The sequence below is a fragment of the Streptomyces sp. 840.1 genome, assembly GCF_003751445.1.
Taxonomy (GTDB): Bacteria; Actinomycetota; Actinomycetes; order Streptomycetales; family Streptomycetaceae; genus Streptomyces.
Map to the genome: position 1 here is coordinate 691829 of NZ_RJUU01000001.1, position 115343 is coordinate 807171.

Annotated in this window: 98 protein-coding genes and 1 pseudogene (1 of these 99 cut by a window edge); 39 read left to right on the forward strand and 60 right to left on the reverse strand. The window is 71.0% G+C overall.

All coding sequences use genetic code 11. From position 1 onward, the window contains the following. Window positions 1-887: the beginning of an ATP-dependent DNA helicase gene (locus EDD93_RS03050; RefSeq protein WP_123523695.1), read on the reverse strand. 2626 nt of this gene lie to the left of the window's left edge; only the first 887 of its 3513 coding nucleotides appear in the window; the start codon lies at window positions 885-887; its stop codon lies beyond the left edge, outside the window. Between the two features lie 241 nt (window positions 888-1128). Between EDD93_RS03050 and EDD93_RS03055 the strand changes: the two genes are divergently transcribed. Beyond that, complete coding sequence (locus EDD93_RS03055; protein ID WP_260255603.1) at window positions 1129-2190, forward strand: SAM-dependent methyltransferase; 1062 nt, start codon at window positions 1129-1131, stop codon at window positions 2188-2190. 27 nt (window positions 2191-2217) lie between these two features. On the opposite strand, the gene EDD93_RS03060 is transcribed toward EDD93_RS03055, so the two are convergent. Both EDD93_RS03060 and EDD93_RS03065 read right to left on the reverse strand, forming a co-directional pair. Then, the gene (locus tag EDD93_RS03060; protein ID WP_123523696.1) at window positions 2218-5658 is read right to left on the reverse strand and encodes an ATP-dependent DNA helicase; all 3441 of its coding nucleotides are present in this window, start codon (window positions 5656-5658) and stop codon (window positions 2218-2220) included. A 325-nt stretch (window positions 5659-5983) separates the two neighbouring features. Next, window positions 5984-6403 (reverse strand): MGMT family protein, encoded by a 420-nt coding sequence (locus tag EDD93_RS03065; protein WP_123527557.1) that lies wholly within the window; start codon window positions 6401-6403, stop codon window positions 5984-5986. Between the two features lie 221 nt (window positions 6404-6624). On the opposite strand from EDD93_RS03065, the gene EDD93_RS03070 reads away from it, so the two are divergent. Continuing rightward, entirely contained in the window at window positions 6625-9354 is a 2730-nt protein-coding gene (locus EDD93_RS03070) for a lysylphosphatidylglycerol synthase domain-containing protein (protein ID WP_123523697.1), read from the forward strand. Here EDD93_RS03070 and EDD93_RS03075 read toward each other — a convergent pair. Further along, complete coding sequence (locus tag EDD93_RS03075; protein ID WP_123523698.1) at window positions 9351-10304, reverse strand: IS481 family transposase; 954 nt, start codon at window positions 10302-10304, stop codon at window positions 9351-9353. The two genes, EDD93_RS03070 and EDD93_RS03075, sit on opposite strands and share 4 nt — an antisense overlap. A 246-nt stretch (window positions 10305-10550) precedes the next feature. Here EDD93_RS03075 and EDD93_RS03080 point away from each other — a divergent pair, with 246 nt between their 5' ends. Further along, complete coding sequence (locus EDD93_RS03080) at window positions 10551-12155, forward strand: alpha/beta fold hydrolase (protein WP_123523699.1); 1605 nt, start codon at window positions 10551-10553, stop codon at window positions 12153-12155. Window positions 12156-12235: 80 nt separating this feature from the next. After that, a complete protein-coding gene (locus EDD93_RS03085; protein ID WP_123523700.1) occupies window positions 12236-13807 on the forward strand; it encodes an alpha/beta hydrolase in 1572 nt (523 codons plus the stop codon). 65 nt (window positions 13808-13872) lie between these two features. Here EDD93_RS03085 and moeZ read toward each other — a convergent pair whose 3' ends face one another. From moeZ to EDD93_RS03140, 12 genes are all read right to left on the reverse strand, one after another. Further along, window positions 13873-15051, reverse strand: coding sequence for an adenylyltransferase/sulfurtransferase MoeZ (moeZ, locus tag EDD93_RS03090; RefSeq protein ID WP_123523701.1), 1179 nt, complete (start codon window positions 15049-15051; stop codon window positions 13873-13875). An 85-nt stretch (window positions 15052-15136) separates the two neighbouring features. Further along, window positions 15137-15979 carry a spherulation-specific family 4 protein gene (locus EDD93_RS03095; protein ID WP_123523702.1) on the reverse strand — a complete coding sequence of 281 codons (843 nt, stop codon included), beginning with the start codon at window positions 15977-15979 and terminating at the stop codon, window positions 15137-15139. Continuing rightward, window positions 15967-16932 (reverse strand): NAD(P)-dependent oxidoreductase, encoded by a 966-nt coding sequence (locus tag EDD93_RS03100; protein ID WP_024493628.1) that lies wholly within the window; start codon window positions 16930-16932, stop codon window positions 15967-15969. Before EDD93_RS03100 ends, EDD93_RS03095 begins: the two co-directional genes overlap by 13 nt. 147 nt (window positions 16933-17079) lie before the next feature. Further along, window positions 17080-18138 carry a hypothetical protein gene (locus EDD93_RS03105; RefSeq protein WP_123527558.1) on the reverse strand — a complete coding sequence of 353 codons (1059 nt, stop codon included), beginning with the start codon at window positions 18136-18138 and terminating at the stop codon, window positions 17080-17082. Between the two features lie 553 nt (window positions 18139-18691). After that, window positions 18692-20503 (reverse strand): glycosyltransferase, encoded by a 1812-nt coding sequence (locus tag EDD93_RS03110; RefSeq protein WP_123527559.1) that lies wholly within the window; start codon window positions 20501-20503, stop codon window positions 18692-18694. 190 nt (window positions 20504-20693) lie between these two features. Then, window positions 20694-22283, reverse strand: a complete 1590-nt coding sequence (locus EDD93_RS03115; protein ID WP_123523703.1) for an ABC transporter ATP-binding protein — start codon at window positions 22281-22283, stop codon at window positions 20694-20696. Continuing rightward, entirely contained in the window at window positions 22280-23269 is a 990-nt protein-coding gene (locus EDD93_RS03120; protein WP_123523704.1) for an ABC transporter permease, read from the reverse strand. Before EDD93_RS03120 ends, EDD93_RS03115 begins: the two co-directional genes overlap by 4 nt. After that, the gene (locus tag EDD93_RS03125; RefSeq protein ID WP_123523705.1) at window positions 23266-24249 is read right to left on the reverse strand and encodes an ABC transporter permease; all 984 of its coding nucleotides are present in this window, start codon (window positions 24247-24249) and stop codon (window positions 23266-23268) included. Before EDD93_RS03125 ends, EDD93_RS03120 begins: the two co-directional genes overlap by 4 nt. 2 nt (window positions 24250-24251) lie before the next feature. Then, window positions 24252-25979 carry an ABC transporter substrate-binding protein gene (locus EDD93_RS03130; protein WP_123523706.1) on the reverse strand — a complete coding sequence of 576 codons (1728 nt, stop codon included), beginning with the start codon at window positions 25977-25979 and terminating at the stop codon, window positions 24252-24254. 213 nt (window positions 25980-26192) lie between these two features. Further along, window positions 26193-26288 carry an Ms4533A family Cys-rich leader peptide gene (locus EDD93_RS40675; RefSeq protein ID WP_311318299.1) on the reverse strand — a complete coding sequence of 32 codons (96 nt, stop codon included), beginning with the start codon at window positions 26286-26288 and terminating at the stop codon, window positions 26193-26195. 158 nt (window positions 26289-26446) lie between these two features. Beyond that, window positions 26447-27772: a DUF3152 domain-containing protein gene (locus EDD93_RS03135; protein WP_123523707.1), complete on the reverse strand. Its 1326-nt coding sequence runs from the start codon at window positions 27770-27772 to the stop codon at window positions 26447-26449. 8 nt (window positions 27773-27780) lie between these two features. After that, window positions 27781-28746, reverse strand: a complete 966-nt coding sequence (locus EDD93_RS03140) for an alpha/beta fold hydrolase (protein ID WP_123523708.1) — start codon at window positions 28744-28746, stop codon at window positions 27781-27783. A 110-nt stretch (window positions 28747-28856) separates the two neighbouring features. On the opposite strand from EDD93_RS03140, the gene EDD93_RS03145 reads away from it, so the two are divergent. From EDD93_RS03145 to EDD93_RS03160, 4 genes are all read left to right on the forward strand, one after another. Beyond that, a complete protein-coding gene (locus EDD93_RS03145; RefSeq protein ID WP_123523709.1) occupies window positions 28857-29072 on the forward strand; it encodes a hypothetical protein in 216 nt (71 codons plus the stop codon). A gap of 169 nt (window positions 29073-29241) precedes the next feature. Then, window positions 29242-29883, forward strand: coding sequence for a TetR/AcrR family transcriptional regulator (locus EDD93_RS03150; protein ID WP_123523710.1), 642 nt, complete (start codon window positions 29242-29244; stop codon window positions 29881-29883). Window positions 29884-30015: 132 nt separating this feature from the next. After that, a complete protein-coding gene (locus EDD93_RS03155) occupies window positions 30016-30243 on the forward strand; it encodes a DUF3107 domain-containing protein (protein WP_024490505.1) in 228 nt (75 codons plus the stop codon). A 260-nt stretch (window positions 30244-30503) separates the two neighbouring features. Then, window positions 30504-30773, forward strand: a complete 270-nt coding sequence (locus tag EDD93_RS03160) for a hypothetical protein (protein WP_123523711.1) — start codon at window positions 30504-30506, stop codon at window positions 30771-30773. 16 nt (window positions 30774-30789) lie between these two features. On the opposite strand, the gene EDD93_RS03165 is transcribed toward EDD93_RS03160, so the two are convergent. Then, a complete protein-coding gene (locus EDD93_RS03165; RefSeq protein WP_123523712.1) occupies window positions 30790-31524 on the reverse strand; it encodes a ferritin-like fold-containing protein in 735 nt (244 codons plus the stop codon). Between the two features lie 451 nt (window positions 31525-31975). Here EDD93_RS03165 and EDD93_RS03170 point away from each other — a divergent pair, with 451 nt between their 5' ends. Together EDD93_RS03170 and EDD93_RS03175 are read left to right on the forward strand one after the other, a co-directional pair. Beyond that, window positions 31976-33910: a DEAD/DEAH box helicase gene (locus EDD93_RS03170; protein WP_185092200.1), complete on the forward strand. Its 1935-nt coding sequence runs from the start codon at window positions 31976-31978 to the stop codon at window positions 33908-33910. A 104-nt stretch (window positions 33911-34014) separates the two neighbouring features. Further along, window positions 34015-34860, forward strand: coding sequence for an alpha/beta fold hydrolase (locus EDD93_RS03175; RefSeq protein ID WP_123523714.1), 846 nt, complete (start codon window positions 34015-34017; stop codon window positions 34858-34860). 28 nt (window positions 34861-34888) lie between these two features. Here the strand turns inward: EDD93_RS03175 and EDD93_RS03180 are convergent, their stop codons facing one another. Beyond that, window positions 34889-35776, reverse strand: a complete 888-nt coding sequence (locus tag EDD93_RS03180; RefSeq protein WP_123523715.1) for an NYN domain-containing protein — start codon at window positions 35774-35776, stop codon at window positions 34889-34891. 222 nt (window positions 35777-35998) lie between these two features. Here EDD93_RS03180 and EDD93_RS39500 point away from each other — a divergent pair, with 222 nt between their 5' ends. After that, a complete protein-coding gene (locus EDD93_RS39500; protein ID WP_185092201.1) occupies window positions 35999-36151 on the forward strand; it encodes a hypothetical protein in 153 nt (50 codons plus the stop codon). 75 nt (window positions 36152-36226) lie between these two features. Here the strand turns inward: EDD93_RS39500 and EDD93_RS03185 are convergent, their stop codons facing one another. The 3 genes from EDD93_RS03185 to EDD93_RS03195 form a co-directional block, all read right to left on the reverse strand. Next, a complete protein-coding gene (locus EDD93_RS03185; RefSeq protein ID WP_123523716.1) occupies window positions 36227-36832 on the reverse strand; it encodes a MarC family protein in 606 nt (201 codons plus the stop codon). Between the two features lie 193 nt (window positions 36833-37025). Further along, the gene (locus EDD93_RS03190; protein WP_123523717.1) at window positions 37026-37895 is read right to left on the reverse strand and encodes a PHP domain-containing protein; all 870 of its coding nucleotides are present in this window, start codon (window positions 37893-37895) and stop codon (window positions 37026-37028) included. A 76-nt stretch (window positions 37896-37971) separates the two neighbouring features. Continuing rightward, window positions 37972-38616, reverse strand: coding sequence for a DUF6758 family protein (locus tag EDD93_RS03195; RefSeq protein WP_123523718.1), 645 nt, complete (start codon window positions 38614-38616; stop codon window positions 37972-37974). 157 nt (window positions 38617-38773) lie between these two features. On the opposite strand from EDD93_RS03195, the gene EDD93_RS03200 reads away from it, so the two are divergent. Continuing rightward, window positions 38774-40006: an MFS transporter gene (locus EDD93_RS03200; RefSeq protein WP_123523719.1), complete on the forward strand. Its 1233-nt coding sequence runs from the start codon at window positions 38774-38776 to the stop codon at window positions 40004-40006. A gap of 115 nt (window positions 40007-40121) precedes the next feature. Here the strand turns inward: EDD93_RS03200 and EDD93_RS03205 are convergent, their stop codons facing one another. After that, the gene (locus tag EDD93_RS03205; protein ID WP_123523720.1) at window positions 40122-40706 is read right to left on the reverse strand and encodes a suppressor of fused domain protein; all 585 of its coding nucleotides are present in this window, start codon (window positions 40704-40706) and stop codon (window positions 40122-40124) included. 413 nt (window positions 40707-41119) lie between these two features. On the opposite strand from EDD93_RS03205, the gene EDD93_RS03215 reads away from it, so the two are divergent. Both EDD93_RS03215 and EDD93_RS03220 read left to right on the forward strand, forming a co-directional pair. Further along, window positions 41120-42241 (forward strand): magnesium and cobalt transport protein CorA, encoded by a 1122-nt coding sequence (locus EDD93_RS03215; RefSeq protein ID WP_123523721.1) that lies wholly within the window; start codon window positions 41120-41122, stop codon window positions 42239-42241. Window positions 42242-42291: 50 nt separating this feature from the next. Then, window positions 42292-42810 (forward strand): hypothetical protein, encoded by a 519-nt coding sequence (locus EDD93_RS03220; protein ID WP_123523722.1) that lies wholly within the window; start codon window positions 42292-42294, stop codon window positions 42808-42810. A 28-nt stretch (window positions 42811-42838) separates the two neighbouring features. Here EDD93_RS03220 and EDD93_RS03225 read toward each other — a convergent pair whose 3' ends face one another. Next, window positions 42839-43609, reverse strand: coding sequence for a hypothetical protein (locus EDD93_RS03225; protein ID WP_123523723.1), 771 nt, complete (start codon window positions 43607-43609; stop codon window positions 42839-42841). A gap of 203 nt (window positions 43610-43812) precedes the next feature. Here EDD93_RS03225 and EDD93_RS03230 point away from each other — a divergent pair, with 203 nt between their 5' ends. The 3 genes from EDD93_RS03230 to EDD93_RS03240 all read left to right on the forward strand — a co-directional run bounded on the left by EDD93_RS03230 (window position 43813) and on the right by EDD93_RS03240 (window position 46862). Next, complete coding sequence (locus tag EDD93_RS03230; protein ID WP_123523724.1) at window positions 43813-45087, forward strand: magnesium transporter MgtE N-terminal domain-containing protein; 1275 nt, start codon at window positions 43813-43815, stop codon at window positions 45085-45087. Next, window positions 45077-45631 carry a DUF1003 domain-containing protein gene (locus EDD93_RS03235; RefSeq protein WP_123523725.1) on the forward strand — a complete coding sequence of 185 codons (555 nt, stop codon included), beginning with the start codon at window positions 45077-45079 and terminating at the stop codon, window positions 45629-45631. The genes EDD93_RS03230 and EDD93_RS03235 overlap by 11 nt, the downstream gene beginning before the upstream one ends. 97 nt (window positions 45632-45728) lie before the next feature. After that, complete coding sequence (locus EDD93_RS03240) at window positions 45729-46862, forward strand: Mrp/NBP35 family ATP-binding protein (protein WP_123523726.1); 1134 nt, start codon at window positions 45729-45731, stop codon at window positions 46860-46862. Between the two features lie 64 nt (window positions 46863-46926). Here the strand turns inward: EDD93_RS03240 and EDD93_RS03245 are convergent, their stop codons facing one another. From EDD93_RS03245 to sigE, 5 genes are all read right to left on the reverse strand, one after another. Further along, window positions 46927-47586 carry a hypothetical protein gene (locus tag EDD93_RS03245; protein WP_123523727.1) on the reverse strand — a complete coding sequence of 220 codons (660 nt, stop codon included), beginning with the start codon at window positions 47584-47586 and terminating at the stop codon, window positions 46927-46929. A gap of 118 nt (window positions 47587-47704) precedes the next feature. After that, window positions 47705-48181: a sec-independent translocase gene (locus EDD93_RS03250; protein WP_123527560.1), complete on the reverse strand. Its 477-nt coding sequence runs from the start codon at window positions 48179-48181 to the stop codon at window positions 47705-47707. A gap of 99 nt (window positions 48182-48280) precedes the next feature. Further along, window positions 48281-50026: a S1C family serine protease gene (locus EDD93_RS03255; protein WP_123523728.1), complete on the reverse strand. Its 1746-nt coding sequence runs from the start codon at window positions 50024-50026 to the stop codon at window positions 48281-48283. 110 nt (window positions 50027-50136) lie between these two features. Continuing rightward, window positions 50137-51123, reverse strand: coding sequence for a zf-HC2 domain-containing protein (locus tag EDD93_RS03260; protein WP_123523729.1), 987 nt, complete (start codon window positions 51121-51123; stop codon window positions 50137-50139). Beyond that, window positions 51120-51881 (reverse strand): RNA polymerase sigma factor SigE, encoded by a 762-nt coding sequence (gene sigE / locus EDD93_RS03265; RefSeq protein WP_185092202.1) that lies wholly within the window; start codon window positions 51879-51881, stop codon window positions 51120-51122. The genes EDD93_RS03260 and sigE overlap by 4 nt, the downstream gene beginning before the upstream one ends. Before the next feature lie 182 nt (window positions 51882-52063). Between sigE and EDD93_RS03270 the strand changes: the two genes are divergently transcribed. After that, window positions 52064-52729: an O-methyltransferase gene (locus EDD93_RS03270; protein WP_123523731.1), complete on the forward strand. Its 666-nt coding sequence runs from the start codon at window positions 52064-52066 to the stop codon at window positions 52727-52729. A 205-nt stretch (window positions 52730-52934) separates the two neighbouring features. Here EDD93_RS03270 and EDD93_RS03275 read toward each other — a convergent pair whose 3' ends face one another. Then, the gene (locus EDD93_RS03275; RefSeq protein WP_003966491.1) at window positions 52935-53102 is read right to left on the reverse strand and encodes a DUF3117 domain-containing protein; all 168 of its coding nucleotides are present in this window, start codon (window positions 53100-53102) and stop codon (window positions 52935-52937) included. A gap of 313 nt (window positions 53103-53415) precedes the next feature. On the opposite strand from EDD93_RS03275, the gene EDD93_RS03280 reads away from it, so the two are divergent. Continuing rightward, complete coding sequence (locus tag EDD93_RS03280) at window positions 53416-54219, forward strand: enoyl-CoA hydratase/isomerase family protein (RefSeq protein WP_123523732.1); 804 nt, start codon at window positions 53416-53418, stop codon at window positions 54217-54219. Between the two features lie 29 nt (window positions 54220-54248). On the opposite strand, the gene EDD93_RS03285 is transcribed toward EDD93_RS03280, so the two are convergent. After that, window positions 54249-54836, reverse strand: coding sequence for a DNA-3-methyladenine glycosylase I (locus EDD93_RS03285; protein ID WP_123523733.1), 588 nt, complete (start codon window positions 54834-54836; stop codon window positions 54249-54251). Next, window positions 54833-55339, reverse strand: a complete 507-nt coding sequence (locus EDD93_RS03290; protein ID WP_123523734.1) for a hypothetical protein — start codon at window positions 55337-55339, stop codon at window positions 54833-54835. Before EDD93_RS03290 ends, EDD93_RS03285 begins: the two co-directional genes overlap by 4 nt. A 212-nt stretch (window positions 55340-55551) precedes the next feature. On the opposite strand from EDD93_RS03290, the gene folP reads away from it, so the two are divergent. Beyond that, a complete protein-coding gene (folP, locus tag EDD93_RS03295; RefSeq protein WP_123523735.1) occupies window positions 55552-56424 on the forward strand; it encodes a dihydropteroate synthase in 873 nt (290 codons plus the stop codon). A gap of 235 nt (window positions 56425-56659) precedes the next feature. On the opposite strand, the gene EDD93_RS03305 is transcribed toward folP, so the two are convergent. Both EDD93_RS03305 and dapE read right to left on the reverse strand, forming a co-directional pair. Beyond that, window positions 56660-57409, reverse strand: coding sequence for a TIGR00730 family Rossman fold protein (locus EDD93_RS03305; RefSeq protein ID WP_123523737.1), 750 nt, complete (start codon window positions 57407-57409; stop codon window positions 56660-56662). Window positions 57410-57505: 96 nt separating this feature from the next. Next, a complete protein-coding gene (gene dapE / locus EDD93_RS03310) occupies window positions 57506-58585 on the reverse strand; it encodes a succinyl-diaminopimelate desuccinylase (RefSeq protein ID WP_123523738.1) in 1080 nt (359 codons plus the stop codon). 35 nt (window positions 58586-58620) lie between these two features. On the opposite strand from dapE, the gene EDD93_RS03315 reads away from it, so the two are divergent. Together EDD93_RS03315 and EDD93_RS03320 are read left to right on the forward strand one after the other, a co-directional pair. Beyond that, window positions 58621-59571, forward strand: coding sequence for a hypothetical protein (locus tag EDD93_RS03315; RefSeq protein ID WP_398902792.1), 951 nt, complete (start codon window positions 58621-58623; stop codon window positions 59569-59571). Window positions 59572-59859: 288 nt separating this feature from the next. Next, window positions 59860-60228: an ATP-binding protein gene (locus EDD93_RS03320; RefSeq protein WP_123523739.1), complete on the forward strand. Its 369-nt coding sequence runs from the start codon at window positions 59860-59862 to the stop codon at window positions 60226-60228. 84 nt (window positions 60229-60312) lie between these two features. Here EDD93_RS03320 and dapC read toward each other — a convergent pair whose 3' ends face one another. Then, window positions 60313-61410 carry a succinyldiaminopimelate transaminase gene (gene dapC / locus EDD93_RS03325; protein ID WP_123523740.1) on the reverse strand — a complete coding sequence of 366 codons (1098 nt, stop codon included), beginning with the start codon at window positions 61408-61410 and terminating at the stop codon, window positions 60313-60315. Between the two features lie 158 nt (window positions 61411-61568). After that, window positions 61569-61889, reverse strand: coding sequence for a ferredoxin (fdxA, locus tag EDD93_RS03330; protein ID WP_018956287.1), 321 nt, complete (start codon window positions 61887-61889; stop codon window positions 61569-61571). Window positions 61890-62006: 117 nt separating this feature from the next. Between fdxA and EDD93_RS03335 the strand changes: the two genes are divergently transcribed. Next, window positions 62007-63008 (forward strand): GNAT family N-acetyltransferase, encoded by a 1002-nt coding sequence (locus EDD93_RS03335; RefSeq protein WP_123523741.1) that lies wholly within the window; start codon window positions 62007-62009, stop codon window positions 63006-63008. A gap of 4 nt (window positions 63009-63012) precedes the next feature. Then, window positions 63013-63852 carry a transglutaminase-like domain-containing protein gene (locus EDD93_RS03340; protein ID WP_123523742.1) on the forward strand — a complete coding sequence of 280 codons (840 nt, stop codon included), beginning with the start codon at window positions 63013-63015 and terminating at the stop codon, window positions 63850-63852. Between the two features lie 24 nt (window positions 63853-63876). On the opposite strand, the gene EDD93_RS03345 is transcribed toward EDD93_RS03340, so the two are convergent. Next, a complete protein-coding gene (locus EDD93_RS03345; RefSeq protein WP_123523743.1) occupies window positions 63877-65895 on the reverse strand; it encodes a translation factor GTPase family protein in 2019 nt (672 codons plus the stop codon). 405 nt (window positions 65896-66300) lie between these two features. On the opposite strand from EDD93_RS03345, the gene EDD93_RS03350 reads away from it, so the two are divergent. From EDD93_RS03350 to thrS, 3 genes and pseudogenes are all read left to right on the forward strand, one after another. Continuing rightward, window positions 66301-67137, forward strand: coding sequence for a hypothetical protein (locus EDD93_RS03350; protein ID WP_123523744.1), 837 nt, complete (start codon window positions 66301-66303; stop codon window positions 67135-67137). 151 nt (window positions 67138-67288) lie between these two features. Continuing rightward, complete coding sequence (locus tag EDD93_RS03355) at window positions 67289-68002, forward strand: class F sortase (protein ID WP_123523745.1); 714 nt, start codon at window positions 67289-67291, stop codon at window positions 68000-68002. 204 nt (window positions 68003-68206) lie between these two features. Further along, window positions 68207-69427: pseudogene (gene thrS / locus EDD93_RS03360) on the forward strand (threonine--tRNA ligase); the annotation flags it as partial. Window positions 69428-69562: 135 nt separating this feature from the next. Here thrS and EDD93_RS03365 read toward each other — a convergent pair. Continuing rightward, window positions 69563-71014 (reverse strand): amidase, encoded by a 1452-nt coding sequence (locus tag EDD93_RS03365; protein ID WP_123523747.1) that lies wholly within the window; start codon window positions 71012-71014, stop codon window positions 69563-69565. A 123-nt stretch (window positions 71015-71137) separates the two neighbouring features. On the opposite strand from EDD93_RS03365, the gene EDD93_RS03370 reads away from it, so the two are divergent. Beyond that, on the forward strand, window positions 71138-71761 hold the full coding sequence (locus EDD93_RS03370) for a TetR/AcrR family transcriptional regulator (protein WP_123523748.1): 624 nt from the start codon (window positions 71138-71140) through the stop codon (window positions 71759-71761). 67 nt (window positions 71762-71828) lie between these two features. Here the strand turns inward: EDD93_RS03370 and EDD93_RS03375 are convergent, their stop codons facing one another. Further along, window positions 71829-73028: an MFS transporter gene (locus EDD93_RS03375; protein ID WP_123523749.1), complete on the reverse strand. Its 1200-nt coding sequence runs from the start codon at window positions 73026-73028 to the stop codon at window positions 71829-71831. Window positions 73029-73112: 84 nt separating this feature from the next. Here EDD93_RS03375 and EDD93_RS03380 point away from each other — a divergent pair, with 84 nt between their 5' ends. The 3 genes from EDD93_RS03380 (at window position 73113) to EDD93_RS03390 (ending at window position 76400) form a co-directional block, all read left to right on the forward strand. Then, window positions 73113-73691, forward strand: coding sequence for a sugar O-acetyltransferase (locus EDD93_RS03380; protein ID WP_123523750.1), 579 nt, complete (start codon window positions 73113-73115; stop codon window positions 73689-73691). 21 nt (window positions 73692-73712) lie between these two features. Next, window positions 73713-74270 (forward strand): TetR/AcrR family transcriptional regulator, encoded by a 558-nt coding sequence (locus tag EDD93_RS03385; RefSeq protein WP_123523751.1) that lies wholly within the window; start codon window positions 73713-73715, stop codon window positions 74268-74270. 330 nt (window positions 74271-74600) lie between these two features. Continuing rightward, window positions 74601-76400 carry a coagulation factor 5/8 type domain-containing protein gene (locus EDD93_RS03390; RefSeq protein ID WP_123523752.1) on the forward strand — a complete coding sequence of 600 codons (1800 nt, stop codon included), beginning with the start codon at window positions 74601-74603 and terminating at the stop codon, window positions 76398-76400. 126 nt (window positions 76401-76526) lie between these two features. Here EDD93_RS03390 and rph read toward each other — a convergent pair whose 3' ends face one another. Next, window positions 76527-79133 (reverse strand): rifamycin-inactivating phosphotransferase, encoded by a 2607-nt coding sequence (rph, locus tag EDD93_RS03395; RefSeq protein WP_123527562.1) that lies wholly within the window; start codon window positions 79131-79133, stop codon window positions 76527-76529. Between the two features lie 458 nt (window positions 79134-79591). On the opposite strand from rph, the gene EDD93_RS03400 reads away from it, so the two are divergent. Next, window positions 79592-80596 (forward strand): Ig-like domain-containing protein, encoded by a 1005-nt coding sequence (locus EDD93_RS03400; protein ID WP_123523753.1) that lies wholly within the window; start codon window positions 79592-79594, stop codon window positions 80594-80596. Between the two features lie 92 nt (window positions 80597-80688). Here the strand turns inward: EDD93_RS03400 and EDD93_RS03405 are convergent, their stop codons facing one another. Beyond that, complete coding sequence (locus tag EDD93_RS03405; RefSeq protein WP_123523754.1) at window positions 80689-82065, reverse strand: alpha-amylase family protein; 1377 nt, start codon at window positions 82063-82065, stop codon at window positions 80689-80691. Between the two features lie 286 nt (window positions 82066-82351). Between EDD93_RS03405 and EDD93_RS39505 the strand changes: the two genes are divergently transcribed. Then, window positions 82352-82594, forward strand: coding sequence for a hypothetical protein (locus tag EDD93_RS39505; protein ID WP_185092203.1), 243 nt, complete (start codon window positions 82352-82354; stop codon window positions 82592-82594). Between the two features lie 27 nt (window positions 82595-82621). Here EDD93_RS39505 and EDD93_RS03415 read toward each other — a convergent pair whose 3' ends face one another. The 8 genes from EDD93_RS03415 to EDD93_RS03450 form a co-directional block, all read right to left on the reverse strand. Beyond that, window positions 82622-83233, reverse strand: coding sequence for a response regulator transcription factor (locus EDD93_RS03415; protein WP_123523755.1), 612 nt, complete (start codon window positions 83231-83233; stop codon window positions 82622-82624). Next, a complete protein-coding gene (locus EDD93_RS03420; protein ID WP_123523756.1) occupies window positions 83230-84408 on the reverse strand; it encodes a sensor histidine kinase in 1179 nt (392 codons plus the stop codon). Before EDD93_RS03420 ends, EDD93_RS03415 begins: the two co-directional genes overlap by 4 nt. Continuing rightward, window positions 84405-85145, reverse strand: coding sequence for an ABC transporter permease (locus tag EDD93_RS03425; protein ID WP_123523757.1), 741 nt, complete (start codon window positions 85143-85145; stop codon window positions 84405-84407). Before EDD93_RS03425 ends, EDD93_RS03420 begins: the two co-directional genes overlap by 4 nt. Continuing rightward, window positions 85142-86077 carry an ABC transporter ATP-binding protein gene (locus EDD93_RS03430; protein ID WP_123523758.1) on the reverse strand — a complete coding sequence of 312 codons (936 nt, stop codon included), beginning with the start codon at window positions 86075-86077 and terminating at the stop codon, window positions 85142-85144. The genes EDD93_RS03425 and EDD93_RS03430 overlap by 4 nt, the downstream gene beginning before the upstream one ends. Window positions 86078-86262: 185 nt before the next feature. Continuing rightward, complete coding sequence (locus EDD93_RS03435; protein WP_123523759.1) at window positions 86263-88155, reverse strand: hypothetical protein; 1893 nt, start codon at window positions 88153-88155, stop codon at window positions 86263-86265. A 430-nt stretch (window positions 88156-88585) separates the two neighbouring features. Continuing rightward, window positions 88586-89032, reverse strand: a complete 447-nt coding sequence (locus EDD93_RS03440; protein ID WP_123523760.1) for a DUF6113 family protein — start codon at window positions 89030-89032, stop codon at window positions 88586-88588. Beyond that, a complete protein-coding gene (gene mshB, locus EDD93_RS03445) occupies window positions 89029-89928 on the reverse strand; it encodes an N-acetyl-1-D-myo-inositol-2-amino-2-deoxy-alpha-D-glucopyranoside deacetylase (RefSeq protein WP_123523761.1) in 900 nt (299 codons plus the stop codon). Before mshB ends, EDD93_RS03440 begins: the two co-directional genes overlap by 4 nt. 107 nt (window positions 89929-90035) lie before the next feature. Further along, complete coding sequence (locus tag EDD93_RS03450) at window positions 90036-90230, reverse strand: hypothetical protein (protein WP_073736631.1); 195 nt, start codon at window positions 90228-90230, stop codon at window positions 90036-90038. 209 nt (window positions 90231-90439) lie between these two features. Between EDD93_RS03450 and EDD93_RS03455 the strand changes: the two genes are divergently transcribed. Beyond that, window positions 90440-92530 (forward strand): prolyl oligopeptidase family serine peptidase, encoded by a 2091-nt coding sequence (locus EDD93_RS03455; protein ID WP_398904980.1) that lies wholly within the window; start codon window positions 90440-90442, stop codon window positions 92528-92530. A 16-nt stretch (window positions 92531-92546) separates the two neighbouring features. Here the strand turns inward: EDD93_RS03455 and EDD93_RS03460 are convergent, their stop codons facing one another. From EDD93_RS03460 to EDD93_RS03485, 6 genes are all read right to left on the reverse strand, one after another. Further along, window positions 92547-93695: a hypothetical protein gene (locus EDD93_RS03460; protein ID WP_260255605.1), complete on the reverse strand. Its 1149-nt coding sequence runs from the start codon at window positions 93693-93695 to the stop codon at window positions 92547-92549. A gap of 195 nt (window positions 93696-93890) precedes the next feature. Then, a complete protein-coding gene (locus EDD93_RS03465) occupies window positions 93891-95189 on the reverse strand; it encodes an ABC transporter ATP-binding protein (protein ID WP_123523764.1) in 1299 nt (432 codons plus the stop codon). Further along, a complete protein-coding gene (locus EDD93_RS03470) occupies window positions 95179-96156 on the reverse strand; it encodes an ABC transporter ATP-binding protein (RefSeq protein WP_123523765.1) in 978 nt (325 codons plus the stop codon). Before EDD93_RS03470 ends, EDD93_RS03465 begins: the two co-directional genes overlap by 11 nt. Window positions 96157-96169: 13 nt before the next feature. Beyond that, entirely contained in the window at window positions 96170-97150 is a 981-nt protein-coding gene (locus EDD93_RS03475) for an ABC transporter permease (protein WP_123523766.1), read from the reverse strand. After that, window positions 97143-98066 (reverse strand): ABC transporter permease, encoded by a 924-nt coding sequence (locus EDD93_RS03480; protein ID WP_123523767.1) that lies wholly within the window; start codon window positions 98064-98066, stop codon window positions 97143-97145. The genes EDD93_RS03475 and EDD93_RS03480 overlap by 8 nt, the downstream gene beginning before the upstream one ends. A gap of 330 nt (window positions 98067-98396) precedes the next feature. Continuing rightward, window positions 98397-100028 carry an ABC transporter substrate-binding protein gene (locus EDD93_RS03485; RefSeq protein WP_123523768.1) on the reverse strand — a complete coding sequence of 544 codons (1632 nt, stop codon included), beginning with the start codon at window positions 100026-100028 and terminating at the stop codon, window positions 98397-98399. 505 nt (window positions 100029-100533) lie between these two features. On the opposite strand from EDD93_RS03485, the gene EDD93_RS03490 reads away from it, so the two are divergent. The 5 genes from EDD93_RS03490 to EDD93_RS03510 all read left to right on the forward strand — a co-directional run bounded on the left by EDD93_RS03490 (window position 100534) and on the right by EDD93_RS03510 (window position 106660). Further along, a complete protein-coding gene (locus tag EDD93_RS03490; RefSeq protein ID WP_123523769.1) occupies window positions 100534-101562 on the forward strand; it encodes an ABC transporter permease in 1029 nt (342 codons plus the stop codon). A 74-nt stretch (window positions 101563-101636) separates the two neighbouring features. Beyond that, window positions 101637-103424: an ABC transporter substrate-binding protein gene (locus tag EDD93_RS03495; protein WP_123523770.1), complete on the forward strand. Its 1788-nt coding sequence runs from the start codon at window positions 101637-101639 to the stop codon at window positions 103422-103424. Window positions 103425-103515: 91 nt separating this feature from the next. Next, window positions 103516-104496: an ABC transporter permease gene (locus EDD93_RS03500; RefSeq protein ID WP_123523771.1), complete on the forward strand. Its 981-nt coding sequence runs from the start codon at window positions 103516-103518 to the stop codon at window positions 104494-104496. A gap of 71 nt (window positions 104497-104567) precedes the next feature. After that, on the forward strand, window positions 104568-105533 hold the full coding sequence (locus EDD93_RS03505; protein ID WP_260255881.1) for an ABC transporter ATP-binding protein: 966 nt from the start codon (window positions 104568-104570) through the stop codon (window positions 105531-105533). 26 nt (window positions 105534-105559) lie between these two features. Then, window positions 105560-106660, forward strand: a complete 1101-nt coding sequence (locus EDD93_RS03510) for an ABC transporter ATP-binding protein (protein ID WP_260255606.1) — start codon at window positions 105560-105562, stop codon at window positions 106658-106660. Between the two features lie 209 nt (window positions 106661-106869). Here EDD93_RS03510 and EDD93_RS03515 read toward each other — a convergent pair whose 3' ends face one another. The 6 genes from EDD93_RS03515 to typA form a co-directional block, all read right to left on the reverse strand. After that, window positions 106870-108018 (reverse strand): ABC transporter ATP-binding protein, encoded by a 1149-nt coding sequence (locus EDD93_RS03515; protein WP_123523773.1) that lies wholly within the window; start codon window positions 108016-108018, stop codon window positions 106870-106872. After that, the gene (locus EDD93_RS03520) at window positions 108011-109069 is read right to left on the reverse strand and encodes an ABC transporter ATP-binding protein (protein WP_123523774.1); all 1059 of its coding nucleotides are present in this window, start codon (window positions 109067-109069) and stop codon (window positions 108011-108013) included. The genes EDD93_RS03515 and EDD93_RS03520 overlap by 8 nt, the downstream gene beginning before the upstream one ends. 11 nt (window positions 109070-109080) lie before the next feature. Beyond that, complete coding sequence (locus tag EDD93_RS03525; RefSeq protein WP_123523775.1) at window positions 109081-110031, reverse strand: ABC transporter permease; 951 nt, start codon at window positions 110029-110031, stop codon at window positions 109081-109083. Beyond that, entirely contained in the window at window positions 110024-110956 is a 933-nt protein-coding gene (locus tag EDD93_RS03530) for an ABC transporter permease (RefSeq protein WP_123523776.1), read from the reverse strand. The genes EDD93_RS03525 and EDD93_RS03530 overlap by 8 nt, the downstream gene beginning before the upstream one ends. A 169-nt stretch (window positions 110957-111125) precedes the next feature. Continuing rightward, on the reverse strand, window positions 111126-112766 hold the full coding sequence (locus tag EDD93_RS03535) for an ABC transporter substrate-binding protein (protein WP_123523777.1): 1641 nt from the start codon (window positions 112764-112766) through the stop codon (window positions 111126-111128). Between the two features lie 594 nt (window positions 112767-113360). Further along, window positions 113361-115232, reverse strand: coding sequence for a translational GTPase TypA (typA, locus tag EDD93_RS03540; RefSeq protein WP_123523778.1), 1872 nt, complete (start codon window positions 115230-115232; stop codon window positions 113361-113363). Window positions 115233-115343 lie beyond the last annotated feature (111 nt).

Genomic DNA, 115343 nt, shown 5'->3' on the forward strand with positions numbered 1-115343 from the left:
GGGACGCCGTCGGGCCCGCTGCCGAAGAGGGCGGAGAGCAGGAGGCGCTGGGCGACGGAGGTGTCCTGGTACTCGTCGAGCAGGACGACCCGGTACTCCTCGCGCAGGATCGCGCCGACCTCGGGGCGGGTGAGGGCGAGCTGCGCGGAGAGCGCGATCTGGTCACCGAAGTCGAGGAGGTCGCGGCTCCGTTTGGCCTCCCGGTAGCGCCGGGTCAGTGAGAGCAGTTCACGGCGGGCCTCGGCGGTCTCGGGGATCTTGCGCAGTTCGGCGTTGCTGAGCTTGGCGGTCTCCAGGGTGCGCAGCAGTCCGGTGTCGTACTCCGCGAGCTGTTCGGGGCGTACGAGGTGTTCGGCCAGCTCGGCGTCCAGCGCCAGCAGATCGCTGACCAGAGTGGGGAACGACCTGGTCAGGGCCGGGTAGGGGCCGGGGGCCTCGCGCAGTACGCGGGCGGCGAGCTGGAAGCGGGTGGCGTCCGCGAGGAGGCGGGTGGTGGGTTCGAGCCCTATCCGCAGCCCGTGCTCGGTGAGGAGCCGGCCGGCGAAGGCGTGGTAGGTGGAGATGCTGGGCTCGCCCGGCGGGTTGTCCGGGTCGATGGCCTCCGGGTCGGTGACACCGGCCGCGACCAGGGCCTTGCGGACGCGCTCCGCCAGCTCGCCGGCCGCCTTGTTGGTGAAGGTGAGGCCGAGGACCTGTTCGGGGGCGACCTGGCCCGTCCCGACGAGCCACACCACACGGGCCGCCATCACCGTGGTCTTCCCCGACCCGGCCCCGGCGACGATCACCTGCGGGGCGGGCGGCGCGGTGATGCACGCCGTCTGCTCCGGGGTGAAGGGGATCCCGAGGAGCTCCTTGAGCTGCTCGGGATCGGTGAGGTGTGAGGACACTCCACAGAGGCTAACCGGCCGCGCCGACAACCCACGAAGCCGTGAGCGGGCGCACACCTGCTGCGGTGAGCGGGCGCAGACCGCCGGCCGTGGACGGAGGGGGCGCACGCCGGCAGGGGTCCGGACGGTCGCGGCGCGGCGCCCCGGCGGGGCAGCTGTTCTGCATGGTGCCGGGGTGCAGGGCGTGGCGGACCGTCTAGATTGACGCCTGTCGTATCAACAGCCATACGAGGACGGCCAGATGAGCTCCGACACCCCAGCGTCCACATCCGCGTCCGCGTCCACATCCGCGTCAGCCTCGACGTCCGCGTCGGCCTCCACGTCCACATCCGGGCCCACGTCCCCGTCCCCGTCCCCGTCCCCGTCCCCGTCCCCGTCCCCGTCCGCGTCCGTCTCCGGCCGCGACGCCGCAGCCCTGGCCGGCACCGCCGGGCTCAGGCAGCGCATCGACACGACGAAGGCGCACCCGGCCCGGGTCTACGACGTCTTCCTCGGCGGCAAGGACAACTACCCGGCCGACCGCGAGGCGGCCGCCATGGCACTGAAGGCCAACCCGCGCGGGTACCTCACCGTGCGGCACAACCGGGACTTCATGCGGCGCGCGGTGACGCTCGCGGCCCAGAACGGCGCCCGGCAGTTCCTGGACGTCGGCACGGGGCTGCCGACGCAGCAGAACGTCCACCAGATCGTGCAGGCCGTCGCACCCGACTCACGGGTCGTGTACGTGGACAACGACCCGGTCGTGCTCGTACACGCTCAGGCGCTGCTGACCAGCGGGCCGCAGGGGCGTACCGACTACATCGAGGCGGACCTGCGCGACCCCGCCAGGATCCTCGAAGCCGCTCGGCGCACGCTCGACTTCGACCGGCCGGTCACCCTGGTGCTCGCGGCCGTCCTCCACTTCATCGAGGACGAAGAGGCCTACCCCATCGTCAGGCAGCTCGTCGACGCGATCCCCTCGGGCAGCCACCTCGTGCTGAGCAACGTCAGCTCGGACCTCAACCCCGAGCAGGTCGGCCAGGTGACGAAGGCCTTCAAGGAGCGCGGCTTCGCCATGGTCCGCCGCTCGCACGCCCAGGTGGAGCGTTTCGTGACCGACAACGGTCTGGAGCTGCTCGACCCCGGCGTCGTCCCCGTCCACCGCTGGCGCCCCGAGCAGGTCACCGATCTGCCCGAGGCCGCCGACCCCGACCAGGAGTTCGTGGCGAGCCTGGACGCGCTGGACCGGACGCGCTACCAGGACATCAACGACGTCACCGACGCGGACGTCAGTGTGTACGGGGTGATGGCCCGCAAACCGTGACGTCCTGGAGTGAGCGGGCGCACCCGCTCACTCCAGGACCTGCCGCCCCTCCGGCTGGGCACTGCACGAGGCCCGGAACGTGCAGTGGGTGCAGTGCTGGCCGGTCGTCGGAGTGAACCGTTCGTCCAGCACCCGCCCGGCGGCGGTCGCCAGCAGATCGGAGACCCATTCGGTGTCCGGCGGCTGCTGGGCCTGCACCTTGGGGACGGCGTCACCGCCCTCCTTCTTGGGGGCGGGCTGGCGCAGCTGTACGAGTTCGGCGCCGCCGGACTCCGGGCGGCGGCCGTCGAAGACCTCGTCGACCGCCCCTTCCCGCACGGCCAGCTGGTACACGGCGAGCTGGGGGTGGCGGGCGACCTCGTCCTTGGTCGGGGCCTGTTTGCCGGTCTTGAAGTCGACGACGTAGGCCCGGCCCTCGGCGTCCCGTTCCACCCGGTCCATGGAGCCCCGGATGCGCACCTCGTACTCCCCCGCCTCCAGCGTCACGTCGAAGTCGTGCTCGCTGGCGGCCGGGGTGCGGCCGGTGCGGTCCATGACGTGCCAGCGCAGGAAGCGCTCCAGGGCGACGCGTGCCTGTTCCTTCTCCTGCTGGGACTTCCAGGGGGCGTCGAAGACCAGCCCGTCCCAGACCGAGTCGAGCCGCTCCATGAGAACGGCGAGATCGGCAGGCGTGCGGCCGGAGGCCACCTCGTCGGCGAGTACGTGGACCACGTTGCCGAAGCCCTGGGCGGCGGTCGCCGGGGCGTCGGCCTTCACCTCGCGGCCCAGGAACCACTGGAGCGCGCAGGTGTTGGCCAGCTGGTCGAGCGCGCTGCCGGACAGGGCGACGGGCTGGTCCCGGTCGCGCAGCGGGACGGCCGAGCGGGTCGGCTCGTACAGGCCCCACCAGCGGTAGGGGTGGGCCGACGGCACGAGCGGCTGGCCCTCGTCGTCGGTGAGCGCCGCGAGCCGGGCGAGCCGGTGGGCGGCCTCCTCGCGCAGGGCGTCGGACGCGCCGGGGTCGACGGTGGTGGCGCGCAGCTCGGCCACGAGGGCGGCGACCGCGAGGGGGCGGCGCGGGCGGCCGGTGACGTCGCGGGGTTCGACGCCGAGTTCGCTCAGGAAGCGGGAGGGCTGGTCGCCGTCGTCGGCGGGCGCTTTGACGGCGGTGACGACGAGCCGTTCGCGGGCGCGGGTGGCCGCGACGTAGAAGAGCCGGCGCTCCTCGGACAGGAGCGCGCCGGGGGTGAGGGGTTCGGCGAGACCGTCGCGGCCGATCCGGTCCGCTTCGAGCAGCGAGCCCCGGCGGCGCAGGTCCGGCCAGAGGCCCTCCTGCACCCCGGCGACGACGACCAGCCGCCACTCCAGGCCCTTGGACCGGTGCGCGGTCATCAGCCGTACGGCATCGGGCCGGGCGGAGCGCCTGGAGAGCGTGTTGGCCGCGATGTCCTGGGCGTCGACCTCCTCCAGGAAGTTGAGCGCGCCGCGCCCGCCGGTGCGCTCCTCGGCGCGGGCCGCCGTGTCGAACAGGGCGCAGACCGCGTCGAGGTCGCGGTCCGCGTTGCGCCCGCCCGCGCCACCGCGCAGCGCGGCGCGCTCCAGCCTGCCCGGCCAGGGGGTGCCGGACCACAGCTCCCACAGGGCCTCCTCGGCGGTGCCGCCGCCCTCCAGGAGTTCGCGCGCCTTGCGCAGCAGGGCGCCCAGGCGCTGGGCGCCGCGGGCGTACGCCGGATCGTGCGTGACGAGCCGCTCCGGTTCGGCCAGGGCGCGGGCCAGCAGGTCGCCGGAGGGCGCGGGCACCCGGTTCCCGGCGGCGCGCTCCTCGTCACGCAGGGCCCGGCCCAGCCGGCGCAGGTCGGCGGCGTCCATGGAGCCGAGGGGGGAGGCGAGGAGCGTCAGCGCGGTCTCGGTGTCGAGCCATGTCCGCGCGTCGGTGGCCGGTGTGCCGGAGACCGACGGCCCGGCGCCTTCCGCCCCGGCGCCCTCCGGCTCGCCGACGCCGTCCGCCCCCGCGCGCTCCGGCTCACCGGCGGGGGCCTCGCCTGACCCGGCGGCCGCGCCCCGGTTCAGGGCGGCCGTCGCCACCGTGCGCAGGGCGGTCAGGAGCGGGGCCACCGCAGGTTCGTGGCGCAGCGGCAGGTCGTCGCCGTCGACCTCCAGCGGAACGCCCGCCGAGGTCAGGGCCCGGCGCATCGCGGGGATCGTGCGGCCGCCGGAGCGGACGAGCACCGCCATCTCGTGCCACGGCACCCCGTCCTCCAGATGTGCCCGGCGCAGCAGGTCCGCGATGTTGTCGAGCTCGGTGGAGGCGGTCGGGTAGGTGTACGTCTCGACGGTGCCGCCCTCGCGGACCGCGCCGAGCTCCCGGTGGGCGCGGACCTTCGCGGCGGGCAGCCGGGTCAGCGGCATCCGGCGGGTGAGCAGCCGGGTGGCCTGGAGCAGCTGCTCCCCGGAGCGGCGCGAGGTGGTGAGGACGCCGACCGGGGCCGGAGCGCCGTCCGCCCGCCGGAACACCTCGGGGAAGTCGAGGATGCCGTTCACATCGGCGCCCCGGAAGGCGTAGATCGACTGGTCCGGGTCTCCGAACGCGATCAGGTTCCGGCCACCGCCGCCGCCCGGGGTGCTCCCCCGGTTCCCGGCCAGCGCGTGCAGCAGCCGCACCTGCGCCGGGTCGGTGTCCTGGTACTCGTCGACGAACACCAGGTCGTACTCCCCGGCCAGCAGCGCCGACACCTCGGGCCGCTCCGCGAGCAGCACCGCGCGGTGGACCAGCTCCGCGTAGTCCAGCACCCCCTGGGCGTCCAGCACGTCGAGGTACTCCGCGAGGAACTCGGCGGCGGCGCTCCAGTCGGGGCGGCCGGTGCGCCGGGCGAAGTCCGCGAGGGCGTCCGGGCCGAGGCCCAGCTCACGGCTGCGCGCGAGCACCGCGCGTACCTCGTCCGCGAAGCCGCGCGTGGTCAGGCAGGCCCGCAGCTCGTCGGGCCAGCGGATGTGGGCGTGGCCCTGCTTCTGCAGGTCGAGCTGGCCGGCCAGCAGCTCACGGACCGTGACGTCCTGCTCCGGCCCGGAGAGCAGTCGCAGCGGGTCGGCGAAGAGATCGGCGTCCTGGTGGGCACGGACCAGGGCGTAACAGAAGGAGTGGAAGGTGGTGGCCTGCGGGCTCCGGACGGCGCCGAGCCGGGCGGCCATCCGGTCGCGGAGCTCGACGGCGGCCTTGCGGCTGAAGGTGAGGACCAGGATGCGGGCCGGGTCGGTGCCCCGCGCGACACGCGCCGCGACGCTCTCGACGAGCGTGGTGGTCTTGCCCGTGCCCGGTCCGGCGAGGACCAGCAGCGGCCCGCCGGGGTGGTCAACCACCGCACGCTGCGCCGCGTCCAGGAGAGGGGATTCCACGGAGCCCGGCGGGGTACGCACCAGCCGGTACGCGCCCGTGGTCCCCCGCCGTGCCTGACGGTGCGGACTGTGCCGGGTGGTGGAGGAGGAGCTCACGTGGGTCGCCGGTCCTGGTGGGTGTGCTGATGACGATGACGCGGCAGTTGCCGCGAACTGACGACGCTACTCCGGGGACGGGCCCGATCGCGTCGGTACGGATGCGGGGATCGTCACGTCGGCCCCGGCGGGCGGGAGCGGCCGGGGCGGACGCGATGGATGCCATGGACACGATGGGGGCGACGGACGCGAGGCAGGCGGCGCACTCCGCCCGGACGGCGTGCGCCCGGCGGACGGCGGGCCCGCAGCACGGTGTGCGCGTCACGCTTCCCGTACGCCGTACGGGCCCGGCTCCGCACGATGGGCCGCCGGATGGCCGAAGCTGTCAGTTGTGAGCACCCCCGCCGCCGTCCGCCCCCGGACCGCCCGCCCTGCCGTCCGCCCCGGCGTCCGCCGCCGCGCCGGGCACGCCGTCCCACCGCGCGCGTCTCATGTCCAGACGCGGGACGTGACCTTCCGCACCGGCGGGAGCCTCGCGCAGCGGGGTGCCCTCCTCGCGGTAGTGGTCCAGGGCGTGCAGCTCGTGGCCGGGCAGCAGCGTCCCGTCGGAGCGCACCACGCGCCACCACGGCACCGCCGCCCCGTACAGCGCCATGGCCCGGCCCACCTGACGCGGGCCGCCGTCCCCCAGCCACTCCGCGATGTCGCCGTACGTCATGACGCGGCCGGGCGGGATCAGCTCGGCGACATCGAGCACGCGCTCCGCGTACTGCGGCAACGCCTCACTCGTCGGGTTCTCGCTCATCCGGCCCATCCTGCCGTAAGCCACCGACAGCGCCGCCGATCCCGTGTCCGGCCGGACACACAGCGTGCGCAGGGCGGGAAAGGGGCGTATCTTGCGCTTCGCGCGCCCCTGCATCGCACCCTGATGCCTTCCTGCGTCCACAGGCCGTGCCACCATCATCCGGGCGGTGACCGGTGATACGAGAACACGAAGACCAATCAGAGGCGACGAAGGAGCAGGGCGTGCAGCCACCGAAGGCGGCCGACGCCTCTGATGCCGAGCCGCGCCCGGAGGAGGGCCGGCCGGATTCGGACACCGGTCCGGAGAACCCTTCCGGGAACCCGGCCGGCTCCACGCTCTCGACCTCCGAAGAGGATCTGTCCGAACGCGTCTCGGGGGACGAGCCCCTGCTCCCCGCCCGGGTGCACCGTCCCTCCGATCTGCTGCGGCTCCTCATCGGTGTCCTGGCGATCGTCGTGCTGTTCTCCGTCGCCGCGTTCGCCCACGGCACGACCACCGGGCTCGAGGAGGACATCAACAAGGGCACCGGCCAGGCGCCCGACGTGCTCATCAAGATCGCCGGCCTGGTCTCCAGCATCGCCGTGCTGCTCGTCCCGGTGGCCTTCGCCATCGAACGGCTGATCAAACGCGACGGGCTGCGGATCGCGGACGGTGTGCTGGCCGCCGTGCTGGCGCACGGCGTGACGCTCGCGGCCGATCTGTGGGTCGCCAAGAACGCCTCCGGATCCATTCAGGACGCCCTGACCCAGCCGGCGCCCGGTGACGCGCTCACCGATCCCGTACACGGCTACCTCGCCCCGGTCATCGCCTACATGACGGCGGTCGGGATGGCGAGACGGCCGCGCTGGCGGGTCGTGCTGTGGGTGGTGCTGCTGCTCGACGCCTTCGCCATGCTGGTCGGCGGCTACACGACGCCCCTCTCGATCATCCTCACGGTGCTGATCGGCTGGACGGTGGCGTACGGCACGCTCTACGCGGTCGGCTCGCCGAACGTCCGGCCGACCGGGCAGCATCTGATGGCCGGTCTGCGCCATGTCGGCTTCCGCCCCGTCACCGCGATGCGGGCCGACGACGCCCCCGACTCCGGCGACCAGAACGACCGAGGCCGCCGCTACCTGGTCTCCCTGGAGGACGGCGCACCGCTCGACGTGACCGTCGTCGACCGGGAACAGCAGGCCCAGGGCTTCTTCTACCGGGTGTGGCGCAGGCTCACCCTGCGCGGGATCACCCAGCGGCGTTCCATCCAGTCGCTGCGCCAGGCGCTGGAGCAGGAGGCGTTGCTCGCGTACGCGGCGATCGCCGCCGGGGCCAACGCGCCCAAGCTGATCGCCACCTCGGAGCTGGGCCCCGACGCCGTGATGCTGGTGTACGAGCACATCGGCGGGCGTTCGCTGGACGCCCTGGAGGACTCCGACATCACCGACGACCTGGTGCGCGACGCCTGGCGTCAGGTGCAGGCACTCCAATCCCGGCGGATCGCGCACCGCAGGCTCACCGGTGACGCGCTGCTGGTGGATCGTTCCGGCAAGGTGTTCGTCACCGATCTCCGGGGCGGCGAGATCGCGGCAGGCGATCTGGTGCTGCGGATGGACGTCGCCCAGCTGCTCACCACGACCGGTCTGCGGGTGGGCGCCGAGCGGGCGGTGGCCGCCGCTCTCGCGGTGGTCGGCCCGGACACCGTCGCGGACTGCCTGCCGCTGCTCCAGCCGATCGCGCTCAGCCGCTCCACCCGGGCGCATCTGCGCAGACTCGCCCGGGAACGGTCGCAGCGCGAACGCGAGGCGGTGCTGGAGGCGTCGGACGCGGCGAAGCGGGCCCGTACCCATGGCGCGGAGAGCGCCGCGGACGCGGACCGCAAGATCGCCCGCAAGTCGCTGCGCAACGAGAAGCAGGCCGAGAAGCGGGCCATGGACGACGCGCTGGACGAGGCGCGCGAGGAGGATCTGCTCACCCTGATCCGCCGGGAGGTGCTGCTGATCCGGCCGCAGGCCCCGGTCGAGCCGGTCCGCCTGGAGCGCATCAAGCCGCGCACCCTGCTCAGCTTCATCGCGGGCGCCATCGCCGCGTACTTCCTGATCTCCCAGGTCACCGAGGCCGACTTCGGCGCGGTGGTCGAACAGGCGGAGTGGGGCTGGGTGGCGGCCGCGCTCGGCTTCTCGGCCCTCAGCTACATCGCGGCGGCGATGAGCCTGCTGGGCTTCGTGCCGGAGCGGGTGCCGTTCGGCAAGACGGTACTGGCGCAGATCGCCGGTTCGTTCGTGAAGATCGTGGCGCCCGCCGCGGTCGGCGGTGTCGCCCTCAACACGCGGTTCCTGCAGCGCTCCGGCGTACGCCCCGGGCTGGCGGTCGCCAGTGTCGGCGCCTCGCAGTTGTTCGGCCTCGGCTGTCACATCCTGCTGCTCGGCGCCTTCGGCTATCTGACCGGCACCGAGAAGACCCCGTCCTCGCTCACCCCGTCCAGGACGGTGATCGCGGGGCTGCTGACGGTCGCCGTGCTGGTCCTGGTCGTGACGGCGATCCCGTTCCTGCGGAAGTTCGTGGTGACCCGGGTGCGGTCACTGTTCGCCGGAGTCGTACCGCGCATGCTCGACGTCGTACAGCGCCCGCAGAAGCTGCTCACCGGCATCGGCGGGATGCTGCTGCTCACCGGCCTGTTCGTGATGTGTCTGGATGCGTCGGTCCGGGCGTTCAGCGGTCCGGACACCCCCCACCTCAGCTACGCGAGCATCGCGGTGGTCTTCCTCGCCGGCAACGCGCTGGGCTCGGCGGCACCGACCCCGGGCGGCATGGGCGCGGTCGAGGGTGCGCTGACGCTGGGTCTGATCGCGGTCGGCCTGCCGAAGGAGGTCGCGGCCCCGGCGGTGCTGCTGTTCCGGCTGATGACCCTGTGGCTGCCGGTGCTTCCCGGCTGGATCTGCTTCAACCACCTCACCCGCAAGGGTGAGCTCTAGGTGTTCTGTCCTGTGAGGTTGGGGACGCGGCTGGCGGGTGGTTGGCCCTTGAGCGCGGTGTGTCCGCGGTGGTGATTGTAGGTGTGGAGCCAGGCGGGGTAGGCGGCGCGTCGTTCGGCCTCGCTGCGGTAGGGCTTGGCGTAGGCCCATTCGTCCAGGAGGGTGCGGTTGAAGCGCTCGACCTTCCCGTTGGTCTGCGGCCGGTAGGGGCGGGTGCGCTTGTGTGAAATGCCCTCCTCCGCAAGGGTGTTGCGCCAGAGGTGGGATTTGTAGCAGGCGCCGTTGTCGGTGAGGACACGTTCGACGGTGATCCCGGCCCGGGTGAAGAACGCGTGGGCCCGCGTCCAGAAGCCGACGGCGGTTTCCTTCTTCTCGTCGGGGTGGATCTCGCTGTAGGCGAGGCGGGAGTGGTCGTCGACGGCGTTGTGGAGGTAGCTGTAGCCGGCGCCGGAGCGGGTCTTGCGGCCGGATGGGCGTCCGAGGGCCTTGTGGCCGCCGCCGTCGGGGATGTTGCCGAGCTTCTTGATATCGACGTGTACCAGCTCGCCGGGCCGGTCACGCTCGTAGCGTCGGATCACCCGGCCGGTGGCCCGGTCCAGGTGGGTGAGCCGGGCGAGGCGGTAGCGGGTCAGGACGCGGTGGACGGTGGCGGGGTTCAGGCCGAGGAGGTAGGCGATGCGGGCCGGCCCCCAGCGGCGCAGGACGCGGACCTTGATGATCCGGCGTTCGGTGCGGGTCGGGGTCCGGGAGGGGCTGTGGTGGGGCCGGGACGAGCGGTCGCTCATGCCCGACTCGCCCAGATCGCGGTAGCGGTCGGCCCATCGCTGGGCGGTGGTCGGGGAGACCTGGAAGCGTTCGGCGGCCCGGCGCAGAGGCCAGCCGTCCTCGACGACGCAGCGGGCCAGACGCAGACGTCCGGTCTCGGTCAGGGGTGCATTACGGTGGGGCACGAGGGCCTTTCTGGTCGGTGTAGACGTCGCAATCCACACCGAACCCGGAAGGCCCTCACTCGTTCAAGATCACCCCACCGTGAAACCTGTCACCAACCTCCGTGGACAGAACATCTAGGGCCTGTCTTCACACTGCCGTCTGCCGCGCGGACACCGACGCGGGACGGGGCGCCGGTCCGGGCAGCGGGCCACCCGCTTGGACCGGCGCCCCGTGCGGCCTCCCCGCCCCCGCCGCACGATGGAGCGATGAGGACCTCCCCTGCCCTGCGCGCCGCGGCCCTCGCCGCCACCGTGACCGTGCTGCTCCCGCTCACCGGCTGTTCGGACGGCGGTGACAACGAGGCCCCGGACCGGTCGCAGGACTCGCCGCACCCGGCGAACGCCGCCGCGAGTCCGGGCCCGTCCGCCCTCGCCACCCAGCAGCTGACGTGGAAGCGCTGCCCGGCCCCGTCCCAGGCGGAGGGCGGCGGCGCCGCGCCCTCGCCGCTGCCCGGCGGGGCCGTCTGGGAGTGCTCCGTCATGAAGGTCCCGCTCGACCACGCCAAACCTGCGGGCGACACCATCGGCCTGGCGCTCGTCCGCGCGAAGGCCATGAACCAGAAGAACCGCATCGGCTCCCTCGTCTTCAACTTCGGCGGCCCCGGCGCCTCCGGCGTCGCCACCCTGCCCGCCTTCGGTACCGAGTACGACAAGCTGCGCACCCGCTACGACCTGGTGAGCTTCGACCCGCGCGGGGTCGGCCGCAGCGACGGGGTGAGGTGCGAGAACGACAAACAGCTGGACGCGCGCTACCAGGAGGACGGAACACCGGACACCGCGGCCGAGGAGACGGCGTTCACCGACGACACGAAGGCGTACGCCGCCGCCTGCGAGAAGAACTCCGGCAGGGAGCTCCCCTACGTCGGGACGACGAACGCCGCCCGCGACATGGACCTGATGCGCCAGGTCCTGGGCGACCACCAGCTGCACTACTTCGGCATCTCGTACGGCACCGAACTGGGCGGTGTCTACGCCCACTTGTTCCCCAAGAACGTGGGCAGGTCGGTGCTGGACGCGGTGGTGGACCCGACCGAGAACGCCGAGCAGTCCTCGCTGGGCCAGGCCAAGGGGTTCCAGCTCGCGCTGGACAACTTCGCCAAGGACTGCGCGGAGCGGGGCGACGCCTGCAAGCTGCCCGGTTCCGACGCCGACGGGGTCGAGCAGGGGATCTCCGGCCTCCTGGACCGGCTGGAGAAGCGTCCCGTTTCCGGTCTCGGCGCACGCAAGCTGACGCAGACACAGGCCACCACCGGCATCGCGGCCGCCCTGTACTCCAAGGAGACCTGGCCGCTGCTGGAGCAGGGCATCGACGAGGCCGACGGCGGCAGCGGCGGGCTGCTGCTGGCGCTGGCCGACTCCCTCAACGGCCGTTCCGACAACGGCCACTACGACAACTCGGCGGCGGCCAACACGGCCATCAACTGCGCCGACTCCAAGGAGCGGTTCACCCTGGAGGAGACCAAGGCGAAGCTCCCCGGGTTCCGTGAGGCCTCACCGGTCTTCGGTGACTACCTGGGCTGGGGCCTGATGGCGTGCACCGAATGGCCGGTGGCCGGCGCCTGGGAGCACCCCGACGTCAGCGCCCCCGGCTCGGCCCCCCAGCTCGTCATCGGCAACACCGGCGACCCGGCGACCCCGTACAAGGGCGCGAAGGCCATGGCCGATGAGCTGGGCAAGGGCGTCGGCGTGGAGCTGACGTACAAGGGCGAGGGGCACGGCGCGTACAACAGCGGCAACGCCTGTGTGCAGAAGGCGGTCGGCGGCTATCTGCTGGACGGCAAGGTACCGGCGGCGGGCACGGTCTGCGGGTAGGGCCCCGCGGCACCGTCCTACGATGAGCGGGCCGCCGGCCGGTCGGGCGGCGACAGGGGACACAGGGGAGGGACGCACACGTGGTCTCATACGCACGGGCCGGCGCGCTGGCCGCCACCGCGCTGCTGCTGACGGGGGCGCTCGCGGGCTGCGACGACGGTACGGACGACAAGCCCGGCAGGGCGACGGGCGGCGGTAGGGCCGGTTCACCGTCCGCCCCGGCCTCATCCGCGGCGGACGGGAAACCGGCGCTGCCCGGCTCGCTCACCTCGCAGCACCTCGACTGGAAGCGCTGCGGGGCGCCCGAGGGCGGGTCCGCTCCCGGTTCCAACTGGCGCTGCGCGAGCGTCCGCGTCCCGCTGGACTACGCGAAGCCGCAGGGCGACACGATCGGGATCGCGCTGATCCGCAAGCAGGCCCGCGACAAGGGCCGGCGCCTCGGTTCGATGCTGTTCAACTTCGGCGGCCCCGGCGGCTCGGGCGTCTCCATCCTGCCGCGCGCCGCCGGTTCGTACGAGAAGCTCAACACCCGTTACGACCTGGTGGGCTTCGATCCGCGCGGGGTGGCCGGGAGCGCCGGGGTGCGCTGCCGCTCCGACCAGGAGCAGGAGGACGCCGCCCGGAAGGTGGACATGACTCCGGACACGGCGGCTGAGGAGGCGGCGTTCATGAAGGACGGCGCGGACTTCGGCGCGGGCTGCGAGCGCCGCTCGGGCAAGGTCCTGCCGTTCGTCGGCACGACGAACGCCGCCCGGGACATGGACCTGATCCGCGAGGTGCTCGGTGACCGGAAGCTGACGTACTTCGGCATGTCGTACGGGACCGAACTGGGCGGCACCTACGCGCACCTGTTCCCGGCGAACGTCGGGCGCACCGTCCTGGACGCGGTCGTCGACCCCACGGCGGACGCCGTCGGGCACGCCCGCAACCAGACGACCGGCTTCCAGCGGGCGCTGGACAACTACCTGAAGGACCGGGGCCAGGACCCCGGAGCGGGCACCCGGCGCATCGCCCGGCTGCTGGCCGGGATCGACCGGAAGCCGCTGCCGACCGGTACCTCCCGCGAGCTCAACGAGTCACTGGCCATCACGGGCATCGTGATGCCGCTCTACGCCAAGGACAACTGGCCGGTTCTGACCCGGGCGCTGGACGAGGCGGAGAGCGGCCGGGGCAGCATGCTGCTGCAGCTGGCCGACTCGTACAACAACCGGGACGAGAAGGGCCGTTACGGCACCGAGAGCCACTCGCAGCGGGCCATCTCCTGCGCGGACAGCAACGTCCGGCCGACGGTGGCCGACGCCAGGGCGCTGCTGCCCGAGTTCGAGAAGCTGTCGCCGGTCTTCGGCGCGTTCCTGGCCTGGGACACCGCGGGCTGGTGCTCCGACTGGCCGGTGAAGGGCGAGCGCGCGACCCCGGAGGCGAGCGCCCCGGGCGCCGGCCCGGTCCTGGTCGTGGGGACGACCGGCGACCCGGCGACGCCGTACGAGGGGGCGCGGAAGATGGCGGACGAGCTGGGCAAGGGCGTCGGCGTCCTGCTCACCAACAAGGGCGAGGGGCACGGCGCCTACGGCCGGAGCGCCTGCGTGACGTCCACCGTGGACGCGTACTTCCTGGACGGGAAGGTCCCGGCGGACGGCAAGACCTGCTCGTAGCCCCCTCCCCCCGGCACGACGAAGGGGCCGGTCTGCGTGGTGCGGACCGGCCCCTTCGAGTTGTTCTAGTACACCGGCTTCTCGGGCTCGATCTGGTTGACCCAGCCGATCACGCCGCCGCCGACGTGCACCGCGTCGGCGAAGCCCGCCGACTTGAGGACCGCGAGGACCTCGGCGCTGCGGACGCCGGTCTTGCAGTTCAGGACGATGCGCTTGTCCTGCGGGAGGTCCTGGAGGGCGTTGCCCATCAGGAACTCGTTCTTCGGGATCAGCTTGGCGCCGGGGATCGCGACGATCTCGAACTCGTTCGGCTCGCGGACGTCGATCAGCTCGATCTTCTCGTCCGCGTCCATCCACTCCTTGAGCTGCTTGGGAGTGATCGTGGAGCCGAGCGCCGCCTCCTGGGCCTCCTCGGACACGACGCCGCAGAAGGCCTCGTAGTCGATGAGCTCGGTGACGGTCGGGTTCTCGCCGCAGACCGCGCAGTCGGGGTCCTTGCGGACCTTGACCTGGCGGTACTGCATCTCCAGGGCGTCGTAGATCATCAGCCGGCCGACGAGCGGGTCACCGATTCCGGCGAGCAGCTTGATGGCCTCGTTGACCTGGATGGAGCCGATGGACGCGCAGAGCACGCCCAGCACGCCGCCCTCGGCGCAGGAGGGAACCATGCCGGGGGGCGGCGGCTCCGGGTAGAGGCAGCGGTAGCAGGGGCCGTGCTCGGACCAGAAGACGGACGCCTGGCCGTCGAACCGGTAGATGGAGCCCCAGACGTACGGCTTGTTCAGCAGCACCGCGGCGTCGTTGACGAGATAGCGGGTGGCGAAGTTGTCCGTGCCGTCCACGATCAGGTCGTACTGGGCGAAGATCTCCATCACGTTCTCGGCTTCGAGCCGTTCCTCGTGAAGGATCACGTTCACCAGGGGGTTGATCCCCTGCACGCTCTCCTTGGCCGACTGGGCCTTGGACTTGCCGATGTCGGCCTGGCTGTGGATGATCTGCCGCTGCAGGTTCGACTCGTCGACCTCGTCGAACTCCACGATGCCGAGCGTTCCGACACCGGCGGCGGCCAGGTACATCAGGGCCGGCGAGCCGAGTCCGCCGGCGCCCACACAGAGCACCTTCGCGTTCTTCAGCCGCTTCTGCCCGTCCATCCCGACATCCGGGATGATCAGGTGGCGGGAGTACCTGCGGACCTCGTCGACGGTGAGCTCAGCAGCTGGCTCGACCAGGGGTGGCAGCGACACAGGAACCTCAACAATGCAGGTGGTCGGTTTCTACGTACTTCGACTACGTACGGTTGTTCTTGCGGTAACACTGCCACGCCCCCTCTCATTCCGAGATACCAGGTCCGATCCGCGAGACGATTTCATCCCAGTAGCTGGGCAGCGTCGCGAATGGATCGGTTTGTCCGTGCCCGTTCCCGGGATCCGTCTCACCGCTGCGATCCGTGAAGAAGATCGTTCCGGCGCCCTGCCAGCGCGCGATCCGCATCGCCTCCTCCAGGTGGCTGCGCGGAACGCCGTGGACGAAGTGCGCGAACCGGCCGGGCGGATAGGCGGCGGTCCACTCCGCCACCTGCGACCAGCGGTAGTCGGTCCACGGGCCGCGGAAGGTGACGAGCTGGTCGGCGGCCTCCGCGTAGCCGGGGTACGGGTGGGTGTCGTGCCCGAGCACGAGGTGCCCGCCGCCCCGCACGCCGTCGCTGTCCGCCAGGAACGCGGCGAGGGTGCTGGTGAGCCGGCGGACCGCCGGGAGGCCGGGGCGGCCGGCCGGGCACCGGTCGAGGTAGAAGCCGTCGACGCGGTACCAGTCCAGGAAGGACCGGGCGTCGGTGACCAGCTCGTCGAAGGGCCGGTCACCGAAGGCCAGATCGAGCCGGCCGAGCAGCCGCCCGGCCGACGCCCGCACGGAGTCCAGCGCCTCCTCGCCGTGCACGGCCCGTTCGCGGGCGTTGCGGAGCCGGCCCGCGGCCTCCAGGCAGTGCGGGTCGGGACGGGTGCCGGGACCGTTGTCGATGTCGAGGACGGCCCAGTGCAGCGGGGTGCCGGGGCGTGCCAGCTCGGCCCATTCGACGGGCGCGAGCAGCGGGTGCGTGTAGCCGGGGACGCCGAAGCCGAGCTGTTCGGCACCGCTGGTGCGGCGGGCCGTGCCGGTACTGGTCAGATACGGCACGCCGCCTCCATCCAGATGTCCGCGAGGGACTCCTCCAGATTGATCCGGGGGCGCCAGCCGAGCCGGTCCCTGGCGGTGCGCACATCGGCCTGCTGCCAGGCGCCGCAGCCGTCCGGGTAGGGCGAGGGGGTGGCCGAGAGGTGTTCCATGACCGATTCGGCCGAGGTGCGGGGGGCGCCGATGGGCAGCCGGGCGGGGGGCGTGTCCAGCTCGTGGAGCGCGCCGGCGTATCCGGCGACCTTGGCGAGCACGGCGGCGGCGTCACGGAGGCGCACGGCCCGGCCGGTGCCGATGTTGACGACGCCCTGGGCGGCGGAGAGCGAGGCGGCGTGCACGGCGCGCGCGACGTCGCGCACATCGACGAAGTCGCGCTGCACGCCGAGACCGCTGAGCTTGAGCTCGCCGTCACCGGACTGCATGGCGCGGCGCATCGCCTCCGCGAGCCGGCCGAGCGGGGAGCCGGCCGGGGTGCCGGGACCGACCGGCGAGAAGACCCGCAGCACGACCGCGTCGAGGCCGGAGCCGAGGACGAGTTCGGTGGCGGCGAGCTTGCTGACGCCGTACGGGCCGCCGGGGCGGGGGATGGCGTCCTCGGCGGTGGACGAGCCGGGCTGCGAGGGCCCGTACTCGGAGGAGCAGCCGACCTGGACGAGCCGGGCGGTGCAGCCGCTGCGCCGCATCGCCTCGCAGACGGTGGCGACGGCGACGGTGTTGTGGCGGGTCAGGTCGCGCGCCCCGCCCCGGGTGGCGCCGGCGCAGTTGACGACGACTCCGGGGTGGACGGCGTCCAGGAAGCGGGTGAGGGCTCCCGGGCTGCCGCTGGCGAGGTCGAACCGTACGTCGGCGTCGTCGCCTCGGCCGAGCGCCGTGAGGTGTACGGCCGGGTCGGCGAGCAGCCGGTCGGCGACGAACCGGCCGAGGAATCCGTTGGCTCCGAGCAGCAGCACCCTCATCGTGCGCCCCCTGGGTGCCGACGGCGGGCTGCCGGTGCGAGGTATTGGGGGGTCATGTCCGGTGTCTCCTTGAGGCAGTTGAGTACGGTGCGGGGCGGGACCCGCGGCGTCGGCTCCGCGGGGGTCTGTGGTGCGTCGTGGCGCGCGTCAGTCGGCGGTGTGGGCGGATGCCCGGGAGAGCGCGACGGTGGCGGTGGTCAGCAGCCCGAGCGCGGCCGCGCCGCAGGCCACGGCGGGTACGGCTCCGGCGCCCGCCGCCGCGACGAGGGCGTCGACCGGCCGGGCGACGGGGTGGAGGCCGGGCAGCCGTCCGGCCAGGACCAGGGCGGGTGCGGCGGCCTCGACGGCACAGGCGGCGGCGAGTCCGGTGGCGGCGGGTCCGGGGAAGCCGTGGACGGTGAGGAGCCGTGCCAGCAGGAGCAGCACCCCGAGGCCGGCCGCCCCGACGGGGGCGCCGCCGCCGGTTCCGAGACCGGCCAGGTAGAGCAGCCCGGTCACGACGCAGAGGAAGAACGCGACGGCGCCGAACAGCAGGGGGCGCACGCCTGCCGCGAACTCCTCCAGTGCGCGGCTGCCGTTGAGTTTGTGGTGTGCGTGCACGGAGAAGAGGTGCGCGCACCAGGCGGCCGGGGCGACCGCGACGGCGAGCCCGAGCAGCGGGGCCGGGGTGATCGCCCAGGGGCCTTCGGGGCCGCCGCTGAGCACCTGGTGGAGCAGGGCCTCGCCGTACAGGGCGTAGCCGAGCAGCCAGCAGCCGTACAGGTTGGCGGCGCCCGTGGCGCGGCCGTCGGTGGAGAGCGGCCCGTTGCGCAGCGCGAGGGCGAGCCCGATGAACGCGAGGAGGGCGCCGCCGCTGCCGATGGCGAGCCGCGCCTCGCCGCCCAGCACCCCGTCGGTGAGCCGCAGCGATACGAGCGTCGCCAGACAGGCGGCGCCCGGCAGCAGTGCCCGCAGCGACCAGGCGGCGCGCGTCTGGATGTCACCCGCCGCCGTGGAGAGCACGACGACGGGCTCCTGCGCCGTGCCGGGTGCCGCGGGCTCCCCCGCCATGCCCGGTACCCGGGCGAACAGCTCCTCGGCGAGCGAGAACACGTCGCGGTGGCGGTAGCGGGCGGCGGTGCGGTCGGTGACGCCGTGGGCCTCCAGCCCGGCGGCGATCTCCAGCGAGTCGACGGCGCGCTCGCAGAGTTCGCGGTGCCGGTGCATGAGCGACTTCACCGGGTCGGCGGGCCCGCGTCGCCCGGTGCTGAGCTTGCGCGCCTGGGCGGCGTGCGCGATCTCCGGTGCGCGGGCGGAGGGTTGGGCCGCGCGCTCCGGGGCGCCTGCGGCCACTGCGACCGCCGGTGCCTCCGGGACCCCTGAGACCGCCGCCTCTGCCGAGGTCTTGGCGAGTGCCTCGGCGGGGGGCTCGGCAGGGGACTTGGCGAGTGCCTCGGCCCGGGGCTCGGGGGCCTCGGCCGGGGTCTTGGGCGCGGCCGGCGCTGTCGCCGGGGCGGTCCCCGTCCTCCGCTCCGGGCCGGTCCCGGCCGGTGCGTCGGGGACGAGCGCCCGCGAGCGGGGGTCCCAGCCGCTGCCGGTCGTCGGTGTGCCGGGCAACTCGGTCGGGCGGCCCATCGTCGTTCCTCCGTCTTCCTCGCCGTGGGCGCCGGGCGCCCCGGCCCGGCCGGTCAGGTGGGCAGGGTCGGTCAGGTCGGCACGGGCGGTCAGGTCGGCACGGGCCGCCGGGTCGGTACGGCGGCCCGGTCCGGCCGCTTCCTGGTCACGCATCGCCGTCCCCCGCTCCGCGCGCCCCCGCGCACGCCCCGCTCCCGGCCCAGCTGGGTGTGCGCTCGGCCGGAACAGGGGCGAGGCGCTCGTCCGGGCCCGGCCACAGGCCGAGGACATGGGCCTCCGGTGGGGTGGCGAAGGGGCGCGGGCCGCCGTCCCCGTTCACCGTCGCCGTGTCCCTGCGCACCGGCGCGCAAGCGATCAGCTCCAGGTAAATGCCGCGAAATGCCGCGAGGTTCTGTTCGACCGTGAAGAGTTCGAGCGCGCGGGCGCGGGCCGCCGCACCCAGGCGCGCACGGCGCTCGGGGTCGCGCAGGAGGGTCAGACAGGCGTCCGCGAGCGCCCGGGGATTGCGCGGCGGGACCACGAGCCCCGTCCCGCCGATGACCTCGACGACCGCGCCGACATCCGTGGAGACCGTGGCCCGGCCGCAGAACATCGCCTCGACCAGGCTGATCGGGAAGCCCTCGACCACGCTGGAGAGCACCACGATCCCGGCGGCCGCGTACGCCTGGGCGAGGTCGGGGACCTCGGCCCCGCCGATCTCCTCGAAGGAGACCGGGTTGTCGCCCTCGGCGTGCGCGCCGGCAGCCTCGTCCGGGAAGAGCTGGGCGGCGAGCGCCCGGCACTGCGCGAGGTAGCCGGCGCCCTCGGGGCCCTGGGCCGCCGCGCCGATGATCCGCAGCCGGGCGTCGGGCTCGGCCCTGCGCACCTCGGCGAAGGCGTGCAGCAGGGCGACCAGGTCCTTGGCGGGCTCGATCCGGCCGACCCACACCAGGGTGTCCGGACCGCCGTCGCCCTCGGTCTCGCCCAGCGCCTCGAACCGGCCGGACTCCATGCCGGGGTAGACCGTGCGCACCTTGGCGGGGTCCGCGCCGCAGCGTTCCTGCCAGCGGCGGGCATGCGTGTTGCCGGGGGTGATCAGGGCGGCCTGGCGGTACACCTCGGCGGCGAGCCGGCCGTGGAAGTTCGCGAGGAGGGCGCGCACCGGCGCACTGAGCGGGGTTCCGGCCGTCGCGAGGTAGTGCGACCGCAGCCGCACGGAGTGCTCGGTGACCAGCAGCGGCACGCCGAAGAAGCGTTTGGCCAGCAGGCCGGGCAGGGCGGCGGCGCCGCCCGATGTGGCGTGGCAGAGGTCCACGGCGCCGAGGCTCTCCTCGTCGTACCAGTCGAGGGAGAGCGGGCGCAGCACCCGGTCCAGCTCGGCGGCGAAGGCGAGGAGGTCGGGGACGGTGGCGGCCTGGACGGTGCGGCCGGTGCCGGGCGCGCGGCAGGCCGCCTCCAGGATCCGTACCGCGGTCTCGGAGCGCAGCGCCGCGGGAAGTCCGCCGCGTTCGGCGGCCAGTTCGGCCAGCCCGTAGAGGCCGTCGGTGAACCGCGTGTCGTCCGCGGGCCCGGTGAGCGCGGAGCCCTCGACGCGTCCGGTGTCCTCGTCCCGCTCACCCCCACTCGCGCCCGCGGCGCAGACCGCCGTCGCGAGCGCCGTGAAGTGGGTGGTGAAGCGCCGTCGTTCGCGCCGTCCGTAGGAGTGCGCGCCCCCGCCGGTCAGCAGGCGCGAGAGCAGCCCCCTGGGGGCGTGCAGTCTCAGGACGTCCTCGTCGGCGGTCCACAGCGGGGCCGTGCGTACCCGGCTCACCTGGAGCGGGAGCTGGACCCAGCCGCGCGCCTCCTGTTCGGCGTCCCGGCTGAGCGCGAAGAGATCGAACTCGTGTTGCGCGAGTCCGCGCACCAGGCGGTCGCACCAGAGTCTGGACTCACCGGTCGCATACGGATAACCACCGTCGGTGAGGAGTCCGATCCGCACGAGCACACCCCCGATCTCCCTTGTGGGCGGCCACCGTTGGATCGGTGACTCGCAGCGGGACGACCGTAAGCGGATACGCCGGTGGTGCGACGGACGGTTGTCCGTCGCACCACCGAAAGGGGTGAACCGTCGTAACTTTCCCACCCCCGTAGCGTTCCGTCGCGCTATAGAGGCAGTCGACTACGTACGGTCAGACCGCTGCGGGCTCCGCGCGGGCCGCGCGGCGGACCGCCGAGAGCGCCGGATCCAGCGCCGGCACCGCCGCCAGGAGCTGCTTGGTGTACGGGTCACGGGGCTGTCCGTAGACCTGTTCCACCGGGCCCTCCTCGACGATCCGGCCGTGGCGCATGACGGCCACCCGGTCGCTGACCTGGCGTACGACCGCGAGATCGTGCGCGATGAAGACCAGCGCGAGCCCCAGTTCCCGCTGGAGTTCGGCCAGCAGCGCGGTCACCTGGGCCTGGGTCGTCACGTCGAGGGCGGAGACCGCCTCGTCGCAGACGATCAGTCTCGGTTCGGCGGCCAGCGCCCGTGCGATGCCGACGCGTTGGCGCTGCCCGCCGCTGAACTCGTGCGGATAGCGGTCGTACTGGTCCGGGTCGAGCCCGACGCGCTCCAGCAGGTCCCGTACGCGCGCCCTGATCGCGCCCTCGTCGCGCTGCCCGCGCGCCCGCAGCGGGTCGGCGACGGACTCTCCCACGGAGCGGCGCGGGTTGAGCGAGGAGACCGGGTCCTGGAAGACCATCTGGACCCGGTCCACCCGGCTGAGCGTGCCGGAGGTGGGCTCCAGCAGGCCGACGAGCATCCGCCCGAGCGTGGTCTTGCCGCTGCCGCTCTCCCCGACGATGCCGAGCGTCTCGCCCTGGCGGACGGTGAGGGACACCCCGTCGACGGCGGCCAGGGCGGACTTGCCCCGGCCGAACACCTGCCGCAGGCCGTCGGCCTCGACGAGCACCTCGGCTCCGTCCGGCACCGCATGCCGGGCGCCCCCCGCGCCGTCCGGCTCCGGGGCGATGCGCGGCACCGCCGACAGCAGCGCCTTCGTGTAGGGCTCGCGCGGCGCGCGCAGGACCTCGGCCACCGGCCCCCGTTCCACCGCGAGTCCCGACCGCATGACCAGCACCTCGTCCACCGACTCCGCCGCCACGCCCACGTCATGGGTGACCAGCAGCAGGCCCATGCCCGTCTCGCGGCGCAGCCCGTGCAGCAGGTCGAGGATCTGGGCCTGGACGGTGACGTCGAGCGCGGTCGTCGGCTCGTCCGCGATCAGCAGCTCCGGCTCGCAGGCCAGCGCCATGGCGATCAGCGCACGCTGCCGCATCCCGCCGGAGAACTCGTGCGGCCGGGAGCGGGAGCGGCGTACCGCGTCCGCGATGCCGACCCGGTCCAGCACCTCGACGGCCCTGGTCCGGGCCGCCCGCCGGGAGACCCGGTTGTGGACCCGGTACACCTGGGCGATCTGGTCGCCCACCGCGTAGTACGGGTCCAGCGAGGAGAGCGGGTCCTGGAAGACCATCGCGGCCTTCGCCCCGCGCAGCCCGCGCAGTTCCGCGTCCCCGGCGGCCTGGACGTCCACGCCCGCGACGCGCACCGAGCCGCCGACCTTCGCGCCGGTCCCCCGGTGCAGTCCGAGCAGGGCGTACGCCGAGGCGCTCTTGCCGGAGCCGGACTCGCCGACGATGCCGAGCGCGCCGCCCGCCTCCAGCGAGAACGACAGTCCGCGCACCGCCCGCACACCGCCGAAGGAGATCGAGAGATCGGTGACCTCGACGAGACTCATGACAGCACCACCCGTCGGTCGGCCATCGCCTGCAGGATGTCGGCGACGGCATTGGCGAGGACGACGAAGAACCCGGTGACGAGCACCAGACCGACGACGACCGGGAGGTCCACGTTCCGTACGGCCGCGACGAGTTCGCGGCCGACCCCGGGAATCCCGAAGAGGGACTCGGTGAGCACGGCGCCGCCGAACATCGAGCCGATGTCCAGTGCGCCGAGCGCGATCACCGGGGCGAGCGCGCCGCGCAGGGCGTGCCGTCCCACGATCACGCGCTCGCTGACCCCGTACGCCCTGAAGGTGCGCACATGGTCCTCCGCGAGCGTCTCCAGCATCGAGGAGCGGGTCATCCGCGCGTACGGGGCGGCGGAGACGAGCGCGAGGGAGATCCAGGGCAGCAGCAGGTTCCAGGCCCACTGTTCCGGGTCATCGGTGAAGGGGACGTAGTCCGGGAACGGCAGGATCCGCAGGGCCGTGACGCAGATGATGATCAGCAGCAGGCCGATCACGAAGACGGGTGTGGCCATGCCGGCCAGGGTGATCCCGGTGAGGATGCGCTCGGTGGCGCGGCCGCGCCGCCACACCGAGAGCAGTCCGGTGCCGACCCCGAGCACCATCCACAGCACGAACGCGCCGACGGCGAGCGAGGCGGTGGCGGGCAGCTTGGCGACGATCAGCTGGGTGACCTGCTGTCCGCTCTGGTACGAGAGCCCCAGGCAGGGGGCCGGGCAGTGCACCACACCGGTTCCGGTGGAGTAGTCGCGGCCGGCGAACAGGGCCTGGAGGAAGTGCGCGTACTGCACGTACACCGGGTCGTCGAGGCGCAGTTGTTCGGTGACCTGGGCGACCTGGGCGGGCGAGCAGCGCGGGCCGCAGGCGATCTGTGCGGCGTTGCCCGGCGCCACGTAGAACGCGGTGTAGACGACGACGCTGAGGGCGAGCAGGACGAAGAGCGCCCCGCCCAGCCGGCGCAGCAGGAAGTACGTCATGCTCCGGCCTCCTTCCTGGCGCCGGTGCCGATCCGCAGCCGGGAGGCGGCGCGCGGGTCGAGCGCGGTGCGCACGCCCTCGCCGAGGACGGTGAGCGCCAGCACGGTGACGAAGAGCAGTCCGGCCGGGATCAGCAGGTAGGTGGGCGCGGCCTGGTACCAGGTGTCGGCGTCGCTGAGCATCTGGCCCCAGGACGGGGTGGGCGGTTTGATGCCGACGCCGAGGAAGGACAGCGCGGCCTCGACGACGATGTTGGAGGGGAAGAGCAGCACGGCGTACGTGATGACGGGTGCCGCCAGCGCGGGCAGCAGTTCGCGCCGCGCGATCTGCACCGGCCCCCAGCCGCTGAGCCGGGCGGCGGCGACGTGGTCCAGCGATTTCAGGGCGAGGGTCTTCGCGCGCACGATCTTGGAGATGTGGGTCCAGCCGACCAGTCCGACGAGCAGCGCGATCAGTACCGGGCGCGGGAATCCGGCCGGGACGACGGCGAGCGCGCCGAGGGCGGCGACCATGACCGGCAGGGCGACCATCACATCGGTGACCCGGCTGAACACCTGGTCGACGAGGCGGTTGCCGAGTCCGGCCGCGAGGCCGACGACGACGCCGATGGCGACCTGGAGCAGTGTCGCGCCGAGCGCGACGCCGAGCGAGACCCGGGCGCCGTAGACGACGCGGGCGAAGAGGTCGCGTCCGGTGAGCGGTTCGACGCCGAGCCAGTGCTCGGCGCTGATCCCGCCGAAGGAGCCGAGCGGTACCCCGCCGGTGGCGGAGTCGACGAGCCCGGGGTGGTAGGTGGTGGGGTCCTGGCCCTCGATGCCCGCGAGCAGCGGTGCGGCGAGCGCGGTCAGGACCAGCAGGGCGACGAGGACGGCGGCCACCAGGGCGGAGCGCCTGGTGCGCAGCCGCCGCCAGAACGGATGGGCCCCGGAGGCGGGGGCCTCGACGGCCCCCGCCTCCTTGACCAGCAGTGCTTCGGTCATGGCTACTTGACCGCGACCTGCGAGATGTCGAGCACGCCGGTCCAGTCGCCGATCACCACGTTCTTGACGGCCTCGCCGTACAGGCGCTTGTAGACCGGGTGGAACAGCGGCACGGTCAGCGCCCGCTCACCGACCTTCTTGTCGAGCGCGCCCCAGCGCTTGGCGGCGGCGTCCAGGTCGGTCAGCTTGTTGATCTCGTCGATCTCCTTGTTGACGGCCGGGTCGTTCAGCTGGGAGGCGTTGAAGTTGTACCCGGACGTGACGATCTGGCGTCCGTCGAAGACCGGGGCGAAGAACGGCCCGCCCGAGGGCCAGTCGGCGCCCCAGCCGCCGAGGAAGAAGCCGGGCTCGGACTTCACGTTGTAGACGGTGTCCGAGTAGGCGTTGTCCTCCAGGCCCCGCAGCTTGACGGTGATACCGGCCTTCTTCAGCGCCTCCTGGAGCGCGGTGGCGATCTCCGGGCTGGTGGCGAAGTTCTTCTCGTTGTTGTGCGTGAGGGTGACGGTCAGCCCCTTGGGGTACCCGGCTTCCTTCAGCAGCTCCTTCGCCTTGGCCGCGTTGCCGTTCCTGCCGGCCGGGAAGGCGTCGTAGGGCGTGTAGCCGAAGGAGGCCTGGTCGGGCAGGAAGGTGGTGGCGGGCTCGGCGAGCGAGGAGCCGCCTGCGGCGTTGACGACGGAGGTGCGGTCGACGGCGTAGGAGATCGCCTGGCGCACCTTCGGGTTGTCGAACGGCTTCACCTTCGGGTTGAAGGCGATGTAGTTGGTGAAGCCGAAGTGGCCGGTGCCGACCCGGGCGGCGAGCTTCTTGTCGCCGCTGACCTTGGCGAGCTCGGCCGGGCCGAGGTTGGTGTCGGTGGTGACGGCGGCGGCGTCGGCGCCCTGCGAGGCGGACAGCCGCTGGTTGATGACGGCGGAGTCGAGCCCGGAGCGGACGTCGATGCGGTCCGGGTAGGCCTTGCGCTCCTCGTCGGTGGCGGCCGACCAGTGGGGGTTGCGCGCCAGGGTGAGGCGCTCGCCGTCGCCCTCGTTCTTCACGACCTTGTACGGGCCGGAGGCGAGCGGGTGCTCCTCGTACTTGGTGCCGGTGTCCTTGGCCTTCGGTACGGGGGTGGTCTGGGTCTGGGTGGCCAGGAAGGGGAACTCGCCCTCGGGCTTGTTGAGGTGGAAGACGATCGTCTTCGCGTCGGGCGTCCGAATCGAGTCGAGGCCCTTCTTGTCCTTGTACGGGCCCTGGTAGCCGGCGCCGCCGACCAGCCAGTCACGCAGGTAGGGCGCGCCGCCGGAGAGTTCGGCGGCGAAGGAGCGCTCGATGCCGTACTTGATGTCGGCGCTCGTGATCGCGCTGCCGTCCTCGTACGTGAGGTTGTCCTTGAGCGTGTACGTCCAGACGGTGGCGTTCTTGCTGGGCGTGCCCAGGTCGGTCGCCAGGTCGGGGACCACCTTCGAACCGGCCGCGCCGGCCTCCCGGTTGCGGGTGGTGAGGGTGCGGAAGACGAGCGAGGGGACGTTGCCGCCGCCGGAGGTGTAGAGCCGGGCGGGGTCGAAGTCCTCCTGCGGGGCGCTGTTGAGGACGGTGAGCGTGCCGCCCTTCTTGGGCGCGCCCGCCGCGCCGGAGCCGCTGTCGCTCCCCTTGCCGCTGCCCTCGGGCCCGCAGGCCGCGGCGCCGGCGGCCACGACGAGTACTGCGACGGCCGCTGCTGCGCGGCGCGATATGACGGACGGTTGACGCATCGGAAGGTGACCTCTCGGAGAACTGCCTGGGTGGGGGATACGGAAGTGCGTCCGTGCAGGCGGCGAGAGGGACATGTGCGTACGGCCGGTCGGGGCCGGGACACCGGAGCTGCCGCGCCTGCGGACGGAGTACGCCCGGTGCGGCAGTCGGGGAGGGGCCGGCCGGCCCGTCGGGGCTCGGGCGGCAGGGGCCGACGCGCACTCGGGCAGGCGTCAGCAACAGTCGACGTCGGCGACACTGTGCCCGGTCACGCCGATGAGCGCCAGCTCGATGGCTGCGCGTTCGGCGGTGAGGGGGCTGTGTGACATGCCGAGAAATATGCGGCGACGGCCCACGCGGTGTCAACGCGATACGAGACGACCGTCTCGCTATTCGGACAAGTGCGGTGGGAGACCATCGCCGCGCCTCCGGCGGCCGGCCTCGCGGCCACCGGAGTGGCGGCCGCTCGCGCGGCCGCGGGCAGGGCTCAACCCTGCGGGTGGACCCAGGCGTTGGGCTTGCACTTGATGTTGTCGATGTCGAGCGATTTGGTCTGCTGCTGCATCACCGGAGCGAGGGTGCCCGGCGTGCGGCAGCTCACATGGTTGTGCCCCAGCCGGTGACCCACCTCGTGGTTGATCAGCATCTGCCGGTAGGAGTAGAGCTTGTCCGGACCGAAGGTGGACGAGCCCTGGGCCCAGCGATAGGCGTTGATCATCACGCGCTCGGTGGCGGCGGAGTCGCAGGAGACGTTGTCCACCGTCGTGTCCAGACCCGACTTCTCGCACCAGACCCCGGTGGTTCCCGGACTGGCCAGCGTGATCACGAAATCCGGATCGCCGGTGGAAATCCGTTCGAAGGTCATCGCGCCGTCGTGCGCCCAACTGCGTTCATCATTGAGGGTCTTCTGGACCGCCTGGGCGAAGAGCGCGGAGTCGAGCCCGAGCCCCTTCTCGACATCGATCCGGTAGACGTACTTGCGCCCCTTGCCCGGAGCCTTCGCCGCCCCGGGTACGGCCGTGAATTTCCCCGAGCCCTTGAGCTTCGGCGCCAGCGGATAGGCCTTGGCCATCTTCTGCTCGTACGAGAGGGGCTTGACCGCCACCTTGGGGGTGTTCCTGTCGTCGGACCGCGAGGTGCCGTCGGTGCCGTCCCGGTCGACTCCCGCCGCCTGTGCCTCGCCGGACCGGCCGCCGCTGTCGTGGGCGACCTGGCCGGCGACGACCACCGCGAGCACCGTGGTCACGGCGGCGGCCGCGATACCGGTGAACGTGCGGCCCCTGCCGCCCCTGGAGTCCTTGGGCGCGCCGTCCGCACTGTCCGGCGGCTGCTCGCCCCCGTCGCTGACGGGGCCGTGCGGATCGGCGGGGGCAACCCGCTCCGGCGCCGGGGTGGCGCGGGGCGGCCGGGCGGCCGGGGCGTCGAACGCCTCGACGAACTCCCTGCGCGGGCCCGGTATCAGCGGCTTGGTGCCGGTCCCCTGCGCGTTCCGCGGCGCCTGCGGTTGCTGCGGCGCCGACGCCTCGCCGGCGGTACGGCCGGGTTCGGTGCGGGACGGCGGGCCGGGGCGCCCGGCGGGTCCGGTGCCCCAGCCGCCGCCCGGTTCGCGTTGTTCGGGGTGGCCGCCGCGCACCTGGGGCGCGCCCTGGAACGGGGCGGGCCCATCGGGGGCCTGCGGCGCCTCGCCCGGCCGCCTGCGCCGGCCGTTGCCGGGTGCGGGGCGGGTGCCCTCTCGCCCGGCGCCCGGTTCCGCCGGGGCGGGCCCGGCCTCCGGCGCCTTGGCCTCAGGGCCCTTTCGACTGTGTCGTCCCACGCCCCGGATCAGCTCCCGCCGTCTTCGTCGAGCAGTTCCCGGAACGCCTGGGCGACCGCCTCCGGGTACTCCATCATCGCCACGTGCCCCGCGTCGGGCAGTGTCAGCAGCCGCGAATCGCGGAAGGCCGCGGACGCCCTGCGTGCCATCCGGTACGAGACGAGCCGGTCCCGTCCGCCGTACACGAGCTGGGTCGGCGCGAGCACCCGCTCGGCCTGACGCCACAGCCCGTGCTGACCGCCCAGCGTGTAGGCATCGACGATGCCACGTGCCGAGCGCGCCATGGCGTCCCAGAAGTACGGCAGTTCCAGCCGTCGCTCCATTTCGGCCACCGCCGCACTGAAGCCCGCCTCGGAGACGCGTGCCGGATCGCCGTAACAGAGTGCCATGACTCCGCGGGTGCGTTCTTCCGCGGTCCAGTCCCGGCTCATCCGCGCGAACAGGGACACGAGCCCCGGAACCGCGAGCAGGGCGGTCGGCGCGGCCGACAGCTGGACCCGGATCTCGGGGAGCGCGGGCGAGATCAGGGTCAGCGTGCGCACCAGGTCGGGGCGGACCGCCGCGACCCTGGTCGCCACCGCGCCGCCGAGGGAGTTGCCGAACAGGTGGACGGGCCCGCGCTCGCCCGCGTCCAGGAAGCGGATCACCGCGCGGGCGTGTCCGGTGACCGAGTAGTTGCCGTCGTCCGGGGGCGGGGAGTCCCCGAAGCCCGGCAGGTCGAGCGCCTCGCCGTCCACCACGTCCTGCAGCAGCGGCATCAGGGCCGACCAGTTCTGCGAGGAGCCGCCGAGCCCGTGGACGTAGAGGGCGGGCGCCAGGTCCGTCCGCTCCGGGGGCCGCGATCGGACGTTCAGCGTGAGTCCGGCCAGCGTGACGGAGCGGAGTCTCTCGCCCTCCGCGACCCTGACGGCGCTCACCGTGGGGGCCGCCGCTGCGGCGGCGGCCCGGACTCCCGGCAGCTCGGTCGAAGACATGTGGCAATGTTACGAGACGATCACACCGCGATTCATGTGTTCGCCGTCACACACCGCATAGCGGCATCGGGTCCGTACTCCTAGGCTCGGAGGCAAGGAAGGGAGTCACCATGACGGTCGACCCCAGTGACCCGGAGTCCTTCGAGGGCGTCCAGCCCGACGGACCCGGCCAGGAGACACCCGAGGCGGACGCCGCCGAGCAGCAGGCGGAGCTGCGCCCCGAGAGCGACGAACCGCTGACGGAAGTCGACCGGAACCGTGCGAACGAGGCGGACGCGGCGGAACAGGCCCGCGTCGTCACGCACGACGAGGACGATTACCGCTGATACGTCCTGCTATACGGCACAGGTCAAGGGGAACTGTGGCTACCGCGGGCGTCCGGTCCGTGAAATTCTGCGTCCGCGCCGCGCGTACCCGGGTTACCCGAAAGTACGATGGCGGTACGGCGCAGCGAGTACGGAACGGTTGTGCCGGAACACGAATTTGGGAGGCGGCGTGACAGCCATCGAGCAGACCGAGGCGGCGCGCCCGCGGGGCACTCGCCTGCCGCGTCGCGCCCGACGCAATCAGCTCCTGGGCGCCGCCCAGGAGGTCTTCGTCGCGCAGGGCTACCACTCCGCCGCGATGGACGACATCGCGGAGCGGGCCGGGGTCAGCAAGCCGGTGCTCTACCAGCACTTCCCGGGCAAGCTGGAGCTCTACCTGGCCCTGCTCGACCAGCACTGCGAGTCGCTGCTCCAGTCGGTCCGCACGGCGCTCGCGTCGACGACCGACAACAAGCTGCGCGTGGCCGCGACGATGGACGCCTACTTCGCGTACGTCGAGGACGAGGGCGGCGCCTTCCGGCTGGTCTTCGAGTCCGACCTCACCAACGAGCCCGCCGTGCGCGAGCGGGTGGACCGGGTCTCGCTCCAGTGCGCCGAGGCGATCTCCGACGTGATCGCCGGTGACACGGGGCTGTCCAAGGACGAGTCCATGCTGCTCGCCGTGGGCCTGGGCGGGGTGTCCCAGGTGGTCGCCCGCTACTGGCTCTCCAGCCGGTCCGCCATCCCGCGCGACACCGCGGTCCAGCTGCTCACCTCGCTGGCCTGGCGGGGCATCGCGGGCTTCCCGCTGCACGGCATCGACCAGCACTGAGCGGGGCGGCCGGCGCCCGTGTTCGCTGCGGGCGTTGCCCGCCGACCCCTGGTCACCGTCCGCAGCGGGCTAATGTGTGCTGCGTACGGCGCGGTTCACCGCGCAGGGACTGACCGTCGGAGGGACATAGCCGTGGAGGTCAAGATCGGGGTGCAGCACACGCCCCGGGAGATCGTTCTGGAGAGCGGGCTTTCCGCCGAAGAGGTCGAGAGCGCGGTTTCCGAGGCTCTCGCCGGCAAGGCGCAGCTGCTCAGCCTCACGGACGAGAAGGGCCGCAAGGTCCTGGTGCCGGCCGACCGGATCGCCTACGTGGAGATCGGCGAGCCCAGCACGCGACGGGTGGGGTTCGGCGCCCTCTAGAGGCGCGCACGGACACAGAGACCGCGGAAAGCGGCCCGGCGGGGATTCCCCCGCCGGGCCGCTTTCCGCTGTGCCCGGGGTGCGAGCCCGAGCAGGACCGTCCCGTGCGACGGCGGCCGTTCATGTACGGCAGTCGAACTTCTGTGCGTTCCTGTGCGACGCCTGGGCGAAGCCTGTCCGCCGGGGGATTGCGTTCCGCGGCCCGGGGGTAGTACCGCGTAGACCGAATTGCCCGCCCCGTACCTGCGAGGTGATCGTCTGTGATCTTGGAAACCCTGGGCTCCGTCGTGCTCGGACTCGCCCTCTCCTGGGCGGCCCTGCGCTCCCTGTCGCCCCGCCTCCCGTCCCGCCGGGCCGTCTTCGGCACCGGAGCGCTGGGGGCCCTGTTCGGCCTGTATCTGATGCACTCGGTGCTGGGCCCCGGCCACTCGGCGGCGACGCTGATCGGCGCGGCGCTCATCTCCGCGGTGACGGTGTCCCTGCTGATCCGGCCGCGCAGCCGCCGGATCAACCGGTCGGCGGCCGCCTGACACCGCGGGGGCGGCGCTACGCCGCAAGCCCCAGGGTGGCCATCCGCTTGGTGTGCGCCTCGGTGATCCGCGAGAACATCCGGCCGACCTCGGCCAGATCGAAGCCGTCGGCCACCCCGCCCACCAGCATGGTGGACAGCGCGTCGCGGTCGGCCACCACGCGCTGCGCCTGCGAGAGCGCCTCGCCCATCAGCCTGCGCGCCCACAGCGCGAGCCGGCCGCCGAGCCTCGGGTCGGCCTCGATCGCGGCGCGCACCTTCTCGACGGCGAAGTTGCCGTGTCCGGTGTCGTCGAGGACGGCGAGCACCAGGGAACGGGTGTCCGAATCGAGCCGGGCCGCGACCTCACGGTAGAAGTCACTGGCGATCGAGTCACCGACATAGGCCTTGACCAGGCCTTCCAGCCAGTCGGACGGCGCGGTCTGGCGGTGGAAGTCGTCGAGCGCCTTGGCGAACGGCTCCATCGCGGCGGTCGGCTCCACCTCGATCGCCGTCAGCCGGTCGGTCAGCCGCTCGAAGTGGTGGAACTCCGCGGACGCCATCTTCGCCAGGGCCGCCTTGTCACCCAGCGTCGGCGCGAGTTTCGCGTCCTCGGCGAGCCGCTCGAAGGCCGCCAGCTCCCCGTAGGCGAGTGCTCCCAGCAGGTCCACGACGGCGGCGCGGTACTGCGGCTCCGTGGCCGCGGTGGCCCAGTCCTGGTCGGCAATTCGGGTGGATGCGGGGGTTTCCGTGGCGTTGTCAGGCGTCTCCATGGAGCGCAGAATAGCCCGCCCGCCGGGGGGTGGACGGGTCCGCCCGCAGACTGACGTCACACCGTTCCGATGAATTCGCCCAACACAGATGCGCGAATCCGGGGTACAGTGGTATTGCGCTTACTGAGCATTTTGCAACTGCTCGTGGCGCGAAATTGAATGAGGATGCCCGGTCGGTGGCCCGATCGGCTCCGACCCGACAGCCCTCCACGCGAGGCGTACGCCACGTACGACCGCAGATGAGGGGCCCCCTCAGCGGCACGAGCGCTCGAGCGACGGCAGTGGTCCCGCGCCACCCGGCCCATCCACGGCCGGATGACCAACCCCGGCACGGTACGACCCCCTTCGTTCGCCTCGGACCGCGTTTCACAGAAGAGGCAATACCCTGACTACGTTCCGAGACCTCGGGATTCTTCCCGAGACGGCCGAGGCCCTTGAGTCCGTCGGCATCATGTCCCCCTTCCCCATCCAGGAGATGACGCTCCCCGTAGCGCTCTCCGGCTCCGATGTCATCGGGCAGGCCAAGACCGGCACCGGCAAGACGCTCGGTTTCGGGCTGCCGCTGCTCGAGCGCGTCACCGTCCCCGCGGACGTCGAGGCGGGCCGGGCCGCGCCCGAGAAGCTCACCGACGCGCCGCAGGCACTGATCGTCGTCCCCACCCGCGAGCTGTGCCAGCAGGTCACCAACGACCTCCAGACCGCCGGCAAGGTCCGTAACGTCCGCGTTCTCGCGATCTACGGCGGCCGGGCGTACGAGCCCCAGGTCGAGGCCCTCAAGAAGGGCGTCGACGTCGTCGTCGGCACCCCGGGCCGGCTGCTCGACCTGGCGGGCCAGCGCAAGCTCGACCTGTCGCACATCCGCGTCCTCGTCCTCGACGAGGCCGACGAGATGCTGGACCTGGGCTTCCTGCCCGACGTCGAGCGCATCATCACGATGCTGCCGGCCAAGCGGCAGACCATGCTGTTCTCCGCGACCATGCCGGGCGCGGTCATCAGCCTCGCCCGTCGCTACATGTCGCAGCCGACGCACATCAACGCCACCTCGCCCGACGACGAGGGCACCACGGTCAAGAACACCGCGCAGTACGTCTACCGCGCGCACAACATGGACAAGCCGGAGATGGTCTCCCGCATCCTCCAGGCCAACGGCCGCGGACTCGCGATGATCTTCTGCCGCACCAAGCGCACCGCGGCCGACATCGCCGAGCAGCTGGAGAAGCGCGGATTCGCCTCCGGCGCCGTCCACGGCGACCTGGGCCAGGGCGCCCGCGAGCAGGCGCTGCGCGCCTTCCGCAACGGCAAGGTGGACGTCCTCGTCTGCACCGACGTCGCGGCCCGCGGTATCGATGTCGAGGGTGTCACCCACGTCATCAACTACCAGTCCCCCGAGGACGAGAAGACCTACCTGCACCGCATCGGCCGCACCGGCCGCGCGGGCGCCAAGGGCATCGCGATCACGCTGGTCGACTGGGACGACATCCCGCGCTGGCAGCTGATCAACAAGGCGCTCGACCTGAAGTTCCCGGACCCGCCGGAGACGTACTCCACCTCCCCGCACCTGTACGAGGAGCTGGACATCCCGGCCGGCACCAAGGGTGTCCTGCCGCGCACCGAACGCACCCGCGCCGGTCTGCGGGCCGAGGAGATCGAGGACCTCGGGGAGACGGGCGGCCGCGGCCGCAAGTCCGCCCCCGCCGCCGCGGCACCCGCCGTCCGCGAGGAGCGCCCCCCGCGCACGCCGCGTCAGCGCCGTCGCACCCGGGGCGGTTCCGCCGCCGAGGAGAGCGCCGCCACGGTGCCCGCACCGGCAGCTGAGGCCGTCGAGGCTCCCGCCGCCACCGAAGCCCCCGCCGAGGCGCGCACGCCGCGCCGGCGTCGTCGCGGCCGCGTCAACACCCCGGACGCCGCGGCCGAGGCCGCGGTGGAGACGGTGCAGGCCGCCCCGGTCGTCGTCATCGACACCGAGCCCGAGCCCGTGGTGAAGACCCGGACCAGGGCCTCCAGGGCCAAGGCCGATGTCACCGTCGAGGTGGCGGCCGAGGCGGTGCCCGCGGCGAAGCCGCGTCGCAGCCGCGCCCGGGTCGCGAAGCCGGTGACGGAGGAGGTCGACTTCCAGACCGCCCCCGTGGCCGAGCCCGCCGCCGAGGCCACGACGGTGACCAAGCCGCGCCGCCGCGCCCGGGTCATCAAGCCGGCCGAGGACGAGGTCGACTTCCAGATCGCGCCGATCGCCGAGCCGGAGAACGACAGCAGGCCGCGTCGTCGCACCCGCGCCGCCGCCAAGCCGAAGACGGAGGCCGTGGCGGACGCCCCGGTCACCGAGGGCGAGGCCAAGCCGCGCCGGCGCCGGGCACCCCGGGCGGCCGCCGCGAAGACCGAGGGCTGAGAACGACAGCTGAGACCGGCGCCCGAGCGCGCCGGGTGTGTGCCCGACGGGCCCGAGGGATCCCCCTCGGGCCCGTCGGGCGTTGTACGGCATAACCTCCTCCCATGAGCCGGCCACCCACCTTCGTCCCGCCGCCCTGCACCCGGGCCCGTACGCTGCACACCGCGCGCGGCGACTTCGCCGTCCTGGACGCGTCCCCGCGTACCGCACCGCGCGGCACCGCGCTCCTGCTGCCCGGCTTCACCGGCAGCAAGGAGGACTTCATCGCGATGCTGGAACCACTGGCGGACGCCGGGTACCGCGCGGTCGCCGTCGACGGGCGCGGGCAGTACGAGAGCGAGGGGACGGATCGCCAGGAGTCCTACGCGCAGGCGGAGTTGGCGCGCGACGCACTCGCGCAGACGGCCGCGCTCGGCCTCGGTGACGGCGGCGTCCACCTGCTCGGGCACTCGCTCGGCGGGCTGGTCGCACGCGCCGCGGCCATCCTGGATCCGGCACCGTTCCGCTCGCTGACCCTGATGTCGTCCGGGCCCGCGCAGGTCGTCGAGGCCCAGCAGATCAAGGCGAAGATCCTGGGTGACGCGCTCGCGACCATGAGCATGGACCGGGTCTGGGAGGCCATGCGCGCCTTCGACCCGCCCGCGGAGGCCGAGACGGGCGGCGAGGACCTGCGGCGGCGCTGGATGCGCCACCGCCCCGCCCAGCTGATCGCCACCGGCCGCCAGCTCGCCACCGAGCCCGACCGGGTGGCCGAGGTCGCCGCCACCGGACTGCCGGTCCACGTCGTCTCCGGCGAGCGCGACGACGTCTGGCCGGTCCCCCTGCTCGACGAGATGGCCGGGCGGCTGGGCGCCCGCCGGACCCGGATCGAGGGCGCCGAGCACTCCCCCAACACGGACCGGCCGGAGCCGACGGCGGCCGCCCTGGTCTCCTTCTGGGACAGCCTGTAGCCGAGGGCGCCGCGGCCCCGGCCCCCGCTCAGTACTGCGACTGGAGGTGCTGCCAGAAGCCGTCGCGGAGCGCCCGCCGCAGATGGGCGTGGCCGCGCAGCGAGTGCTGGAGCAGGCGCTCGGCCTCGACCAGCAGGTCCTGGTCGACGGAGCCCGGCAGGTACGGGTGCCCGGGGAGCAGGTCGGCCAGGGACTCGCGGCCGCGCGCGGCGAGCCAGGCCGCGGCGATCTGCGTGCCGACGAAGCGGACGTCGTCGCGCGAGGGCGCCGGGGAGTCGTCCTCGTAGGTGGTGACGGGGCGTCTGGTCACGTAGGGGCGGCAGAAGTCGAGGTCGAAGGTGCGCTGGCTGTCGACCTCCCAGAGCAGTGGTTCGGCCTGGTTGCGGCCTTCCGCGGCCTCGATGCCCCAGAGGTGGACGCGGGCCCCGTACCCCTGTGCTGCCTCGACGGCCGACACCAGGTCCTCGTCGCCGCCGACGAGTGCGGCATCGCTGATGGCGCGGTGGCGGGCGAGGGATTCGAGGTCGGTGCGGATGAGTGAGTCGACGCCCTTCTGCTGGTTGTTGGCGTTGAGGTTGCCGAGTCTGACCTTGACGTCGGGGAGTTCCGCGATGGACTGCTGCTCGACGGTGTGGATCCGGCGCCTGGCCCCGTCGTACCAGTACACGCGGAGGAGCCGGCTGTCCGCGAAGATCGTGCGGGCCTTGTCGATGAAGGCCTCGATCAGCCCCTCCGAGTCGAGGTCGAAGGAGCGCCGGTCCTCGGTGCCGGTGACGAGCAGCCCGGCCGCGGCGTACACATAGCCCGCGTCGACGAAGATCGCGTGGGTCGAGGGGGTCTTCGACACCTCGGCGAGCACGCGCTGGAGCAGTTCGTTGGTGCGGTCCAGACGCTCGCCGGTCTCTGCGTCGTTCATACGGGCCTCGTCGTGGATGTCGTCGTCCGCGCATGCTCGGTTACCTGCTGGTACTTAGACATCCAAAAAATTTCCTTAGCGTAGGGAATGATTGCAGGAGGCAAGCCGTTGTACACCTCGTGGGGCGCGAGACGTACCAGCCTGGCGCCCCTCATCCTTGCGGACGGGTCACCCGTCCTCCCAGTAGTTCTCCAGCAGGAGGATCAGACGAAGGGAAGCCGTATGCGCTTCGAGATCATGCGACTCGACGATGTCGACGGTACCGCCGTGGACAGCACCGTCGTGGACGCCGCCTCCGTCAACCGGATCGTGCAGCAGGCCGCAGCATTGGGCCAGCGCATCTATATCCGCCCGGCCGACAACTCGGCCTCGTAACACCTTGCCGGTATAAAGACGAAGCGCCCCCGCACGGACCGATCGTGCGGGGGCGCTGTGCTGCGCGGGGCGGGGTCAGGCGTTCTGGATGACCTGGGTGACGCCGTTGATGATCTGCTGCACGGCGATGGCGGACAGCATCATCCCGGCCAGCCTGGTGACCAGCACGACGCCGCCGTCCTTGATGACCCGGATGATCAGCAGCGAGTAGCGCATGGTCAGCCAGAGCACCACGTGCATGGCGACGATCGCCGTCCAGACGGAGAACTGGCTCCCGAGGCTGTCGGCGTGCTGGACGGCGAGGATCACCGAGACGATCGCGCCGGGACCGGCGAGCAGCGGCATGCCGAGCGGTACGAGCGCCACGTTGACGTCCTTCGTCTGCGTCGGCTCGTCCGTCTTGCCGGTCAGCAGGTCCAGCGCGATCAGCAGCAGGAGCAGACCGCCCGCGATCATCAGCGCGGGTACGGAGACGTGGAGGTAGTCCAGGATCTGCTGGCCGAGCACTCCGAAGACGGCGATCACGCCGAAGGCGACGGAGACCGCCTGCAGCGCCATCTTGCGCTGGGTCTTGGCGGGGCGGCCGGCGGTGAGGGCCAGGAAGATCGGGGTGATTCCGGGCGGATCCATAATCACAAAAAGCGTGAGAAAAAGGGATCCGAAGACAGCGACGTCGAACACAGTGAGCCTTGCGGGGAGAGAGCGGGAATTCGGCAGGGACGGCGCACCGGACGAGTGCCGGACCGGCGTCCGCCGGAGAGTCCGGACGGCAGCCGCAACAGCACGGTGCGCAGGGGGGGTGCGTGGTACGCGGGGGTGGTGCGGGCGGCGTCGCGGTGCGGCGCGGCCGGGTGGGGCAGTGGCGCGCGGGCCGTTACGGGACGAGCGGTCCGCCGGCTCCCGGCACGGGGAATGCCCCGGTGGCGCGCCGGGTGATCTCGCCGTAGATCTCGGGGTCGGTGACGTTCTCGCCGAGCCGTACGGTCTTGCGGCTGCCGTGGTAGTCGCTCGACCCGGTGGCCAGCAGCCCCAGCTCGCGGGCGAGCCCGCGCAGCCTGGCCCTGGTCGGCTCGTCGTGGTCCATGTGGTCGGCCTCGATACCGTCGAGCCCGGCGGCGGCCAGCTCCGCGATGGCGGATTCGGGGATCACGTGGCCGCGCTTGACGGCGGCGGGGTGGGCGAGCACGGTGACGCCGCCGGCGGCCTTGACCAGCCGGACCGCGTCGAAGGGGTCGAGCTCGTGCTTCTCGGCGTGGGCGCGCCCGCCGTCGGCGAGCCACTGCGGGGTGAAGGCGTCGGAGACGCTCGGCACGACGCCGAGCTCGACCAGTGCGGTGGCGATGTGCGGCCGCCCGACCGATCCGTCGCCGGCGATCCGCGCGACCTGCTCCCACTCGACCGGCACGCCCAGCTCCTGGAGCTTGCGCACCATGGTCCTGGCGCGCGGCACCCGGTCGTCGCGGACCAGCTCGCGCTCGCGCGCCAGCTCGGGCTCGTCGGGGTCGAAGAGGTAGGCCAGCATGTGCAGGCCGCCCGCGCCTTCGAGCCGGCAGGACAGCTCGGCGCCGGTGACCAGGGTGAGCCCGGCGGGCAGGGCGGCTATCGCCTCGGCGTGCCCGCGGACCGTGTCGTGGTCGGTGAGGGCTACGACGTCCAGGCCTGCGGCGGCGGCTTCCCGCACCAGCTCGGCGGGGGTGTCCGTGCCGTCCGACGCGGTGGAGTGGGTGTGCAGGTCGATGCGCACGACTCGGACTCCAGTGCTCGCGGCCGGATGGGGGACGCCCAAGGATAACCGGCTCACGCGTCGGTTCCGGACCCGCTCAGGGACCGCTCAGCAGCCGGGGGGTGAGCGCGCCGCAGGGCACGAGGTCGACCTCTCCCCCGGCGTCACGCAGATCGGTGAGCACCAGTTCGTCGTACATCAGGAGGCCGGACTGCTCGGGCCAGACGATCGCCCAGAGCCACAGGCCGCGCGCCTCACCGGCGAAGACGGCCCGGTCGGCGGGGGCGTCCTTCACGTGCCAGAGCGGGGTCGGCCGTCCGGCGGCGAGCACCTTGACGTCCGGCGGGCCGTCCACCCGCAGGTACGGGCCAGGGTCGGGGCCGTCGATTCCGGCGTACCGCGCACCGAGTCCGACGCCGAGCTCCTCGGCGACGAGCAGCAGCTCACCGATGCCGCCGAGCGGCCCCGGTCCGGAGCAGGCCACGGCGGTGGCCCGGCCGCCGCCCCGGTCGTCGCCCGCGCACGCCACACCGGTGAAGAGCCAGCCGACCGGCAGCGGCCAGGGCATCCACACGGGCACCCGTGCGCGGTGCACCACCACACCGAGCGCCTCCACACCGGGCGGGATGACCGGCTGCAGCGGCTGCACACTGCCGTGCACGTCGCACTGCCAGGTGTCGTCGAAGAAACCGGGCGCCTTGACCCGGCCTCCGCACTTCGGGCAACTGGGTTCGCCCCTCATAACAACCAACCGTCCTCCCCGGCCGTCGCCGCGTCAAGGACGATCACCCTTCCGCAGTGTGGCTCTCACCAGGGGATTTAGATGTAGCTTGCATTTATTAGCCTCTCTAACTTATTCTGTGCATAACGCATCGATCTAGTGGAGAGCGAGTAGTCCCATGCAGGGAGAGGATCCGTTCGACTCAGGAACGGTCAGCATCCTGCGCCAGCCGAAGGCCGTCTGGGCCACAGCGGGCGCTTCTGTTGTCGCGTTCATGGGAATCGGCCTGGTTGACCCGATTCTGCCGTCCATCGCCAAGGGCCTGGAAGCGACGCCGAGTCAGGTGTCCCTGCTCTTCACCTCCTACTTCCTGATCACCGCCGTGGCGATGCTGGTGACCGGCTTCGTCTCCAGCCGGATCGGCGGGCGCAAGACGCTGCTGGCCGGGCTGGCGCTCGTCGTGGTCTTCGCCGCGCTGTCCGGCACCTCGTCATCCGTGGCGGAGCTCGTCGGCTTCCGGGCCGGCTGGGGCCTGGGCAACGCCCTCTTCGTCTCGACGGCGCTCGCGGTGATCGTCGGCGCGGCCGCGGGCGGCAGCTCGGCGGCGATCCTGCTGTACGAGTCGGCGCTCGGCCTCGGCATGGCCTGCGGGCCGCTGCTCGGCGCGCTGCTCGGTGACGCCAGCTGGCGCTACCCGTTCTTCGGGACCGCCGCGCTGATGGCGATCGGCTTCGTCTGCATCACGGCGTTCCTCAAGGAACAGCCCAAGCCCGCGAAGAAGACGTCACTGCTCGACCCGATCAAGGCGCTCGGCCACCGCGGCCTCGCCTCCGTCGCCACCTCGGCGTTCTTCTACAACTACGCCTTCTTCACGATCCTGGCGTTCACGCCGTTCGTGCTGAACATGTCGCCGTACAAGTCCGGCGCGGTGTTCTTCGCCTGGGGCCTGCTGCTCGCGGTGTTCTCGGTACTGGTCGCGCCGAGGCTGCAGAAGCGCTTCGGCTCGCTCAAGGTGGTCGGCGCCTCGCTGGTGCTGCTCGCCGCCGACCTGGTCATCCTCGGCTACGGCAACCACACCACGGCCATCGTCTGCACGATCGTCTCCGGCGCCTTCATCGGCATGAACAACACCGTCTACACGGAGCTGGCACTCGGGGTGTCCGACGCGCCGCGTCCGGTGGCCAGCGCCGGTTACAACTTCGTCCGCTGGTTCGCCGCGGCCGCCGCGCCCTTCCTGGCCCCGAAGATCGAGGAGTGGAGCAACATCCACATCCCGTTCGTGATCGCCGCCGTCGCCGCCGTCATCGGCGCGGTAGTCGTCTGGGTGCGGCGCTCGGCCCTCACCCACGAGGCGGAGGAGCTGGAGCCGAAGCACGCCACCGAGGACGGCGTCACGGTCTTCGCCAACTGAACCACCGGGGCCGGGCCCGGACCCGCCCCGCCCTCGAACGCCCCGCCCGCGGCCGCCTCCTCGCCGCGCGGCGGGGCTTTCGGCGTTTCCGCAGGCCCGCACCGCCCGCCCGGTGTCAGTCCAGGGCCACCGGGGCGCGCAGCGGATCGCGCAGGTCCGTCCCCCGGGACAGCCACCGCTCCTGGAGCTCCTGAGCGCCCCGGACCCGCTTCCAGGCGGCCTCGTTGTGCGTCATCGGCAGCAGCGGCAGGAACCGCACCGCCTCCATCGGCGCGTCCAGCTCCAGATCCTCGACCAGGCCCCCGGGCTCGGCGACGAGCACGGAGCTGAACGGCGCTCCGGGCCACAGCGGCTCACCGAGGTCCAGCGAGGCGCCGGGAGCCACGATCACCCCCTCCACCTGCGGCGAGGCGGCGAGCACCGCGAGCTTGCGCAGCACCTGGTCGGTGTCCGCGAGGCCGGCCCGCACCGACAGGACCAGTTCGGCCCGAGGTCCCTTCACCGGGTCGGCGAAGGGGTCGGAGGGGTCGGCCATCGGCTGCGCGGACATGCCGAGCGTGGCGTACCTCACCACGTCGCCGTCGATGAACCGGAGCACCTCGATCCGTTCCGTACCGAGGAATGTCACTGCCGCACGTGCGTCCGGTTCACCCAGGCCCGTCCGCAGACGGGCCTCGACCAGAGCAAGAATTTCTGCCATGTGGCGAGCATAGGACGCGTATGGAACGGGCAAAGTAAGAGATTGGCCCTGTGCCTGCTGATAGCCTGGGCCCGCCGGTCGGGACAGCACGCAGAAGCGTCGCTCTCAAGTCCCGACGCAACGTCGTCCCTCACGGGGGACCGACCGGAGGAGGTGGGGCTGCGGTGGATCCAAGTCGACCGTGCAGTACCAACCGCTCTTCCGCCCGACACCTTTCTTCTGTGATCTGACGCCTTCCCGGCCACGGCCCATGGCGTTTCGCACGACGGAAGAGCACCCCCTTTTTGCCTGTCTGTAGCGAACGCCGTCATCGCGCCGCCGCGGTGCCGCCCGCTTTGCGGACGTGAGCCCACGTCCCCATTCCGGGCTGTTCCACGCCCTCGCCGACGGCCCCTCCGTGAAGGAGCCCAGCCATGTCGATGATCCGTGACCTGCGCGCTGTGGTGCGCCCGTCCCTGCGCAAGACCAACACGCTGCACAGCAGCTACGACACCACCCGTGATCCGTCCGCCTCCAGCGCGGTCGTCGACTGCGCGGTCTACCGCGACGGACGCCGGGTCGCGGAGGAGGACGGCACCTGCCGTACGCCGCACGAGGCGATGCTCCGGGTGCGGGAGAAGGGCGGCTTCGCCTGGATCGGCCTCCACGAGCCGACCGAGGAGGAGTTCGCGGGCATCGCCCGGGAGTTCGGGCTGCACCCGCTGGCCGTCGAGGACGCCGTCCACGCCCATCAGCGGCCGAAGCTGGAGCGGTACGACGACACCCTGTTCACCGTCTTCAAGACCATCCACTACGTCGAGCACGCCGAGCTGACCGCGACCAGCGAGGTCGTGGAGACCGGCGAGGTGATGTGCTTCACCGGCCGGGACTTCGTCATCACCGTGCGGCACGGCGGCCACGGCTCGCTGCGCGCGCTGCGCCACCGGCTCCAGGACGACCCCGAGCTGCTCGCCAAGGGCCCGTCTGCGGTCCTGCACTCCATCGCCGACCATGTCGTCGACGGCTACATCGCGGTGGCGGGCGCCGTGCAGGAGGACATCGACGAGGTGGAGATCGAGGTCTTCTCCACTCCCGACAAGGGCGGCCCGCGCGGTTCGGACGCCGGCCGGATCTACCAGCTCAAGCGCGAGGTGCTGGAGTTCAAGCGGGCCGTGTCGCCGCTCCTGCGCCCGATGCAGCTGCTCAGCGAGCGGCCGATGCGGCTGATCGACCCGGACATCCAGAAGTACTTCCGAGACGTCGCGGACCACCTCGTACGGGTGCAGGAAGAGGTCATCGGCTTCGACGAGCTGCTGAACTCGATCCTCCAGGCCAACCTGGCGCAGGCGACCGTCGCGCAGAACGAGGACATGCGCAAGATCACCTCCTGGGCGGCCATCATCGCCGTGCCGACGATGATCTGCGGGGTCTACGGCATGAACTTCAAGCACATGCCCGAGCTGCGCTGGACGTACGGCTATCCGATGGTGCTGGGCTTCATCGGCGTGGTCTGCTTCTCCATCCACCGCATGCTCAAGCGCAACGGCTGGCTCTGACCGTTCCGCCACCGGCCGGCCCCTGTGCCGGCCGGTCTAAGCTCTGCCCCATGACTGCTGCTGACACGCTGCTCGGACCGGCCCTCGTCGAGGAGGCCACCAAGAAGTCGGGCCTGGTCTGGGTGCGCGGCACCGGGCCCGCGCGGGCACTGTGGCACGTGTGGCACGAGGGCGCGGCGTACTTCGTCGGGGACGGCCCCGGCGAGCAGCCGCTGCCGGCCGGTCTCACCGACGGGGCCAACGCCGAAGTGACCGTCCGCAGCAAGGACAAGGGCGGCCGGCTCGTCGCCTGGACGGCTTCGGTGGCCCAGCTCGCCCCGCACTCCGAGGAGTGGGAGGCGGCGGTGGCCGAGCTCAGGGGCAAGCGGCTGAACGCGCCGGACGCGGAACAGATGACCGAACGCTGGGCGCGCGAGTGCCGGATCGTACGGCTCACGCCGCTCGACTCCCGTACCGATCTGCCGACGGGCTCGGGGGCTGCGGCGCCGCTGCCCACCACCGCGACCACCCGGCAGCCGGTACCGGCCGGGCTGCCACGGCTGCTGAAGCGCTCGCTCAGGAAGCCGTAGCGGCCCGCCCGGCGGACCCGTCCTGCGCCTACGAGGTGGACTTGGGAAGCTGGCGCCCGTAGTCGACGGTGGCATCCTCGGCCGGGGCCTTCAGCGCGAAGTCCTTGCCCCAGTCCGCGAGCGTGATGACGCCCCCGCCGCCGCCGCGCGCGAAGCGCAGCGGGTACGGCTTGCCGTCCAGGGACACGTCGAGCGCGCCGCCCACGCCCTTGCCACCGGTGATCCGGATGGTGCGGTCGGCGCCGATCCTGTCGCGGTCCCCCTTGCCGACGTCGCCGTGCAGCGTCAGCAGGCCGTCGAGCAGCACCTTCTTGTCGGTGAAGCCGCGCAGCTGCTTGTAGGTGGGGTCGTCCTGGGGGACCTTCACGTACTTGTCGTCCAGCTTGTCCGCCGCCGCCCCATCGGCCTCGTTCGCCTTGCCGGCGTCCGCCGTGCCGTGGTTCCAGAAGCCGGCGTCCGCCTTGAGGTAGAGCACGTCCCCGATCCGGAGCAGCTCGAAGGTGCTGTTCTTCGACGTGACGGAGCCGGCCCCGCCCTCGTCCTTGAGCCGCATGTCGATCTTGTACGTGCCGCCCTTGCTGACCAGGGTGCCGGCCAGCCGGACCATGTCGGAGGAGTCCGCCGCGGCCCGCGCCTTCTTCTCGATCTCCGGCGCGTCCAGTCTGCCGACGCCGTTGGTCCCCTTGTCCGGATCCTCGTCCGCGCACGCGGTCAGCGCCGCGCCGAGCCCCGCGCAGAGCACGACGGCGAGGGTGGCGGTCCGGCGGCGGGCCCGGACGGTCGGGACAAAAGAGGTCACAGGCGCACTGCCTCTCATCTGCGTGGCGGGGGTGGCAGACGGCAGCGTACCTGTGCGGCCTACACCTTCCGGCAGAGAGTCGCGACGACCGCTCTCCAGGGCGACCTGCGGCGGTACGGGCTAGCCTGAACCCGTCATAACGGTGCAATAAATGTCACAACAGACCGGATGCGTAAGCCGGCGACGGAGGAGGAGGCGCAGGCATGGCAGCAGGGACGCCCCGGGTCTTCGTCTCGCACCTCTCCGGCGTGCCGGTCTTCGACCCGAACGGGGACCAGGTGGGGCGCGTCCGTGACCTGGTCGCCATGCTGCGCGTCGGCGGGCGGCCGCCCCGGCTGCTCGGCATCGTCGTCGAAGTGGTGAGCCGGCGCCGGATCTTCCTGCCGATGACCCGGGTGACGGGCATCGAGTCCGGACAGGTCATCACCACGGGCGTGGTCAACATGCGGCGCTTCGAGCAGCGGCCCACCGAACGCCTGGTGCTGGGCGAGTTCCTCGACCGGCGGGTCAGCCTGGTGGAGACCGGCGAGGAGGTCACCATCCTGGACGTCGCGATCCAGCAGCTGCCGGCCCGCCGCGACTGGGAGATCGACAAGTACTTCGTGCGCAAGGGCAGGGGCGGGGCGCTGCGCCGCAAGGGCGAGACCCTGACGGTCGAGTGGTCGGCGGTCAGCGGCTTCTCGCTGGAGGAGCACGGGCAGGGCGCGGAGTCGCTGGTCGCCACCTTCGAGAGGCTGCGCCCGACCGATGTCGCCAACGCCCTGCACCACCTCACCCCGAAGCGGCGTGCGGAGGTCGCCGCCGCGCTCGACGACGACCGGCTGGCCGACGTCCTGGAGGAGCTCCCCGAGGACGACCAGGTGGAGATCATCGGCAAGCTCCAGGAGGAGCGGGCGGCGGACGTCCTGGAGGCGATGGACCCCGACGACGCGGCCGACCTGCTGTCCGAGCTGCCCGAGGAGGACAAGGAGCGGCTGCTGACGCTGATGCGCCCGGACGACGCGGCCGATGTCCGGCGCCTGATGTCGTACGAGGAGCGGACGGCGGGCGGCCTGATGACCACCGAGCCGATCATCCTGCGCCCGGACGCCACGGTCGCCGACGCCCTCGCCAGGGTCCGCCAGCAGGACCTCTCCCCCGCGCTCGCCGCCCAGGTGTACGTGTGCCGGTCGCCCGACGAGACGCCCACGGGCAAGTACCTGGGCACGGTGCACTTCCAGCGGCTGCTGCGCGATCCGCCGTTCACCCTGGTCAGCTCGATCGTCGACAGCGATCTGGTGGCGCTGACGCCGGACACCCCGCTGTCGGTGGTGACCAGCTACCTCGCGGCGTACAACCTGGTCTCGGTGCCCGTGGTGGACGAGAGCGGCTCGCTGCTGGGCGCGGTGACCGTCGACGACGTGCTCGACCACCTGCTGCCCGACGACTGGCGGGAGACCGACTTCCACGGCCGCGAGGGGGTGCTCCGTGGCCGGTGAGGACCGCTCCAGGGCGTCGAACGGCTCGACCGCCCTGACCCGTACCCCCAGGACCCGGCTCGACCAGCCGAAGGACCCGAGGCGGCGGCTGCTGCCCGAGTACGACCCCGAGGCGTTCGGCAGGTTCTCGGAACGGATCGCGCGGTTCCTGGGGACCGGGCGGTTCATCGTCTGGATGACCCTCATCATCATCGTCTGGGTGGTGTGGAACATCTTCGCGCCGGGGAACCTGCGCTTCGACGAGTACCCGTTCATCTTCCTGACCCTGATGCTGTCCCTCCAGGCCTCCTACGCGGCCCCGCTGATCCTGCTCGCACAGAACCGGCAGGACGACCGCGACCGGGTGACCCACGAGCAGGACCGGGCCCAGAACGAGCGCTCCATCGCCGACACCGAGTACCTGACCAGGGAGATCGCGGCGCTGCGGATGGGCCTCGGAGAGGTCGCCACCCGCGACTGGATCCGCTCCGAACTGGAGGACCTGGTGCGGGATCTCGACGACCGCAGGACACCGGCGGGGGCCGAGGGCGACGAAGACCGCTGACAAGGCTACTCGCGCGTAGGAAGAGCCGCCGTGATGCCCGCCCGTCTCCCGCCACACCCTTTCCAGGAGCGGGGCGCGCACCCGTACTATCGACGGTATGGCTACGGAAGACGCGGTGCTTGAGGCACTGGCGACAGTGAACGACCCGGAGATCCACCGCCCGATCACCGAGCTGGGCATGGTGAAATCGGTCGAGATCGATCCTGACGGTGTAGTCGCTGTCACGGTGTATCTCACCGTTTCCGGCTGCCCGATGCGCGAGACGATCACCAACAACGTGACCGACGCGGTGGCCCGCGTCGAAGGCGTGTCCCGGGTCGAGGTCACCCTCGACGTGATGAGCGACGAGCAGCGCAAGGACCTGGCGAGCTCGCTGCGCGGCGGCACGGCGGAGCGCGAGGTGCCCTTCGCCCAGCCCGGCTCGCTGACCCGGGTGTACGCGGTCGCCTCCGGCAAGGGCGGCGTCGGCAAGTCCTCGGTGACCGTGAACCTCGCGGCCGCGATGGCCGCCGACGGCCTCAAGGTCGGCGTCGTGGACGCGGACATCTACGGGCACAGCGTGCCCCGGATGCTCGGCGCGGACGGCAAGCCGACCCAGGTCGAGAACATGATCATGCCGCCGTCCGCGCACGGCGTGAAGGTCATCTCCATCGGCATGTTCACCCCGGGCAACGCCCCGGTGGTGTGGCGCGGCCCGATGCTGCACCGCGCGCTCCAGCAGTTCCTCGCCGACGTGTACTGGGGCGATCTGGACGTCCTGCTGCTCGACCTGCCGCCGGGCACCGGTGACATCGCGATCTCCGTGGCCCAGCTGGTGCCGAACGCGGAGATCCTGGTCGTCACGACCCCGCAGCAGGCGGCCGCCGAGGTGGCGGAGCGGGCCGGCTCGATCGCCGTACAGACCCACCAGAAGATCGTCGGCGTCGTCGAGAACATGTCGGGCATGCCCTGCCCGCACTGCGACGAGATGGTCGACGTGTTCGGCTCGGGCGGCGGCGCCCGGGTGGCGGAGGGGCTGACCCGGACGGTCGGCGCGGAGGTGCCGGTGCTCGGCTCCATCCCGATCGACGTACGGCTGCGCGAGGGCGGCGACGAGGGCAAGCCCGTCGTCCTGTCCGACCCCGACTCGCCGGCGGGCAAGGCGCTGCGTTCCATCGCGGACAAGCTGAGCGGCCGTCAGCGCGGCCTGTCAGGCATGTCCCTGGGCATCACCCCGCGCAACAAGTTCTGACCCCGGACGAACCCGTGGCGGGCCGGGGCGGTGCTCCCCGGCCCGCCCCCGGTCCCGCCTGCGGCTACGCGTACGACGTGATGTCACCGACGGCCGAGAAGCCCAGCCCGTAAGCGCTCATGCCCCGCCCGTACGCCCCGATGTGCACCCCGCCGTGCGCCGACCCTGCCAGCACCCAGCCGAACTCGGACTCGCGGTAGTGGAAGGCCACCGGCACCCCGTCGACCGGCAGCGAGAGCGCCGACCACTCGGGGCCGTCCAGATCGTCGGCCAGCTCGAAGGCCGTCTCCGTCTGCTGGTCCAGCCAGTCGTCCCGCAGGGTGTGGTCCATCTGCGCGGGCCAGGTGTAGGCCAGCAGGCCCGAGCCGGCCAGCCAGGCCGCCGATGAGACCGTCGTGGCGTCCAGGACACCCGTACCGTCGCCGCTGCGCCGCACCGGGCTGCTGGCCACGGTCACGACGACGGCGAAGCGCTGTCTGTCCTCGCCCGCGTCGCTGCGCACCGAGGGTTCGTCGCCGTGGCCGGTGGAGCCGTGCTGCACCGTGCCGTCCGCGGCGGTGCCCACCTGCATCAGCCAGCGCGGCCCGGTGAACGCCTCGTCAAGTCCGTACCAGGGGAAAGGCGCCTTCAGATAGCCGTCGACCGTGAGCCGGGCCGCCGGCACCCCCTCTGCCGTGCCTGTGTCCGGCGCACCTTCCGCGCCCACCCGACTCGTTGTCTCCATCTGTCCGGCCGCCTCCTCGATCCGTAGGGTCCGGAGCGGCCCGCCCCCCTCGGGCGTCCTCACAACCGGACAGATGGAGAATAGCCATACCGTCCGGACGAGTCGGGATTGACGGGTGTCAGGTGGCGTCTGCGTCGAACGGCGGGTGATCGTCCTTCGCGGGCTGCTCACGCTTCTTGAGCAGGTCCGGAGCGCCTGCGGAGCCGTTCGCCGCGGTGACCGCGGAACCGCCCGACACGCCGCTCTTCGCCTCCACCGACGAGGTCGCGCGGCCGTTGACCACGTCCGTGACCTCGGAGACCTCCTTGCGCAGGTCGAAGCTCTCGCGGATCTCCTTCAGCCCGAGATCGTCGTTGCCGTCCATGAGCTGCTTGCGGACGAACGTCTTGGGGTTGAGGTCCTCGAACTCGAAGTCCTTGAACTCCGGGCCGAGCTCCGTGCGGATGTCTTCCTTGGCGCTCTCGGAGAACTCACGGATCTTGCGAATGAAGCCCGTGACGTCCTGGATCACCTTGGGCAACTTGTCCGGACCGAAGATGAGCACGCCGATGATCGCGAGCGCCACCAGTTCGAGTGGTCCTATGTCATTGAACACCTTGCGGCTCCTCGTGTTCTCCGCGACCAGGTCGGATGAGGTCCGGACCCGGCCCACGGTACCCGGCCGAACTGTCCGCGCGGTAGCTTCCCGTGTCCGTCACGTGCCGGTTGCCGAACCGAGCGTCAAAGTCATGGTCAGGTCTTTACCACCGCGGGTCAGCTCGAGGTCCAGCCGGTCCCCCGGCCGGTGCGAGCGGATCTTCACGATCAGCTCCTCGCCGCTGTGCACCCGGGCGCCGTTCACCTCGGTGATGACGTCGCCGGGCCGGATCCCGGCCTTGGCGCCCGGACCGCCCTGCGTGACGGACGACTTGCCGTCCGCGCCCTGCTGCCCGACCTTGGCGCCGTCACCGGTGTACTTCATGTCGAGCGTGACGCCGATCACCGGGTGGGTGGCCTTCCCGGTGTTGATCAGCTCCTCGGCGACCCGCTTGCCCTGGTTGATCGGGATGGCGAAGCCGAGGCCTATGGAGCCTGCCTGGCCGCCCTCGGTCGTCGAGCCGCTGTCTGCGGCACGGATGGCGCTGTTGATCCCGATGACGTGCGCGTCGGTGTCGACCAGCGGTCCGCCGGAGTTGCCCGGGTTGATCGGGGCGTCGGTCTGCAGCGCGTCGACGTAGCTGATGTCGCTGCCGTCGCCCTTCTCGCCGCCTGCCGTGATCGGCCGGTCCTTGGCGCTGATGATGCCGGAGGTGACCGTGTTGGACAGGTCGAACGGTGCCCCGATGGCCACCACCGGGTCGCCCACCCGCACGTTGTCGGAGTTGCCGAGCGGCAGCGGCTTCAGCCCGGAGACGCCGCTGACCTTGACCACGGCCAGGTCGTAGCCGCTGTCCTTGCCGACCACCTCGGCGTTCGCCGTCTCCCCGCCGCTGAACGTCACGGTGATCTCACCGGACGAACCGGCGGGGGCCACGACGTGGTTGTTGGTGAGGATGTGTCCCTTGTTGTCGAGGACGAAGCCGGTGCCGGTGCCGGACTCGGTGCTTCCGCTGACGTGCAGGGTGACCACGCTGGGCAGCGCGCTGGCCGCGATACCGGCGACGCTGTCGGGAGCGCGGCCGCCACCGTTGCGTTCGTCCTGGGCCAGATCGATCTGGGTGAGGCCGCCGTTGCGCTCTATGTAGGCGCCTATCCCGCCGCCGATGCCGCCCGCCACCAGGGCCAGGAGCAGCGCGCCGACGAGGACGGAGCCGCGCCGGTTCTTCCGCCGGCCGCCGTCGGTGCCGAGCGGGGGGCCGGGGTTGGTGATCAGGGGCTGCCGGGGCGCGCCCCAGGGGTCGTACTGAAGCCATTGCGGCGACGGGTGGTGGTGGGGCTGCTGCGACTGCTGGTGGGGCTGGGGCTGCTGGGGCTGCTGATGGTGCTGGTGCTGGTGCTGGGGCTGCTGGGGGCCCTGCGGCAGTGCGGCCGGGGGCGGGAAGGCGGCCGGCGGGACGGAAGCCGGGGCGGGGGCCGGTACGGGGGCGGGGGCGGGCGCTGTCGTGATGCCCGCGCCGTTCGTGCCCGAGTAGGGCGGCGGTACGGGGGTGCCGTGTGCCGGGGTCTGGACCGGCCGCTGCACGGGGGGTGCGGGCGCCCAGGGACCGGGGCCGCCGTAGGGCGGGGTGCTGTACTGGTCGGGCTCGTGCAGCGGCCGCGCCGCCCGTGGCGCGGCCTCGGCCGAGGCGGACACCTCCGGCTCCGTGCCCGCCTCGGCCCCGCCGCTCTCAGCGATCGCGTCCGACGGGGGCACCGCGTCCTCGACGGGCGACGGATCCTGAGGCGCTGTGTCCGTGCTGCGCCCCGGCGTGGGCCTGCTCCACCACTTCGCCTTCGGCTCGGTGGGCTTCCCGTCGTCCATGCTCTCCCCGCAACTGCCTCAACTGGCCTCTGCACGCCCCACTGGGGCGTCCCTCCCGGAAATCCTGCCGGAATTCAACCAGGTTTGTGCATGCCCTGCGCGGACGTGTGTCAGCGACGGGGAAGGAGCGGCAGCCCGTGGTTGGCGGGAACCGGCAGTCCGGCCGCCGATGTGGGGGTCCGGGACGGCTCGGGGGAGGCCGTGGAGAGTCCGCTGCCGAGCGCCTGGGCGAACAGCGGGCTGGTGCCGTTGGGACGTATCAGCGAAGGCGCGGACACGTTGGCCTGGACGGGCAGCGCGTAACGGCTCCCGGTGAGACCGCCGGTGCCGAGCAGGGGCGGGGCCGAGGAGAACGCCAGCGGCGCGGCGTTCATGACGAGGGAGACCCGGCGGTCGCCGATGCCGGCGGCCGGGAGCGTGCCGTGGCCGCCCCCGCGGCGGCTGACGGTGGTGCCGCTCTCGGCGCGAGCGTCGGCGTCCAGCGGTGTGGCGCTGGAGCCCGGACCCTCGGCCCGGGTCGGGGAATCGGGTCCCGCGTCCGTCGGCAGGGCGCCGCCCAGGGCGATGGCGGCCAGCGAGACGGCACTGGCGGCGGCGAACGCGAACCTGCGGCCCCGCCACGGCGAACGGTCGGCCTCGCGGCTGACCTCGTGGATACGGAACGCGGGCCGGGTCGGTCCGGCCGGAAGGACCGCGGCGGAGCCGTGCGCGGCCGGGAGGTATCCGAAGCCGTCGAGCGGCGAGCCGCCCGAGGGTGAGTCCGCGCGGCTGCCGAGCGGCCGCGTCACCGGGAAGACTCCGTCACCGAAACGGCCTGAGCCGCCCATTGGTCTTCCCCGACTGTCGTCGTCACCACCCGGTCCACCGGGAAGGCCCTGCAAGCGGGCAAGGAAGCCCTCGGAGGGAGAGGGCGGGGCCGAGTCGGCGAAGACACTCTTCAGGCGCCGCTGGGCGGCAGCCTCGGCCTTGCACTTGGCACAGGTCGCGAGGTGGGCGAGCACCCGGTCACGGGCGTCGTGTTTGAGCTCGCCGTCGACAAGCGCGGCGAGCCGGTCCCCCAGGTGTTGTTCCGCGGAGGTCGGACCTGTGCCACTCACGCCGCTCCGCCCTCCCCTGCCGCGAGGACCCCGGTGAGCGAGCGCTGCTCGGCACGGGCCTCGGGCGAACGGTGCTGCAGCGCCTTGCGCAGGTGGGAGCGCCCGCGGTGGATGCGGCTGCGCACGGTGCCGAGCTTCACGCCGAGTGTCGCGGCGATCTCCTCGTACGAAAGTCCCTCGATGTCACAGAGCACGACCGCGGCCCGGAACTCGGGCGCGAGGGTGTCCAGCGCCTGCTGGACGTCGGCGTCGAAGTGGGTGTCGTTGAAGACCTGCTGCGGCGACGGCTCACGGCTCGGCAGCCGCTCGGCGGCGTCGTCACCCAGGGAGTCGAAGCGGATCCGCTGCTTGCGGCGCACCATGTCCAGGAACAGATTGGTCGTGATGCGGTGCAGCCAGCCCTCGAAGGTGCCGGGCGTATAGGTCGACAGCGAACGGAACACCCGGACGAAGACCTCCTGAGTGAGGTCCTCGGCGTCGTGCTGGTTTCCCGTCAGTCGATAGGCAAGGCGGTAGACACGACCGCTGTGCGTGCTGACGATCTCTTCCCATGAGGGCGGCGTCCACGCCTGGGAGTGCGCATCCGAGGCGAAGGTCGCGGTCGTTGCGGAGTCGTTGGAAGAACGGTCAGCAATGTTGGTCACGGATTTCGGCTCACCCACCGACCTGAGGAAGCGCCGCAGCACTCCTCCCCGATCCACAGGCGCAGCCGCACCTCCCCTGTCGGCTCTGGTGGTGTCCAGTGGAGCCCCTACCATAGCCACCTCGCCCGTTAGCTCCGGATAAGCCTTTTTCCTGCTGGGGCCGGGGGCAGCCCCGGGAACCGACTGCCCGTGATCCCCGGACCCGATCTGCGAGGCCGATCCACGGGCTTTCCCCTCTCCTTCCATAACGCCCGGTCCCATCTGCGGGTTCCCGGGTGCAGCGGATACAGTCACCGTTGCGCCAACTACGGGGACAGGAGAGGGCCATCACAGCCAACCGGCAGACGAGCTGGGCGTTCGCCGACGCCTTTGTCGCCGAGGACGAAGCACTGCGCTGGGCCCGGGACCGGGCCCGGGACGCGGGGCTCCGCTCGGTGTCACCGGGCACCGGCGCAGCGCTGCGCCTGCTCGCTGCCACGACGGACGCCAAAGCGGTCGCCGAAATCGGCACAGGTACGGGCGTGTCCGGCATCTATCTGCTGCACGGAATGCGGCCCGACGGGGTGCTGACCACGGTCGACCCGGAACCCGAGCGCCAGCAGTTCGCCCGCGAGGCCTTCCGGGCGGCGGGCTTCGCCGCCAACCGCGCCCGCTTCATCCCCGGCCGCGCGCTGGACGTACTCCCCCGGCTGGCGGACGGCGGATACGACCTCGTCTTCTGCGACGGCGACCGGATGGAGAGCCTGGACTGCCTCGCTGAATCGTTGCGCCTGCTGCGACCTGGCGGCCTGGTGTGTTTCGAGGGCGTTTTCGCGGACGGCCGTACGGTCGACTCGGCGCCCCAGCCCGCGGAGGTGCTGCGCCTGCGCGAACTGCTGCGCGCGGTCCGCGAGAGCCAGGAGCTGATGGCGACCCTGCTGCCGGTGGGCGACGGCCTGCTCTGCGCGGTACGGCGCGGCTAGGGCGTGTGTTGAAAGCAGCGTCGTCCGCCCGGAGGGCGGGCAGACGGGACTTTCAACACACGCTCTGGGGCCTGTCGGGCATGATCCGAACGAGCGGACCACGGCCTCTCGAAGGCCCTGGCCCCGATTTCCCCGGCACCGGACGCACTACTGCCCCGGCACGGAATCCGTGCCGGGGCAGTAGTGAAGTGTGGGCTCCTCCGCGTCAGCCGACGACCTTCTTGAGGGCATCGCCCAGCGCATCGGCCTCGTCCGGAGTCAGCTCCACGACAAGCCGACCGCCGCCTTCGAGCGGAACGCGCATGACGATGCCCCGCCCCTCCTTTGTCACCTCGAGCGGGCCGTCGCCCGTCCGCGGCTTCATGGCCGCCATGCTCGTTCCCCTTCCTGAAACCAGCTCATCGCAACCGGCGGCCCCATGACAGGCGCTGCCTCACCGGCATCGAACACATTGCTTCCAGGCCATTATCCCGCATCACAGACCCCGATGACCAACATCGCTCTGCATCGCTTGCGCAACGCGCTCGCTCAAAACCACCCAATTCGGCGAACGGACTGCGATACTCCGTCCCCCTTACCCCTCCATCGGGGCGTAATTGTTAGACGCAGGTCACATGTTCGCGTCCGCCGAAGTCGGCCATGCTTGCCTCGACAGACTTTGGACGAGGCGCAAAAGGGGACTCCACATGGCCGACGCCGTGCTCTGCGACGTGAGCGACGGGCTCGCGACGATCACGATCAACCGTCCCGACGCGATGAACGCGATGAACACCGCGGCCAAGGTGGCGCTGCGTGACGCCCTGACCTCCGTGGCCGCCGATCCGGCCGTGCGGGCGGTGCTGCTCACCGCCGCCGGCGAGCGCGCCTTCTGCGTCGGGCAGGACCTCAAGGAACACGTCGCCAAGCTGGCGGAGGCCCGGGAGTCGGACGGTGGCAACGCCCTCAGCACCGTGCGGGAGCACTACAACCCCATAGTGCGGGCCATCACCGAGATGCCGAAGCCCGTCGTAGCCGGGGTCAACGGGGTGGCGGCCGGTGCCGGTTTCGGTTTCGCCCTCGCCTGCGACTACCGGGTGGTCGCGGACACCGCTTCGTTCAACACCTCGTTCGCGGGTGTCGCGCTCACCGCCGACTCGGGCGTCTCCTGGACGCTGCCCCGGCTGATCGGCCCGAGCCGTGCAGCCGACCTGCTGCTCTTCCCCCGCTCGATCTCCGCGCAGGACGCCCAGGACCTGGGCATCGTGAACAGACTGGTACCCACCGCAGAGCTCGCCGCCGAGGCCGCCGCGGTGGCCCGCAGGCTGGCGGACGGCCCGACGGTGGCCTACGCGGCGCTCAAGGAGTCCCTGGCATACGGGGCGGGTCACACCCTCGGGGAGGCGCTGGAGAAGGAGGACGAACTCCAGACCCGGGCGGGCGCGTCGCAGGACCACGCGATCGCGGTGCGGGCCTTCCTCGACAAGGAACGGCCCAAGTACCTCGGGCAGTAGCCGCCCCACGCCCCGGAGCGGGCCCGCTCCTACGCCCCGGTGCCGCGCGCCACGCAGTCGACGAGATGGTCGTCGACCAGCCCGCACGCCTGCATCAGGGCGTAGGCGGTGGTGGGGCCGATGAAGCGGAGCCCACGCTTCTTGAGGTCCTTGGACAGTGCCGTGGACTCCGTCGTGACCGCCGGGACGTCCCCGAGCGTCCGGGGGGCGGGCCGGGTGGCCGGGTCGGGGGCGTACGACCAGATCAGCTCGTCCAGCTCACCGCTGCGCCAGCCGGCCAGCACCTTGGCGTTGGCCATGGTGGCGTCCACCTTCGCGCGGTTGCGGATGATGCCCTCGTCGGCCAGCAGCCGCTCCCGGTCGGCGTCCGTGAACCGCGCCACGGCGGGGATGCTGAACCCGGCGAACGCGGTGCGGAAGCCTTCCCTGCGGCGCAGGATCGTCAGCCAGGACAGGCCCGACTGGAACGCCTCCAGGCACAGCCGCTCGAAGAGCGCGTCGTCGCCGTGGACCGGGCGGCCCCACTCCGCGTCGTGATAGGCGAGGTAGTCCTCGGTGGACAGGCCCCACGGGCAGCGCAGCCGGCCGTCCGCCGCGGCTTCGGCTCCGCCGCTCATCGCCCGCCCTCCTCGTCCGGCCGGGGTGCGGCGGCGCTGTTCCCGGGGTTCGCCGGGGGCTGCCCCTGCTGATGCGGCTCCTGCTGCGGCTGCCAAGGGGCCTGCCAGGGCGTCTGGGACCGTCCCTGGTGCTCCTGGTGCTCCTGGTGCTCCTGGGGGAGATCGGGCTCCTTGAGGAGATCCGGGCCACCCGCCCTGGTGGCCTGCGCACCGGCGAGCGCGGACTCCAGCTCCGCGATCCGCGCGTCCCGCTCGGCGAGCTCGGCGCCGAGCCGGCCCAGCGCCTCGTCGACATCCGTCATCCGGTAGCCGCGGGCGGCGACCGGCAGCCTGAGCGCCTCGACATCCGCGCGGCCGACCGGGCGCGTCGCGGGCAGCGGATCGACCAGCTGCTCGGGCGCCACGTCCTGGAGGATCGCGCTCCTCCCTCCGCCGATCACCGCGAGGGTGACCGCGGCGACCACAACCACCATCGCGAGCAGCAAGAACCAGAACACGCGCATCTCCCCGGGAGCGGAATTTCGTCCGGCTCCGATCGTGCCATGCGGCACCGGCAGTCGGTGCCCCGCCCGGTGCGGCCTGCCGGGTTCGCCGCGCCCGCAGGGAGCGTGCGTGCCGGGCGGCGTGACGGGGCGGGCCGTGGCGGGCGAGGCATTAGGGTCGCAGTCGGTCCCGGCGGGAGATGCGCCGGAAAACTCACAGGGAGATTCACGGGATGCGAAGCGGTGCGCTCAGGCTGGGGCGGCGCGAGTTCGGTGCGCACGAGCCGGTGATCATGGCGATCGTGAACCGCACCCCGGACTCCTTCTACGACCAGGGCGCGACCTTCCGTGACGAGCCGGCTCTCTCCCGCGTCGAGCAGGCGGTGGCGGACGGTGCCGCGATCATCGACATCGGCGGGGTGAAGGCCGGGCCCGGCGAAGAGGTCACCGCCCAGGAGGAGGCCCGCCGGACGGTCGGGTTCGTCGCGGAGGTGCGCCGGCGTCACCCGGACGTGGTGATCAGTGTCGACACCTGGCGCCACGACGTCGGCGAAGCGGTCTGCGAGGCCGGCGCCGATCTGCTGAACGACGCGTGGGGCGGCGTCGATCCCAGGCTCGCGGAGGTGGCCGCGCGGTACGGGGCGGGCCTTGTGTGCACGCACGCGGGCGGCGCCGAGCCTCGGACCCGGCCGCACCGGACCGGGTACGAGGACGTGATGGCGGACATCCTGCGGGTGACCGTGGGGCTGGCCGAGCGGGCCGTCGAGCTGGGTGTCCGGCCGGACGGCATCATGATCGACCCGGGGCACGACTTCGGGAAGAACACCCGCCACTCCCTGGAGGCGACGCGCCGCCTCGAAGAGATGGCGGAGACGGGCTGGCCGGTGCTGGTCTCGCTGTCCAACAAGGACTTCGTGGGCGAGACCCTCGACCGCCCGGTGAAGGAACGCCTGATCGGCACCCTGGCGACCACCGCGGTGTCCGCGTGGCTGGGGGCGCGGGTGTACCGGGTGCACGAGGTGGCGGAGACGCGGGACGTCCTGGACATGGTGGCGGCCATCGCCGGGCACCGGGCGCCGGCCGTGGCGCGGCGCGGGCTCGCCTAGCGGGGCGGAGGCCGTGGGGGCACGGTGCGCTCCAGGCGTGCGCTCCCTGGCGGTGCGCCTGCGGCGGGCCTGTTCCCCCTCCCCGCCCCTTCCCGTAACCGGGGCTCCGCCCCGGGCCCCGCGCCTCAAACGCCGGCGAGGCTGGGGGCACGGGGAGGAAGGGAGCCCGGACCTGTCTGCGACGAGCCCGGGAACGTACCTGGCGACCGCCAGGGAACTCGCCGGGGAGGCGGCCCTAGCGGCCGACCTCCTTCGTCACCAGTGCCACCGCCTCGTCCACGTCGTCCGTGACGTGGAACAGCAGCAGGTCCTTCGCGGAGGCCTTGCCCTGGGCGATCACGGTGTCGCGGAGCCAGTCGACCAGGCCGCCCCAGTACGCCGTGCCGAACAGGACGATCGGGAAACGGGTCACCTTGCCCGTCTGGACGAGCGTGAGCGCCTCGAAGAGCTCGTCCAGGGTGCCGAGTCCGCCGGGCAGGACGACGAAGCCTTGGGCATACTTCACAAACATGGTCTTTCTGACAAAAAAGTAGCGAAAGTTCACGCCGATATCGACGTGCGGGTTGAGGCCGGACTCGAAGGGCAGCTCGATGCCCAGGCCGACCGAGACCCCCTTCGCCTCCCGCGCCCCCTTGTTCGCCGCCTCCATCGCTCCGGGGCCGCCCCCGGTGATCACCGCGAACCCCGCTTCGACCAGCGCCTTGCCGAGCCGTACGCCCGCCTCGTACTCCGGCGCGTCGACCGGCGTGCGGGCCGAGCCGAAGACGCTGATGGCACTCGGCAGTTCGGCCAGCGCGCCGAACCCCTCGACGAACTCCGACTGGATGCGCATCACCCGCCAGGGGTCGGTGTGCACCCACTCGGAGTCACCCTCGGAGTCCAGCAGCCGCTGATCGGTGGTGCCGGGCTGTACCTGGTCCCTGCGGCGCAGCACCGGGCCGAGTCGCTGTTCCTCGGGAGTCCCTGCTCCCTCGGGGTTGCCCATGACCTGCTCCCTCCGACGACGTCAGAGCCACCCTGCGGCGCTCTGTCTTTGCCCAGCGTAGATCGCCGGACGTTACGGGCAGGGGAATGCCGGAGGTCAGGTCGTGAGCCAGGAGCGGAGCCGCGCCTCGCAGTGGGTGATCCGCTCGACCGCCACGTGCTCGTCGCGCTTGTGGGCGAGGATCGGATCGCCGGGGCCGTAGTTCACGGCGGGGACGCCGAGCGAGCCGAAGCGCGCTACGTCCGTCCAGCCGAACTTGGGCCGGGCGGTGCCGCCGACCGCGTCCATGAACGCCTTGGCCGCGGGGTGGGAGAGGCCGGGCATCGCCGCGCCGGAGTGGTCGTCGACGACGAATTCGGCGACGCCGCAGCCGGCGAAGACCTCGTGGACGTGGGCCAGCGCCTCCGCCTCGCTCAGGTCGGGGGCGTAGCGGTAGTTGACGACGACGGTGCAGGCGTCGGGGATGACGTTGTTGGCGACGCCGCCCTCGATGCGTACGGCGTTGAGCCCCTCGTGGAACTCCAGCCCGTCGATCACCGGCTTGCGCGGCTCGTACGCGGCGAGCCTGGCCAGGATCGGGGCGGCGCCGTGGACGGCGTTGGACCCCATCCAGCTGCGCGCGGAGTGCGCCCGCTCCCCTTCTGTACGGAGGAGGACGCGCAGCGTGCCCTGGCAGCCGCCCTCGACCTCGCCGTTGGAGCCCTCCAGGAGGACGGCGAAGTCGGCCGCCAGCCAGTCGGGGTGGGCGTCGGCGATGTGTCCGAGGCCGTTGAGGTGTGCGGCGACCTCCTCGTTGTCGTAGAAGACGAAGGTGAGGTCGCGGTTGGGCTCGGGCACCGTAGCGGCGATCCTCAGCTGGACCGCGACGCCGGACTTCATGTCGGAGGTCCCGCAGCCCCACAGCAGCCCGTCGGCGTCGAGCCGGGAGGGCACGTTGTCCGCGATCGGCACGGTGTCGATGTGCCCGGCGAGCAGGACGCGCTCGGCGCGGCCGAGGTCCGTCCTGGCGACGACGTTGTTGCCGTACCGGTCAACGGTCAGGTGCGGGAGGGTCCGCAGCGCCGTTTCGATGGCGTCAGCGAGGTCCTTCTCGTCCCCGCTGACCGAGGGGAAGTCGACGAGCCGGGCGGTCAGCGCGGGTCCGTCCAGTGTGAGGTCAAGGGTGCTTTCGGCCATGGCTACGACCCTAGTGCCTCGCGTACGGTGGCCCCGTGCCCCGGACCGACTCCTCCGCCCGCCGACACACCGGCCGCCGCCGCAGCCGCCGGCTCCGTCTCGCGGCCGCCTTCGCCGTGCTCGTGGCCGTGGGCGGTTATCTGACCGTCTCCTACCTTTCGGGCGGTACGAGCTCCGACCAGTGCACGGTGCGGTCGGCGGACGGTTCGTCCGGCGCGGGGCGTACCTACCGGCTGAGTCCGGAGCAGGCCGCGAACGCCGCGACGATCTCGGCCGTCGGGACCACGCGCGGGATGCCGGAGCGGGCGGTGACGATCGCGCTGGCGACGGCCCTCCAGGAGTCCGGGCTGCGCAACATCGACCACGGCGACCGGGACTCCCTGGGGCTGTTCCAGCAGCGGCCCTCGCAGGGCTGGGGCACGGGTCAGCAGATCCTGGACCCGGTGTACTCGGCCGGGAAGTTCTACGAGCACCTGGCCGAGGTCCCGGGCTACTCGCGGCTGCCGCTGACGGTGGCCGCTCAGCGCGTGCAGCGCAGCGGTTTCCCGCAGGCGTACGCGAAGCACGAGCCGGACGCCGCGCTGCTCGCGGCCGTGCTGACCGGCCGGACGCCGGCCGCGCTGACCTGTTCGCCGCCGCGCAGCACGGCCGGGACGGGCGATGTCTCGAAGGTCCGGGCCGCGCTGACCCGTAGTTTCGGGAAGGACGCGCTGCCGTCCGCGGACGCGGCGGACAGCCGGACCCCGACCGCCGGTGCGACGGCCCGGGGCTCACTCTCGGTGCCGGTGCGCTCGGGCGGCGCGGCCGCGAAGAGCGGTGTTCCGCAGCACGGCTGGGAGCTCGCGCACTGGGCGGTCGCGCAGTCCGAGGGGCTGGGCATCGACGAGGTCGCGTACGCGGGCCGGGTGTGGAAGGCCGGGTCGGGCTGGCGGACCGAAAGCGTGAAAACGGGCACCACAGAGGTCCGTATGCGCTTCGTGCATTAGTGCGGCCGGTCCCTCGTACAGGGGGTCCGGCCATTCCCGGAACGGGCTCCGCACACGGGTGCGCGTGACCCGCCCGGGAGGGCCCAATTTCCTTGCGGGAAAAGGGAAGTGACGGTTCGTCCAACGGTCGGGCAATGCATTGTCTGCCCGGGTTCCTCCGTTGCGGATTATGTGACGCATTGCCGACTCTTTACGTCGGTTCACCGCAACCTCCCCCGCCCCCAGGACGGTTGTCATGACGTCCGGTCCACGGACAGCGCAGATTCCACACCCCGTCGAAGGAGCATCATGTCCCTCCCCCTGACCCGTCGGATCGCCCGTACCGCGCTGCTGATCGCGGCGGGTGCGGCCCCCGTGGTCGGTGCGGCCGGCGCCGCCGGTGCCGCGGAGCTCCCGCAGGCTCCGGAGCTCGGCGGTCTCACCACCGTCGACGGCGCCGGTCTCGGCAAGACGGTCGACGGCGTGTCCAAGCAGGGCGCCGAGACCGGCGGCAAGGTCGTCGGGACCACGCTGCCGGTGGCGAGCAAGACCCTCGGCGAGACGGCCGGCAAGGCCGCCCCCGCCGTCGGCAAGGTCGCGACCGGCGGCGCGGCCAAGGGCGGACTGCCCACCGGCAGCCTCGGCGGCCTGCCGACGCAGGGCCTGCCGCTCGGCTGATCCACGCCGCACCGGTACAGCAACGCGCGAGGGCCTGAGGGGTGCGCACCCCTCAGGCCCTCGCGCGTGTCACCGGACGGGTGCTCAGCCCAGCCGCTTGACCGCGGCCGCCACGCGCTCGTCAGTGGCCGTGAACGCCACGCGCACGAAGCGGTCGCCGGCCGGGCCGTAGAAGTCCCCGGGCGCCACCAGGATGCCGAGCTCCGCCAGGTACGCCACGGTGTCCCAGCAGGGCTCGTCGCGGGTCGCCCACAGGTAGAGGCTCGCCTCGCTGTGCTCGATCCGGAAGCCGTGGGCCTCCAGCGCCGTGCGCAGGGCGGCGCGGCGGGCGGCGTAGCGGGCGCGCTGCTCGGTCACGTGCGCGTCGTCACCGAGCGCGGCCACGGCGGCCGCCTGGACCGGTGCGGGCGTCATCATCCCGCCGTGCTTGCGGATCAGCAGCAGCTCACCCAGGACGGCCGCGTCGCCCGCGATGAAGGCGGCCCGGTACCCGGCGAGGTTGGACCGCTTGGAGAGCGAGTGGACGGCGACGACGCCCTCGTACGTACCGCCGCAGACGTCCGGGTGGAGCACCGAGACCGGTTCGGCCTCCCAGCCCAGCTCCAGGTAGCACTCGTCGCTGAGGACCAGCACGTCGTGCTCGCGCGCCCAGGCCACGATCCGGGTCAGCTCGTCCTTGGCCAGCACCTTGCCGGTCGGGTTGGACGGGGAGTTGAGCCAGAGCAGCTTGAGCCCGGCCGGGTCCAGCTCGGTCGGGTCGTCGTACGCGACCGGCTCGGCGCCGCAGAGCCGGGCGCCGACCTCGTAGGTCGGGTAGGCGAGCCGGGGGTAGGCGACCTTGTCGCCGGCGCCGAGGCCGAGCTGGGTCGGCAGCCAGGCCACCAGTTCCTTGGAGCCGACGACGGGCAGCACGTTCTCGTGGGCCACCGAGAGAGCGCCGAGCCGCCGCTCCACCCAGCCGGTGAGCGCGTCGCGCAGCGCGGCGGTCCCCCACACCGTCGGGTAGCCGGGGCTGTCCGAAGCGGCGACGAGCGCCCGCTGGATCAGCTCGGGCACCGGGTCGACGGGGGTGCCGACGGACAGGTCCACGATGCCGTCCGGGTGGCCCTCGGCCGTCGACTTGTAGGGCGCGAGCCGGTCCCAGGGAAAGACGGGGAGGCGGGAGGAGACTGCTGCGGACACGGATCTCTGCTTTCTGGTGCGGGGTTCGGGCTCATGACGCGGCGGGGGTCACGGCCGACGTGACGGCCGGCGTCGCGGCGTGGAGGGGTGCGGAAACGCCTCGGTCCCGCACGGTGACGAGCCGTACGGGACCGGGGTGACGCACGTGCCGGACGCTGCTACTGGTTCTGCGGCGGCAGGGCCGCGATGAACGCGTGGTCGCGCTCGATCAGACCCAGCTTGGAAGCACCACCCGGCGACCCGAGGTCGTCGAAGAACTCGACGTTCGCCTTGTAGTAGTCCTTCCACTCCTCCGGGGTGTCGTCCTCGTAGAAGATCGCCTCGACCGGGCAGACCGGCTCACAGGCCCCACAGTCGACGCACTCGTCCGGGTGGATGTACAAGGACCGCTGGCCCTCATAGATACAGTCGACGGGGCACTCTTCGATGCAGGCCTTGTCCTTTACGTCGACACAAGGCTGCGCGATGACGTAGGTCACGCTGTCGTTCCTCCTCGGTAGGGCGTTGGCTCTCGCGCGGGAGCGCGGCGTCGTCGATGCCCGCACCTAGTATCTCCGTTCCCGGGCACGATCCGAACAGGAGGGGCGGACAGAGCTGTGGAATTCACCATCGGCGGACGGCTGGAGATCCGGATCACACCGGCTGACGTGGGCAAACGGGTCTCGGTCCGCCGCCTGCTCCAGGACGGTCCGCAGGGGCCGAAATTCACTGACACGGTTGGTGTTCTCACATCGTGGGACGGTGGTGTGCTGTCCGTCACACCGAAGAGCGGTGAGACCGTCCGCATCGTGGAATCGTCCCTGGTGGCGGGGAAGACCGTACCGGCCGCGCCGCCCAGGCGACGCGGCCCGGCGGCCTCCTTCGGCGAACTCGCCCGGGTCTGTGCCCGCGCCTGGCAGCCGGTGGAGAGCGAGCCGCTCGGTGACTGGCTGCTGCGCTCCGCCGGCGGTTTCACCCGGCGCGCCAACTCCGTACTGCCGCTCGGGGATCCGGGCGTTCCGCTCGACGCCGCGCTCGCGCGGGTCCGGCAGTGGTACGCGGACCGGGGACTGGTGCCGTACGTCCAGACGGCGACCGGGGCGCAGGGCACCCAGGAGGAGCTGTGCGCGGCGCTGGAGGCACACGGGTGGCGGCGCGAGGTGACGGCGGAGGTGCGGATCGCGGCGCTGGCCCCGATCGGTGATCTGGCGGCCGAGGTGTCGCGGGTGCGCCTCAGCCGCTCGGTGGACGCGGCGTGGCTCTCGCGCTACCAGCGCTTCGAGACCCCGGGCCCGGAGGTCGGGGCGGTGCTCGGCAGCGGTCCGTCCGTGTGGTTCGCGACCGTGCCCGGCGATGACGGCGGGGCCGCGCCCGCCGCGATCGGCCGCTGCGTGGTGGACGGGCGGTGGGCCGGGTTCATGGCCGTCGAGGTGGCCCCGGAGCACCGGCGCCGGGGACTGGCCACCACGGTGATGACCGCACTGGCCCGGCAGGCCATGGACGAGGGCGCCTCGGCCGGGTGGCTCCAGGTGGAGGCGGAGAACGAGGGCGCCCGTGCGCTGTACGACGGGATGGGGTTCGCCACCCACCACCGCTACCACCACTTCCGGCCGGCGTAGCGCGATGGCTCCCGAGGGGCGCGACAGGGAAGAGATCCGCCGCCGGTTCGCCGAGGAGGCGCGGGCCGAGCGGCCGGACCTGGCACTGCTCTGCCTGCTGCTGGCGGCGGAGGCGGATCCCGCGCTGGACGCGAACGGGATCGACGCGGCGCAGATCGAGCTGGACCGGCTCGCGGGCCTGCTGCCGTACGGGCTGCGCGGCGGCCGGGCCTGGGCCTCCGCACTGGCCGAACTGCTCGGTGAGCGGTACGGGTTCGAGGGCTCGTCGGCGGAGTACCAGCGCCTGGAATCGTCCCTGCTGCACGAGGTGCTGCGGCGCCGGCGGGGGCTGCCGATCCTGCTGTCGGTGGTGTGGATCGAGGTGGCCCGGCGGGCGGGCGCCCCGGTGTACGGGGTGGCGCTGCCGGGCCACTTCGTGGTCGGTTTCGGCGATCCGCAGGAGCGGGTGCTGGCCGATCCGTTCGCCGGCGGCCGTCCGCTGTCGGGCCAGGACGCGGAGCTGCTGGTGACGAGCACCACCGGGGAGCCGCTGGAGCCGTCGATGCTGGTGCCCGCGCGGCCGCTGGAGACGGTGCTGCGGATCCTGAACAACATCCGGGCCTGGGCGGCGGCCCGCCCGGAGCGCTCCGACGTGGCGCTGTGGGCGGTGGAGCTGTCCCTGCTGCTGCCCTCGCACCCGGCCCGGCTGCGGTACGAACGGGCCCAGTTGCTGGTCCGCAGCGGGGAGTTCCTGCGCGGGGCGGCGGAGCTGGAGGAGTACGCGGACGTGGTCGCGGACGTCGAGCCGGAGGCCGCGGAGGCGGTCCGGCGCAGCGCGCGGGCGGCGCGGGCCCGGCTGAACTGAGCCGGCGGCGGGCCCTGGGCCGCCTCAGCCGCCGGACGGGCCCGGCCCCCGCAGCGCCGCGTGCAGCAGGTACTCCTTCCGGTCGAGCGGGTTGTGGTCGGTGCGGGAGCGCCTGGGCAGGCCGCCGACGACCGGCCGGTGCGTGGCGAACGCGGATTCCAGCAGGCCCTCGCCCCGGGTCAGCGACGGGAGCCGCTGCTGCAGTTCGTGCACCCTGGCCGCCGGGATCTCGCCCTCCAGCACACAGTTCGCGCCGTCCACGGCCGGGGCGTCCGGGACCGCCGTCAGGTGGGCGAGGACCGGCAGGAGCGGGCCGAGCGCGTCCGCGGGCAGTTCCAGCCGGAAGCGGTGCATCGGCTCGTACACCGTGGTGCCGGCCCGCTGGAGCGCCGACATCAGGACCAGCGGCGTCAGGCTGCGGAAGTCCCCCGCGGTGCTCGACATGGACTTGTCGAAGGTGCCGTGCGCATGGCTCTGGCGGGGCCAGTACCCGGAGTGCGTCATGGTGACCGTGCAGTCGGTGACCCGCCAGCCGTACAGGCCCTGTGCGAGCGTCTCGGACACGGTCTCCTCGACCGCCCTCATCAGGGAGTACGGCATGGAGCCGAGCTCCACCTCCAGCCGGTAGTCCACCCCGCTGCCGGCCGGGGCGGGATCGACGCGCAGGCCGACCGTCGCGAGAAAGGGATTGTCGTCCTTGTCGATGATCTCGAATGCGGCACCGGTGCCGGACGGCCTTTCCAGACAGATGGTCGTGGTCTCGCGGAAGGTGACACCGATTCCGAATTCCTCCGCGAGTGTCGCCTCGATGACTTCCTTCTGCACTTCGCCGTAGAGCGATACGGAGACTTCCTTGCGGATGTCGTCCTGGCGCAGGTCGATCAGCGGATCCTGTTCGGCGAGCTGTGCGAGGGCGAAATGCAGTTCGCCCCTGGAGGCGGGGGCTTCGGGTACCACGACGGATTCCAGGGTGGGCGGGGCGAAATAGTGTTCTCCGGCCCCTTCCGGAGCAATACCGACCGCGTCCCCGATCCGGATGTCGCCCAGCCCACGGAGCTTCGCGATGCGTCCCGGTCCGACCGACGGACGGGGCGTGTCCGAGCCGTCGGCGAAGACGCTGATCCCGGTCACCCTGCCCTCGCCGGCGGCGGACGGCCCGCGCCCGAACGGCAGCCGGTCGCGGGTGCGTACCGTGCCCGAGAACATCCGGACGTACGCGAGTTTCTCGCCTGCGGGGGCGCGTTCGACCTTGAAGACGGTGCCGGAGACCGGCCCGTCGTCGTCGCCCCGCGCGCCGGGCAGCAGCTCCGTGATCCCGCTGGTCAGCGCGGCGATTCCGGCACCCGTCACGGCCGAGCCGAAGTACACGGGGTGGACGAGCGCCCGTCCGCTCTGGGCCGCCAGTTCCTCGTGGAGCCGGCCGGGCGCGATCGCGTCGCCGCCCTCGACGTACTCGGTCAGCAGGGTGTCGTCGTGCTCGGTGAGCAGGTCCGTCAGCCGGCCGGTGAGCCGGGGGTCGTCGGCCGGGTAGGACGGGCAGTGCGCGTCGCGGGTGCCGAGGCCGGTGACGGCCGGTCCCATCGCGACGGCGTTCGGCGTGAGCTTCTCCGTGATGTCGCGCAGCACCTGCTCGTGGCGGGCTCCGGCACGGTCGGTCTTGTTCACGAAGACGAGCGTCGGGATGCGCAGCCGCTGGAGCGTCCGCATCAGGACGCGGGTCTGCGCCTGGACGCCCTCCACGGCGGAGACGACCAGCACGGCGCCGTCGAGCACGCTCAGCACCCGTTCCACCTCGGCGATGAAGTCCGGGTGGCCGGGGGTGTCGATCAGGTTGACCGTGACGTCGTCGATATCGAACGAGACGACCGCCGATTTGATCGTGATGCCGCGTCGCCGTTCGAGCGCGAGGGAATCGGTCCGGGTGTTCCCGTCGTCGACCCGGCCGAGTTCGTCGACGATTCCGGCGGTGTGGAGCAGCCGCTCCGTCAGGCTTGTCTTACCGGCGTCGACATGCGCCAGAATGCCAAGATTCAGCGTGTGCACAGAACTCCATGTTCTCAGCTTCGGTGTGAATTCCCGTCTGAACGAACATGTGAGATCGGCGCATGGAGGTCTCCTGGCTCTGTCGGCTTGTGCGGTGAGTACAGCAGTGGGTCCGGCGGCGGTGCAACCCATTTACCGGGGCGTGATCCCTGATCCGGTGCGGTGAGGAACTGTCAGCTGACGACCGTTCGGCAGAAGTCCAAACCTCTCCCCGGCGCGGCGTGCCGTCCAACGGGTGATTATCCGTGCTCCGCCACTCGATGGGCCCACGCAGTAGCTCCAATGCGGAGCTCTCCGATGGCGCGCCCCGGGGTTCCGACTGACGGTGGATCACGTAGCCACTGCGCCACCACGAGTCGACATCCTGTCACTCTCCGCAGTCGCGACGAAAGGAAATGTGTTCAGATGCGCTCTGCCCGCACACTGTTCGCTACGGCCGCCGTCACGGCGGTCCTCACGGTCACCGCTCCCTCCGCCTACGCCATCGCCGTCTCCGAGGACGGGGGCCACGACAGCGGCTCGTCCTCCCGGAGCGAGGAGCACGGCAAGTCCGACGAGGGCGGCAAGTACAAGGACAAGGACGGCGACAAGCCCCGCGGCGGCATGCACACCGGCGGCGGCGCCCTGTCGATGACGGTCGCCGGCGACCGCGACGAGCACGGCACGTCGGACGAGCACGGCAAGTCGGACGAGCACGGCACGTCGGACGACGAGGGCTGGAAGAAGGACAAGCCGCACGGTGGCGTGCACACCGGCGGCGGCGCCCTGTCGATGACGGTCGCCAAGGAGTGGCAGCCCGGCAACGACGACGAGGGCGGCAAGTACAAGGACGAGGACAAGGAGAAGCCGCACGGTGGCGTGCACACCGGCGGTGGCGCCCTGTCGATGACGGTCGCCAAGGAATGGCAGCCCGGCAACGACGACGAGGGCGGCAAGTACAAGGACGAGGACAAGGAGAAGCCCCGCGGCGGTATGCACGCCGGCGGCGGCGCCCTGTCGTCGATGGTCGCCAAGGAGTGGCAGCCGGGCAACGACGAGGGTGGCAAGTCGGACGAGGGCGGCAAGTCCGACGACGAGGGCTGGAAGAAGGACAAGCCCAGCGGCGGCATGCACACCGGTGGTGGCGCGATGGCCATGACCGGCAGTGGTCTGGCGGCCGGTTCGCTGCTGCTGCTCGGCGGCGTCGGTGTCGGCGCCTACAAGCTGCGTCGCCGCCAGGCGGCGGGCGGCGCGATGGCCTGACCCGACCGCACTGCCGGCCGGTAGCTCCACTGTCGCGGCCGCTGTCCCTCCGGACGGCGGCCGCGGCGCCTTCGTTTCCCCCGCATCACGGCGCTCCGGCGCCACCGCATCCCCGCCACCGCTGTCCCGCGCAGACGAAAGGCTCGTTCCCATGGCCGCCCCGCAGTCGCCCGGTTCACCCTCCCCCCGGACTGCCTCCGACACCGTCACGCTCGGCCGCGCCCTGCTCTGGCCCGCCGCGGCGGCCGGTCTCGGCATGCTCCTGATCTACAACTCGGTCGGCTCCCCGGCCGACGACAAACCACCCGCCCCGCCCTCGGTCGCCGCGCCCGCCGCCCCGGCCCCCGCCCCCGCGTCGGCCTCCGCCGCCCCGAAGACGGCCGACCCGGGACCGTCCCTGCCCCGGTCCGTGCCGAAGCGGCTGCGGATTCCGGCCATCGCGGTGGACGCGCCGTTCACCCCGCTGGCGATCGGGGCCTCCGGCCGGCTCGACGCCCCTCCCCCGAACGACAAGAACCTGGCCGGCTGGTTCAAGGACGGGGTGACGCCCGGCGAGCGCGGGGCGGCGATCGTCGCGGGCCATGTGGACACGACGACCGGCCCCGCGATCTTCCTGCAACTGCGCTTCCTGCAGCCCGGATCGACGGTCGACATCACGCGCACGGACGGCACGGTGGCCACGTTCAAGGTCGACACCGTCGAGACGTTCAGCAAGGCGAAGTTCCCCGACAAGCGGGTGTACGCCGACACCCCGGACGCCCAGCTGCGCCTGATCACCTGCGGCGGCAACTACGACAGGACGGTCAAGGACTACGAGGACAACGTGGTCGTGTTCGCCCACCTCGACTCGTCGAAGAAGGGCTGACCTCCCCGTGCCCACGCGCCCCGCGCGTAAATTCCCGCGCGGGGCGCCGGGGGCCCTGCTAGCGTCCCCGGCATGAAGCGCGCCGCTGTGACGACGACGCCGGAGAGTGTCCCGGCGCGCTGACTGCTGACCAGTCGCAAGCCCCGGGGCGGGTGCCCCGGGGCTTCTGCTTGCGGTGGCCCGCCCCTCGTCGTTCACGAGGAGACCGCCATGCACGACCACCGCAGGCTCGGCCGCGAGCTGGAGCTGTTCGACACCGACCCGCTGATCGGCGCGGGGCTTCCCTACTGGCTGCCCGACGGCGCGGCGCTGCGGCACACCCTGGAGGAGTACGTCCGCACCGCCGAGCGGCAGGCCGGTTACCGGCACGTGTACTCGCCGGTGCTCGGCAAACGGGAGCTGTACGAGATCTCGGGGCACTGGTCGAACTACAGCGACGACATGTTCCCGCCGATGGACCTGGGCGGCGAACAGGTGGTGCTGCGGCCGAGCCTGTGCCCGCACCACGCGGTCATCTACCGCTCCCGCGCGCACAGTTACCGCGAGCTGCCGCTGCGGATGGCCGAGCTGGGCGGCATGTACCGCTCCGAGCTGTCCGGGGTGCTCGGCGGGCTGACCAGGGTGCGGGCCATCCAGCTGAACGACGCGCACATCTTCTGCACCCCGGACCAGGTCGCCGGGGAGGCGCATGCCGCGCTCGGCATGATCCGCCGGGCGTACGAGGCACTCGGCATCCGCCCGGCCCGCTTCCGGCTCTCGCTCCCGGGGCCGGGCGGGAAGTACGTCGACGCGCCGGAGCTGTGGCGGCGCTCCACCGCCCTGCTGACCGGGGTACTCGAATCGTCCGGGCTGCCCTACGAGCAGGCCGAGGGCGAGGCCGCGTTCTACGGGCCCAAGATCGACGTCCAGGTCGCGGATCCGGCGGGCCGCGAGTCGACCCTGTCCACCGTCCAGGTCGACTTCCACCAGCCGGAGCGCTTCGATCTGCACTACACCGGGGCCGACGGCGCCAAGCACCGGCCGGTCATGGTGCACCGCAGCATCATCGGCAGCGTGGAGCGGGCCGTCGCCCACCTCGTCGAGCAGCACGGCGGCGCCTTCCCCGGCTGGCTCTCCCCCACCCAGATCGTGATCCTGCCGGTCTCGGACGCCGAACTCCCGGACGCCGAGGATTGCGCCCGCCGTTGCGCCGCGCTCGGGCTGCGCGCCGAGGTCAGCGGCCGGGAGCGGGGCAGCCTGGGCGCCCGCGTCCGGGAGGCCAGGCTCGTCCCGTACCAGGCGGTGATCGGCGCCGCGGAGGCCGCCGGAGACCTCGTCGCGCTGCGCCTGCGCGACGGGCGCCGGCTGGAGCCGGGGCCGGCCGGGGAGGCGCTCGCCCGGATCGCCGCACTCGTCGCGGCGCACAGCACCGCGCTGTGGGACTAAGGCTTTTCGGCGTTCTCGGGAAGGAGCAGCCGGGCGGCCGGTTCGGCGCCGTCGGGCAGGGGAACGCGCACGCCGATGCGCTCGGCCATGGAGGGACTCCTTCAAGGGGTCTCCGCAGCGTGCCAGGAGCGTTCTTCAGCGGCCCGGGTGGTCCCCTGCCCATACCGTGGGGGTGCGGCCTGACCACGGACTTGCCTGTTCGAGTTGTCCGGCGAGGCGGAAGAGCCGGCTCTCAAGACCATATCCGGCAGCGAACTGCATGCCGACCGGGAGCCCGGTCCCGGCGTCGGCCGTCACGGGTACGGACATGGCGGGCGTGCCCGCCACGTTGAACGGCATGGTGAACGGCGACAGGTCGTTGATGCGCTCGATCCAGCCGAGGCCGTCCAGTGTCTCCGCGCCCTCGGTATGGGTGCCCAGCGGCAGTGGAGGCTCTGGCAGGGTCGGCGTGAGAAGGATGTCGTAGGCGTCGAAGTACCGTGCCAGGCTTCGGGCCACCCGGTTCCGCATCGCGAGAGCGGTGAGGAACTGCGCGCCGCCGACCCGCTGTCCGTAGTGGTAGCCGGCGAGGGTCGCCGGCTCAAGGGTCGAGGAGTCGACGGGACGGCCGAAGGCGGCGGCCAGCCCGTCGACCAGGGTGGTGAGGTTCACTGACATGAGTCGGGCATTGGCCAGGACGAATTCCTCCCAGCCGGCGCCGAGGCCGGCCTCGGCCTCGCTCACCTGGTGGCCGAGGGATTCGAGCAACCGCACGGTGCGGGAGAGGGCGTCGGTCACCGGTGCGGTGGTGCGGCGTCCGCCCCACGCCTGGGCGAGGACACCGATGCGCAAGGAGCCCGGATGACGGGTGACCTCCTCCGCGTACGGCCGTGACGGCTGCTGGGCGAAGTAGGGGTCGCCCGGTTCCGGGCCGCGCATCTGGTCGAGCAGTACCGCACTGTCGCGTACGGTGCGGCTGACGCTGCCGTGCACGGCCAGGCCGTTGAAGACCTCGTCGGTGTCGGGCCCCATGGAGACCCGGCCGCGGGTGGGCTTGATCCCGAAGAGGCCGTTGTAGGCAGCGGGGATGCGGAGCGATCCGGCCGCGTCGGTGCCATGGGCAATCGGGACCACCCCCGCGGCGACAGCTGCGGCCGCGCCTCCACTGGATCCGCCCGCGCTCCGCTCCAGGTCCCACGGGTTGCGGGTCGCGCCGTACAACGCTGATTCCGTCGAGATGCCGTAAGCCATCTCGGGTGTCGCGGTGCGCCCGAACGTCACGAGGCCGGCGCGACGGAAGCGCAGCATCAGTGAGGAGTCGGAGCCGGCGACGTTACCGGCCGCCAGACGGCTTCCCAGCTCCATTCGCCTCCCGGTCATGGCCACCGCGATGTCCTTGATCAGAAAAGGGACGCCGGCCAGTGGTGCGCTGCCGGGGACGGGTTCGTCGTCGCTCCGCCATGTCTCCACGACGGCGTTGATCTGCGGATCGACCGCCTGTACGGCCTCGCGTGCGGCTGCCTCCAGTTCGGCGGGGAGCACCTCGCCCCTGGCCACAAGGTCCGCCAGCCCGACCGCGTCAAAGCTCACGTATTCAGAAACTCTCACTGTCACTCCCCGACAAGAACGATACCGTCGAGTGCTGGACGATACCCTACGGTATCTAAGGGGTCGGGCTGGTACCGTAAGGGGCGGACCCCACGATCGACCGGCCGGAGTGACGGAGCAGTCATGGCATCGACCCTCAGCAGGCCGAGCAGAGTGGCGAAGCTGCCGCCTCGTGAGCGCATTCTCGACGCCGCCGAAGAGCTCTTCCAGAGGGAAGGGATCCGGCAGGTGGGGGTGCAGGCGATCGCCGACCGGGCCGAGACCACCAAGATGGCGATCTACCGGCACTTCGAGACCAAGGACGCGCTGGTCGCGGAATGGCTGCGGATCGTCGCCGCCGATTACCGGGCGGCCTTCGACCGCGTGGAAGCCGAATATCCCGACCGGCCCGACGAGCAGATCCTGGGCCTGGCCCGCTTCATCGCCGAGGGGCTGCCGGCGATCTCGTACAGGGGCTGCCCGTTCATCAACTCCCTCGCCGAGCTGCCCGACCGCCACCATCCGGCACGGCAGGTGATCGAGGAGCACAAGGCCCTCCAGGCCCGCAGGCTGATCGGCATGTGCACCGAAGCCCAGATGCCCGACCCCGGGCAGGCCGCGGCCGAGATCACCTTCGTACTCGAAGGGGCGCAGGTCAGCACACAGAACGGAAGCATCGATCAGACGGGAGACCGGCTGATGAAGATCGTCGAGGGAATCGTGGACCGGCACCGCTCCCGTCCCGGCGCGGACAGGGCGGCTGACTGACCGCCCCGCGCTCCGTGACGGAAACGGTCCACCGACTCCACCGGCGGACCGTCACGAAACGTCGGGGTCAGGCCATGTCCGGCGCCGCGGCGGTGCGGCGGCCGGACCCGAGCGCCCCGGCCAGCATGGCGGCGACGATCACCAGGGCGAGGACCACGGTCATCGCGAGCCGGAGGCCGATGTGGTCGGCGAGGAAGCCGAGTCCGGGCGGGCCGACGAGGAAGGCGAGGTAGCCCGCGGTGGAGACCGCACCGACCCGTGCCGCCGCGTCGTGCGGGTGGTCGCCCGCCACGGACACGGTGACCGGGAACCCGAGCGAGGCGCCCAGCCCCCACAGCACCGTGGCGGCGCCCGCCATCGCCGGGCTCGGCGCGACGATCACCACCGCCAGGCCCAGCGCGGCGACGACCGCGCTGATCCGGACGACCTGGGCCCGGCCGAAGCGCTCCAGGAGGGGGCCGCCCGCGAAGCGGCCGAGCGTCATCGAGGAGGCGAAGACCAGGAAGGTCAGCGAGCCGGCGGTGGCGCTCACCTCGTAGCCGTCCACCATCAGCAGCGGCAGCCAGTCGTTCGCGGCGCCCTCCGCGAAGGCCATGGCCAGCACGATCACCCCGATCAGGACGAGGCGCCGGTCCCGCCACACCGTCAGCTGGCCGCGCAGACCGCCCGTTCCCGGGGCCCCGCCGCCGTCGTCCTTTCCGGTGCCGTGCGGGATCGACAGGACGGCGCGGACCGCGGCGGCGGCTATGAGTACGGCGACGAGGGTCAGGTGCCATCCGACGGGGAACGCGGCCGCGGTCAGCCCCATGCCCAGCAGCGCCCCGACCACGGTGCCGAGGCTGAAGCAGCCGTGCAGCACCGGCAGTACGGGCCGGCCGATGGCGCTCTCGACGGCCGCGCCCTCGATGTTGAACGCGACCTCGGCCAGCCCCATCCCGCCGCCGAACAGGGCAAGTCCGCAGAAGACCCCGGCCGCCAGCGACAGGCCGGTGCCCGCCGCGACGACCAGGAGCCCGGTGACGATCAGCGACGCCCCGACGCTGATCGCCCCCCGGCCCCCGTGGCGGCGCACGAGCGGGCCGGAGGACATGACGCCGGCCATCGAACCGACGGACAGCCCGAACAGCACGAGGCCCATCGAGCCGGTGGAGACGTCGAGCCCGTCCCGGACCGCCGGGGTGCGGGCCACCCAGGACGCCATTCCGGTGCCGGCGGCGAGCATGAAGAGGAACAGGGCGGTGCGCCAGCGGCGGGTGACGGCATCCATGGCAGCGGGGGCCTCAGCAGACGGATCGAAGAAGGACGGCAGTTGGAGCGTACGATCGTACGCCCTGAGTGTACGATCGTACGCATGAAGGATCACTTCGCGGGGGACCCCCGTACCAACCATGAGCGGATGCTGGCCGGCGACCTCTACGTCTCCGACGACCCGGACATCGCGAAGGCCCAGCAGCGCGCCGTGCGCCTCGCCGCCCGGTACCTCGCGGCCTACACCGAGGACGCCGACGCGGCGCGGCCCCTCGTCGCCGAACTCCTCGGCGCCATCGGTACGGGCGCCCACATCCGGCCGCCGCTGTACGTCGACTACGGCACGTACATCACGGTCGGCGAGGACACGTTCATCAACTACAACCTCACCGCCCTGGACGTGGCCCCGATCACCATCGGCCGGGACTGCCAGATCGGGCCGAACGTACAGTTGCTCACCCCGACCCACCCGGTGGAACCCGAGCCGCGCCGCGACAAGCTGGAGGCGGCCAAGCCGATCACGATCGGGGACAATGTCTGGCTCGGCGGCGGAGCGATCGTGCTGGCCGGGGTGACCATCGGGGACAACAGCGTCATCGGCGCCGGAGCCGTCGTGACCAGGGACGTCCCGGCCGACGTGGTCGCCGTGGGCAATCCGGCCCGGGTGATCCGTTCGATCTAGGGTTCAGAAGAGGGAAGCACCGTGGCGACCGGCAGGAACGACCCCGAGCGGCGGGAGCGCATCATCACCGCCGCGCTCGACCTGATCGCGGAGGAGGGGGTCGCCGGGACGTCGCACCGCAAGGTCGCCGCCCGCGCCGGGGTGCCGCTCGGATCGATGACGTATCACTTCGGCGGCATGGACGAGCTGCTGCGGGAGGCGTTCATCCGCTTCTCCAGCAGCATCGTCGCGGTCTTCGAGGAACGGCTCGGCGCCGCGAACACTCCCGACGAGGCCCGCGAGGCGGTGACCGGTCTCGTCCACCACTTGTCGAGCGGGAACCAGCGCGAACTGGTCCTCACCCACGAGCTCTACACGCTCGCGGCCAGGAAACCCGCCTACCGTGAGCTGACCCGGGAGTGGATGCGCAGGAGCAGGCGAGCGCTGGAGTGGCACTTCGACCCGGCGACGGCCCGTCAGCTGGACGCGCTGATCGAGGGCCTGTCCATCCACCGCGCCCTGGAGACCGAACCGCACGACCGCGCGCTGACCGTCGAGGCGATCGCCCGCATCACGCGGCGCGCGAGCGGGAGTTCCTGACCCGCACCCCGAGCCCCTGGCCGGCACCCCACCTGACCAAGGTGCCGGCCAGGTCCGCGTCCGGAGCCGGCTCCGACCGCTCACGCAGCACGCCGAGGAACATCAACTCCTAAAGTCAACCGCACCCAGAACTGAGTCCAGAACGGGTCAATTGCCTTTCTGCCGACGTTATTTGTTGCGCGCAGGAGGTTCGGGTGAGGCTCTTGATGCACACCTCTTGACGTTTCCCGGGTGGCGGCGGAAGCATCAACTCCCGTCGGAGAGCGCTCTCACAGACTCTCCGAGAAGCTCGTCGTGTCACCCGTACCACGACTCAGGAGACGTACGTCTATGCATGCTCCCCCCACGGAGACGCCCATGGCGCCCCCCACCGCTCCCCGTCGCAGGCGCCGTACCCGGACGTTCGGGTTCGCCGCGTTCGCCGTCTCGCTGCTCATGGCCGTCCCCACCGCGCAGAACGCCTTCGGGGCGGACGCGAAGGCCATCGAGGGCGGCGGCGACCTCGGTCCGAACGTGATGGTGTTCGATCCGTCGATGCCTGACATCCAGGCCAAGGTCGACGAGGTGTTCAAGAAGCAGGAGTCGGCGCAGTTCGGCGACGGCCGCTACGCGCTGATGTTCAAGCCGGGCACGTACAACAACCTCAACGCGCAGATCGGGTTCTACACCTCGATCGCCGGTCTCGGGCTGAACCCCGACGACACCACGTTCAACGGCGATGTGACTGTGGACGCGGGCTGGTTCAACGGCAACGCCACCCAGAACTTCTGGCGTTCGGCGGAGAACCTGGCGCTCAACCCGGTCAGCGGCACCGACCGCTGGGCCGTCTCGCAGGCCGCACCCTTCCGCCGGATGCACGTCAAGGGCGGACTCAACCTGGCCCCCGACGGCTACGGCTGGGCGAGCGGCGGGTACATCGCCGACAGCAAGATCGACGGCCAGGTCGGCCCCTACTCGCAGCAGCAGTGGTACACCCGCGACAGCTCGATCGGCGGCTGGGGCAACGGCGTCTGGAACATGACGTTCTCCGGCGTCGAGGGCGCCCCCGCCCAGAGCTTCCCGGAGCCGCCGTACACCACCCTGGAGAACACCCCGGTCTCCCGCGAGAAGCCGTTCCTGTACCTGGACGGCGACGACTACAAGGTGTTCGTCCCCGAGAAGCGCACCAACGCGCGCGGCGTCTCGTGGGCCAACGGCGCACCCAAGGGCGAGTCGATACCGCTGGACCAGTTCTACGTGGTGAAGCCCGGCGCGACCGCCGAGACGATCAACGCGGCGGTCCAGCAGGGCCTGCACCTGCTGTTCACGCCGGGTGTCTACCACGTGGACCAGACGATCGACATCGACCGCGCCAACACCGTGGCGCTGGGTCTGGGTCTCGCCACCATCGTCCCGGACAACGGGGTGACGGCCATCAAGGTCGGTGACGTGGACGGTGTGAAGCTCGCCGGTCTGCTCGTCGACGCCGGGACCACCAACTCCACGTCCCTCATCGAGGTCGGCACGGAGGGCTCGACCACGAGCCACGCGGACAACCCGACGTCGCTCCAGGACGTGTTCGCCCGGGTCGGCGGCGCGGGAGCCGGCAAGGCCACCACCGCCATGGTGATCAACAGCAACGACACGATCATCGACCACACCTGGCTGTGGCGCGCGGACCACGGCGAGGGAGTCGGCTGGGAGACCAACCGCTCCGACTACGGCCTCCAGGTCAACGGTGACAACGTGCTGGCGACCGGACTGTTCGTCGAACACTTCAACAAGTACGACGTGCGCTGGTCCGGCGAGAACGGCAAGACGATCTTCTTCCAGAACGAGAAGTCGTACGACGCCCCCAACCAGGCGGCCGTCCAGAACGGTGACACCAAGGGATTCGCGGCCTACAAGGTCGACGACTCCGTCACCACCCACGAAGGGTGGGGCCTGGGCAGCTACTGCTACTACAACGTGGACCCGACGATCATCCAGGGCCACGGCTTCGAGGCCCCGGTGAAGCCCGGAGTGAAGTTCCACGACCTGCTCGTCGTCTCGCTCGGCGGCCAGGGACAGTACGACCACGTCATCAACGACACGGGCTCGCCCACGTCGGGGACGTCCACCGTCCCGTCGCAGGTGGTGTCCTTCCCGTAGGAAGCGCATGACGCGGTCCGGGTCACCGGCCGGTGGCCCTGAGGCCGAGCGCGGTGTGCCCCGTCGATACGCACGACGGGGCACACCGCTGTCCGGGCGGCAGGGCCGTCGGGCTCCGCGGCCCGCTCAGGGCAGGAGTTCGATGTACCCGTCGGTTCCGTGCACGCGGATCCGCTGCCCGTCCTCGATCAGCCGGGTGGCCCCCTCCACCCCCACGACGGCCGGCAGTCCGTACTCCCGGGCGATCACCGCGCCGTGCGTCATCAGGCCGCCGACCTCGGTCACCAGGCCCGCGATGCCGACGAAGAGCGGCGACCAGCTGGGGTCGGTGAAGGTCGTGACCAGGATGTCGCCCGCTTCCAGATCGGCGTCCGCGATGTCCAGGACGACGCGGGCCCGGCCCTCGACCGTCCCGGCGGAGACCGGCAGCCCCGCCAGGGCACCGTCCGGAACGTCGTCGCGCCGGTACGCCCCGGTCAGCGCCTCGCCGTCCGAGGTGAGCACCCGGGGCGGGGTGAGCGTCCGGTACGAGCGGAACGCCTCCTTGCGCCGCTCGACGAGCCGGCCGTCCGCCTCGCCGGAGCGCACGACGTCGCGCAGTTCCTGGAACGTCAGGTAGAAGGCGTCCTCCCGCTCGGGGAGCACCCCGGCCCGCACCAGGCGCCCGGCCTCCGCCATCAGGGCCCGCTTGTAGGCGAAGTAGCGGCTGACGATGTCGTACTTGGGGTACTCCCGGTAGCCGATGAAGGCCCTGACCCGGTCGATCATCCGCTTGGTCCCGGCGGCCTTCCGGTCCCCGTCGGGCAGTGCCCGCAGCCGGGTCAGCACGTCCTGTTCCTTGCGGAGCGCCTTCTGCCGGCCCTCCTCGAAGCGTCGTGCGGCGGCGCCCGGACCGAAGTTGCGGACGTTGTCGAGGATCACGGGCGCGAGCGTGGTGGGCCGCTCGCTCCAGCGCGGCCGCGTGATGTCGATCTCGCCGACGCAGCGCATGCCGTACCGGCCGAGGTAGACCTCGATGGCGTCGCGCGCCGCGGCTCCGCCCTCGACCTTCGCCAGCTCGTCCAGGAAGGCCGCGTCGTCGACGGACTCGGCGTCGCGCAGGAACGCCACGACCTCCGGCCGGGGGCGGACCACGTCCGCGACGTCGAGCAGCTCAAGGCCCATCTCCGACGTGATGTTGTCGGGGGCGGACAGGGTCAGGGTGTCGGCCGCGTTCTTCTCGCCCAGCCACTCCAGCAGCTTCTCGTTGAGCCACCAGGTGGCGTCCATCCCGGCCATGATCGCCCGGAAGTTGAGCGGGTCCCCGAGGACTCGCCTGTGCTCCTCGAAGGCCTCCAGCAGGAAGTCGAACAGTGCCGGTCCGCTCTTCGTCGCGATGTCGCGCTCCAGGGCGGCGAGGGAGGTCCGGCTGCGCTCGATCAGCTCGGGGACGATGGCCGGGTCGGGCCCGTCCGGGACGGCGTCCCCGGGCACCTGCGGGGCGGCGGGGGACGCGTCCGAGGGCGGCAGGGGCAGGCCCTGGCGGTCGATCACGGTCTCCAGGGCGTCCCTGACCAGCGGATCGCCCTTCCCCATGATGTCCAGGAGTGCGGCGCGGCTCTCGGGCGCGGCGAGGCGCTGGGTGACGTCGACGAACAGCCGGCCGCCCGCCTCGTGCATCGCCACCATGGCCGTCAGTTGCCACATGGAGTACCCGAGGGGCTTCATGGGGTCGGTCATCATCTGCTGGTGACCGACGGAGACGTAGATGTGTTCCTCCTGGTCACCGGCCTCGGGGATCGGGAACAGCGTGGTGATGGGCCGGCTCTGGACGATCTGGAACCCGCCGTCGGCCAGGCACCATTCGATGTCCTGCGGGCTCGCGAAGTGCGCCTCGATCCGCCGTCCGAGCTCGACGAGCCGCACGGCCTGCTCGTCCGTCAGCGCGGGCCGCTCCCGCTGGTGCGGATCGAGCTCGACTTCCCGCGTACCGCCACCGGGCAGGGCGTGGACGGCCCGCTGTTTGGCGGCGATCGACCTGGCGACGACCTCGCCGTCCCGCACCGTGAAGACGTCCGGGTTCACCAGCCCGGAGACCAGCGCCTCGCCGAGGCCGAAGCCGGCGTCCACGGTGGCCGTCCTGCGGTTGCCGGTGACGGGGTCGGCCGTGAACAGGATGCCGGACGCGTCCGGCAGGACCATCCGCTGCACGACCACGGCCATGTGGACCGTGCGGTGGTCGATGCCGCCCCGCCGGCGGTAGATCACGGCCCGCTCGGTGAACAGCGAGGCCCAGCAGCGGCTGATGTGCCGGAGGACCGCCGCCGGTCCCACGATGTTCAGATACGTGTCCTGCTGCCCGGCGAACGAGGCCGTCGGCAGGTCCTCCGCCGTGGCGCTGGAGCGGACGGCGCAGGCGGCCCCCGCACCGAGCCGGCCGAGCGCGCCGGTGACCTCCGCCGCGAGGGCGTCCGGGACGGCGGTCTCCTCGATGGCGCGGCGGATCTCCGCGCTGAGCGTGCGGACCGCCTCGCGGTCGTCCGGGTCCAGGCGGGACAACTGCTCGATCCGGTCGTCGACCGACGGCGTGAGGTCCATGATCTGCCGGAAGGCGTCCGTCGTCACGCAGAAGCCGTCGGGCACCAGGACGCCTTCGATCCGCGACAGGGCGCCCAGGTGCGCCCCCTTGCCGCCGACGGCCTCGGTCCGGGTCTCGTCGACATCCTGAAGGTCCAGCACGTAACGCTCGTTCATCGCCATCATCCCTGCTTGTTTTCCCTCCGACGAGCGGGGCGGCGCGCATCGCTGCGACCGCGCTGCCGGCCCCACCACTGATTCGACGCCACCGTGTCCCGCGCAGGCCGGCAGCAACACACGCGCGGCCGCCGGTTTCCGCAGGTCTCGGCAACGAGCGACGATTCTGCGCCCTGACGGGGGCCTTGCGGCAAGCCCCCCTGTGCGCTATAAGTTGAGAGTGGCAAGGAGAGTCCTCTCCTTGCCTTTTGTGTTTTTCCGCGCCCGGCGCCGCGTCTCGTCGCCTCGCGAACCCCCCCTTCGCGTGCTCCCTCCCGCGCCCCCGCCGCGCGCCTCGTTCACGCCCGCCCGGCCTCGGACTTGACACGTGCTTTACACACCACCCGCAACCGCGCCGGGCCTCTCCATGTCTCTATAAATGTTGAATCCTTGAAGTAGTGACGCGAGCGGAGCAGGACATGCGGCGGGGCAAGGGCGTTATAGGGATCGCGTTGCTGGTGAGCGCGGTACTCGCGGGGACGAGCGCTTGCGGTGGCAATGGACCGGCATCGGCCGACTCCGGGAACGGGGACGCCAAGGGCGGTTCCTCCGGCGGGGCGTCGGCGAGCGCGCACCCGTCGCCGTCGCACACGCGTCCCTCGGGTCCGCCGATGCTGCTGGAGACCATCGCGCCGCTGGACAAGGCGACGGTGGGCGTCGCCATGCCGGTCTCCGTGGTCTTCACCAACCCGGTGGCCACCTCGGCCCGTTCGAACATCGAGAAGCACCTCAAGGTCTCCGCCTCCGTCCCCACCACCGGTGCCTGGCACTGGATGGGCGACAAGCGGGTCGACTGGCGTCCGCAGAACTACTGGAAGTCCGGCACCAAGGTGCGCATCGACGCCGATCTGAAGGACGTCTCCAACGGCAGCGGCCGCTACGGCACGCACGGCTACACCCACTCCTTCACCATCGGGGACGACGTCCGGGCCGACGCGTCGGTCACCGGCCACACCATGAAGGTCACCCGCAACGGCGCCCCGGTGCGGACGCTCTCCATCAACGCGGGCAGCGCCCAGTACCCGACCTGGAGCGGCACGATGGCGGTGATCGACAAGCAGGAGAAGGTCCACATGACGTCCTGCAGCGTCCACATCAGCTGCAACAAGGGCGACGCGAACTACTACGACCTGACCCTGCCCTGGGACATCCACCTCACCCAGTCGGGCACTTACGTCCACTTCTCCACCGGCGACACCAACCCGGGCAGCGGCAGCGCGCTGGGCTCGCACGGCTGTGTGCACCTCTCGCTGTCCGACGCGAAGTGGTTCTACGGCCAGGTGAAGCAGGGCGACCCCGTCACGATCACCGGCTCCCCGCGCGCCAAGGCCCCCGCCGACAACGGCTACGCCTCCTTCAACCTGTCGTGGTCGCAGTGGCTGGACCAGAGCGCGAGCGGCGCGGGCACCACGGCCGCCCTGTAGGCACCCGTACGCACACCGCCGCCCGGCAGGCGGGGTCCCAGGACATGCCCGCCGGGCGGCGGTGTCGTGTGTACGGGGCGGGGCGGGGCGGCTCAGACGTGCAGGGCCAGCGCGCCCTTCGCCGGGACGGCCGCCGTCACGGTGCCGTCGGCGGCGACCTCGACGGTGTGGCCGTCGCAGGCGTCCGGGGAGGCCTGGGCCACGTCGCAGTACGACCCCGCGGGGAGCGAGGTGGTGAAGGTCTGCCGGAGCTCCGCGTCACCGTTGTTGACCGCCACGAAGCCCTTGTCGCCGCGGCCGAAGGCGATGGCCGAGGAGCCGTTGTCCCACCAGTGCGTCAACTCCGTTCCCGCCGTGGCGTTGTGGAAGCCGACCATGCCGGTGATCGCCGTCTGCGCGTGCGTGCAGGTCCAGCCGCCGCTGCCGCATGCTGCCGCGCCGCCGGCGGGCGGACCCGCGTCCTTGTCCGACCACTCGTAGCCGGAGAAGACGTTCGGGGAGCCGTAGGGCGAGGCCAGCATGAAGACGTTGGCCAGGGTGTAGGCCGCGCCGTCCTTGTACGTCAGGGTGGAGCCGTTGCGCTCGGTGTCCCAGTTGTCGACGAAGGTGCGGGCGCTCCCGCTCGCCAGCTTGCCGTCGGCGATGTTCTTCAGCCCGGTGAGGGAGCCGCCCTGGAAGGCGCTCTTGAGGTGGCCGCCGTAGCGGAACTCGTCGACGTCGCCCACCCCGGTGTACTCGTCGGGCTGGACGGCCTCTCCGCCGCCGTAGATCACCTCGGTGACCCAGAAACCGGGGTCGGCCATCTTGCCCTTGACCGCGGCGATGTCGTCGGCCGCCATGTGCTTGGCGGCGTCGATGCGGAAGCCGTCCACACCCATCGCGCGCAGGTCGGAGAGGTAGGCGGCGATCGTCGTACGGACGGCGTCGCTGCCGGTGTCGAGGTCGGCCAGGCCGACCAGTTCACAGTTCTGGACGTCGCCGCGGTCGCCGTAGTTGCTGATGTCCTTGCGGCAGGAGTGGAAGTCCTGGTCCTGGAAGTAGCCGGGGTAGTCGTACTTCGTGTAGGCGGTGCCGCCGGTTCCGGTGCCGGCCCCGGAGGACATGTGGTTGATGACGGCGTCGGCGACGACCTTGACTCCGGCCGAATGGCAGTCGGCCACCATCGACGCGAAGGCGTCGCGGTCACCGAGGCGTCCGGCGATCCGGTAGCTGACCGGCTGGTACGAGGTCCACCACTGGTCGCCCTGGATGTGCTCGGAGGCGGGCGAGACCTCGACGTAGCCGTAACCGGCCGGACCGAGCGAGTCCGTGCAGGCCTGGGCCACCGCGTCGTACTTCCACTCGAACAGGGTGGCGGTGACGGTCCGGTCGCCCGGTGGGGTCGCCTGGGAGGTCCAGGGGGCGAAGGCGGTGACTGCGGCGGCGGCGAGCAGTCCGGCCAGTGTCGCGCGAGCGGCGCGGGAACTCATCTGCGGCTCCTTCGGTCGCGGGTACGGGCGGAGCCCGCACCCGGCGTGGGCAGCCACGCGCCTGGCCACCGTGGGGGGAGTTCGGAGCCTGCCGTTCCAGCGATGGACACGTCAAGAGTTGCGCAAGAGTTTCCAGCATGTTTCTGAAATGACTTGCAGGGAAGGCGGGTTGAGGAACTCGTGATGCGTGGGCCACCCGCCGCCCCCGGTCGTCACTGGTCCCGGCGGTGCACCGCGAGCACCGTCACCACCGCTGCCACCAGCGCCCAGAGAGCGTAGACCGACCATGCCGGAGCGCTGCTTCCGCGTGCTCGCCAGGCGTTCCCACGCGCTGAACGGCAGGGTGTGCTGGAGCACCGCCGTCAGGTGGCGGCGCGAGCTGAGCACCATGGGGAGCAGGAGCAGCACCACCACCACGCTGCGCCGGATGCTCGGCGCGCTGCGGCAGGACGGCCCCGGGCTCCGGGGGCCGGAGCGGGAGGCCTCGCCGCTGGTGTCACCGGGCTTCCCGGGCCCGGCCGGCGGCTGAGGCGTGGGGTCCGGGGCGTGGCTCCGGCTACAGCCAGCCCTTCTCCCGCGCCATCCGGACCGCCTCCGCGCGATTGCGCGCCGCCATCTTCTGGATCGCTGTCGAGAGGTAGTTGCGGACCGTCCCCTGCGACAGGTGCAGCACCGCCGCGATCTCCGCGTTGGTCGAGCCGTCCGCCGCCGTGCGCAGCACCTCGCGCTCCCGGTCGGTCAGCGGACTGGCCCCGTCCGCGAGGGCGGCGGCCGCCAGGGTCGGGTCGATGACGCGTTCGCCGGCGAGCACTCTGCGTACCGCCGCCGCGAGCTGGGAGGCCGGCGCGTCCTTCACCAGGAACGCGTCCGCGCCCGACTCCATCGCGCGGCGCAGGTAGCCGGGGCGGCCGAAGGTGGTGACGACGACGACCTTGACGCCCGGGAGTTCGCGGTGCAGTTCGGCCGCCGCGTCGATGCCCGTCATGCCGGGCATCTCGATGTCCAGGAGGGCGACGTCGACCCGGTGTTCCCGGGCCGCGGCCAACACCTCGTCGCCCCGGGCGACCTGTGCGACGACCTCGATGTCGGGTTCCAGACCGAGGAGCGCCGCCAGGGCCTCGCGCACCATTGACTGGTCCTCGGCGAGGAGGAGTCTGATCATGCTCATTCCGGGGATCCTAGGCCGGATTCGGCCGGCACGCTGAGGGTGATGGTGAAGCCCTTCCCGGAACGGGTGCCGGCGGTCCGGGTGGTCAGCGTCCCGTCGACCGTGGCGAGGCGCTCCGCGATGCCGGTGAGGCCGTTGCCCGGTGCCGTGCCCGAGGCGCCACGGCCGTCGTCGGCGACGGTGAGTTCGAGGACCCGGCCGTCCAGGGTCTGGCGCGGGGCGAGGGTCACCTCGCAGCTGCGGGCGCCGCTGTGGCGTACGACGTTGGTGACCGCTTCCCGCAACGCCCAGGCGAGCACCTCCTCCGCCTTCTCGGGGAGGTCCTCGGGCGGCTCGGCCGGGATGGCGGCGGCGATCCCGGCGGCGGCGAGGGCGGTCCTGGCACCGGCCAGTTCGCCGGGGAGGGTCGGGCGGCGGTAGCCGGTGACCGCGCTGCGGACGTCCACCAGGGCCTGTCTGCTGACCTGTTCGATGTCCGCGACCTGGGCGGCGGCCTGCTCGGGGTGGCCGGGGAGCATGCGGCCGGCCAGCTCGCTCTTGAGGGTGATCAGCGAGAGGGAGTGGCCGAGCAGGTCGTGCAGGTCCCGGGCCAGGCGCAGCCGTTCCTCGTTGGCGGCGAGCTGGGCGACGGTGGCGCGGGCCTCGCGGAGCTGGATGGTGGTGAGGATCATCTGCCGGATGCCCGTCATCGAGAATCCGCCGAGCAGTGCCGGGAAGACCAGCGCCGTGATGATCTCGCGGGGGTGCTCGGCGGTGAGGCCGATACCTATCAGCACGGCCACGGACGCGGGGATCAGCCAGCGGGCGGCCCGCAGCGGCAGTGCCGCCCCCGCGGAGACCGAGACGTACACGAACAGGACCAGCCACGGACTGCCGAGCGTCAGGGACAGCGTGACGGCGAGTGCGCCGAGGAAGGCGAGCACGATCCCGACCTGGACAGGCCCGAGCACTGTCGGGGAGGGACGGAAGACGAGGACCAGGTAGCAGCCGACGAAGACCACCAGTCCGAGGGTGCCGAGCGCGGTCACCCACGGGCTGTGGGCGCCGTCGGCGAGATCCTTGATCGGCGCGCTCATGAAGGCGAGCCAGACGCCGATCCACAGGCTCTTGACCATGATCTGCTTGCGGTCCCCCGGCGGGCGCCCGATACCCATGGACATCTCGTCCTCGTTCACGCCTTCAAGGTGTCCTTCCGGTAGAGCCAGGCCGCACCGCCCGCGAAGAGAACGAAGTAGACGCAGAGGATGGCGATGTCCTTGGCCTGGGGCGCGCCGCCCATCTCGACGGACTGGCCGAGTGCAGCGTACGCGTGCGTGGGCAGCCACTCGGAGATGTTCTGGACCCACTGCGGGAAGGTCGAGCTCGGCATCCACAGGCCGCCGAGGATCGAGAGCACGAAGTAGATGATCATGGTGATCGGGCGGACCGCGTCACCGCTGGCGACGTAGCCGATGGCGACCCCGAGGGCGGCGAACACCAGTGATCCGGCCCAGATGACGCCGGTGAGGGCGAACCACTGCCACAGGTCGACGCGCACGTGCTTGACGGAGGCGGCGACGAGGAAGACGACCACGATGCAGGGCAGGGTGATCACGGCGGCGCTCGCGATCTTCGCCAGGATGTAGCCCCTGCTCGGCAGCGCGGTCAGCCGCAGCTGACGGACCCAGCCCTTCTCGCGCTCCTTGGCGATGCGCTCGCTGTTGCCCATCAGCACGGCGGTCAGCGCGCCGAAGGAGGCCATGGAGACCATGAAGAAGGCCTGAAGGGTGAGGTCGGTGCCCGGCACCTTGTCGGTGGTGTTCTGCGTGCCGGAAATCAGCAGGTAGATCACCGACGGGTAGATGACCGAGAAGAACATGAACTTCTTGTTCCGCAGGGTGCGGGTCACTTCGAGCTTGATCAGCGTGTTCATCGGGTCCTGGCCTCCTCGGCCTCGGTGATAGCGACGAAGGCCTGCTCCAGTCCGAGACCCGCGACTTCGAGCTCGCGCGGGTAGAGGCCGAGGCCGTAGACGGCGTGCACGGTCGCGTCGGCGTTGTGGGACTGGATGCGGACCCGGCGGCCGGTGACGTCGAGCGCGGAGAGGAAGGGCAGGGCGCGCAGCGCCTCTTCGTCGACCGGGCCCTCCAGCTCGAAGGAGATCCGGCGGGCGCCGGCCCTGGCCTTGATCTCGGCGGCGGTGCCGTCGGCGAGGATCCGGCCCTTGTGCAGGACCAGGACCCGGTCCGCGATGGCGTCGGCCTCTTCGAGGTAGTGGGTGGCGAACAGGACGGTCCGGCCCTGGTCGGCCTGCTCGCGCATGGTGGCCCAGAAGGCGTTGCGGGCGGTGACGTCCATCCCGGTGGTCGGCTCGTCGAGCACGATCAGGTCGTTGGCACCGGCGGTGGCGAGCGCGAAGCGTACGCGCTGCTCCTGGCCGCCGGAGAGCTTGTTGACCATGCGGCCGGCGATCGAGGCGATGCCGGCCCGCGCCAGCACCTCGTCCACCGGGTAGGGCCTGGGGTGCAGATCACAGACGAGTCCGACCAGCTCCCCCACCGTGACCTCCTCCATCAGGCCGCCGGTCTGCAGCATCGCGCCGACCCGGCCGGCCGCGATGGCCGCCTGCGGGGTGGTGCCGAAGAGGCGGACCGTCCCGGAGTCGGCGGTGCGCAGGCCGAGGAGGAGGTCGAGCGCGGAGGACTTGCCCGCGCCGTTGGGGCCGAGGAGCGCCACGGTCTCGCCGGGGTGCAGGTCGAGCGTGAGCCCGTCCACGGCCCGTACGTCGCCGTACGCCTTGCTGACCTGGTCGAAGCTGACCACGGCGGTCTTCGCCTCGGTGGCTTCGGGAGCTGTCGTTGTCATGGGTCCAGCCTGGCGGAGCGGGGTGTGCGCCCGGCAGGGTCAGGGATCGTGAATCCGGGATGACATCTGTCATGCCCTACGTGTGACGGGCCCCGCGCTGCGCGGCTGCTGGGACCGTACGGACAGACGGCGCCGCCCCCGGCCGGAGGTCCGGTCGGGGGCGGCGCCGGGCGGGCCCGGCCGGGTCAGCCGTTGCCGTCGAGGTCGATCGTGACGGTCCGCTCGGCGGGGGTCTTGCCGACCAGCGCGCCCTTCATGGCGAAGGCCACGTCGTCCGCGCTGAGCTGGTGCTTCGTACCGTCACCCTTGGTGATCATGATGCCGTTGAAGACGCCTTCGCAGAGGGTGTCGATGGCCTTCTTGTCGTAGTAGTCGACGAGCTTGCCGTCGACCGCCTTCATCGAAAGGATCTTCGGCAAGGACTTGTCCGGTCCGAACTGGATCACCTTCGGGCCTGCCTTGATGGTGATCAGGCCGGACATCGCGGGCTCCGCGAAGGCCTTCATCGCCCGGTCCAGCTCCGCCTGGCCGACGGTGGGCTCGCGGGTGGTGACGGGCAGCTCGACGGTGGCCGACCGGCCCGTCTCGACCTGGGCTCGGTAGGCGTCGCGCACCGAGCCCACCGACTGGTTGGCGTCGAGCGCCTTGCCCGCCTTGCCGGGTACGGCGACGGCCTTGCCCGGTACGAACTTGATCGTCCCGTTGCTGGCGGAGCCCGAGGCACCGGCCAGGTCGGTCAGCGCGACGCCGAGCTTCTCCTGGTCGACGGGGAGGACCGGGTCGATGTCACGCTTGCCGCCGAAGAGCGAGCCGATGACGGAGACCGGGTTGTAGTCGCTGCCTGCCGCGGCGCGCACGGTCGCCTGGCTGTCCAGGGAGAGTCCGGCCTTGTCCGGCGCGAGCTGCGTCTTCTTTCCGTCCACGCTCAGCTGGAGCGGAGCGGTCGCCCGCTTGCCGAGGGCGGCGTCCAGCTTCTCGACGCCGTCCTCCTTCGTGCCGCCGCCGATGTCGACGCCGAGGACGGTGGTGCCCTTGGGGACGTCCGAGTGGTTCATCAGCAGCCCGGCGCCGTACGCGACCCCGAGCACGCAGACGGCGGCCACGCAGAGCAGGACCAGCTTCGAACGGCCCTTCTTCGCCGGGGCCTTCGCCGCCGCGGGCTCCGCAGCGGTGCGGGCGGCGGGCTCGGGCGCCTGCGCGGCGAACCCTCCCGGGCCGGCCGGACCGGTGCCCATCGGGTTGTCCGGGATGCGCGGGGTGAGATCGGGGCCCTGGAACGGCGACTGGGGCCCAGCCGTGCGGTGCTCCGCCGGAACCACGGGGATGCCGCTGGTCAGGGTGTCGCCCGAGACGTTGTCACCCGAACCGGAGCCGGGGCCTGCGGCCGGGAACTGCGGCGTGAGCACCGCGGTGTCGTCGGACATCCGCGGCGGCACACCACCGGGGCCACCGGGTGCCTGCGGTCCGCCCGGTCCGGAGCCCGGCGGCGTGAAGGCCCCGGCGAAGGGGCCGGGCCCCTCGAGGTCCGGGGTGAGCGGGGAGGTGCCGCCGGCCGGTCCCGTGGTGGGCCCGGACGGGCCCGGCGTACGGATACCCAGGTTCGGCGTGGAGCGCGGTCCGCCGGGGCCGTCCGCCCCGGAGCCGGGTGCGCCCGGCTCGCCCGCGCGCTGCGGGCCGTCCGAGAAGTACGGCAGATCGGCGCGCGGGGTACCGGCGGGCGGGGTGCCCCGGTCGCCCGCACCGCTCGCGGAGAAACCCGCACCGTTGGTACCGGCACCCGCACCGCTCGCGGAGAAGCCGGCACCGTTGGTGCCGCCGCCGACCGGCGGCTTGCCCGTCGCACCGTTCGCGGAGGTGTCCGCCGGGGCGCCCGCCGGGGGCTTGCGCGGCGCGAACCAATCGCTGCCGCTCTTCTCCCTGGCCGGCTTCTCGGCTGCGGCTTCCGCCGCGGTGGACCCGGCTCCCGACTCGGGCCCCGGTGCGGCCGGGGTCCCCTTCGCGCCTTCGGACGCGGAGGCGCCCGGACGCGGGACGTTGCCGGTGCGCTCGTTGCCGGGCCCGCCGTCCGCGTCGCTCATGGGCGTACGCATGACAACCGGCGGGATCGGACGCGAGCCGGGGATGTTGATCCGGATACGCGTCGTCAGCGTCGTCTCCGTCCTCGGCTCTTCCGGCTTGGACGGGTCCACAGGCTCCGGGGTCTCCTCCGGGGAATCCTGAGAGGGGTGCAGTGACGGATACTGGCGGGATCCGTACGGCGGCGTACCCGAGGGGTACGCGGCTCCCCCGCGGCCCTGGGGCCCGGAGGACGAACTGTCAGTTTCACGACTCAAGGCAGGTTCTCCCGATTGGCTCCGCCGCCCGTACTTCCCCCATGCCGCAGGCCAGGGGACGGCTCGGCGCGCGAACCACCTTACTGGCCGCGGCCGACAGACACCCCGCGACCGGGGGAAACGACTGCGCACCCCCCGGACGGACAGGGGGCATTACGGGATCGGACGTGGCACATTACTTGCCAGGTCGGCCGCTGTCGGCACCCGGTTGGGGTGACCGCGACATGGTGGCACAGATCACAGCGAGGACCATCCCGCCCAGTACGAAGAGGGCCAGACCCAGTTCGTCACCGAAGACATAGTCCCCTTCCGGGCGCCCGCCCAGCAGAAATACGACCGAAATCAGCCAACCCGCAGCGGGTGCCACCGCGCCCGGCTGGGTGCCCATGAGGCGGCGGCCACCGTAGAAGAGTCCGGCGGACGCCAGCAGCGCCAGCAGCAACCCGCCCGGGAACCAAGCGGGTTGGACCAGCGCCCCGGCGATCCCCACCACCGCTCCGAGGACCGCGAGGCCCAGCAGGGCCGCGATCCGGCCGGGGTTGAGGGGCGCGGCCAGACCGGTGGCCGGAATGTCACGGGGAGGCGCGTTGGTCCGCGCGGCCCTCGGCCTGCTGCCGCTCACTGGTCCGCTCCCGTCACACCGGCGAAGAGATCGTCTTCCCGGGCCCCCGGAGCGGCTACCGGGGTGCCGCTCACCAACTCGTAGTACTCGGTGGTGAGAACGGGCTGGCCGAGATCGTTCGAAAGGGCGAAGAAGGAGCCGCTCAGCGCGATCTGGGTGGCGTGCGCCCGCATCGCCGCGGCCTTGGCGGCCACGTGGGCGGCGCCGTCGATCTCGGTGGTGATCAGGGTGTCGTTCACCACACCCGGCACGTCGTCGATCGCGGCGATGCCGGGGAAGGTGTCGGGGGCGGTGAGCCGGAGGTTCGCGAAGGCGTCCTCGGCGGTGGTGCGCGGCACCCGGTTCCAGTAGATCTTGGCGATGGTGTGCGGGGCGCCGGACTCCGCGCGGTAGGCGGGGTCGGCGGCCAGTTCTGCGGCGCGGGTCGCGACCCGGTGCGCCTGGATGTGGTCGGGGTGCCCGTAGCCCCCGTCGGGGTCGTAGGTGACCAGGACCTGGGGGCGGACGGAGCGGATGACGTCCACCAGGTACCCGGCGGCCTCGTCCACGTCGGCGGACCAGAAGGCGTTCGGGCGGTCGTTCTGCTCGGCGCCCATCATCCCGGAGTCGCGGAACCGGCCGGGGCCGCCGAGGAAGCGGTGGTCGGTGACCCCCAGCTCCTTCATGGCCGCCGCCAGTTCGCGCTGCCGCCAGGGCCCCAGGGCGTCGTCCCGGTCGGCCGCGAGGTGCGCGAGCGCGGGCGGGATGACCTCGCCCTCCTCGCCGAGCGTGCAGGTCACCAGCGTGACCAGGGCGCCGTCGGCGGCATACCTGGCCATGGTGGCGCCGTTGTTGATCGACTCGTCGTCGGGGTGCGCGTGCACCAGGAGCAGACGCCGGGCGGGAAGGTCCGTCATGGGTACCACCCTACGAGCCGGCCGGCCCGATGGCCGACGGCGCCCGCGCACCGGGCGCCGGCGAACCGCGGACGCCGGTCACTGTCACAGGCGCACGCCTGCCGCTGTCAGAACTTCAGCCCTCCGATCATGCCCGCCACGTTCGTCGTCACCTCGGAGATCGTGGGCGCGATGGACGAGCTGGCGAGATAGAAACCGAGCAGCATGCAGACCACCGCATGTCCGCCCTTCAGTCCGGACTTCCGGACCAGCAGGAAGACGACGATCGCCAGCAGCACCACCGCCGAAATCGAGAGTGCCACGGCGGTTCACCTCCATCAGTACGGTCGGGACGGGCAGCACGCATGGAGCCAGCAGGTTCATACCCACCGAGCGCTACGGATCATAACTATCCGTGGCAAGGCATTGATCGGGGCACAGCAGCACGAGGGGCGCACGGGCCGGGGGCGGCCGATAGGTTCGGCACATGACTTCGTCAGAGATCACCTTTCCGCTGCAGCTGGCCCGGACGATGCGATTCACCCTCGGCGCTCCCCGCGCGTTCACGGTGTCACCCGACGGTGAGCGGGTGATCTTCCTGCGCTCGGGCTCGGGCACCGACCGCTCGGGCCGGCTCTGGGTCCTCGACCTGACCGGCGACGGAGCACCGAGCGAGCGGCTGGTGGCCGATCCCGCCGTGCTGCTGGGCGGGTCGGCGGAGCGGCTGTCGGCACAGGAGCGGGCCAGGCGCGAGCGGAGCCGCGAGGGGTCGTCGGGCATCGTCGGCTACGCGGTCGACGCGGCAGCCGAGTTGGCGGCGTTCGCACTTTCCGGGAAGGTGTACGTCGCACAACTGCGGGCGGGCACGGCGCGTGCGCTGCCCGTGCCCGGCCCGGTGATCGATCCGCGCCCCTCCCCGGACGGACGACACATCGCATACGTGTCCAAGGGGGCCCTGCGCGTCGTGGGGTCCGGCGGCGAGGAGGACAGGGCACTCGCGGAGCCCGAGGACGCGCAGGTCTCCTACGGCCTCGCGGAGTTCATCGCGGCCGAGGAGATGCAGCGCTCGCGGGGCTTCTGGTGGTCTCCCGAATCGGACCGGCTGCTCGTCGCCCGGGTCGACGACAGCCCGGTGCGGCGGTGGTGGATCTCCGACCCGGCGCACCCGGAGCGCAAGCCCGCCGAGATCGCGTACCCGGCGGCCGGGACGCCCAACGCCGAGGTGCGGCTGTTCGTCATGGACCTGGCCGGGGAGCGTACCGAAGTGGTCTGGGACCGGGCCCGGTTCCCCTATCTGGCGCAGGTGCACTGGTCGTCGGCCGGGGCGCCGCTGCTGCTGGTGCAGGCCCGTGACCAGCAGAGCCAGCTCCATCTCGCGGTGGACCCGGAGACCGGGACGACCAGGACGGTGCACGTCGACGAGGACCCGGTCTGGCTGGACCTGTTCCCCGGGGTGCCCGCGTGGGCGCCGGACGGACGGCTGGTGCGGATCGCGGACGAGGGCGGGGCGCGGGTCCTCGCGGCCGGCGACCGCCTGCTGACCGGGGCGCAGCTGCAGATCCAGGCGGTGCTGGACATCGGCGGATCGGACATCCTGGTGGCGGCCTCGGCGGGCGAGACCGCGGCCGCGCCGGAGATCGGCGAGAGCCATGTCTACCGGGTCAACGAGCTGGGCGTGGAGCGGGTCTCGGAGGGGGTGGGCGTGCATTCCGCGGTCCGGAGCGGCGGGGTGACGGTGCTGGTGTCCACCGCCCCGGACCGGCCGGGGACGACCGCCCGGGTGCTCCGGGACGGCAAGGTGATCACCACCGTCGCGAACCACGCGGAGCAGCCGGTGCTGTCCGTGCGGGCGCGGTTCACCGAAGGGGGCGCACGGCGGATTCCGTGCGCCGTGCTGCTCCCCTCCGACTACAAGGAATCGGATGGTCCGCTTCCGGTTCTGATGGATCCGTACGGCGGGCCGCACGGCCGCCGGGTGGTCGCCACCCACAACACCCATCTCACCTCGCAGTGGTTCGCGGACCAGGGTTTCGCCGTGGTGGTCGCGGACGGCCGGGGCACCCCGGGCCGTTCACCCGGCTGGGAGAAGGCGGTGAAGAACAACCTCGCCCTCAGCGTCGACGACCAGGTCGAGGCCCTGCACGCGCTGGCCGGGCGGTTCCCGCTGGATCTGGACCGGGTCGCCATCCGGGGCTGGTCGTTCGGCGGCTTCCTGGCCGGCATGGCCGTGCTCCGGCGGCCCGATGTGTTCCACGCGGCCGTGGTGGGCGCCCCCGTGACCGACCAGCGGCTCTACGACACCCACTACACCGAGCGCTACCTGGGCGACCCGGCGGTCCAGCCCGAGGTGTACGCGTACAACTCGCTGCTCACCGACGAGGGGCTGTCGCACGCCGCCGAGCAGGTGCGGCCGATGATGATCATCCACGGACTCGCGGACGACAACGTGGTGGTCGCGAACACGCTGCGGCTGTCGTCGGCGCTGCTCGCCGCGGGGCGGCCGCACGAGGTGCTGCCGCTGAGCGGGGTGACCCACATGACCCCGCAGGAGAAGGTGGCCGAGAACCTGCTGCTGCTCCAGGTGGACTTCCTGAAGCGGTCGCTGGCGGGCCCGGCGGCCTGACGCGCGGCCTACGGGCCTACCAGCCCGGCGGCGGCTGGGAGGGCGGCGGCGGCTGGGAGGGCGGCGGGGGCGGCCCGAAGCCGCCGCCCTGCGGGTATCCGTACCCCGGGGCGGGCGGCTGCTGCCCCGGGGGCGGGGCCGCGTCCGGCTCGGGGTGCGCCTCGGAGTCGTACCCAGGAGTTCCGTGTCCCGGCGTCCCGTATCCGGGGGTGCCGTATCCCGGGGTGCCGTACCCGGAGCCGTATCCCGGTGCGAACGGGCCGGGAACGTCCGCGAAGCCCCTGGGGGCCAGCACGATCAGCGCCAGAACGGCGACGAACGCCTCGAAGAGCCAGCTGGCCAGGGTCAGCTGGGTCTCGGTCGGCATCGAACCGAAACGGTCGAACAGGTCGTAGTGCACGATCCGGACCACTCCCAGCACCCCGCCCGGCAGCAGCAGCGCCGCGGCCACCAGACCGAACGGCCGCGCGTGCACGGCGCGGGGCAGCGCGCTCACCCCCGCGAAGAGGCAGAGCAGGGCCAGGGTCACGGTGCTCCAGCCCGGCGGCGGGTCGGTCAGCCCGTGCATGATCCGGTCGCCGCCGACGTACCAGTCGGGAAAGATCTCCGGGTACTTGACGACCTGGCGGACCTCCCAGGCGATCAGCACCGCGCCGACCGCGCTCAGCAGCACGAAGCCGGTCGCCGACGCACCCGGTCCGGGCCGGGTGGGCAACTGCTCGTAGGAGCCGGCCGGCGGGCGGCGCCCCGCCCCGGCGGTGATGAACAGCGCGATGCCCGCCGCGAGGGCGGCGAAGGCGCAGATCAGGGCACGGGCGCGCAGGTCGTCGGAGAACGACGACTCCATCGCGGGGCTGCCGATGTTCCAGAGTCCGGGGAGCCGTACGGCGAGGGTGACCACGCCGGTGGCGACGAGCACGGTGGCAGCGACGGCCGAGCGGAGCGCGGCGACGGCGGCGACCAGGTACACCACGAACAGAGCGGCGTCCATGGCCGTGGTCGTGGGCATCGCGTTCGGGCGGGCTTCCTGGAAGCCGGCCCAGTACCGCATGAGCTGGCCGAAATCGGCCGCCCTGATGTCCCGTACCAGCCAGCTCGCCACGATCACCGCGAGCACGCCGCAGAGGACGGCACCCGTGACTCTTGCTCCCCGCGTGAGTATCACCCCAGCGATACTCCACCGAGCCGGGTCTCCGGACAAGAGGGCCTGTACGGCGGCGTCCTGACGGGCGACCGGCCGGGGGCTTTGACAGCCCCCGGCCGGTCCACGGCACCCGCACGGCCGTACGTCGTCCATGCTGACGGGTCCGTATATCGGACGTGCGACGGCCGAGTTGCCCGTGCGTTAACGCGTCGGCGGTCAGCCGGCCCGGCTGCTCCCGGAGGGCGGCGGCGGCCCGTCGTCGGTGTCCGGCGGCGGCGCCGCGTCCTCGTCGGGCGGACCCGGCGGCTGCGGGGACGCCGGCGGCCTGCGGGCCTCGCGGTCCACCTCTTCCACGTCCGGACCCGGCCCGCCCTCGCCCGGCACCAGGGTGCCCTCCGGCGGCACCACGCGCTTCTCCTCCGCGAAGTGACAGGCCGAGGCGTGCCGGGCCGGGGTGTCCGTCAGCCGGAAGACCGCCGGGACGGCCAGCAGCGGCACCTCCAGCTCGCACCGCTCCTGCGCCTTCCAGCAGCGGGTGCGGAAGCGGCAGCCGGAGGGCGGGTTCGCGGGCGAGGGCACGTCGCCGTGCAGGATGATCCGCTCGCGGTACTCGCGCGCCATCGGGTCCGGCACCGGCACGGCGGAGAGCAGCGCCTGGGTGTACGGGTGCGTGGGGTGCTCGTAGATCTCCTCGTCGGTGCCGATCTCCGCGAACCGGCCCAGGTACATCACCCCGACCCGGTCGGAGATGTGCCGGACGATCGACAGGTCGTGCGCGATGAACACGTAGCTCAGGTTGAACTCCGACTGGAGCCGGTCCAGCAGGTTGACGACCTGCGCCTGGACGGACACGTCGAGGGCCGAGACCGGTTCGTCCGCGACGATGATCTCGGGGTTGAGCGCGAGGCCGCGGGCGATGCCGATGCGCTGGCGCTGGCCGCCGGAGAACTGGTGCGGATAGCGGTTGATGTACTCCGGGTTGAGACCGACGACGTCGAGCAGGTCCTGGACCTTGCGCCGGCGGTCGCCCTTGGGAGCCACCTCGGGGTGGATCTCGTACGGCTCCCCGATGATGTCGCCCACCGTCATACGGGGGTTCAGCGAGGTGTACGGGTCCTGGAACACCATCTGGATGTTGCGGCGCACGGCCTTCAGCGCACGGCCGGACAGCTTGGTGATGTCCTCGCCCTTGTACCGGATCATTCCGGCCGTCGGCTCCTCCAGGTGCACGAGCAGCCGGGCGACGGTCGACTTCCCGCAGCCGGACTCGCCCACGATGCCGAGCGTCTCGCCGGCCGCCAGATCGAAGGAGACCCCGTCGACCGCCTTGACGGCCCCGATCTGCTTCTTGATCACGATGCCGCGGGTGAGCGGGTAGTGCTTGACGAGGTCGCGCACCTCCAGGATCGGTTCCTTGCCCGCCTGGGCGCTCGTCTCGCGTGACTTGGCCAGCAGGGCGCGTGCCACCTCGCCCTCCTGGCGCGCTTCCCTGCGCCCCGAGTGATCAGCGTGCATCGAGCGTCTCCTTCCAGAAGTAGCAGGCGCTCTGACGGTTCTCGGCCACGTCGAACAGCGGCGGTACGTCGGTGCGGCAGACGTCCTGGGCCATCGGGCAGCGCGGGTTGAAGGCGCAGCCGGGCGGGATGTGCAGCAGGTTGGGCGGCAGCCCCTTGATCGCGTAGAGCTCCCGGCCCTTCTGGTCCAGGCGCGGGATCGAGCGGAGCAGCCCCTGGGTGTAGGGGTGCGCGGGCGCCTGGTAGATGTCGTGGACCGGTGAGGTCTCGACGATCCGGCCCGCGTACATCACGGCGATCTTGTCCGCGACGTCGGCGACGACGCCGAGGTCGTGGGTGATCAGGATCAGGCCCATGTTCAGTTCGCGCTGGAGCTCCGCGAGGAGGTCCATCACCTGGGCCTGGACGGTGACGTCGAGGGCGGTGGTGGGCTCGTCCGCGATGATCAGCGAGGGCTCCAGGGCCAGCGCCATGGCGATCATGATGCGCTGGCGCATGCCGCCGGAGAACTGGTGCGGGTAGTTGCCGACCCGTTCCTTGGCGGCCGGGATGCGGACCCGGTCCATCAGCTCGACGGCCTTGGCCTTCGCGTCCTTTCGGGACAGTCCGCGGTGGACGACGAACATCTCGCCGAGCTGCTCCCCCACCGTCAGCACGGGGTTGAGCGAGGAGAGCGCGTCCTGGAAGATCATGGCCATCTCCTGGCCGCGGATCTTCCGGCGCTCCTCCTTCTTGAGCTTCAGCAGGTCGCGGTCCTTGAAGAGGATCTCGCCGCCGCTGATCTTCCCCGGCGGCATGTCGAGGATGCCCATGATCGCCTGTGCGGTGACCGACTTGCCGGAGCCGGACTCGCCGAGCACGGCGAGCGTCTCGCCCTCGGACACCGAGTAGTTGACCCCGTTGACGGCCTTGGCGACCCCGTCCCGGGTGTGGAACTCCACGTGCAGATCGCGCACTTCGAGCAACATGGCAGCGGACTCCTCAGCGCAGCTTGGGGTCGAGGGCGTCGCGCACCGCGTCGCCGAGCATGATGAACGCGAGCACGGTGATCGCCAGCGCGCCGGCCGGCCAGAGGAGCATGTGCGGGGCGTTGCGGATGTTCTGCGAGGCGGACGAGATGTCGATGCCCCAGCTGACCGTGGGGGGCTTCAGCCCGACGCCGAGGTAGGAGAGCGTCGCCTCCAGCGCGATGTACGTGCCCAGCGCGATGGTGGCGACCACGATGACGGGCGCCACGGCGTTGGGCGCGACATGCCTGAGCAGCATGCGGGAGTTGGACGCGCCCAGGGCCCGTGCCGCCTGGACGTAGTCGTGCTGCTTGGCGGTGATCACCGCGCCCCGGGCGATCCTGGAGATCTGCGGCCAGCCGAGCAGCACCATGAAGCCGATGACGGGCCAGACGGTGTTGCTGGTGACCACCGAGAGGAGGACGAGGCCGCCGAGGACCACGGGGATGGCGAAGAAGATGTCGGTGACGCGCGAGAGGATGGCGTCCGAGGCCCCGCCGAAGAAGCCCGCGAGGCCGCCGAGCAGTCCGCCCAGCAGCGCCACACCGAGCGTGGCGCAGACGCCGACGGTGACGGATGCCCTGGCCCCGTAGACGACCCGGGTGTAGACGTCGCAGCCCTGCGCGTTGAAGCCCATGGGGTGGCCCGGCTGGGAGCCCTGCTGCGCCTTGGCCAGGTCGCACTTGAGGGGGTTGCCGGACGCGATGAGCGAGGGCCAGATCGAGATGATGACCAGGAAGACGATGATCAGGGACGAGGCGATGAAGACGGGGTTGCGCCGCAGGTCGCGCCAGGCGTCGGCCCACAGGCTGCCCGCCCGTTCCCTGGGCCCGCCGCCCTCGGGCCCCTCCGGTGTTCCCTCCAGCGTGGTGCCCTCGCTCATGGCCAGGTCCGCCGCTCCGCCGGCACCGGTCCCGGCGATCGCGTTCTGGGGCTCGGGCTGAGGTTCAGGCATAACGGATCCTCGGGTCGAGTACGGAGTACAGGAGGTCGACGACCAGATTCGCGATGAGGAAGACCAGCACCAGGATGGTCGCGAAGCCGACCACGGTCTGAGTGTTCTGCCGCAGGATGCCCTGGTAGATCTGGTATCCGACGCCATGGATGTTGAAGATCCGCTCGGTGACGATCGCGCCGCCCATCAGCGCGCCGATGTCCGTACCGATGAAGGTGACGACGGGGATCAGCGAGTTGCGCAGCAGGTGGCGCACGATGACGCGGCGCCTGGGCAGGCCCTTCGCCACGGCGGTGCGCACGTAGTCGGCGCGGGAGTTCTCCGCGATCGACGTCCTGGTGAGGCGGGTGACGTAGGCCAGTGAGACCGAGGCGAGCACCAGGCCGGGCAGGATGAGCTCGTCGAACGGGGCGTCCGAGGAGACCGTCGGGGAGATGACGGACCACTTGACCCCGAGCAGGTACTGGAGCACGTAGCCGGTGACGAAGGTGGGGATCGCGATCACGACGAGCGTCGCGACCAGGACCGAGTTGTCGACGACACGGCCGCGCCGCAGTCCGCTGATGACGCCGAGCGTGACGCCCACGATGATCTCGAACAGGATCGCGACGATGGTCAGCCGCAGGGTGACCGGATAGGCGGAGGCCATCAGCTCGGTGACCTTCTGTCCGTTGAAGGCGGTACCGAAGTCACCGGTGAACACATTGCCCATGTAGGTCAGGTATTGCTGCCACACCGGCTTGTCCAGGCCGAACTCCTTCTGGAGCTGGGCGGCCGTCGTCGGGTCGCACTGCCGGTCGCCGCAGAGGCCCGCGATCGGGTCGCCCATCACGTTGACCATCAGGAAGAGCAGCAGTGTGGCTCCGATGAAGACCGGAATCATCTGGAGCAGACGACGGATCACATAGCGCCCCATGTCACCCTCCGCACATCGATCGGGCAGCAGACTTCGGCCGTCGGTCGCTCCGGGGCGGATCGGGACCTGATGAACGACTGCATCGCGCAGTCACCTCCCTGTTGACACCGGCTTCCCCGAGCGGCCGTTGACTCGACTGCCGGGTCGTTCACTGTCCCGACGTGAACCAAATAACATCCCATTTCGTACCGAATAGCATCTTCTGCGCACCCTCACGGGAACACCGGTGCGCCGGAAGGGGCCAAACGTGTGACGAGCGACGGGGACCGGCCGCACACACGGCGGCCCGGCGCCCTCACGGGGCGCCGGGCCGTCACCGTCACTACGGGGTCACTTGACCTTGATCTCGCTGTAGACCGGCACGCTGAACGGGTTGAGCGCGACGTTCGAGACGTTCGTGGAGTAGCCGGCGCTGCCGTTCTGGTACCAGAGGGGAATGGCCGCCATGTTGTCCCGGACCACCGCTTCGGCGTCCTTGAAGGTCTTGACCGCCTTGGCCTTGTCCGACTCGGCGTTGGCCTGGTTGACCAGCTTGTCGAACTTGGGGTCCGACCACTTACCGTCGTTGGACGAGGCGTTGGTGTAGTAGAGCGGCTGCAGGAAGTTCTGGATGAGGGGGTAGTCCATCTGCCAGCCGGCGCGGAACGGGCCCGTCATCTTCTTCTGGGTGATCTTGTTCCGGAAGTCGGCGAAGGTGCCGGTCGGGGCGCCCACGCAGGCCTTGTCGTTGCCGAGCGCGTTGTTGATGCTGTTGCAGACCGCGTCCACCCAGTCCTTGTGGCTGCCCGTGTCGGCGTTGTAGCCGATCTTGACCTGCCCGCCGGGGATGCCGCCGCCCTGCGAGATCATCTTCTTGGCCTCGGCGGGGTTGTAGTCGCACAGGCTGCCGCAGAAGCCGGACTGGTAGCCGCCCGCCTCACCCAGCACCGGCGAGGTCCAGTCGGTGGCGGGCGTCCGCGTCTTGTTGAAGATCGTCTCGGTGATCTGCTTGCGGTTGATGGCCATGGACAGGCCCTTGCGGACCTTGTCGCTGTCGGCCTTGTCCCACGCCTTGTCGTAGAACGGGAAGGCCAGGGTCTGGATGATGCCGGCCGGGGTGTTGATGTAGCGGTCGCCGAGGTCGGCCTTGACGTTCTTCAGCTGCGCGGCGGGGACGTCGTCGACCAGGTCGAGGTTGCCGGCCACCAGGTCGGTGTAGGCGGTGTTGTTGTCGGTGTAGACCTTGAGGTCGATGCCGCCGTTCTGCGCCTTGTCCGTACCGGGGTACTTGTCCCACTTGCGCAGGGACATCTGCGAGCCCTTGGTGTACGAGTCAATGGTGTACGGGCCGTTGCCGACCGGCTTCTTCAGCCAGGCCGCGTGGTCGTCGAAGAAGGCCTGGGGCAGCGGGGCGAAGGCCGCGTAGCCCAGCGTGTCGGGCCACAGCGAGAACTTCTGGCTGAGCTTGACGGTGAACGTCCTGGCGCCGGTGACCTTCAGCCCGGACATGGCTCCGGCGGCCTGGGCGCCGGAGTCCGGGTGCACCTTGGCGTAGCCATCGATCTGACCGAAGAAGTAGGCGTTCTTCTGGTTGTTCTTGAGGCTCGCGCCGTAGTTCCACGCGTCCACGAAGGACTTGGCGGTGACCTTCTCGCCGTTGGAGAACGTCCAGCCGTCCTTGACGGTGATGTCGAAGTTCTTCGAGTCGGTCGTGGCGATCTTCTCCGCCAGCATGTCCTCGGCCGCGCCGGTCTTGGGGTTGTACCGCTTGAGACCCCGGAAGACCATGTCGAGGACCTTGCCGCCCTGCACCTCGTTGGTGTTGGCCGGCTCCAGCGGGTTCTGCGGGTCACCCCACGAGGAACTCACCACCCCATTGGCGCCACCGCCGCCACCACTGTCGCCCCCGCCGCCGCAGGCGGTCGCCGCCAGGGCGACGGCGACCGCGCATGCGGCCCACTTGACCTGTGTGGCTCCGCGCATGGAGTGCCTCCTCGTATTGCTCCGTCTTACGTCAGGTCAAATATCACCGCATACCGAGCGTTACGCATATTTACCCCCGCCATCCGGGCACAACGGAAGCCACTCGAATGGCGGGAGCGGGCGCCGGGCGGACACTTTTGGCGAGTGCATGCCATGCCTGCGGAGGTGTCGAACCGGCCTGACGAGCGGCGAAGCGGTAACGGCAACACAACGAACGCGCATCGACCCGGAGCCCACCGGGGCGGATGCACGGATTCCGAGACATGGCCGCCCGTATATCGGACTCATTGACTGACTTCCGACGTTTCACCCACAAATCTGCCCTGGAAAAGGCAAAGGGAAGGCAATGGCACGCCCGGTAACTGGTCATGTATAAGTCAAGCTTCCAAAGAGCGGCTCAAGCCGGTCCGACATTCATTGACCCTGCATGAATTGCGTTGAAAAAGTCCGGGTAGCCCGTAGGTGTGCCCTGCGGAGTCCTTCGACCCTCCGGGCCAGGAGCACCATGACGATTCCAACCTCGAACGCAGCAGCCGCCCTTGAGGTGGCCAACGCGAACCCGCAGAAGACGCCGGAACCTTCGGCACTGAAGGGCGGTGACGGGCGCTCTCCGGGCAAACTGGCCTGGCGTCGCTTCAAGCGCGACCGGTCCGGGGTCATTTCGGCCTATGTGGTCATCTTCTTCTTCCTGGTGGCCCTCTGCGCGCCGCTGATCTCCAAGGTCTACGGCAAGGACCCGTACACGACCTACGGGCAGAACCAGGACGGCCTGCTCAACGACTTCGGCTTTCCCATCAAGCCCAACGGCGGCATCAGCGGCGACTTCTGGTTCGGCATCGAGCCCCAACTGGGCCGTGACCTCCTCACGTTCCTCGTCTACGGCATCCGCAACTCGCTGTTCATCGCGGGCGTCACGACGCTTCTGGTGACCGTCCTCGGCATCGTGATCGGCGTGACCGCCGGCTACCTGGGCGGGAAGACCGACTACTTCATCGGCCGGGTCATCGACATCCTGCTGGCCTTCCCCTCGACGCTGTTCTTCATCGCGTTCTGGCCGGTCCTCATCTCGGTCCTGGTCTCCCCCGAGGAGGCCACCCCGGTCTGGCTCACGGTCACGAGCCTCATCCTGGTGATGACGGCCTTCGGCTGGGCGTCCATCGCCCGGCTGCTGCGCGGCGAGGTACTCGCCCTGCGCGAGCGGGAGTTCGTCGAGGCCGCCAAGGTGACCGGGGCCTCACCCGCACGGATCATCTTCAAGGAACTGCTGCCCAACCTGTGGACGCCGATCCTGATCCAGGCGACCCTCGCTCTCCCCATGTTCGTGAGCGCCGAAGCCGGACTCGCGTTCCTCGGGGTCGGACTGACGGCGAAGACACCCGACTGGGGCGTGATGCTCCAACGCGGCGCCGACGTCTACCAGGACGACATCACCTTCATGCTCTTTCCCGGAGTGTCGATGGTGGTCTTCGTCCTCGCGTTCAACCTCCTCGGCGACTCGGTCCGGGACGCTCTCGACCCGAAGACCAAGCGCTGACAGTTCCGCCCCCGGACCGGAGCGACGGGGCTCCGCCGGATCATCCGACTCCTCACCGACCAGGGCAGGTTGCCATGTCTCTCTCCCGCAGAAACTTCGTCATCGCCACGTCCGTCGCGGCGGGCGGCTCGCTCGTCCTCTCCGCGTGCAGCAGTGGCGACTCGGGCGGTGGCGGTGGCAAGGGGTCGCCGGACGCCGGCGCCACCGAGTACACCGGCGCGACCGTCAAGATCGGGACCAAGGAGGACTCCGCCGGCCCCGCGGCCGAGGTCCCCGGCGCCAAGAAGGGCGGGACGATCTACGGCATCTCCGAGGACGACTTCTCCCACCTCGACCCGCAGCGCATCTACTTCGCGTTCAACTCCACCGGCGCCATGATGTTCGCCCGCAGCCTCACCGGCTACAAGATCGACGACAAAGGCGCGATGACCCTGGTCGGCGACCTCGCCACCGATGTCGGCACGCCGTCCGCCGACAACAAGACCTGGACCTTCACCCTGAAGGACGGGCTCAAGTGGCAGGACGGCAGCGAGCTGACCGTCGAGGACGTCCGCCACGGCATCGAGCGGGCCTGGGCACCGTTCATCACCGAGGGCGCCGCCTACGTGCAGCAGGCGCTCACCGGCAAGGGCGACTGGCGCAAGGGCTACGAGGGTCCGTACAAGGGCAAGCACCTCGACTCGCTGGTCATCGACAAGGCCAAGAAGACGATCACCTTCAAGCTGGCCGAGCCCCGCCCGGACTTCAACTTCACCCTGGCCATGAGCTCCTACGCGGCCACGCCGGTGAAGCTGGACACCAAGGAGAAGTACGACAAGCAGCCCGTCTCCTGCGGTCCGTACATCGTCAAGCACCGCACCATCGACAAGTCGATGACGCTGACGCGCAACAAGCACTGGGACCCGGCGACGGACCCCATCCGCACCGCCTACCCGGACACCTTCGAGTTCGAGTTCGGGCCCACCGCGCTGGAGTCCGCGGACCGCTTCATCGCGGACCAGGGCAAGGACCAGCAGATGGTCTCCATCTACAAGGCCGTGCCGGCCGAGCGCATGCAGAAGGTGCTCTCCGACCCCGAGCTGAAGAAGCGGACCTTCAACGGCCTGCTCACCGGCACGTACTACTACGCGATCAACTGCAAGCGCGTCACGGACGTCGAGGTGCGCAAGGCGCTCAACACCGCCTGGCCGCTGGAGCAGATCCGCAAGATCTACGGCGGACCGTCCGCGGGCGACTACGCGACCACCGTCCTCAGCCCCGACATCCTGGGCCGCAAGGAGTTCGACTTCTACGGCAAGCTGAAGAAGCCCAAGGGTGACGCCGAGGCGGCCAAGGCCATCCTCAAGAAGGCCGGCAAGCTCGGCCAGAAGATCGTCTACACCTACCCGCAGAGCCCCACCTACGACAAGACGGCCGTCGTCGTCGAGAACGCGCTCAAGGCCGCGGGCTTCAAGCCGGTCATCAAGCCCGTCGACTCGACCTCGTACTACGACCAGATCCAGCAGGTCGACAACAGCTTCGACGTCATGTGGTTCGGCTGGTCCCCGGACTGGCCGACCGCCTACACGATGATCCAGCCGCTGTTCGACAGCGCCAACATCGGCAACGGCCAGAACAACGTCTCCCAGGTCAAGGTCGACTGGATCGACGAGGCCATCAAGAAGAACGTCGTCATCGCCGACCAGAAGAAGGCCGGCGACGCCTGGGCCGCACTGGACCGGAAGATCATGGACGAGGTCGTGCCGGTCATCCCGGAGACCTTCCAGCGCCGCTTCTACCTCTTCGGCTCGAAGGTCGGCGGCGCCATGATGGACCCGCAGTTCTCCGCGACGCTGCTCTACAAGACGTACGTCAAGGCCTGACGAACGGCCCCCGGGGAGCGGGCGGCTCTCGGACCGAGAGCCGCCCGCCTCCCCTCCTCCCCCTCGGCATCCGTCAGGAAAACCCACTGCCATGCTGCGCTTTCTTCTCCGCCGTGTCGTCGGCGCCGCGGTCATTCTGCTGATCATCAGCGCCCTAGTCTTCGTCCTCTTCTACGCGGCCCCGCGTGACCCCGCCCGGGTCGCCTGCGGCAAGGTCTGCACGCCCGAGACACTCGCGCTGGTGCGGCACAACCTGGGGATCGCCGACCCGATACCGGTGCAGTACTGGCACTGGCTGCAAGGGATCTTCGTAGGACGCGAGTACACGTCCTACGGGAACTGCCCCGCGCCCTGTCTGGGCTACTCCTTCATCAACCGCGAGCCGGTCTTCGGCACCATCGTGGACCGCTTCCCGACGACCCTCTCGCTCTCCGTCGGCAGCGCCTTCGTGTTCGTCATCTTCGGTGTCGGCGCCGGCATGCTCGCCGCCGTCAAGCAGGGCAAGCCGCTCGACAAGGTCGCGTCCTCCGCCTCGCTGATCGCCTCCTCGATGCAGATCTACATCGTCGGCGTGCTCGCCATGTACTTCCTCACCGACCAGTGGCACCTGCTGGACCGCCCCAGCTACACGCCGTTCACCGAGAACCCGGGCGCGTGGTTCTCCGGGCTCCTGCTGCCCTGGCTGGTGCTCTCGGTCATCTTCACGGCCAACTACACCCGTATGGCCCGCTCCCAGCTCGTGGAGTCGATGAGCGAGGACTACGTCAGGACCGCCCGCGCCAAGGGGCTCTCCCGGCGGACGGTGTTCTTCAGATTCGCCTGGCGCGGGGCCATGGGGCCGATCGTCACCATCTTCGGCCTGGACCTCGGCGTACTGCTCGGCGGCGCGATCATCACCGAGAAGACCTTCAGCCTCCAGGGCATCGGGGCCCTCTCGGTCAAGGCGGTGTCCACCAACGACCTGCCGACGCTCCTCGGCGTGATGATGGTGGCCGCGGTCGCGATCGTGCTCCTCAACATCGTCGTGGACGCCGTCTACGCCCTCATCGACCCACGCGTCCGCCTCGCCTAGGGAGAGATCCAGTGAGCACCCCCTTCCTCTCCGTACGCGATCTGCGCGTGCACTTCTCCACCGAAGACGGCATGGTCAAGGCCGTCGACGGGCTGTCCTTCGACGTCGAACACGGCAAGACCCTCGGCATCGTCGGCGAGTCCGGCTCCGGCAAGTCCGTCACCAACCTCTCGATCCTCGGCCTGCACCACCCCGACCACACCGAGATCGAGGGCGAGATCCTGCTCGACGGGCAGGACCTGCTGGCCGCGTCGGAGCGGGAGCTGGAGCGGCTGCGCGGCAACAAGATGGCCATGATCTTCCAGGACGCGCTGGCCTCGCTCTCGCCGTACCACACCATCGGCAAGCAGATCGGTGAGACGTTCCGCAAGCACACCGGGGCGTCCAAGCGCGAGGCGCGGGCGCGGGCCGTGGAGATGCTCACCAAGGTCGGCATCCCGCAGCCGAACCTGCGCGTCGACGACTATCCGCACCAGTTCTCCGGCGGTATGCGCCAGCGCGCGATGATCGCCATGGCGCTGGTCTGCAACCCCGCGCTGCTGGTGGCGGACGAGCCGACGACCGCGCTCGACGTCACCGTGCAGGCCCAGATCATGGACCTGCTGAAGGACCTCCAGCAGGAGACCGGCACCTCGATCATCTTCATCACCCACGACCTCGGTGTCATCGCCGACATCGCGGACGACGTGCTGGTGATGTACGGCGGCCGGTGCGTGGAGCGCGGCACGAAGAAGGAGGTGCTGCGGGCACCCCAGCACCCTTACACCTGGGGTCTGCTGGGGTCGATGCCGAGCCTGGAGGGGCCGGTGGACGTACCGCTGTCGCCGATCCCCGGATCGCCGCCCAGCCTCCTCAACCCGCCGACCGGCTGCCGCTTCCACCCCCGGTGCTCGTTCACCGAGCGGGTCGGCGGCAACCGCTGCACGAACGAGCAGCCTCCGCTGGAGCTGACCGCCGGCCGCGGCGCCGCCTGCCACCTGACGCCCGAACAGCGCGTGGAGTTCTTCGCGGACTTCGCCGGCGCCCGGACCAACTGACGCGACTGAGACGGGACTCCCCTTCTATGAGCAGCACCGATCCCCTCCTTGACGTCTCCGGACTCACCAAGTACTTCCCGATCAAGGGCGGCTTTCCGATCCGGCGGACGATCGGCGCGGTCCAGGCCGTGGACGGACTGGACTTCTCGGTCGCCGCGGGCGAGAGCCTCGGTCTGGTCGGTGAGTCCGGCTGCGGCAAGTCGACGACCGGCCGGCTGGTCACGCGGCTCCTGGAGCCGACCGGCGGCCGGATCACCTACCGCGGGCAGGACATCAGCCACGCCTCTCGGGGGCAGCTGGCCCCGATCCGGTCCGAGATCCAGATGATCTTCCAGGACCCCTACGCCTCGCTGAACCCGCGCCAGACCGTCGGCAAGATCATCACGGCGCCGATGGAGATCAACGACGTCCATCCGGCCGGCGGCCGGGAGAACCGGGTCCGGGAGCTCCTGGAGACCGTCGGGCTCAACCCGGAGCACTACAACCGCTTCCCGCACGAGTTCTCCGGCGGCCAGCGCCAGCGCATCGGGGTGGCCCGCGCGCTCGCCCTGGAACCGAAGCTCATCGTGGCCGACGAGCCGGTCTCGGCGCTGGACGTGTCGATCCAGGCCCAGGTGGTGAACCTGCTGCAGAAGCTGCAGAAGGAACTGGGCATCGCGTTCCTGTTCATCGCCCACGACCTGGCGATCGTGCGCCACTTCTCGCAGCGCGTCGCGGTCATGTACCTGGGCCGGATCGTGGAGATCGCCGACCGCGACGACCTGTACGGCAACCCGAGGCACCCGTACACCCGGGCGCTGCTCTCCGCCGTCCCCGAGGCCAGCGCCGACGACGTGCCGGCCCGCGACCGCATCCGGCTGACGGGCGACGTGCCGTCGCCGGTCAACCCGCCGTCGGGCTGCCGCTTCCGCACCCGCTGCTGGAAGGCGACGGACAAGTGCGCGAGCGAGACGCCGCCGCTGGTCCGGATCGAGGGCAGCCGGGAAGGCCATCTGACGGCCTGCCACTACCCCGAGGAGCCGGGCATGGTCGCGGCCGTCCCGCAGGCCCGTACGGAGCCCGAGGCGCCGCGCCTGGACAAGACCCTCGGCGACAGCACCGGCGAAGACCCCAAGGCCCTCGGCTGACACCCCTCGCCGTGGCCCCGGTGGAGCCCCGTGGACGACGTACCCGACCGGTCCGTCCGGCCGCGGGGCTCCACCGGCCCAGGGAACCGAGCACGTCGGCCCATTGACCCGAGCCACCTGCGCGCCCGGTTTCCGGGAATACGGGAAAGGCGCCCGGAACCGATCGGTTCCGGGCGCCTTCTGCTGCCCTGGGTGCGGTGGGCGGACGGTTACGAGGCCGCCGCGCCGACCACGTCCTTCTCCTCCGCGAAGTGGCAGGCCGACTCGTGCGCGGCCGGCGTCGTGGAGGTCTTGAAGCGCTCGGGGATGGCCAGCAGCGGCATCTCCTCGGCGCACTTGGCCTCGGCCTTCCAGCAGCGGGTGCGGAAGCGGCAGCCCGACGGCGGGTTGGCCGGGGAGGGGACATCCCCGGAGAGGATGATCCGCTCGCGGCCCTCACGGGCCTCCGGGTCCGGGACCGGGACCGCCGACAGCAGCGCCTGGGTGTAGGGGTGCGTCGGGTGGTCGTAGATCTGCGTGTCCGTACCGATCTCGGCCATCTTGCCGAGGTACATGACGCCGACCCGGTCGGAGATGTGCCGGACGATCGACAGGTCGTGCGCGATGAAGAGGTAGGACAGGTTGAACTCGTCCTGGAGCTTCTCCATCAGGTTGATGACCTGCGCCTGCACCGACACGTCGAGCGCGGAGACCGGCTCGTCGCAGATGATGATCTCCGGGTTGAGCGCGAGGCCGCGGGCGATGCCGATGCGCTGGCGCTGGCCGCCGGAGAACTGGTGCGGATAGCGGTTGATGTACTCCGGGTTGAGACCGACGACGTCCAGGAGCTCCTGGACCTTGCGCCGGCGGTCGCCCTTGGGAGCCACCTCGGGGTGGATCTCGTACGGCTCCCCGATGATGTCGCCCACCGTCATACGGGGGTTCAGCGAGGTGTACGGGTCCTGGAACACCATCTGGATGTTGCGGCGCACGGCCTTCAGCGCACGGCCGGACAGCTTGGTGATGTCCTGGCCCTTGTAGAAGACCTCGCCCGCGGTGGCCTGCTCCAGCGTCATCAGGAGCTTGGCGACGGTGGACTTGCCACAGCCGGACTCGCCCACGATGCCGAGCGTCTCGCCCGCGTAGAGGTCGAACGAGATCCCGTCCACGGCCTTGACGGCCCCGACCTGCTTCTTGAACAGGATGCCCTGGGTCAGCGGGAAGTGCTTGACCAGGTTGCGGACCTGGAGGATCGGCTCGCCCTGCGACACGGGCGCGTCGATGGCGGCTACGGCCTCCGCCTCGGTGGCCGCGTCGACCGTCTCGACGTCGGAGACGTTGGGGGTGGCGTCCACGGGCTCCTTGTTGATGTCAGCCATGGATCGTCTCCTTCCAGAAGTGGCAGGCGCTGCCGCGTCCGACCAGCTCGGCGCCGTCCTGCTCGGTCACCGGGCGCAGGGCCGGGATGTCCGTACGGCAGATGTCCTGCGCCATGATGCAACGCGGGTTGAAGGCACAGCCCGACGGCACGTGGAGCAGGTTGGGCGGCAGGCCCTTGATCGCGAAGAGCTCCTGGCCCTTCTGGTCAAGGCGCGGGATCGATTCGAGCAGCCCCTTGGTGTAGGGGTGCGCCGGCCGCTTGTAGATCTCGTGGACCGGGGCGGTCTCGACGATCCGGCCCGCGTACATCACGGCGATCTTGTCCGCGACGTCGGCGACGACGCCGAGGTCGTGGGTGATCAGGATCAGGCCCATGTTGTACTCGCGCTGGAGCTCCGCGAGGAGGTCCATCACCTGGGCCTGCACCGTCACGTCGAGCGCGGTGGTCGGCTCGTCCGCGATGATCAGGTCCGGTTCCAGGGCCAGCGCCATGGCGATCATGATGCGCTGGCGCATGCCGCCGGAGAACTGGTGCGGATAGTCCGAGACCCGGGCCGCCGCGGCCGGGATCTTGACCTGGTCCATCAGCTCGATGGCCCTGGCCTTGGCTTCCTTCTTGGACAGTCCCTGGTGGACCCGGAACATCTCGCCGAGCTGGTAGCCGACGGAGAGGACCGGGTTCAGCGAGGAGAGCGCGTCCTGGAAGATCATCGCGATCTTCTGGCCGCGGATCTTCCGGCGCTCCTCGTAGGACATCTTCAGCATGTCCTGGCCGCGGAAGAGGATCTCGCCCTGCGGGATCTTGCCCGGCGGCATGTCGAGGATGCCCATGATGGCCTGGGCCGTCACGGACTTGCCGGAGCCCGACTCACCGAGAACGGCGAGCGTCTCACCGGCGTTCACGCTGTAGTTGACACCGTTGACGGCCTTGGCCACGCCGTCCCGGGTGTGGAACTCCACGTGGAGGTCACGGACGTCGAGCAGCGGGCCGACGTAGTCGTCACCCGAGCGCGGGGACGGGACTTCGGCGGTCTTGTCGATGGTGGTCACGTTCACCCTCCTTATCGCGACTTGGGATCGAGGGCGTTACGGACGGCTTCGCCGAGCATGATGAACGCCAGAACGGTGATGCTGAGCATGATCGACGGGTACAGCAGGATGTGCTGTGCGACGCGGATCTGGCTGGCGCCACCGGAGATGTCGATGCCCCAGGAAATGGTCGGGTCGGCGAGACCGAGACCGAGGTAGGACAGCGTCGCCTCGGCCGAGATGTAGACACCGAGCGAGATGGTGGCGACCACGATCACGGGGGCCATGGCGTTCGGCAGGATGTGCCGGAAGAGGATCCGGCCGGTTCCCGCGCCGAGCGCCCTGGCGGCCTGCACGTAGTCCGACTGCTTGATGACGATCACCGCACCACGCATGACACGCGCGATCTGGGTCCAGCCGAGGAAGGCCAGCGCGAAGATCACGACCATGACGCTGCGCTCGGAGAAGGCCTGCAGGACGACCATGGCGCCGAGCAGGAACGGGATCCCGAGGAAGACGTTGGTGAAGAAGCCGGAGAGCAGCGCGTCCACCCAGCCGCCGAAGTAACCGGCGAGCATGCCGACCAGTCCGCCGACGATCGTGACGGCCACGGTGACGCAGACGCCGACGGTGATCGAGGCGCGGGTGCCATAGATGACACGGGCGTAGACGCTGTGGCCCTGGCCGTCGTAACCGAGCCAGCCGGGCGAACCGATCTTGCTCAGTTCAGGCTTGCCCAGGTAGTGGTGGACGAGGTCCGCCGAGGACGGCGAGGCACTCGTGAACAGGCTGGGGAATACGGCCATCACCAGCAGGATCACGATGAGTACGGACGAGATGATGAAGTACCAGTTGGAGCGCAGGTCCCGCCAGGCATCGCCCCACAGGCTGCGGGCCTTCTCGGCCTTCACTACCGCCGACGGGTCCGCGATGGGCGCCTTGGCGTCCTCGGGCGCGGGAGCGGTCTTGGTCACGTCAGGCATAACGGATCCTCGGGTCCAGGACCGCGTACAGCAGGTCGACGATGAGGCTCATGAGGAGATAGACGAGCACCAGGATGGTGACGAGGCCGACCAGCGTCGTGCCTTCGCGCTTGACGATCGACTCGTAGATCGTGCCGCCGATGCCCTTCACGTTGAACAGGCCCTCGGTGACGACCGCGCCGCCCATCAGGGCGCCCAGGTCGGTGCCGAGGAAGGTGATCACGGGGATCAGCGAGTTGCGCATCAGGTGCACACCGACGATGCGCCGCTTGGGAAGCCCCTTGGCGATGGCGGTGCGCATGTAGTCCGAGCGCAGGTTCTCGGCCATCGTCGTACGCGTGAGCCGTGCGACGTAGGCGAGCGAGAGCGATCCCAGCACGATGGCGGGCGCCAGTAGTTCGCTCCATTTGGCGTCACCGGACACGTTCGGGTCTATCCAGCCCAGCTGGAAGGCGAACACCGTCTTGATGATGAAGCCGAGGACGAACACCGGGATCGAGATGATCAGCAGCGTGAAGACCAGGATCACGTTGTCGGTGAGCCGGCCGGCGCGCAGGCCGGCGATCGTCCCGAGGCTGATGCCCACGACGATCTCGATGGCGAACGCCATGCCGGCCAGCCGGAGGGTGACGGGGAACGCGTCGCTGAGGACGTCCGTTACCGGGCGCCCGCTGGCTATCTGGTTACCGAAATCGAAATGCAGGACGATGCCTGTCATGTAATTCCAGTACTGCTGCAGGATCGGCTGATCGAGCCCGTGCTCGTGGCGAAGTCTCGCCAGCGTCGCGGGGTCGACACCCTTGTCCCCGAAGAGCCCGCGCACGGGGTCGCCGGGCAGCGTGTAGACCATCAGGAAGATCAGCAGCGTTGTCCCGAGGAAGACCGGGATCATCTGGAGCAGTCGTCGTGCGACATAGCGCCCCATCATGCCTCCATGTAATAGGCGGCGGCAGCCGACGGGCCCTCCCCCGCCCCGGCTTCCCCTGTGGGGTCGTCGGTCGCGCGGAAGGGCCCCCCGGCCACTGCGTGCGGGCAGGCGCGGACCGGTCCTTCAGTGCCGGTCCCGCGCGTGCGCGCGGACTACGTCGGTGTGGTTACTTCTTGACTTCGATCTGGGTCAGGATCGGGTCGCCGTCCTGCGCGTAATCGACGTTCTGGACCTTCTCCGAGTAACCGGCGTTGACCTTGTAGTACCAGAGCGGGATGGAGGGCATGAAGTTCACCAGCTCCTTCTCGATCTTCTGGTAGGCCGCGACCGAGTCGTCGAGGGAAGCGGCGGAGTCGGCCTTCTTGATCTCCGCGTCAAGGCCCTTGTTCGAGAAGTCACCCTGGTTACCGGCTGCGCCGGTACGGAACAGGTCCGAGATGAAGTTCGCGTTCACCGGGTAGTCGAGCACCCAGCCGGAGCGGTACAGGGACTTGACCTGCTTGTCGTCACGCGCGTTCGTGTCGGCCTGGAAGTCGGCCTTCGAGTCGGTGGTGCAGTTGACACCGGTGGACTGCTTGATGCTGTTGCAGACCGCCTCGACCCATTCCTTGTGGCCGCCGTCGGCGTTGAACTGGATCGAGATCTTGTTGCCCGGGACGCCGCCGCCGTCCTTGATGAGCTTCTTGGCCTTCGCCGGGTCGTACTTGGTGACGTCGCCCGCGGCGTCCTTCTGGAAGCCGAGAACACCCTGAGCGACCCAGCCCGTGGCCGGCTCGCGCGTGCCCTGGAGCACGGTCTTGGTGATCGTGTCGCGGTCGATGCCCATCGACAGGCCCTGGAGGACCTTCGGGTCGATGTCCTTGAACTGCTTGGTGTAGAACGCGACGGCGATCGTCTGGATGGCCGAGTACGGCTTGTCCACCGCGCGGTCACCGAGGTCCGCCCGGTAGACCGGGAGGTCCTTCGGGCCGATCTGACGCAGAACGTCGACGTTGCCCGACTTCAGGTCCTCGTAGGCGGTCTCCAGGGTGGTGTAGTTCTTGAAGACCACACCGCCGTTCTTCGCCTTGTCAGCACCCTTGTAGTCGTCGTTGCGGACGACCTTGATCTGCTTCTTGTGGTCCCAGCTGACGAACTTGTACGCGCCGTTGCCGACCGGCTTCTCGCCGGCGGCCTTCGGGTCCGCGTAGAAGGACTCGGGGAGCGGGGAGAAGACGGTGTAGCCGAGCTTGTACGAGAAGTACGGCAGCGCCGAGTTCAGCTCGATGGTGAACGTGTAGTCGTCCACCTTCTTCAGACCGGACATCACGTCCGACTTCGGCTTGGCCTTGGCGTCCTCGGGGTGGACGTCGGAGAAGCCCTTGATGTCGCCGAACCAGGACGCGTTGGTCTGGTTGTTCTTGATGTTGGCGGCCCAGTTCCAGGCCTTGATGTACGACTCCGCCGTGACCGGGGTCCCGTCGTGGAACTTCCAGTCCTTCTTGAGCTTGACCGTCCAGAGCTTGCTGTCCTTGGTGTCGACAGACTCGGCGTTGATCATCTCAAGCTTGCCGGCCGGGTCGTAGTCGACCAGCTGCGAGAAGATCGAGTCGGTGACGATGCTGCCGTTCGACTCCATCGTGTTGGCCGGCTGCAGCGGGTTCTGCGGCTCACCGACCTCGACGGAGAAGATGCCATCGGCGTTGACGGCGCCCTTGTCGCCGCCCTTGCCCTTGTCGGCGTCGTCGTTACCGCCGCCACAAGCGGTCGCAGCCAGGGCGATGATGGCCGCTCCCGCGACCCACTTGGCGCTCTTGGCACCACGCATGGGTTCCTCCTCATGAGTCCACTTTTGACTACAAGAAGGGCACTGGATTGATACACCGACACCCCTGACGGTGATCGTTTCAGTGCCCTGAGTGTGCTCGTGAGTCGGCACTCCCCACAGTGCGTGACCCATTGACCCGAGCTCAATGGAGCCAACTATTAAGTACGACTGGGCTGTAAACCACACTTAAAGGGTCTCGGTTTGACAACATCGCCCGGCCGCTCGGATCAAAATACGGACAAAATGACCCCAGACAGACACACCCGAAACGGACTGTTAACACATGTTCCGGAGAGCGACGCCCGATATCCGGACGCATGGTCCACAAAATCGGGTTGACCTGTCGGGGCCCGGCACCCCGTCCGGCACCCGGCGAATCACGGAGTGCCGGCACGGCCGGCCCGCCGCCGTAAGCGGACTGCGGGCCGCCGGTTGCGGACGCTCCACCCTAAGGCAATGCGCGGGCGTACGTGGCTTGTTCAGGCCCTGGGCGGCGGTCATGACAAAGGGGCCCGGCACCGCGTGGTGAGCGGTGCCGGGCCCCTTCAGGCGTGTCCTTGAGCCGTGTCCGGCGGATCGCCGGACGGCGGCGGATCAGCGCTTGGCGCGCGAGGCCGAGCGGCCGCGCTCCTTCTGGTCCAGGACGACCTTGCGGATACGCACGGTCTCCGGGGTCACCTCGATGCACTCGTCGTCGCGGCAGAACTCCAGCGACTGCTCGAGCGACAGCTTGCGGGCGGGCACCACGTTCTCCGTGGTGTCCGCGGAAGCCGCACGCATGTTGGTGAGCTTCTTCTCCTTGGTGATGTTCACGTCCATGTCGTCGGCGCGCGAGTTCTCACCGATGATCATGCCCTCGTAGACCTCCGTGGTGGCCTCGGTGAAGATGACACCGCGCTCCTGGAGGTTGACCATCGCGAACGGCGTCACGACGCCCGCGCGGTCCGCGACGAGCGAACCGTTGTGACGGGTGCGCAGGTCGCCGAACCACGGCTCGTGGCCCTCGAAGAGGGAGTGCGCGATGCCGGTGCCGCGGGTCTGGGTCAGGAACTCCGTACGGAAGCCGATGAGGCCGCGGGACGGGACAATCCACTCCATGCGGACCCAGCCCGAACCGTGGTTCGTCATCGTCTCCATGCGGCCCTTGCGGGTCGCCATGAGCTGCGTGATGGCGCCGAGGTGCTCCTCGGGCGAGTCGATCGTCATGCGCTCGATGGGCTCGTGCGTCTTGCCGTCGACCTGCTTGGTGACCACCTGCGGCTTGCCGACGGTGAGCTCGAAGCCCTCCCGGCGCATGGTCTCGATCAGGATGGCGAGGGCGAGCTCACCTCGGCCCTGGACCTCCCAGGCGTCGGGGCGCTCGGTCTCCAGGACGCGGAGCGAGACGTTACCGACCAGCTCGCGGTCCAGGCGGTCCTTGATCTGGCGGGCGGTGACCTTGTGGCCCTTGCCGCCCTTGCCGACCAGCGGCGAGGTGTTGGCGCCGATGGTCATCGAGATCGCGGGCTCGTCGACGGTGATCAGCGGCAGCGCGATCGGGTTCTCGGGGTCGGCGAGGGTCTCGCCGATCATGATGTCCGGGATGCCGGCGATGGCGCAGATGTCGCCCGGACCGGCCTTCTCGGCGGGCTTGCGGGTGAGCGCCTCGGTCATCAGCAGCTCGGTGATGCGCACGTTGGACATCGTGCCGTCGCGCTTGATCCACGCGACGGTCTGGCCCTTGCGCAGCTCGCCCTGCTCGACACGGCAGAGCGCGATACGGCCGAGGAAGTTGTCCGCGTCCAGGTTGGTGACGTGGGCCTGGAGGGGCGCGTCCTCGTCGTACTCCGGGGCCGGGACCGCGGAGAGGATCGTGCTGAAGAACGGCTCCAGGCTGTCGCTGTCCGGCGGGACGGTGCCGTCCTCCGGCTTGGTCAGCGAGGCGACGCCGTCACGGGCACATGCGTAGACGATCGGGAACTCGATCTGGTCCTCGTCGGCGTCCAGGTCCAGGAAGAGGTCGTACGTCTCGTCGATGACCTCCGCGATCCGGGAGTCCGGGCGGTCCGTCTTGTTGATGCAGAGGATGACCGGCAGCTTGGCGGTCAGGGCCTTGCGGAGCACGAAGCGGGTCTGCGGGAGCGGCCCCTCGGACGCGTCGACCAGCAGGACGACCGCGTCCACCATCGACAGGCCGCGCTCGACCTCACCACCGAAGTCGGCGTGGCCGGGGGTGTCGATGATGTTGATGGTGATGACGTCGCCGCCATCCTTGGGGTGGTACTTCACGGCCGTGTTCTTGGCCAGGATCGTGATGCCCTTCTCACGCTCCAGGTCGTTCGAGTCCATCATGCGTTCGTCGAGGTTCTCGGCGGCGTGCGCCGCGAAGGCGCCGGCCTGCCGGAGCATGCCGTCGACCAGCGTGGTCTTGCCGTGGTCGACGTGGGCGACGATGGCTACGTTACGGATGTCGTGGCGCGTGGGCATGGGTGGCTTGCGCTTCTCTCGGATCGGGGATTCAGGCGTCTTAGTCGGTCTTGAGTCCTCGTACGCCCAGCCGGGCGGACGCGCCACGGCTAGTCCCATGGTACGGGCCGG

Excerpts from the sequence above, each read along its gene's own strand:
- EDD93_RS03055 (WP_260255603.1), top strand. The coding sequence starts at position 1,129 with ATGAGCTCCGACACCCCAGCGTCCACATCCGCGTCCGCGTCCACATCC.
- EDD93_RS03065 (WP_123527557.1), bottom strand. The coding sequence starts at position 6,403 with ATGAGCGAGAACCCGACGAGTGAGGCGTTGCCGCAGTACGCGGAGCGC.
- EDD93_RS03080 (WP_123523699.1), top strand. The coding sequence starts at position 10,551 with ATGAGGACCTCCCCTGCCCTGCGCGCCGCGGCCCTCGCCGCCACCGTG.
- EDD93_RS03100 (WP_024493628.1), bottom strand. The coding sequence starts at position 16,932 with ATGAGGGTGCTGCTGCTCGGAGCCAACGGATTCCTCGGCCGGTTCGTC.
- EDD93_RS03105 (WP_123527558.1), bottom strand. The coding sequence starts at position 18,138 with ATGCACCGGCACCGCGAACTCTGCGAGCGCGCCGTCGACTCGCTGGAG.
- EDD93_RS03115 (WP_123523703.1), bottom strand. The coding sequence starts at position 22,283 with ATGAGTCTCGTCGAGGTCACCGATCTCTCGATCTCCTTCGGCGGTGTG.
- EDD93_RS03120 (WP_123523704.1), bottom strand. The coding sequence starts at position 23,269 with ATGACGTACTTCCTGCTGCGCCGGCTGGGCGGGGCGCTCTTCGTCCTG.
- EDD93_RS03125 (WP_123523705.1), bottom strand. The coding sequence starts at position 24,249 with ATGACCGAAGCACTGCTGGTCAAGGAGGCGGGGGCCGTCGAGGCCCCC.
- EDD93_RS03130 (WP_123523706.1), bottom strand. The coding sequence starts at position 25,979 with ATGCGTCAACCGTCCGTCATATCGCGCCGCGCAGCAGCGGCCGTCGCA.
- EDD93_RS40675 (WP_311318299.1), bottom strand. The coding sequence starts at position 26,288 with ATGTCACACAGCCCCCTCACCGCCGAACGCGCAGCCATCGAGCTGGCG.
- EDD93_RS03140 (WP_123523708.1), bottom strand. The coding sequence starts at position 28,746 with ATGTCTTCGACCGAGCTGCCGGGAGTCCGGGCCGCCGCCGCAGCGGCG.
- EDD93_RS03145 (WP_123523709.1), top strand. The coding sequence starts at position 28,857 with ATGACGGTCGACCCCAGTGACCCGGAGTCCTTCGAGGGCGTCCAGCCC.
- EDD93_RS03165 (WP_123523712.1), bottom strand. The coding sequence starts at position 31,524 with ATGGAGACGCCTGACAACGCCACGGAAACCCCCGCATCCACCCGAATT.
- EDD93_RS03170 (WP_185092200.1), top strand. The coding sequence starts at position 31,976 with ATGTCCCCCTTCCCCATCCAGGAGATGACGCTCCCCGTAGCGCTCTCC.
- EDD93_RS03175 (WP_123523714.1), top strand. The coding sequence starts at position 34,015 with ATGAGCCGGCCACCCACCTTCGTCCCGCCGCCCTGCACCCGGGCCCGT.
- EDD93_RS03180 (WP_123523715.1), bottom strand. The coding sequence starts at position 35,776 with ATGAACGACGCAGAGACCGGCGAGCGTCTGGACCGCACCAACGAACTG.
- EDD93_RS39500 (WP_185092201.1), top strand. The coding sequence starts at position 35,999 with ATGCGCTTCGAGATCATGCGACTCGACGATGTCGACGGTACCGCCGTG.
- EDD93_RS03195 (WP_123523718.1), bottom strand. The coding sequence starts at position 38,616 with ATGAGGGGCGAACCCAGTTGCCCGAAGTGCGGAGGCCGGGTCAAGGCG.
- EDD93_RS03200 (WP_123523719.1), top strand. The coding sequence starts at position 38,774 with ATGCAGGGAGAGGATCCGTTCGACTCAGGAACGGTCAGCATCCTGCGC.
- EDD93_RS03205 (WP_123523720.1), bottom strand. The coding sequence starts at position 40,706 with ATGGCAGAAATTCTTGCTCTGGTCGAGGCCCGTCTGCGGACGGGCCTG.
- EDD93_RS03215 (WP_123523721.1), top strand. The coding sequence starts at position 41,120 with ATGTCGATGATCCGTGACCTGCGCGCTGTGGTGCGCCCGTCCCTGCGC.
- EDD93_RS03220 (WP_123523722.1), top strand. The coding sequence starts at position 42,292 with ATGACTGCTGCTGACACGCTGCTCGGACCGGCCCTCGTCGAGGAGGCC.
- EDD93_RS03230 (WP_123523724.1), top strand. The coding sequence starts at position 43,813 with ATGGCAGCAGGGACGCCCCGGGTCTTCGTCTCGCACCTCTCCGGCGTG.
- EDD93_RS03240 (WP_123523726.1), top strand. The coding sequence starts at position 45,729 with ATGGCTACGGAAGACGCGGTGCTTGAGGCACTGGCGACAGTGAACGAC.
- EDD93_RS03245 (WP_123523727.1), bottom strand. The coding sequence starts at position 47,586 with ATGGAGACAACGAGTCGGGTGGGCGCGGAAGGTGCGCCGGACACAGGC.
- EDD93_RS03255 (WP_123523728.1), bottom strand. The coding sequence starts at position 50,026 with ATGGACGACGGGAAGCCCACCGAGCCGAAGGCGAAGTGGTGGAGCAGG.
- sigE (WP_185092202.1), bottom strand. The coding sequence starts at position 51,881 with ATGGTAGGGGCTCCACTGGACACCACCAGAGCCGACAGGGGAGGTGCG.
- EDD93_RS03275 (WP_003966491.1), bottom strand. The coding sequence starts at position 53,102 with ATGGCGGCCATGAAGCCGCGGACGGGCGACGGCCCGCTCGAGGTGACA.
- EDD93_RS03280 (WP_123523732.1), top strand. The coding sequence starts at position 53,416 with ATGGCCGACGCCGTGCTCTGCGACGTGAGCGACGGGCTCGCGACGATC.
- EDD93_RS03285 (WP_123523733.1), bottom strand. The coding sequence starts at position 54,836 with ATGAGCGGCGGAGCCGAAGCCGCGGCGGACGGCCGGCTGCGCTGCCCG.
- EDD93_RS03290 (WP_123523734.1), bottom strand. The coding sequence starts at position 55,339 with ATGCGCGTGTTCTGGTTCTTGCTGCTCGCGATGGTGGTTGTGGTCGCC.
- folP (WP_123523735.1), top strand. The coding sequence starts at position 55,552 with ATGCGAAGCGGTGCGCTCAGGCTGGGGCGGCGCGAGTTCGGTGCGCAC.
- EDD93_RS03305 (WP_123523737.1), bottom strand. The coding sequence starts at position 57,409 with ATGGGCAACCCCGAGGGAGCAGGGACTCCCGAGGAACAGCGACTCGGC.
- dapE (WP_123523738.1), bottom strand. The coding sequence starts at position 58,585 with ATGGCCGAAAGCACCCTTGACCTCACACTGGACGGACCCGCGCTGACC.
- EDD93_RS03320 (WP_123523739.1), top strand. The coding sequence starts at position 59,860 with ATGTCCCTCCCCCTGACCCGTCGGATCGCCCGTACCGCGCTGCTGATC.
- EDD93_RS03340 (WP_123523742.1), top strand. The coding sequence starts at position 63,013 with ATGGCTCCCGAGGGGCGCGACAGGGAAGAGATCCGCCGCCGGTTCGCC.
- EDD93_RS03350 (WP_123523744.1), top strand. The coding sequence starts at position 66,301 with ATGCGCTCTGCCCGCACACTGTTCGCTACGGCCGCCGTCACGGCGGTC.
- EDD93_RS03355 (WP_123523745.1), top strand. The coding sequence starts at position 67,289 with ATGGCCGCCCCGCAGTCGCCCGGTTCACCCTCCCCCCGGACTGCCTCC.
- EDD93_RS03370 (WP_123523748.1), top strand. The coding sequence starts at position 71,138 with ATGGCATCGACCCTCAGCAGGCCGAGCAGAGTGGCGAAGCTGCCGCCT.
- EDD93_RS03375 (WP_123523749.1), bottom strand. The coding sequence starts at position 73,028 with ATGGATGCCGTCACCCGCCGCTGGCGCACCGCCCTGTTCCTCTTCATG.
- EDD93_RS03380 (WP_123523750.1), top strand. The coding sequence starts at position 73,113 with ATGAAGGATCACTTCGCGGGGGACCCCCGTACCAACCATGAGCGGATG.
- EDD93_RS03390 (WP_123523752.1), top strand. The coding sequence starts at position 74,601 with ATGCATGCTCCCCCCACGGAGACGCCCATGGCGCCCCCCACCGCTCCC.
- rph (WP_123527562.1), bottom strand. The coding sequence starts at position 79,133 with ATGAACGAGCGTTACGTGCTGGACCTTCAGGATGTCGACGAGACCCGG.
- EDD93_RS03400 (WP_123523753.1), top strand. The coding sequence starts at position 79,592 with ATGCGGCGGGGCAAGGGCGTTATAGGGATCGCGTTGCTGGTGAGCGCG.
- EDD93_RS03405 (WP_123523754.1), bottom strand. The coding sequence starts at position 82,065 with ATGAGTTCCCGCGCCGCTCGCGCGACACTGGCCGGACTGCTCGCCGCC.
- EDD93_RS39505 (WP_185092203.1), top strand. The coding sequence starts at position 82,352 with ATGCCGGAGCGCTGCTTCCGCGTGCTCGCCAGGCGTTCCCACGCGCTG.
- EDD93_RS03415 (WP_123523755.1), bottom strand. The coding sequence starts at position 83,233 with ATGAGCATGATCAGACTCCTCCTCGCCGAGGACCAGTCAATGGTGCGC.
- EDD93_RS03425 (WP_123523757.1), bottom strand. The coding sequence starts at position 85,145 with ATGAACACGCTGATCAAGCTCGAAGTGACCCGCACCCTGCGGAACAAG.
- EDD93_RS03430 (WP_123523758.1), bottom strand. The coding sequence starts at position 86,077 with ATGACAACGACAGCTCCCGAAGCCACCGAGGCGAAGACCGCCGTGGTC.
- EDD93_RS03435 (WP_123523759.1), bottom strand. The coding sequence starts at position 88,155 with ATGAGCGACGCGGACGGCGGGCCCGGCAACGAGCGCACCGGCAACGTC.
- mshB (WP_123523761.1), bottom strand. The coding sequence starts at position 89,928 with ATGACGGACCTTCCCGCCCGGCGTCTGCTCCTGGTGCACGCGCACCCC.
- EDD93_RS03455 (WP_398904980.1), top strand. The coding sequence starts at position 90,440 with ATGCGATTCACCCTCGGCGCTCCCCGCGCGTTCACGGTGTCACCCGAC.
- EDD93_RS03465 (WP_123523764.1), bottom strand. The coding sequence starts at position 95,189 with ATGCACGCTGATCACTCGGGGCGCAGGGAAGCGCGCCAGGAGGGCGAG.
- EDD93_RS03470 (WP_123523765.1), bottom strand. The coding sequence starts at position 96,156 with ATGTTGCTCGAAGTGCGCGATCTGCACGTGGAGTTCCACACCCGGGAC.
- EDD93_RS03475 (WP_123523766.1), bottom strand. The coding sequence starts at position 97,150 with ATGCCTGAACCTCAGCCCGAGCCCCAGAACGCGATCGCCGGGACCGGT.
- EDD93_RS03480 (WP_123523767.1), bottom strand. The coding sequence starts at position 98,066 with ATGGGGCGCTATGTGATCCGTCGTCTGCTCCAGATGATTCCGGTCTTC.
- EDD93_RS03485 (WP_123523768.1), bottom strand. The coding sequence starts at position 100,028 with ATGCGCGGAGCCACACAGGTCAAGTGGGCCGCATGCGCGGTCGCCGTC.
- EDD93_RS03490 (WP_123523769.1), top strand. The coding sequence starts at position 100,534 with ATGACGATTCCAACCTCGAACGCAGCAGCCGCCCTTGAGGTGGCCAAC.
- EDD93_RS03495 (WP_123523770.1), top strand. The coding sequence starts at position 101,637 with ATGTCTCTCTCCCGCAGAAACTTCGTCATCGCCACGTCCGTCGCGGCG.
- EDD93_RS03500 (WP_123523771.1), top strand. The coding sequence starts at position 103,516 with ATGCTGCGCTTTCTTCTCCGCCGTGTCGTCGGCGCCGCGGTCATTCTG.
- EDD93_RS03505 (WP_260255881.1), top strand. The coding sequence starts at position 104,568 with ATGGTCAAGGCCGTCGACGGGCTGTCCTTCGACGTCGAACACGGCAAG.
- EDD93_RS03510 (WP_260255606.1), top strand. The coding sequence starts at position 105,560 with ATGAGCAGCACCGATCCCCTCCTTGACGTCTCCGGACTCACCAAGTAC.
- EDD93_RS03515 (WP_123523773.1), bottom strand. The coding sequence starts at position 108,018 with ATGGCTGACATCAACAAGGAGCCCGTGGACGCCACCCCCAACGTCTCC.
- EDD93_RS03525 (WP_123523775.1), bottom strand. The coding sequence starts at position 110,031 with ATGCCTGACGTGACCAAGACCGCTCCCGCGCCCGAGGACGCCAAGGCG.
- EDD93_RS03530 (WP_123523776.1), bottom strand. The coding sequence starts at position 110,956 with ATGGGGCGCTATGTCGCACGACGACTGCTCCAGATGATCCCGGTCTTC.
- EDD93_RS03535 (WP_123523777.1), bottom strand. The coding sequence starts at position 112,766 with ATGCGTGGTGCCAAGAGCGCCAAGTGGGTCGCGGGAGCGGCCATCATC.
- typA (WP_123523778.1), bottom strand. The coding sequence starts at position 115,232 with ATGCCCACGCGCCACGACATCCGTAACGTAGCCATCGTCGCCCACGTC.